The 115,343-nt window shown below is 37.7% G+C and carries 104 protein-coding genes (2 of these 104 cut by a window edge); 53 read left to right on the top strand and 51 right to left on the bottom strand.

What is annotated here, in order from left to right:
• The 4 genes from Q0874_RS10320 to Q0874_RS10305 form a co-directional block, all read right to left on the bottom strand.
• Positions 1-40: the 5' portion of a VIT1/CCC1 transporter family protein gene (locus Q0874_RS10320; protein ID WP_299162699.1), read on the bottom strand. The gene continues 179 nt to the left of window position 1, outside the view; only the first 40 of its 219 coding nucleotides appear in the window; its start codon is at positions 38-40; its stop codon lies off the left edge, out of view.
• 87 nt (positions 41-127) lie between these two features.
• Positions 128-1,240 (bottom strand): histidinol-phosphate transaminase, encoded by a 1,113-nt coding sequence (locus tag Q0874_RS10315; RefSeq protein ID WP_299162697.1) that lies wholly within the window; start codon positions 1,238-1,240, stop codon positions 128-130.
• A 209-nt stretch (positions 1,241-1,449) separates the two neighbouring features.
• A complete protein-coding gene (locus Q0874_RS10310) occupies positions 1,450-1,740 on the bottom strand; it encodes a hypothetical protein (protein ID WP_299162694.1) in 291 nt (96 codons plus the stop codon).
• A gap of 27 nt (positions 1,741-1,767) precedes the next feature.
• Positions 1,768-2,211, bottom strand: coding sequence for a hypothetical protein (locus Q0874_RS10305; RefSeq protein ID WP_299162692.1), 444 nt, complete (start codon positions 2,209-2,211; stop codon positions 1,768-1,770).
• Positions 2,212-2,434: 223 nt separating this feature from the next.
• Between Q0874_RS10305 and Q0874_RS10300 the strand changes: the two genes are divergently transcribed.
• The 4 genes from Q0874_RS10300 to Q0874_RS10285 are packed head-to-tail and all read left to right on the top strand — an operon-like array spanning position 2,435 to position 5,943.
• Positions 2,435-3,628 carry an Nramp family divalent metal transporter gene (locus tag Q0874_RS10300; protein WP_299162689.1) on the top strand — a complete coding sequence of 398 codons (1,194 nt, stop codon included), beginning with the start codon at positions 2,435-2,437 and terminating at the stop codon, positions 3,626-3,628.
• Positions 3,625-4,371, top strand: a complete 747-nt coding sequence (gene pxpA, locus Q0874_RS10295) for a 5-oxoprolinase subunit PxpA (RefSeq protein ID WP_299162686.1) — start codon at positions 3,625-3,627, stop codon at positions 4,369-4,371. Before Q0874_RS10300 ends, pxpA begins: the two co-directional genes overlap by 4 nt.
• The gene (gene pxpB, locus Q0874_RS10290) at positions 4,368-5,105 is read left to right on the top strand and encodes a 5-oxoprolinase subunit PxpB (RefSeq protein ID WP_299162683.1); all 738 of its coding nucleotides are present in this window, start codon (positions 4,368-4,370) and stop codon (positions 5,103-5,105) included. The genes pxpA and pxpB overlap by 4 nt, the downstream gene beginning before the upstream one ends.
• Entirely contained in the window at positions 5,098-5,943 is an 846-nt protein-coding gene (locus Q0874_RS10285) for a biotin-dependent carboxyltransferase family protein (RefSeq protein ID WP_299162680.1), read from the top strand. The genes pxpB and Q0874_RS10285 overlap by 8 nt, the downstream gene beginning before the upstream one ends.
• Here Q0874_RS10285 and Q0874_RS10280 read toward each other — a convergent pair.
• Positions 5,940-6,674 (bottom strand): nitroreductase family protein, encoded by a 735-nt coding sequence (locus tag Q0874_RS10280; protein ID WP_299162678.1) that lies wholly within the window; start codon positions 6,672-6,674, stop codon positions 5,940-5,942. The genes Q0874_RS10285 and Q0874_RS10280 overlap by 4 nt on opposite strands.
• A 290-nt stretch (positions 6,675-6,964) precedes the next feature.
• On the opposite strand from Q0874_RS10280, the gene ilvD reads away from it, so the two are divergent.
• The 5 genes from ilvD (at position 6,965) to Q0874_RS10255 (ending at position 14,139) form a co-directional block, all read left to right on the top strand.
• Positions 6,965-8,641, top strand: a complete 1,677-nt coding sequence (ilvD, locus tag Q0874_RS10275; protein WP_299162675.1) for a dihydroxy-acid dehydratase — start codon at positions 6,965-6,967, stop codon at positions 8,639-8,641.
• 67 nt (positions 8,642-8,708) lie between these two features.
• A complete protein-coding gene (gene ilvB, locus Q0874_RS10270; protein ID WP_299162672.1) occupies positions 8,709-10,442 on the top strand; it encodes a biosynthetic-type acetolactate synthase large subunit in 1,734 nt (577 codons plus the stop codon).
• A gap of 6 nt (positions 10,443-10,448) precedes the next feature.
• A complete protein-coding gene (ilvN, locus tag Q0874_RS10265) occupies positions 10,449-10,976 on the top strand; it encodes an acetolactate synthase small subunit (protein ID WP_299162670.1) in 528 nt (175 codons plus the stop codon).
• 36 nt (positions 10,977-11,012) lie between these two features.
• Positions 11,013-12,488 (top strand): ketol-acid reductoisomerase, encoded by a 1,476-nt coding sequence (gene ilvC / locus Q0874_RS10260; RefSeq protein ID WP_299162667.1) that lies wholly within the window; start codon positions 11,013-11,015, stop codon positions 12,486-12,488.
• A gap of 58 nt (positions 12,489-12,546) precedes the next feature.
• Positions 12,547-14,139, top strand: a complete 1,593-nt coding sequence (locus tag Q0874_RS10255; RefSeq protein WP_299162665.1) for an NADP-dependent glyceraldehyde-3-phosphate dehydrogenase — start codon at positions 12,547-12,549, stop codon at positions 14,137-14,139.
• Positions 14,140-14,212: 73 nt separating this feature from the next.
• Here Q0874_RS10255 and leuB read toward each other — a convergent pair whose 3' ends face one another.
• Genes leuB through leuC form a run of 4 tightly spaced genes read right to left on the bottom strand, consistent with a single transcriptional unit; the run spans position 14,213 to position 18,920 of the window.
• Positions 14,213-15,268: a 3-isopropylmalate dehydrogenase gene (gene leuB / locus Q0874_RS10250; protein ID WP_299162663.1), complete on the bottom strand. Its 1,056-nt coding sequence runs from the start codon at positions 15,266-15,268 to the stop codon at positions 14,213-14,215.
• A gap of 51 nt (positions 15,269-15,319) precedes the next feature.
• Entirely contained in the window at positions 15,320-16,837 is a 1,518-nt protein-coding gene (locus tag Q0874_RS10245; RefSeq protein ID WP_299162661.1) for an alpha-isopropylmalate synthase regulatory domain-containing protein, read from the bottom strand.
• A gap of 43 nt (positions 16,838-16,880) precedes the next feature.
• Complete coding sequence (gene leuD / locus Q0874_RS10240; protein WP_299162659.1) at positions 16,881-17,477, bottom strand: 3-isopropylmalate dehydratase small subunit; 597 nt, start codon at positions 17,475-17,477, stop codon at positions 16,881-16,883.
• A 33-nt stretch (positions 17,478-17,510) separates the two neighbouring features.
• A complete protein-coding gene (gene leuC, locus Q0874_RS10235; RefSeq protein WP_299162657.1) occupies positions 17,511-18,920 on the bottom strand; it encodes a 3-isopropylmalate dehydratase large subunit in 1,410 nt (469 codons plus the stop codon).
• Between the two features lie 357 nt (positions 18,921-19,277).
• On the opposite strand from leuC, the gene Q0874_RS10230 reads away from it, so the two are divergent.
• On the top strand, positions 19,278-20,387 hold the full coding sequence (locus Q0874_RS10230; protein WP_299162655.1) for a DUF2911 domain-containing protein: 1,110 nt from the start codon (positions 19,278-19,280) through the stop codon (positions 20,385-20,387).
• 49 nt (positions 20,388-20,436) lie between these two features.
• Here the strand turns inward: Q0874_RS10230 and recG are convergent, their stop codons facing one another.
• Positions 20,437-22,542 (bottom strand): ATP-dependent DNA helicase RecG, encoded by a 2,106-nt coding sequence (gene recG / locus Q0874_RS10225; RefSeq protein ID WP_299162653.1) that lies wholly within the window; start codon positions 22,540-22,542, stop codon positions 20,437-20,439.
• Between the two features lie 81 nt (positions 22,543-22,623).
• Between recG and Q0874_RS10220 the strand changes: the two genes are divergently transcribed.
• Complete coding sequence (locus tag Q0874_RS10220) at positions 22,624-24,714, top strand: M1 family metallopeptidase (protein ID WP_299162651.1); 2,091 nt, start codon at positions 22,624-22,626, stop codon at positions 24,712-24,714.
• A complete protein-coding gene (locus Q0874_RS10215) occupies positions 24,711-25,619 on the top strand; it encodes a patatin-like phospholipase family protein (RefSeq protein WP_299162649.1) in 909 nt (302 codons plus the stop codon). The genes Q0874_RS10220 and Q0874_RS10215 overlap by 4 nt, the downstream gene beginning before the upstream one ends.
• Positions 25,620-25,639: 20 nt before the next feature.
• Here the strand turns inward: Q0874_RS10215 and Q0874_RS10210 are convergent, their stop codons facing one another.
• From Q0874_RS10210 to Q0874_RS10195, 4 genes are all read right to left on the bottom strand, one after another.
• Positions 25,640-26,158 (bottom strand): hypothetical protein, encoded by a 519-nt coding sequence (locus Q0874_RS10210; protein ID WP_299162646.1) that lies wholly within the window; start codon positions 26,156-26,158, stop codon positions 25,640-25,642.
• A gap of 117 nt (positions 26,159-26,275) precedes the next feature.
• Positions 26,276-27,049, bottom strand: a complete 774-nt coding sequence (locus Q0874_RS10205) for a hypothetical protein (RefSeq protein ID WP_299162644.1) — start codon at positions 27,047-27,049, stop codon at positions 26,276-26,278.
• 169 nt (positions 27,050-27,218) lie between these two features.
• Entirely contained in the window at positions 27,219-28,493 is a 1,275-nt protein-coding gene (locus Q0874_RS10200) for an amidohydrolase (protein ID WP_299162642.1), read from the bottom strand.
• 5 nt (positions 28,494-28,498) lie between these two features.
• Positions 28,499-29,044, bottom strand: coding sequence for a DsrE family protein (locus tag Q0874_RS10195; protein ID WP_299162639.1), 546 nt, complete (start codon positions 29,042-29,044; stop codon positions 28,499-28,501).
• Positions 29,045-29,172: 128 nt separating this feature from the next.
• On the opposite strand from Q0874_RS10195, the gene Q0874_RS10190 reads away from it, so the two are divergent.
• The 3 genes from Q0874_RS10190 (at position 29,173) to Q0874_RS10180 (ending at position 33,182) form a co-directional block, all read left to right on the top strand.
• Complete coding sequence (locus Q0874_RS10190; RefSeq protein WP_299162637.1) at positions 29,173-31,500, top strand: ATP-dependent helicase; 2,328 nt, start codon at positions 29,173-29,175, stop codon at positions 31,498-31,500.
• 121 nt (positions 31,501-31,621) lie between these two features.
• Positions 31,622-32,497 (top strand): glycoside hydrolase family 16 protein, encoded by an 876-nt coding sequence (locus Q0874_RS10185; protein WP_299162634.1) that lies wholly within the window; start codon positions 31,622-31,624, stop codon positions 32,495-32,497.
• A gap of 64 nt (positions 32,498-32,561) precedes the next feature.
• Positions 32,562-33,182, top strand: coding sequence for an L-threonylcarbamoyladenylate synthase (locus Q0874_RS10180; protein ID WP_299162632.1), 621 nt, complete (start codon positions 32,562-32,564; stop codon positions 33,180-33,182).
• Positions 33,183-33,231: 49 nt separating this feature from the next.
• Here Q0874_RS10180 and Q0874_RS10175 read toward each other — a convergent pair whose 3' ends face one another.
• From Q0874_RS10175 to Q0874_RS10165, 3 genes are all read right to left on the bottom strand, one after another.
• A complete protein-coding gene (locus tag Q0874_RS10175) occupies positions 33,232-34,083 on the bottom strand; it encodes an OmpA family protein (protein ID WP_299162630.1) in 852 nt (283 codons plus the stop codon).
• Positions 34,084-34,184: 101 nt separating this feature from the next.
• Positions 34,185-35,186: a glycosyltransferase family 2 protein gene (locus tag Q0874_RS10170; RefSeq protein ID WP_299162628.1), complete on the bottom strand. Its 1,002-nt coding sequence runs from the start codon at positions 35,184-35,186 to the stop codon at positions 34,185-34,187.
• Between the two features lie 12 nt (positions 35,187-35,198).
• Complete coding sequence (locus tag Q0874_RS10165; protein ID WP_299162625.1) at positions 35,199-35,645, bottom strand: type I restriction enzyme HsdR N-terminal domain-containing protein; 447 nt, start codon at positions 35,643-35,645, stop codon at positions 35,199-35,201.
• Positions 35,646-35,671: 26 nt separating this feature from the next.
• On the opposite strand from Q0874_RS10165, the gene holA reads away from it, so the two are divergent.
• A complete protein-coding gene (gene holA, locus Q0874_RS10160; protein ID WP_299162622.1) occupies positions 35,672-36,676 on the top strand; it encodes a DNA polymerase III subunit delta in 1,005 nt (334 codons plus the stop codon).
• Positions 36,677-36,681: 5 nt separating this feature from the next.
• Here holA and Q0874_RS10155 read toward each other — a convergent pair whose 3' ends face one another.
• The 6 genes from Q0874_RS10155 to Q0874_RS10130 form a co-directional block, all read right to left on the bottom strand.
• On the bottom strand, positions 36,682-37,059 hold the full coding sequence (locus Q0874_RS10155) for a DoxX family protein (protein ID WP_299162620.1): 378 nt from the start codon (positions 37,057-37,059) through the stop codon (positions 36,682-36,684).
• A 159-nt stretch (positions 37,060-37,218) separates the two neighbouring features.
• Positions 37,219-39,630, bottom strand: coding sequence for a thiamine pyrophosphate-dependent enzyme (locus Q0874_RS10150; RefSeq protein WP_299162618.1), 2,412 nt, complete (start codon positions 39,628-39,630; stop codon positions 37,219-37,221).
• A 157-nt stretch (positions 39,631-39,787) separates the two neighbouring features.
• Positions 39,788-42,625 carry a metalloprotease gene (locus tag Q0874_RS10145; protein ID WP_299162616.1) on the bottom strand — a complete coding sequence of 946 codons (2,838 nt, stop codon included), beginning with the start codon at positions 42,623-42,625 and terminating at the stop codon, positions 39,788-39,790.
• A 7-nt stretch (positions 42,626-42,632) separates the two neighbouring features.
• Positions 42,633-43,319 carry a TIGR00730 family Rossman fold protein gene (locus Q0874_RS10140; RefSeq protein WP_299162613.1) on the bottom strand — a complete coding sequence of 229 codons (687 nt, stop codon included), beginning with the start codon at positions 43,317-43,319 and terminating at the stop codon, positions 42,633-42,635.
• A gap of 47 nt (positions 43,320-43,366) precedes the next feature.
• Entirely contained in the window at positions 43,367-46,228 is a 2,862-nt protein-coding gene (gene uvrA / locus Q0874_RS10135) for an excinuclease ABC subunit UvrA (protein ID WP_299162611.1), read from the bottom strand.
• Positions 46,229-46,603: 375 nt separating this feature from the next.
• Positions 46,604-47,377 (bottom strand): TIGR03915 family putative DNA repair protein, encoded by a 774-nt coding sequence (locus tag Q0874_RS10130; RefSeq protein ID WP_299162609.1) that lies wholly within the window; start codon positions 47,375-47,377, stop codon positions 46,604-46,606.
• Positions 47,378-47,787: 410 nt separating this feature from the next.
• On the opposite strand from Q0874_RS10130, the gene Q0874_RS10125 reads away from it, so the two are divergent.
• On the top strand, positions 47,788-48,540 hold the full coding sequence (locus Q0874_RS10125) for a LexA family transcriptional regulator (protein ID WP_299162607.1): 753 nt from the start codon (positions 47,788-47,790) through the stop codon (positions 48,538-48,540).
• Positions 48,541-48,599: 59 nt separating this feature from the next.
• Here Q0874_RS10125 and ggt read toward each other — a convergent pair whose 3' ends face one another.
• Together ggt and Q0874_RS10115 are read right to left on the bottom strand one after the other, a co-directional pair.
• Positions 48,600-50,282, bottom strand: coding sequence for a gamma-glutamyltransferase (gene ggt, locus Q0874_RS10120; RefSeq protein WP_299162605.1), 1,683 nt, complete (start codon positions 50,280-50,282; stop codon positions 48,600-48,602).
• Positions 50,270-50,863 (bottom strand): acyl carrier protein phosphodiesterase, encoded by a 594-nt coding sequence (locus Q0874_RS10115; RefSeq protein WP_299162603.1) that lies wholly within the window; start codon positions 50,861-50,863, stop codon positions 50,270-50,272. The genes ggt and Q0874_RS10115 overlap by 13 nt, the downstream gene beginning before the upstream one ends.
• A 94-nt stretch (positions 50,864-50,957) precedes the next feature.
• Here Q0874_RS10115 and glmM point away from each other — a divergent pair, with 94 nt between their 5' ends.
• The gene (glmM, locus tag Q0874_RS10110) at positions 50,958-52,346 is read left to right on the top strand and encodes a phosphoglucosamine mutase (protein ID WP_299162600.1); all 1,389 of its coding nucleotides are present in this window, start codon (positions 50,958-50,960) and stop codon (positions 52,344-52,346) included.
• Between the two features lie 37 nt (positions 52,347-52,383).
• Here glmM and Q0874_RS10105 read toward each other — a convergent pair whose 3' ends face one another.
• Positions 52,384-53,271: a lysophospholipid acyltransferase family protein gene (locus tag Q0874_RS10105; protein ID WP_299162598.1), complete on the bottom strand. Its 888-nt coding sequence runs from the start codon at positions 53,269-53,271 to the stop codon at positions 52,384-52,386.
• A 60-nt stretch (positions 53,272-53,331) separates the two neighbouring features.
• On the opposite strand from Q0874_RS10105, the gene Q0874_RS10100 reads away from it, so the two are divergent.
• Together Q0874_RS10100 and Q0874_RS10095 are read left to right on the top strand one after the other, a co-directional pair.
• Positions 53,332-53,979, top strand: coding sequence for a rhomboid family intramembrane serine protease (locus Q0874_RS10100; protein ID WP_299162595.1), 648 nt, complete (start codon positions 53,332-53,334; stop codon positions 53,977-53,979).
• Between the two features lie 164 nt (positions 53,980-54,143).
• On the top strand, positions 54,144-55,790 hold the full coding sequence (locus Q0874_RS10095; RefSeq protein ID WP_299162593.1) for a hypothetical protein: 1,647 nt from the start codon (positions 54,144-54,146) through the stop codon (positions 55,788-55,790).
• A gap of 69 nt (positions 55,791-55,859) precedes the next feature.
• On the opposite strand, the gene Q0874_RS10090 is transcribed toward Q0874_RS10095, so the two are convergent.
• On the bottom strand, positions 55,860-56,966 hold the full coding sequence (locus Q0874_RS10090; protein WP_299162591.1) for a TlpA disulfide reductase family protein: 1,107 nt from the start codon (positions 56,964-56,966) through the stop codon (positions 55,860-55,862).
• Between the two features lie 104 nt (positions 56,967-57,070).
• Entirely contained in the window at positions 57,071-57,568 is a 498-nt protein-coding gene (locus tag Q0874_RS10085; protein ID WP_299162589.1) for a hypothetical protein, read from the bottom strand.
• Positions 57,569-57,645: 77 nt separating this feature from the next.
• Between Q0874_RS10085 and Q0874_RS10080 the strand changes: the two genes are divergently transcribed.
• The gene (locus Q0874_RS10080) at positions 57,646-60,561 is read left to right on the top strand and encodes an FAD-binding and (Fe-S)-binding domain-containing protein (protein ID WP_299162586.1); all 2,916 of its coding nucleotides are present in this window, start codon (positions 57,646-57,648) and stop codon (positions 60,559-60,561) included.
• On the opposite strand, the gene Q0874_RS10075 is transcribed toward Q0874_RS10080, so the two are convergent.
• A complete protein-coding gene (locus tag Q0874_RS10075) occupies positions 60,547-61,419 on the bottom strand; it encodes a UDP-2,3-diacylglucosamine diphosphatase (RefSeq protein WP_299162583.1) in 873 nt (290 codons plus the stop codon). The genes Q0874_RS10080 and Q0874_RS10075 overlap by 15 nt on opposite strands.
• Before the next feature lie 228 nt (positions 61,420-61,647).
• Between Q0874_RS10075 and aroC the strand changes: the two genes are divergently transcribed.
• From aroC to Q0874_RS10050, 5 genes are read left to right on the top strand one after another with little or no spacing between them, the layout of a single operon-like run.
• Positions 61,648-62,712: a chorismate synthase gene (aroC, locus tag Q0874_RS10070; RefSeq protein WP_299162580.1), complete on the top strand. Its 1,065-nt coding sequence runs from the start codon at positions 61,648-61,650 to the stop codon at positions 62,710-62,712.
• A 59-nt stretch (positions 62,713-62,771) separates the two neighbouring features.
• Positions 62,772-64,097: a dicarboxylate/amino acid:cation symporter gene (locus Q0874_RS10065; RefSeq protein WP_299162578.1), complete on the top strand. Its 1,326-nt coding sequence runs from the start codon at positions 62,772-62,774 to the stop codon at positions 64,095-64,097.
• 16 nt (positions 64,098-64,113) lie between these two features.
• The gene (gene gshB / locus Q0874_RS10060; protein WP_299162576.1) at positions 64,114-65,145 is read left to right on the top strand and encodes a glutathione synthase; all 1,032 of its coding nucleotides are present in this window, start codon (positions 64,114-64,116) and stop codon (positions 65,143-65,145) included.
• Positions 65,138-65,965, top strand: a complete 828-nt coding sequence (locus tag Q0874_RS10055; RefSeq protein ID WP_299162573.1) for an N-formylglutamate amidohydrolase — start codon at positions 65,138-65,140, stop codon at positions 65,963-65,965. Before gshB ends, Q0874_RS10055 begins: the two co-directional genes overlap by 8 nt.
• Entirely contained in the window at positions 65,962-67,134 is a 1,173-nt protein-coding gene (locus Q0874_RS10050) for a flavohemoglobin expression-modulating QEGLA motif protein (RefSeq protein ID WP_299162571.1), read from the top strand. The genes Q0874_RS10055 and Q0874_RS10050 overlap by 4 nt, the downstream gene beginning before the upstream one ends.
• Position 67,135: 1 nt before the next feature.
• Here the strand turns inward: Q0874_RS10050 and Q0874_RS10045 are convergent, their stop codons facing one another.
• Positions 67,136-67,552, bottom strand: coding sequence for a thiol-disulfide oxidoreductase DCC family protein (locus tag Q0874_RS10045; protein ID WP_299163232.1), 417 nt, complete (start codon positions 67,550-67,552; stop codon positions 67,136-67,138).
• A 107-nt stretch (positions 67,553-67,659) separates the two neighbouring features.
• Positions 67,660-69,831, bottom strand: coding sequence for a DNA mismatch repair protein MutS (locus Q0874_RS10040; RefSeq protein WP_299162569.1), 2,172 nt, complete (start codon positions 69,829-69,831; stop codon positions 67,660-67,662).
• 224 nt (positions 69,832-70,055) lie between these two features.
• Here Q0874_RS10040 and Q0874_RS10035 point away from each other — a divergent pair, with 224 nt between their 5' ends.
• Both Q0874_RS10035 and Q0874_RS10030 read left to right on the top strand, forming a co-directional pair.
• The gene (locus Q0874_RS10035) at positions 70,056-71,120 is read left to right on the top strand and encodes a DUF6340 family protein (RefSeq protein WP_299162567.1); all 1,065 of its coding nucleotides are present in this window, start codon (positions 70,056-70,058) and stop codon (positions 71,118-71,120) included.
• Positions 71,121-71,209: 89 nt separating this feature from the next.
• Positions 71,210-71,875, top strand: a complete 666-nt coding sequence (locus tag Q0874_RS10030; RefSeq protein ID WP_299162565.1) for a uracil-DNA glycosylase — start codon at positions 71,210-71,212, stop codon at positions 71,873-71,875.
• On the opposite strand, the gene Q0874_RS10025 is transcribed toward Q0874_RS10030, so the two are convergent.
• From Q0874_RS10025 to Q0874_RS10005, 5 genes are all read right to left on the bottom strand, one after another.
• Positions 71,862-72,713, bottom strand: coding sequence for a substrate-binding domain-containing protein (locus Q0874_RS10025; protein WP_299162563.1), 852 nt, complete (start codon positions 72,711-72,713; stop codon positions 71,862-71,864). The two genes, Q0874_RS10030 and Q0874_RS10025, sit on opposite strands and share 14 nt — an antisense overlap.
• Positions 72,710-73,582: a nucleoside phosphorylase gene (locus tag Q0874_RS10020; RefSeq protein ID WP_299162561.1), complete on the bottom strand. Its 873-nt coding sequence runs from the start codon at positions 73,580-73,582 to the stop codon at positions 72,710-72,712. Before Q0874_RS10020 ends, Q0874_RS10025 begins: the two co-directional genes overlap by 4 nt.
• A 1-nt stretch (position 73,583) precedes the next feature.
• Positions 73,584-74,516 carry a DUF1835 domain-containing protein gene (locus Q0874_RS10015; RefSeq protein ID WP_299162559.1) on the bottom strand — a complete coding sequence of 311 codons (933 nt, stop codon included), beginning with the start codon at positions 74,514-74,516 and terminating at the stop codon, positions 73,584-73,586.
• 137 nt (positions 74,517-74,653) lie between these two features.
• A complete protein-coding gene (locus Q0874_RS10010) occupies positions 74,654-74,983 on the bottom strand; it encodes a translation initiation factor (protein ID WP_299162557.1) in 330 nt (109 codons plus the stop codon).
• A gap of 106 nt (positions 74,984-75,089) precedes the next feature.
• Positions 75,090-76,040 carry a 2-oxoglutarate and iron-dependent oxygenase domain-containing protein gene (locus Q0874_RS10005; RefSeq protein WP_299162555.1) on the bottom strand — a complete coding sequence of 317 codons (951 nt, stop codon included), beginning with the start codon at positions 76,038-76,040 and terminating at the stop codon, positions 75,090-75,092.
• 131 nt (positions 76,041-76,171) lie between these two features.
• Here Q0874_RS10005 and Q0874_RS10000 point away from each other — a divergent pair, with 131 nt between their 5' ends.
• The 11 genes from Q0874_RS10000 (at position 76,172) to Q0874_RS09950 (ending at position 85,650) form a co-directional block, all read left to right on the top strand.
• Positions 76,172-78,148, top strand: a complete 1,977-nt coding sequence (locus tag Q0874_RS10000; protein WP_299162553.1) for a dehydrogenase E1 component subunit alpha/beta — start codon at positions 76,172-76,174, stop codon at positions 78,146-78,148.
• A gap of 81 nt (positions 78,149-78,229) precedes the next feature.
• A complete protein-coding gene (locus Q0874_RS09995; protein ID WP_299162551.1) occupies positions 78,230-78,739 on the top strand; it encodes a hypothetical protein in 510 nt (169 codons plus the stop codon).
• A 27-nt stretch (positions 78,740-78,766) separates the two neighbouring features.
• The gene (locus tag Q0874_RS09990; RefSeq protein ID WP_299162549.1) at positions 78,767-79,441 is read left to right on the top strand and encodes an OmpA family protein; all 675 of its coding nucleotides are present in this window, start codon (positions 78,767-78,769) and stop codon (positions 79,439-79,441) included.
• An 84-nt stretch (positions 79,442-79,525) separates the two neighbouring features.
• Complete coding sequence (locus Q0874_RS09985) at positions 79,526-80,647, top strand: NAD(P)/FAD-dependent oxidoreductase (protein WP_299162547.1); 1,122 nt, start codon at positions 79,526-79,528, stop codon at positions 80,645-80,647.
• The gene (locus tag Q0874_RS09980) at positions 80,644-81,372 is read left to right on the top strand and encodes a methyltransferase domain-containing protein (protein WP_299162545.1); all 729 of its coding nucleotides are present in this window, start codon (positions 80,644-80,646) and stop codon (positions 81,370-81,372) included. Before Q0874_RS09985 ends, Q0874_RS09980 begins: the two co-directional genes overlap by 4 nt.
• Complete coding sequence (locus tag Q0874_RS09975; protein ID WP_299162543.1) at positions 81,365-82,420, top strand: type III polyketide synthase; 1,056 nt, start codon at positions 81,365-81,367, stop codon at positions 82,418-82,420. Before Q0874_RS09980 ends, Q0874_RS09975 begins: the two co-directional genes overlap by 8 nt.
• Positions 82,421-82,432: 12 nt before the next feature.
• Complete coding sequence (locus Q0874_RS09970; protein WP_299162542.1) at positions 82,433-83,230, top strand: SDR family oxidoreductase; 798 nt, start codon at positions 82,433-82,435, stop codon at positions 83,228-83,230.
• A 3-nt stretch (positions 83,231-83,233) separates the two neighbouring features.
• Positions 83,234-83,689 carry a hydroxymyristoyl-ACP dehydratase gene (locus tag Q0874_RS09965; protein ID WP_299162540.1) on the top strand — a complete coding sequence of 152 codons (456 nt, stop codon included), beginning with the start codon at positions 83,234-83,236 and terminating at the stop codon, positions 83,687-83,689.
• Entirely contained in the window at positions 83,679-84,953 is a 1,275-nt protein-coding gene (locus Q0874_RS09960; RefSeq protein WP_299162537.1) for a beta-ketoacyl synthase, read from the top strand. The genes Q0874_RS09965 and Q0874_RS09960 overlap by 11 nt, the downstream gene beginning before the upstream one ends.
• 8 nt (positions 84,954-84,961) lie before the next feature.
• Positions 84,962-85,216 (top strand): acyl carrier protein, encoded by a 255-nt coding sequence (locus Q0874_RS09955; protein ID WP_299162535.1) that lies wholly within the window; start codon positions 84,962-84,964, stop codon positions 85,214-85,216.
• A gap of 2 nt (positions 85,217-85,218) precedes the next feature.
• The gene (locus tag Q0874_RS09950) at positions 85,219-85,650 is read left to right on the top strand and encodes a hypothetical protein (protein WP_299162533.1); all 432 of its coding nucleotides are present in this window, start codon (positions 85,219-85,221) and stop codon (positions 85,648-85,650) included.
• A gap of 47 nt (positions 85,651-85,697) precedes the next feature.
• Here Q0874_RS09950 and Q0874_RS09945 read toward each other — a convergent pair whose 3' ends face one another.
• Complete coding sequence (locus tag Q0874_RS09945; protein ID WP_299162531.1) at positions 85,698-86,204, bottom strand: YceI family protein; 507 nt, start codon at positions 86,202-86,204, stop codon at positions 85,698-85,700.
• 128 nt (positions 86,205-86,332) lie between these two features.
• Here Q0874_RS09945 and Q0874_RS09940 point away from each other — a divergent pair, with 128 nt between their 5' ends.
• Positions 86,333-86,713, top strand: a complete 381-nt coding sequence (locus Q0874_RS09940) for a hypothetical protein (RefSeq protein WP_299162528.1) — start codon at positions 86,333-86,335, stop codon at positions 86,711-86,713.
• A gap of 262 nt (positions 86,714-86,975) precedes the next feature.
• Positions 86,976-87,317, top strand: coding sequence for a hypothetical protein (locus Q0874_RS09935; RefSeq protein ID WP_299162526.1), 342 nt, complete (start codon positions 86,976-86,978; stop codon positions 87,315-87,317).
• Between the two features lie 9 nt (positions 87,318-87,326).
• On the opposite strand, the gene Q0874_RS09930 is transcribed toward Q0874_RS09935, so the two are convergent.
• The gene (locus Q0874_RS09930; protein ID WP_299162524.1) at positions 87,327-88,283 is read right to left on the bottom strand and encodes a TerC family protein; all 957 of its coding nucleotides are present in this window, start codon (positions 88,281-88,283) and stop codon (positions 87,327-87,329) included.
• A 137-nt stretch (positions 88,284-88,420) separates the two neighbouring features.
• Between Q0874_RS09930 and Q0874_RS09925 the strand changes: the two genes are divergently transcribed.
• The 4 genes from Q0874_RS09925 to Q0874_RS09910 all read left to right on the top strand — a co-directional run bounded on the left by Q0874_RS09925 (position 88,421) and on the right by Q0874_RS09910 (position 94,449).
• Positions 88,421-88,789: a hypothetical protein gene (locus Q0874_RS09925; protein WP_299162522.1), complete on the top strand. Its 369-nt coding sequence runs from the start codon at positions 88,421-88,423 to the stop codon at positions 88,787-88,789.
• A 149-nt stretch (positions 88,790-88,938) separates the two neighbouring features.
• The gene (locus Q0874_RS09920; RefSeq protein ID WP_299162520.1) at positions 88,939-90,054 is read left to right on the top strand and encodes a hypothetical protein; all 1,116 of its coding nucleotides are present in this window, start codon (positions 88,939-88,941) and stop codon (positions 90,052-90,054) included.
• The gene (locus Q0874_RS09915) at positions 90,045-91,136 is read left to right on the top strand and encodes a hypothetical protein (RefSeq protein WP_299162517.1); all 1,092 of its coding nucleotides are present in this window, start codon (positions 90,045-90,047) and stop codon (positions 91,134-91,136) included. The genes Q0874_RS09920 and Q0874_RS09915 overlap by 10 nt, the downstream gene beginning before the upstream one ends.
• A gap of 70 nt (positions 91,137-91,206) precedes the next feature.
• Complete coding sequence (locus tag Q0874_RS09910) at positions 91,207-94,449, top strand: sialidase family protein (RefSeq protein WP_299162515.1); 3,243 nt, start codon at positions 91,207-91,209, stop codon at positions 94,447-94,449.
• A 126-nt stretch (positions 94,450-94,575) separates the two neighbouring features.
• Here Q0874_RS09910 and Q0874_RS09905 read toward each other — a convergent pair whose 3' ends face one another.
• The 3 genes from Q0874_RS09905 to Q0874_RS09895 all read right to left on the bottom strand — a co-directional run bounded on the left by Q0874_RS09905 (position 94,576) and on the right by Q0874_RS09895 (position 96,235).
• Positions 94,576-95,787 carry a multidrug effflux MFS transporter gene (locus Q0874_RS09905; RefSeq protein ID WP_299162512.1) on the bottom strand — a complete coding sequence of 404 codons (1,212 nt, stop codon included), beginning with the start codon at positions 95,785-95,787 and terminating at the stop codon, positions 94,576-94,578.
• A gap of 79 nt (positions 95,788-95,866) precedes the next feature.
• The gene (locus Q0874_RS09900; RefSeq protein ID WP_299162509.1) at positions 95,867-96,004 is read right to left on the bottom strand and encodes a hypothetical protein; all 138 of its coding nucleotides are present in this window, start codon (positions 96,002-96,004) and stop codon (positions 95,867-95,869) included.
• Positions 96,005-96,046: 42 nt separating this feature from the next.
• The gene (locus Q0874_RS09895) at positions 96,047-96,235 is read right to left on the bottom strand and encodes a hypothetical protein (protein ID WP_299162507.1); all 189 of its coding nucleotides are present in this window, start codon (positions 96,233-96,235) and stop codon (positions 96,047-96,049) included.
• 150 nt (positions 96,236-96,385) lie between these two features.
• On the opposite strand from Q0874_RS09895, the gene Q0874_RS09890 reads away from it, so the two are divergent.
• Both Q0874_RS09890 and Q0874_RS09885 read left to right on the top strand, forming a co-directional pair.
• Positions 96,386-96,544: a hypothetical protein gene (locus tag Q0874_RS09890; protein ID WP_299162505.1), complete on the top strand. Its 159-nt coding sequence runs from the start codon at positions 96,386-96,388 to the stop codon at positions 96,542-96,544.
• Between the two features lie 120 nt (positions 96,545-96,664).
• On the top strand, positions 96,665-98,959 hold the full coding sequence (locus Q0874_RS09885) for an FdhF/YdeP family oxidoreductase (RefSeq protein WP_299162503.1): 2,295 nt from the start codon (positions 96,665-96,667) through the stop codon (positions 98,957-98,959).
• Positions 98,960-98,967: 8 nt separating this feature from the next.
• On the opposite strand, the gene Q0874_RS09880 is transcribed toward Q0874_RS09885, so the two are convergent.
• Positions 98,968-99,897, bottom strand: coding sequence for a DUF6268 family outer membrane beta-barrel protein (locus Q0874_RS09880; protein WP_299162501.1), 930 nt, complete (start codon positions 99,895-99,897; stop codon positions 98,968-98,970).
• 141 nt (positions 99,898-100,038) lie between these two features.
• Between Q0874_RS09880 and Q0874_RS09875 the strand changes: the two genes are divergently transcribed.
• The 5 genes from Q0874_RS09875 to Q0874_RS09855 all read left to right on the top strand — a co-directional run bounded on the left by Q0874_RS09875 (position 100,039) and on the right by Q0874_RS09855 (position 103,779).
• A complete protein-coding gene (locus Q0874_RS09875; protein ID WP_299162499.1) occupies positions 100,039-100,356 on the top strand; it encodes a hypothetical protein in 318 nt (105 codons plus the stop codon).
• 82 nt (positions 100,357-100,438) lie between these two features.
• Positions 100,439-100,951 (top strand): TlpA disulfide reductase family protein, encoded by a 513-nt coding sequence (locus Q0874_RS09870; protein ID WP_299162497.1) that lies wholly within the window; start codon positions 100,439-100,441, stop codon positions 100,949-100,951.
• A complete protein-coding gene (locus Q0874_RS09865; RefSeq protein WP_299162494.1) occupies positions 100,952-102,169 on the top strand; it encodes a hypothetical protein in 1,218 nt (405 codons plus the stop codon).
• An 86-nt stretch (positions 102,170-102,255) separates the two neighbouring features.
• Positions 102,256-103,104, top strand: a complete 849-nt coding sequence (locus Q0874_RS09860; RefSeq protein WP_299162492.1) for a DMT family transporter — start codon at positions 102,256-102,258, stop codon at positions 103,102-103,104.
• A 105-nt stretch (positions 103,105-103,209) separates the two neighbouring features.
• Entirely contained in the window at positions 103,210-103,779 is a 570-nt protein-coding gene (locus Q0874_RS09855) for a DUF4251 domain-containing protein (protein WP_299162490.1), read from the top strand.
• A 138-nt stretch (positions 103,780-103,917) separates the two neighbouring features.
• Here the strand turns inward: Q0874_RS09855 and Q0874_RS09850 are convergent, their stop codons facing one another.
• The 4 genes from Q0874_RS09850 to Q0874_RS09835 form a co-directional block, all read right to left on the bottom strand.
• Entirely contained in the window at positions 103,918-104,373 is a 456-nt protein-coding gene (locus Q0874_RS09850) for a hypothetical protein (protein WP_299162487.1), read from the bottom strand.
• A gap of 300 nt (positions 104,374-104,673) precedes the next feature.
• Complete coding sequence (locus Q0874_RS09845; RefSeq protein ID WP_299162485.1) at positions 104,674-105,135, bottom strand: hypothetical protein; 462 nt, start codon at positions 105,133-105,135, stop codon at positions 104,674-104,676.
• Between the two features lie 419 nt (positions 105,136-105,554).
• A complete protein-coding gene (fabD, locus tag Q0874_RS09840) occupies positions 105,555-106,430 on the bottom strand; it encodes an ACP S-malonyltransferase (RefSeq protein ID WP_299162484.1) in 876 nt (291 codons plus the stop codon).
• 340 nt (positions 106,431-106,770) lie between these two features.
• Positions 106,771-109,800, bottom strand: coding sequence for an exo-alpha-sialidase (locus Q0874_RS09835; protein WP_299162482.1), 3,030 nt, complete (start codon positions 109,798-109,800; stop codon positions 106,771-106,773).
• Between the two features lie 643 nt (positions 109,801-110,443).
• On the opposite strand from Q0874_RS09835, the gene Q0874_RS09830 reads away from it, so the two are divergent.
• Positions 110,444-110,791: a DoxX family protein gene (locus Q0874_RS09830; protein WP_299162480.1), complete on the top strand. Its 348-nt coding sequence runs from the start codon at positions 110,444-110,446 to the stop codon at positions 110,789-110,791.
• Positions 110,792-110,803: 12 nt separating this feature from the next.
• On the opposite strand, the gene Q0874_RS09825 is transcribed toward Q0874_RS09830, so the two are convergent.
• From Q0874_RS09825 to Q0874_RS09805, 5 genes are all read right to left on the bottom strand, one after another.
• Positions 110,804-111,169 (bottom strand): DoxX family protein, encoded by a 366-nt coding sequence (locus Q0874_RS09825; protein WP_299162478.1) that lies wholly within the window; start codon positions 111,167-111,169, stop codon positions 110,804-110,806.
• A gap of 211 nt (positions 111,170-111,380) precedes the next feature.
• A complete protein-coding gene (locus Q0874_RS09820) occupies positions 111,381-112,694 on the bottom strand; it encodes a DEAD/DEAH box helicase (RefSeq protein ID WP_299162476.1) in 1,314 nt (437 codons plus the stop codon).
• Positions 112,695-112,702: 8 nt separating this feature from the next.
• Entirely contained in the window at positions 112,703-114,040 is a 1,338-nt protein-coding gene (locus Q0874_RS09815) for a DEAD/DEAH box helicase (RefSeq protein ID WP_299162474.1), read from the bottom strand.
• A 267-nt stretch (positions 114,041-114,307) separates the two neighbouring features.
• A complete protein-coding gene (locus Q0874_RS09810; RefSeq protein WP_299162472.1) occupies positions 114,308-114,499 on the bottom strand; it encodes a cold-shock protein in 192 nt (63 codons plus the stop codon).
• Positions 114,500-114,785: 286 nt separating this feature from the next.
• Positions 114,786-115,343, bottom strand: partial view of an NAD(P)-dependent alcohol dehydrogenase gene (locus Q0874_RS09805; RefSeq protein WP_299162469.1) — the 3' portion only. 498 nt of this gene lie beyond the right edge of the window; the window shows 558 of its 1,056 coding nt (coding positions 499-1,056); the start codon falls outside the window, past its right edge — the gene reads right to left on this strand; it ends in the stop codon at positions 114,786-114,788.

Below are 115,343 nucleotides of genomic sequence, written 5' to 3'. Positions count from 1 at the left end.
ACTCTTCGTATTTCTTCAGGAAACCTGAGCTTTTATGCAAGGTTTTTCATTATGTGCTCTGGAATCTTCTGTCAAAATGTGTTTATATGAATTTTCATGCCCAGAATGAAGAGTATCACCAACAGTTTTAACTCATTACTTTTTTTAAAGCTTGGCCAAATGTTTCCATATCCTCTAATCTTCCGGTACTAATACGTGCCCAATTGTTTAAAGGTGGAAAAGGGCGCCCAATCAGAACATTATGCTTCTTCATCTCATTGATCACAGTTTGAATTGGCCTACCGGTTTTGAAAAAGACAAAATTGGTGTGCGACTTTACATAATCCAAACCTAAATCATCCAGGTTCTGGTAGATCAGTGATTTTGCCTTAAAATTTTGCATAATACTAAATTTGTAGAATTCATCATCTCTCAAGGCTTCCTTTGCTGCTTCAATAGCGAGAATATTGGTATTTGCCATTACAGCTGATTTCAAATTACGGGCAATCTCTGGCTTTGCAATTAAATAACCAACTCTTAATCCGGCTAGACCATAAACTTTTGAAAATGTTTTAGAGACAATAATATTTCTACCTTCTTTAACCAACTCTACCATTGAAGGATATTCGGGTTCTGTAATAAAATCGTAGTAGGCTTCATCACTAAATATTACGGCATCTTTTTCATGGGATTTACAGAAATCCAGTAAACTTGATTTATTCAATAGAGTACCGGTTGGATTATTTGGATTGCAAATAAAAATAAGCCTGGTATTCTTGTTTATTTTTTCTGCCATTGCAGGCAAGTCATGCCCCATGGCTTCATTTATAGGAACTCGATGTACTTTTGCCTTAAATGTTTCCGCATACCGCAACATGGCTTGAAAAGTAGGGTCTGCAGAAATAATCTCGCCACCACCCAGTCCGTAGACAAGGCCGGCCGCCTTTAAGCCTTCTGTAGAGCCTCCGGTCACAACTACATGATCCTTGGTAATACCTTCTTTTAAGGCAATCATTTCAACTAAACCGGATAAACTTCTGAACGGGTATCTACAAGCTTCATCAAACGAATTTGTAAGTATTTTTCTAACCCTTTCTGAAGGGCCATAAGGATTCTCATTGGCATTAAGTAATACCATAGAATCCGCTGAATTAGTTCGCAGGGGGAAATCCAGTGCCATACTTTCTAATCCGCCTAATAAAGCGAAACTGCCGGTTAAACCTACTGTTTTTAACCAATGCCTTCTATCTATATTTTTCATGTTCTGAAATTATGAAAAATAAGTTACAAAGAATAATTGAAGAATAAGTTTAGTTATTTAATTAGCCTTTAGGGAATAAATAATTTAAACTGATTAAATCTCAAACAAAAGAGAGAAATCATTCAAACTTTAGCAGACTAAATTATTGTAAACAGGCGTCTTAACAGCAAACTACTAATTTCTGACTTTAGAATAAACCGCACCGAATTTTAATAAAGGGTATTGGAAATAAAAATAGTTACAATGAGAATTACCATTGCCGCATTAACTGTAATAGCAATAATCTTCTTTTCATTAATAGGTTCATTACGACCCTTATAAAGGATGATTGTGCCAACTACACCTAAAATACCTGAGAGGATTATTGGTAAACCAAAGAGGTAACGTGAAAAAACTGGATTAATGTTAACCACAATTGCAAATGCCGCAAAAGTGAGTAGAAAAAGGATAAGTTTACTCAACTTATAGGATCTTTCTGTATATGAATTATTAGCTTCCATAATTTCCGGGGTTTTGTTAAAACGCAATTAGATTACTTTTATATTGGCCCTTAAACCTTCCTTTATCCCCAAAATATTATTTACTGTTTCATTTAAATAATACTTAATAAGTGTACTAGGAATTCTTAAGGTTGTGAATCCATCTTGAAATGAGTGCATGGATTCTTCCAGATCGTTCATTGCCTGTTCATGGGTAAGCATTTGATATTCAGAATCGATTTCTATATTTAATTTTACCCTTGAAAAAGCAATGTCTACTGATTTTTTACCGTCCCACCATTCTAACATTGGATGAACTCCGGCTTTCTTAAGCCCATAGTAAAGCTTTATAGCCTCAATTGGGGTGTTATTTTGACTGATGAGTCTGTCTATACGCTTTTTATGTTTGGAACACAATTCTACATCATAAAATTCCATAGACGTTTTATGATCCAAATAACTAAGCTCTTTTTTACAATCTAAACATGTCATTCTTAAGTAGGTAATATTTTAATTTGGGATAGTTATAACCCAGAGTTTTTTGGAATATTATATTTTATCGATGTATGGCAACTCACTTTTAGACGAACTGCAATATTTTAGATGAACTGCACTTATTATGTTAATTTTTTTTGAACTAATATTAGATTCCGGAGCTCTATTATTCTTTAAAGAGTCTATATTTACTCCTCCATCTTTAACTTATTACAATTAAATGTTCAAGAAATTAGGCCCAGGGGTATTAGTTGCTGCTGCATTTATAGGTCCGGGTACAATAACCGCTTGTACAATTGCAGGTGTTGGATTTGGATATGCATTGCTTTGGGCTATGTTACTTTCCATTATTGCCACGATTATCCTGCAGGAAATGTCTGCCAGAGTCGGGGTTATTACACAGAAAGGACTTGCAGAGGTCATAGGGGAACAGTTAGCCATTCCGTGGCTGCATTACCTTGTTATGGGTATTATACTAAGCGCAATAGTAATTGGTAATACGGCGTACGAGGCAGGGAATATAAGCGGGGCAACCTTGGGTTTGCAAGTCTTATTCGGCTCTAACTATGCCGCACTATATCCATGGATTATTGGTTTTATTGCCTTTTTGTTATTGTATTTAGGGTCCTATAAAACCCTGGAAAAGGTATTTATTTCACTCGTGTTGATTATGAGTGTTTCGTTTGTATTAACCGCCCTTTTTACCAAACCAGATCTAATGGAAATTTTAAAGGGCTTATTTATTCCTTCTATTCCCGACAAAAGCATCTTTAATATAATTGCTTTGGTAGGCACTACAGTAGTTCCTTATAATTTATTTCTACATGCATCATTAATAAAGGAAAAATGGAATTCGTCAGACGATCTTAAAAGCGTCCGAAGAGATACCTTATTATCCATTGGAGTAGGAGGACTTGTTTCAATAGCTATTATTATTTCCGCGGCAGCAATTAATTCAACAGAAGTTAAGGATGCATTGGATCTGGCCAAAGGACTAGAACCATTGTATGGTAAAAGCGCCAAATATTTAATGGGAATTGGTCTTTTTGCAGCGGGGATTACCTCAGCTATTACGGCCCCTTTAGCAGCTGCCTATGTAGCTAATAGCTGTTTTGGATGGAATACTAAAGTAACGGATGTCCGGTTCAGAATTGTTTGGATGGTTGTACTTTTTATTGGAGTGATCTCACTCTCTTTTGGAATCAGGCCAATAGTAATCATACAATTTGCACAGGTTGCCAATGGGCTGTTGTTACCCATTATTGCAATAATTTTAATTTGGATAGTAAATAAATCGTCAGTTCTGGGAGACTTCAAGAATTCCATTTGGCAGAATGTACCTGCAATTATTATCATTATTTTAGTAATAGTTCTTGGGGCTAAAAGTATTTTCAGTGTTTTTGGAATAATATGATCAACAAAGTGTTTATAGATATTAACTGTGATGTAGGAGAAGGTGTAGGTAATGAAAGTGCCCTTTTTCCGCATATTAGTTCATGTAATATAGCTTGTGGCGGTCATGCAGGAGATATCAATACTATGTCTGAAATAGTTCAGTTGGCACAAAAGTTTGGAATTAAAGTGGGTGCACACCCTTCATATCCGGATAGAGATAACTTTGGTCGCAAATCAATGAAAATAGAAAAGGGGCGTCTCAAAGAAAGTATTCAGAAACAAATTAAAGGATTAGAAGCCATTTTAAGCAAGGCCGAAATACAACTACATCATATTAAAGCACACGGAGCTCTATATAATGATATTGCGCGTGATTTGGATTTATCTATTATGTATTTGGAAAGCATTCGCGCGTATAAGGACCATGTTTTATTGTACCTGCCTTATGGTTCAGTTATAGAAGAAGAAGCTCGCAAACAAGGATATAAAATATCACTTGAAGCTTTTGGTGATCGAAATTATAATGAGGACTTAAGCCTTGTTTCTCGGCACTCATCACTGGCCATGATAGAAGAGCCAAAAAAGGTACTGGATCACATTGTATCAATGGTTATAAATAACAAGGTATATACCTTGAATGGAGTTCAAATACCAATTTGGGCAGACACTTATTGTATTCATGGTGATACAGCTACAGCTTTACAAATATTAATGTATCTTTCGGACGAATTGCCTAAACAGCATATTTTTCTAAAAAAGTGAGTTCCTATCCCATATCAATTAGACCTTTTGGAGAACATGCAATTTTAATAGAATGGCCAAATGAGGTTTCAGAAGCTATCCTTTATGATATCCTAGATTTTGCTGAAAGTTTCAAATTGGTTTTTAAAGACGCTATTAATTGGGAACTAGTCCCGGCCTACAATTCTCTTACCCTGATTAACCGGGAAAATAGAATAGAATTTTCTAAAATTAAATTTCAGCTGCTGGAATGCTATAAGAACAGGAAGGCCAGCGGTCATCCTCAACGTTATTTATGGAAACTACCCGTTTGTTACGATCTTGAATTTGGTATTGATCTGGAAGAAGTTTCCAAAATTTTAGGTATTAGTGTCAAGGATATTATTAAGGCACATACGCATCACATTTACACTGTTTACGGCATTGGATTTTTACCTGGATTTATGTATTTAGGAGGATTGCCTAAAGAATTGGAAACCCCCAGAAAATCTATGCCCAGGCTACAGGTATTTAAAGGTTCTGTTGGTCTTGCAGGCAAACAAACCGGTATATATCCGCAAGATTCTCCAGGTGGATGGAATATTATTGGAAACTGTCCGATATCTCTTTTTAATGTGAATCTTGAAAACCCCTGCTTTGTAAGTGTTGGAGATCAGATTCAATTCTATGCTATTAGCCGTGCAGAATATGATTTACATAAAATAGAGACAGAGGTTGGAATATATAACCTCGATAAAATCAAGATAGATGCTTAAAGTAATTCATCCGGGGTTTTTTACCACAATTCAGGATACAGGGAGATATGGATACCGTGAAAAAGGAGTACCAGTATCTGGATGTATGGATAATTATTCCGCCTCTATAGCCAATTCTTTATTGGAGAATGAGGAAACGGATGCTGTAATGGAAATAACGATGACAGGTCCTAAGCTAGAATTTCATACTTCGAGTTTTTTCGCTATTACCGGAGCTGAAATGTCCCCGAATTTAAATGGAATTCCAGTTAATTCCTATGAAGTACACAAAGCGAATGAAGGTGATGTATTATCTTTTGGAAAACTAATTAATGGTTTCAGAAGTTATCTGGCTGTTAAAGGAGGATTCCTCACCGAAGTTAAATTAACGAGCAGGTCATTTTACAAACCAATAACTGATCGGAATTGTATTAAAGAACGAATGGAAATACCCATCGAAGAGTATACAAAATATTCTCCAAAAATAAGTCATATAAAACCGGAAGCCTGGCATAAGGAACATGAATTGATTGTTTTTAAAGGTCCTGAATATAGTATATTAAATGAAGATCAATTAAAGTTATTATTTACTAATAAGTTTACCATTGCCAAGGAAAATAATCGGATGGCATATCAGCTTGAAGAATTGATAGGCGCAAATTCTCACAGGATGCTAACTTCTGCAACCCTGCCTGGAACTGTTCAATTGACTCCTGCCGGAAAATTAATCATACTGATGCGTGATGGGCAAACAACCGGCGGATATCCCCGGGTTCTTCAATTGGATACTAAATCAATAGCGCTTTTATCGCAAAAGAAATTTGGCGATAAAATTTCTCTTCACCCTTTAAGACACTAAATTTCTTTATACACTTCTTGAAAAGGAATCCGGAAGCGTGAACCATATATACCTTTCGAATCTCGTAGGCCACATGCAACCACCATATTGATTTCACTACCTCTTGGTAAATCTAAAATTCTTTTTATGCGCAAGGTATCTGATCCTTCCATAGGACAAGTGTCATAACCAACAGCGGCCATAGAGATCATAAAGTTCTGTGCGGCCAATGCGGCACTTTTATGGGCAACAATTCGCATATCAGAGTTTCGAAGCTGTCTGTAAACAGGTTTGAAGAATCCTAAAAGGTTGAAAGCTAAAAAGCGTATCCATCCTAAAATACCTAAAAAGTCAATATATAAAGAAGGTATAATCTTTTTGTAATAAGATATGGCAAATTTTTCCCTGCTGTCGTATGCTTCTACCGGTTTATCGCCAAAACTTTTCTTTAAAAAATTAAGATTCGCTTTTGCTCTTTTATTCCAAAGATTCTTTCTTGCGACAATTACGACCAATTGATTGGCTGTTTTGGCAGCAGGTTGGTCAAAACATGCAGCACTTATCTTCTTTTGGACAGCTTTACTAGTAATATGATAAAATTCCCATAATTGTAAATTACTACTTGTAGGCGCCAAAACTGCATTTTCAAGGCATTTCCTTACGACCTTGGTATCAATTTCTTCTTCTTGTTTATAAATTCGTACTGACCTTCTGTAGGTTATAGCTTCAGTGACTGTTTTTTCTACTACCATAAGTATGTATTATATCTCATACCGCAAAGAAAGGATTATACATTTTTACAAACAAATATTTGTACGGACATAAAATCTAATCTAAAAATAACGTATTTGGCATACTTCATCATTTATTGAATATGGGATATGTAGGGTCCTTATATATTTGAAAATCAATGAACTAATCAAATAAATGTTTTATTGAATTTGAACCAGTATTAATTGTTAAAATCATCAACTTTTTTAAACAATTATCTTTGAATGCTATAGCAATTAAGAGCTATATCTAATTAACGAGAACCTTTTTAATGGAATTGAACAAATACAGTAAAAATGTAACACAAGATCCAACTCAACCTGCTGCCCAGGCTATGTTATATGCGCTTGGATTAAATGAGGAGGATTTAAAAAAACCTTTTATTGGAATTGGGAGTACCGGCTATGAGGGAAATCCATGTAATATGCATTTGAATGATCTTGCACAGGAAGTAAAGCAAGGAGTTCAACAAAACAATTTAGTAGGACTTGTATTTAATACTATTGGAGTTAGTGATGGAATTTCTATGGGAACATACGGAATGCGATATTCATTACCCTCAAGAGATATTATAGCCGATTCAATGGAAACAGTAGTTCAGGCAATGAATTATGATGGCCTGGCAACTGTTGTCGGTTGTGATAAAAATATGCCGGGGGCCTTGATGGCCATGATCCGCTTAGACAGACCTTCTATTTTGGTTTATGGAGGTACCATCGCTTCAGGTTGTTTTAAGGATAAAAAACTCGATATTGTTTCTGCATTTGAAGCCTGGGGAGAGAAAGTTGCCGGGACTATGAATGATAAGGATTTTAAAAGTGTCATTCAAAATGCCTGTCCCGGGGCAGGTGCCTGTGGTGGTATGTACACTGCTAATACTATGGCCTCGGCAATAGAAGCTTTAGGTATGGCATTACCCTATAACTCTTCGAATCCTGCCATTGGCAAGGAAAAACATCAGGATTGTATTAATTCAGGCAAGGCATTGTGGCATTTAATAGAGCACGATATTAAACCGAGTGATATAATTACACGAAAGTCATTTGAAAATGCAATTCGGTTAATAACAGTTATGGGAGGTTCCACAAATGCGGTATTGCATTTTCTGGCAATTGCGAAAGCTGCGGAAATTGATTTTACATTGGATGATTTTCAAAAAATAAGTGATACCACTCCTTTTCTGGCCGACTTAAAGCCTAGTGGAAAATATTTGATGGAAGATATTCATCGTGTGGGAGGTACTCCTGCCGTAATGAAATTTATGCTTGAAAATGGAATGCTGCATGGCGACTGCTTAACGGTTACAGGTAAAACAATTGCTGAGAATTTAGCAGATTTACCAGGTTTGAAACCGGGTCAGAAGGTAGTTAAATCGCTACAAGATCCAATCAAGGAAACGGGGCACTTACGTATTCTTTATGGGAATTTGGCAAAAGATGGAGCCGTAGCCAAAATTACAGGTAAAGAAGGACTTTATTTTACAGGTCCGGCAAAAGTTTTTGATGATGAGTTTAAGGCAAATGATGGAATAGGAAAAGGATTGGTGAAAAAAGGAGACGTGGTGGTTATAAGGTATGAAGGACCTAAAGGGGGCCCAGGCATGCCGGAAATGTTGAAGCCAACTGCCGCAATTATGGGAGCTGGACTTGGAAAAGAAGTTGCATTGATAACCGACGGCCGTTTTTCAGGTGGAACCCATGGTTTTGTAGTGGGCCATATTTCACCTGAGGCTCAGGATGGTGGTACCATTGCTTTGTTGGAAGATGGTGATATTATTACCATTGATGCGGAAAAAAATAGTATTTCAGTAAATTTAACAGATAAAGAAATTAGTGAAAGAAAGTCAAAATGGGTACAACCGGCACTTAAAGTTAATAAGGGGAGCTTATATAAATATGCGAAAACAGTTTCATCGGCCTCCCTGGGTTGTGTAACTGATGAGTTTTAAGTTGTCAAACCAATTTTTATAAAGAGAAGGCTAATAAAATTATAGCATTTAATAAAAGATAATGCGTATGCAAACATTAAAGGAAAAAAAACCGAAGACGCACAATGAGGCTTCGATTAGAATTAGCGGTGCTGAAGCAATTATCCATTGTCTTCTCGCAGAAGATGTGAATTTGATATATGGTTATCCGGGTGGTGCTATTATGCCTGTATATGATGAGTTATATAAGTTTCAGGATAGACTTCACCATGTGCTTACCCGGCACGAACAAGGGGCTACGCATGCAGCACAGGGTTTTGCCCGTGTTACAGGAAAAGTGGGTGTTGCAATAGCAACTTCTGGCCCCGGAGCAACAAATTTAGTTACGGGTCTTGCAGATGCGCAGATAGATTCTACTCCAATGATTTGCATTACAGGCCAAGTGCCTAGGCATCTGCTTGGGTCCGATGCATTTCAGGAAACAGATATAATTGGAATATCTACCCCGGTTACCAAATGGAATTATCAGATTACAAAAGCTTCTGAGATTCCTGAAATTATGGCAAAGGCCTTCTTTATAGCAAAATCGGGTCGACCAGGTCCTGTATTAATTGATATTACAAAGAACGCGCAATTTGAAGAGTTTGATTTTAGTTACAGTCGCTGTATTGGAGTGAGAAGTTACAAGCCCAGCCCAAAGCCTGAGATTGCAAAAATTGAATCTGCTGCGGAACTAATTAATAATGCTAAAAAACCTTATATAGTTTTCGGTCATGGTGTAATTCTTGGAAAAGCAGAGGAGCAGCTTCGCACATTGGTTGAAAAAGCCGGTATCCCGGCTGCATGGACCATTTTGGGTTTATCTGCCATGGACACAGATCACCCTTTAAATGTAGGAATGGTTGGAATGCATGGAAACTACGGCCCAAATGTTCTTACCAATGAATGCGATGTTCTTATAGCAATAGGAATGCGCTTTGATGACAGGGTTACAGGAAGTCTTGAGACCTATGCAAAACAAGCTAAAGTCATTCACTTTGAAATAGACCCTGCCGAGATCGATAAAAACGTGAAAGCAGATGTGGCTATTTTAGGTAATGCAAGAGAATCACTTGATTTATTGCTGCCATTAATAAAAGAAAATAATCATGATGCGTGGCATAATAAGTTCAAAAAGTGCTATGAAGAGGAATATGAAGCTGTGATTAAAAATGATCTTTACCCAACCAAACCCGGGCTTACTATGGGGGAGGTAATTAAGGAAATAAATCTGGCTTCAGAAAATAAAGCGGTTATAGTGACCGATGTAGGTCAGCATCAAATGATAGCATGTAGGTATGCCAAGTTCAAACAAACTAAAAGTAATATTACTTCAGGAGGTTTGGGAACCATGGGATTTGCACTCCCGGCGGCTATAGGCGCCAAAATGGGAGCAATGGATAGGGAAGTGGTTGCTATCATTGGAGATGGTGGTTTCCAAATGACAATTCAGGAATTAGCTACCATTTTTCAGAATAAGACCCCTGTGAAAATTGTTGTCTTAAACAATGGTCACTTAGGCATGGTAAGGCAGTGGCAGGAATTATTCTTTGAAAGCAGATATGCTTCAACTGTAATGACTAACCCAGACTTTGTAAAAATAGCCGAAGGATATCGTATTGAAGCAAAGAAGGTAGAAGAACGCAAGGAGCTTAAGTCGGCTGTGCAATCTATGATGGCATCAAAAGAGCCATTCTTTCTGGAAGTGAGCGTTGAAAATGAAGATAATGTTTTCCCAATGATCCCATCCGGGGCATCGGTTTCAGATATTCGTTTAAAATAAACTAGCATGGAAAAAAAATGGTTTACCATATCGGTCTATTCCGAAAATAATGTTGGATTGCTCAATAGGATATCTGGTATATTCTTAAAGAGACATATAAACATAGAAAGTTTAAATGTTTCAAAATCAGAAATTGAGCATGTATCGAAGTTTACTATTGTTATCAATACTACAGAAGATTGGACACAAAAAATAGTAGCACAGATTGAAAAACAAATTGAAGTTATTAAAGCATTTTATCATACGGATGAGGAGACCATTTATCAGGAATCTGCTCTATTCAAAATTGCCTCACATCTTTTATTTGATGAACCTCAGATACAGAATATAATTTCGGAGAGTAAATCCAAAATTGTAACAGTATCCAGGGATTATTTTGTGTTGGCAAAAACAGGCAGACGGCATGAGATTGATGAAATGCATGATAATCTGGAACCTTTTGGCATTATGCAGTTTGTGCGTTCGGGTAGAATTGCGGTCTCAAAATCAGAAATGCCCATTACTTCGTTAATAAATGACTTTTATCAATCATAATTTTTTTAGATAATTAGAAACTAACCAATAGTAAACATGACAAATTATTTCAATACCCTCTCCTTAAGAGATCAATTATTACAACTTGGAAAATGCAGGTTTATGGAATCTGCCGAATTTACAGATGGCGTAAAGGCATTGAAGTCAAAGAAGATAGTGATTGTGGGTTGTGGAGCACAAGGCTTAAACCAAGGATTAAATATGAGGGATTCAGGATTGGATATTTCTTACACATTGAGAGAAGCTGCAATTAAAGAAAAACGACAATCTTATATAAACGCTACTGAGAATGGGTTTAATGTAGGAACCTATGAAAATATGGTGCCGGATGCAGATCTTGTCATTAATTTAACTCCCGACAAGCAACATACGTCCGTCATAAACGCGGTAATGCCGTTGATGAAAAAAGGAGCCACCTTGTCTTATTCTCACGGATTTAATATTGTGGAGGAAGGGATGCAAATCCGGAAGGATTTAACTGTTATTATGGTTGCCCCTAAATGTCCCGGATCAGAGGTTAGGGAAGAATACAAAAGAGGTTTTGGGGTGCCAACTTTGATTGCTGTGCATCCGAATAATGACCCGGAAGGCAAGGGATATGAACAAGCTAAGGCCTATGCTGTAGCTACCGGAGGCAACAGAGCTGGTGTTTTGGAGTCTTCTTTTGTTGCGGAAGTAAAATCTGATTTAATGGGAGAACAAACCATTCTTTGTGGTTTATTACAAACAGGATCCATTCTTTGTTTTAATAAAATGATTGAGAAGGGAGTTAACCCGGGCTATGCTTCCAAACTTATACAATACGGTTGGGAAACAGTAACTGAGGGATTAAAATATGGAGGAATCACCAATATGATGGACCGCTTGTCCAATCCTGCAAAGATAAAAGCCTTTGAGTTATCAGAAGAGCTAAAAGATATAATGAGGCCATTATTTCATAAACATATGGATGATATTATGAGCGGGCACTTTTCAACGACAATGATGGAAGATTGGGCAAATGATGATAAAAACCTGTTGAGCTGGCGTGCTGAAACCGGAGAAACTGCATTTGAAAAAACAGCTGCTGGTGATGATGCCATATCTGAGCAGGAATATTATGATAATGGTGTGCTTATGGTTGCCCTGGTTAGGGCAGGGGTGGAGCTGGCTTATGAGTCTATGACTGAATCCGGAATAATAGGTGAATCGGCTTATTATGAGTCTTTACACGAAACACCGCTTATAGCTAATACTATTGCCAGAAAGAAATTATTTGAAATGAATCGGGTAATTTCTGATACCGCAGAATATGGGTGTTATTTATTTGATCATGCCTGTAAACCATTATTAGGCGATTTTATGAAAAAAGTGGATATTGATGTCATAGGCACCACATATGGTAAAGGAAAAGACAATGGAGTTGACAATGCCAAGCTAATTGCAGTAAACAAAGCGCTGCGTGAGCATCCCGTTGAGATTATTGGAACCAGGTTGCGGGAGTCCATGACTGCGATGAAACCAATTGTTTAAATAAACGCAAGTCAGACGTATTTAAAAATCATTCTAAGCTTTTAAGACTAAAAACACCATGGAAACAACCGTATCGCTAATTCCTGAGGAATTTCGCATTAATAAGCCAATAAATCAAAAGATCTATTTGGTAAATGGGGAATTAAAGGAGTGGGATGGTGCAACGGCCCAGGTTTACTCGACTATCTCAAGTACATCTGATTATGCGCCAACTTTACTTGGGACAGTTCCGGACATGGGTGAAAGGGAGGCTTTGGAGGCATTAAATGCTGCTGTTAAAGCTTATGACCAGGGGCAGGGCGCATGGCCAACCATGAAAGTTAGAGATCGGATAGAATGTATGGAGAAGTTTGTCCGTATTATGGAGACAAAAAGGGACGAAGTGGTCAAATATTTAATGTGGGAAATAGGGAAAACTTTACCAGATTCTGAAAAAGAATTCGACAGAACCATAGAATACATCTACGATACTATTGAAGATTACAAACAATTGGATCGTGATTCAGCTAAATTTGAAAAGAATGGAGGTGTTTATGCTCATATAAGACGCGGACCCCTTGGTGTAGTATTATGTCTCGGGCCTTATAATTATCCTTTGAATGAGACCTTCTGTTTGCTTATCCCGGCAATTATCATGGGCAATACTGCAGTTTTTAAACCTGCCAAGCAAGGAGTGCTTTTAATTGCGCCATTAATAAAAGCTTTTAAAGAAAGTTTTCCGAAAGGGGTTGTCAATGTCTTATTCGGTCGTGGACGGGCTATTGCAGGTCCTATAATGAAGACAGGTAAAGTAGATGTCTTGGCTTTAATAGGTCATAGTTCATCGGCAAATGCATTGCAAAACCAGCACCCAAAGAGCAACCGTTTAAGACTTGTCCTGGGGCTGGAAGCAAAAAATCCTGCTATTGTGTTACATGATGCAAATATGGAGTTAGCTATAAATGAATGTCTGGCGGGTGCTTTGTCTTTTAATGGTCAGCGTTGCACGGCACTTAAGGTGATATATGTGCAGAAGGATATAGTTGCTGAGTTTACCGAAAAATTTTCAAATAAAGTAGATGAACTTAAATTCGGGAATCCCTGGGATAAGGGAGTAACACTAACACCTTTGCCAGAACCGGATAAACCGGCATATATACAAGAATTAATTGATGACGCTTTGGATAAAGGAGCTAAAATTCTGAACGCAAAAGGAGGAGAACATTCTGATAATTATATCTGGCCTGCAGTCCTTTATCCTGTAACCAAGGATATGAAGGTGTATGAAGAAGAACAGTTTGGACCTGTGATTCCCATCCTTTCGTTTGAAGATATTCAAGAGCCATTAGATGACATGGCGGAGTCTAACTACGGTCAGCAAGTAAGTTTATTTGGTAGTGATGTGTATACCCTTGCCCCTTTAATTGATAACCTGGCGAATCTTGTATGTCGCGTAAATCTGAATAGTTCCTGTCAGCGAGGACCCGATGTTTATCCGTTTACGGGTAGGAAGGATTCCGCGGTTGCGACATTGAGTGTTCATGATGCACTACGGTCGTTCTCTATAAGGACATTTGTAGCCTCTAAGGACACCGAGTTAAATAATGAAATTCTCGAAAAGTTATTGGAAACCAAGTTATCCAACTTTATTAGCACAGATTATCTATTATAGATATCAATAAGATATTTATAAAAATAATTGTGGAAATTCAAAAGTTGTCCTGGACAATCAGATGTAGTTTTTCCTAAATATGGGAGGCAAGCCAATCGCCAACTTCACTGGTTTTATAAGCTTTTTCACCTTCGGCTAGGTCTTCAGTAACTATACCTTCCGATAGCGACTTATTTACTACTTCACGAATTGCTTCAGCTTCATCATTCAATTCAAATCCATCAAATAACATTGCTGCAGATAATACTGTTGCCAAAGGATTCGCAATATCTTTTCCGGCGGCTTGCGGATAGGAACCGTGAATAGGTTCATATAACGAGATGCTTTCCCCAATGGAAGCAGAAGGCATTAATCCCATAGAACCTGAAATAACAGAAGCCTCATCCGTAAGAATATCACCAAACAGGTTTTCAGTAATTAGCACATCATATTCACTTGGCCACTGCACAAGCCGCATAGCCACAGCATCCACAAATTCATAGGAAACCTCCACATCTGGATAATCTTTTTCCATGGCTTGTACGGTTTCGCGCCATAAACGGGACGTTTCCAGGACATTCGCCTTATCAACACAACAAAGGCGTTTAGAGCGTTTTAGAGCCATTTCAAAGCCTTTTTTAGCCAAACGCTGTACTTCTTTTCGGGTATAAGTACAAGTATCAAAAGCTGTGTCTCCGTTATCTTCCCTTCCTCGTTTTCCAAAATAGATACCCCCGGTAAGCTCTCTTAAAAATACCAGATCTGTTCCTTCAATCCGTTCTCTTTTTAAGGGCGATTTATCAATTAGAGATGGAAACGTAAAAGTAGGCCTGACATTGGCAAACAATCCCAGCTTTTGTCTCATACGCAATAAACCTTGCTCCGGGCGCACTTTTGCCGAAGGATCGTTATCATATTTCGGATGGCCAATAGCGCCAAATAAAACCGCATCTGAGGTGGCACATATTTCATGGGTTTCATCAGGATAAGGGTCTCCAACAGCATCAATCGCAGCCGCGCCAGTCAATGCAGGTCTCCAGTTTATTTCATGATTGAACTTTGTCGCAATTGCATTGCATACTTTTACTGCCTGATCTATAACTTCCGGGCCAATTCCATCTCCGGCTAAGAGCGCTATATTTAATTTCATTTTATTTCTGGGATCTAATTAGTAGAAAATATTTATCTATTTAAAGACTCATTAAATGATATTCAGCATTTTTTCAGTTGCCTTAATTGCAGAAACCGTTTGATCTGAATCAAGACCGCGTGTAATAAAGTCATTCTCCTTGTTCCGCCAGGTTATAATGGTTTCACATAAGGCATCAGAGTTACTTCCGGGAGGTATACGCACTGCATAGTCGATGAGAACAGGCAGTTCCATTTTTTTGGATTGATATACTTTTCTTAAAGCGTTCATGAAGGCGTCAAACTGGCCGTCTCCCTGAGCGTTTTCTTCGAAAGACTGGCCTTCTATTTCAACAGCTACAGTGGTTGAAGGCTTAAGTCCTTTAGAATGTGTAAGCACATAGGATTTGACAAATGTTTTTTGCTGGTAAGACTCACTATCCAAAACATCTGAAATAATATATGGAAGGTCTTCTTTAGTAACTTTCTCCTTTTTGTCACCCAATTCAATAATACGTTGGGTAACTTTTTTAATTTCTTCCTCAGTTAGCGTAAGCCCTAATTCCTGAAGATTTTTTTGAATATTGGCTTTTCCGGAGGTCTTGCCCAGGGCATATTTGCGTTTCCTGCCAAAACGTTCAGGCAATAAATCATTAAAGTATAAATTCTTTTTATTATCTCCATCTGCATGTATTCCAGCTGTTTGCGTAAATACATTATCACCAACAATAGGTTTGTTTGCCGGAATACCAAATCCTGTAAATGTTGATACGAGTTTACTCACCTTAAAAAGGGAAGACTCTTCCACATTAATGTCAATTTCAGGCATAAAATCATTTATCACGGCAACAACACTTGCCAATGGAGCGTTACCAGCACGCTCTCCCATACCATTAATAGTAAGATGTAACCCGTGACAACCTGCCCTAAGAGCTTCCATAACATTGGCAACACTTAGATCATAATCATTGTGTCCATGAAAATCGAAATGTATATTCGGATAACGAGTAACTATTTGTGAGATAAAATCATATGTTTCACCATGCGTTAAAATACCTAAGGTATCAGGCAATAGGATTCTTTTTACAGGTTGTGTAGAAAGAAAATCGAGATATTGAAAAACATATTCAGGAGAATTCCGCATCCCATTACTCCAGTCTTCAAGGTAAACATTGGTAATAATTCCCTGCTTCTCTGCTTGGGCTAGTATATTGGCAATATCTGCAAAATGCTCCTCAGGTGTTTTTTTGAGTTGATACTTAAGGTGATTCAAAGATCCCTTGGTTAATAAGTTTTGTACTTTGGCCCCTGTCTTTTTCATCCATTGCAGTGAAAGACCATTATCAACAAATGTTAGTACTTCGATACGATCCAAATACCCTACGCTTTTTGCCCAGTCGGTTATCTGTTGAACTGATTTAAATTCGCCTTCTGAAACTCTGGCAGAAGCAATTTCTATACGATCTACTTTCAATTCATCTAAAAGAAGTCTTGCCAGAGTAAGTTTTTCTGCTGCAGTAAAGGATACACCTGAGGTTTGTTCTCCATCCCTCAGTGTTGTATCCATTATTTCAATCTTCCTCTTATTCATGCTACGCGTAAAATGGCTTATGAAGTATTAGTTTACCCAAAGGTTAAAGTGGTGTATCTTTTGCAAAAGATTCAATTTCACTCTTAATATTTAGTAAATAATCAATATCGTCAAACCCGTTGAGTAAGTTTTCCTTTTTGTAGTCATTTATTTCGAAACTTTCCTTTTCCCCCGTTGTCTTAATGGTGAAAGTTTGTTCCGGAAGATTGACTTCAAATTCAGTATTTGGATCAGCTTCAATTGCTTCGAAGATCTTTGCAAGAAAGTCAGGGCTTACCTGTACAGGTAAAACGCCAATATTCATACAATTACCTCTAAATATATCGGCAAAAAAACTACTTACAACACACCGGAAACCATAATCATAGATAGCCCATGCAGCGTGTTCTCTCGAAGATCCAGATCCAAAATTTTTCCCCCCAACCAATATTTTACCACTATAAATAGGGTTATTCAGCACAAAATGTTCTTTGGGAGTATTATCAGATTGATATCTCCAATCGCGAAAAAGGTTATCACCAAAACCCTTGCGTTCTGTTGCCTTTAGAAATCTTGCAGGGATAATCTGATCAGTATCCACATTTTCTATTGGCAGCGGAACAGCTGTAGTGCTTAAAACTTTAAATTTATCGTATGCCATTAGTATTTATATCCGTTATTTATTAATAAAAAACTAAGCTGTTTCAAAAACCATCAATTCCCTTGGGTCTGTTACCTTTCCCGTTACAGCTGCTGCTGCGGCTACCAAAGGACTAGCAAGAAGGGTTCTTGATCCAGGCCCTTGTCTTCCCTCAAAATTCCTGTTAGACGTACTCACAGCATATTTGCCGGCAGGAATTTTATCGTCATTCATGGCCAGACAGGCAGAGCATCCCGGTTCTCTTAATTCAAATCCAGCTTTATTCAGGATATCCAGCAAGCCCTCTTTTTTAATAGCGTCTTCCACTTTATGTGAGCCTGGAACCAACCATGCTGTTACGTTAGCGGCCTTTTGTCTTCCTTTGACCAGACTAGTAAATGCCCTGAAATCCTCAATCCTGCCATTAGTACAACTTCCAAGGAAAACAAAATCTATTTCTTTACCCAGCATATTGTCCCCTTCTTCAAAATTCATGTACTGAAGCGACTTTTTATAAGTAGAAGCACCACCTTCAATAGCATCAGAATTAGGGATACCTCCCGATATTCCAATACCCATACCCGGATTTGTGCCATAAGTAATCATTGGTTCAATATCTTCCCCGTTGAATTTGATTTCATTATCAAAAACAGAATCCTCATCTGTATATAAGGTTTCCCAGTAACTCATTGCCTTATCCCATGCCTCACCTTTTGGTGTAAACTCCCTATTTTTAATATATTCAAATGTTTTGTCATCCGGGGCAATCATGCCTCCACGCGCGCCCATTTCAATGCTTAAATTACATACAGTCATACGCCCTTCCATAGACATCTGTTTAAAGACATCTCCTGCGTATTCAACAAAATATCCTGTAGCGCCTGACGTACTCAATTTTGAAATAATATAGAGAGCGACATCTTTAGGGGTAACCGCATTGTTTAATTTACCATTTATGGTAATACGCATGCTTTTAGGTTTAGGCTGCATAATGCACTGGGTTGCCAAAACCATTTCTACCTCCGAAGTCCCAATTCCAAATGCTATGGCACCAAAAGCGCCATGCGTAGAAGTATGAGAGTCACCGCAAACAATTGTCGATCCCGGTAATGTAATTCCATTCTCAGGACCAATTACATGGACAATGCCGTTTTTTTCGTGACCTAGCCCCCAATAGGGAATTTGATGTTCTTGTGCGTTTTGTTCCAAAGCCCGAAGCTGGTTGGCAGACAGAGGATCCTGAACAGGCAGATGTTGGTTTAATGTAGGGGTATTATGGTCTGCTGTGGCAAAGGTACGTTCCGGATATAAAACCTTAATATTCCTACTCTTTAAGCCCAAAAATGCAACCGGACTTGTTACTTCATGAACAAGATGACGGTCAATAAACAGTACGTCCGGTCCATTCAGCACCTTTTTGACTACATGTGAGTCCCAAACTTTATCAAATAGTGTTTTTTTCATAAAATATTAAAATAACTAATAAATAGTTTTTTAGCACAGCTAACAAATGTATGAAATACAAGTAAAAGGGCGTAAAACAATGTGCTTTTAAATTACGATGTTCAATTGACTATTAAGTAATATAAACAATTGATAATCAATCATTTAACTTGAAAAGACCCACTTTTCAGTTTTATGTTAACATGAGGCACTATTTTATCTTCTTAGCAGTATTCGAAATATTGAATGGAATTTAAATGTAATTACGGTTTAACATGGCCTGACTGTGGTTTAACATTACTGTAACGATTACAAGAAATGACTATACCTATCTTTAGTGAAATCTAACAACTTAATTAACAATTAAAAAACACTCTAATGAAAAAAAGTTACAAGAATGGTTCTATATTTTTTCTTATTGCCCTTATGTTTTTATGTATTAAGGGTAATGCGCAATTAGATTTGCCCAGAGGAAGTCAGAAGGCAAAAGTATCACAGCGAATAGGTATAACTGATATCTCAATTTCTTATTCAAGGCCAGCTGTAAAAGATCGCGAAGTATGGGGTAAATTAGTGCCTTATGGGATGAACAATCTGGGTTTTGGTACCGCAAAAGAATCGCCATGGCGAGCTGGCGCAAATGAAAATACTGTAATTAAATTCACAAATGACGTTAAGATTGAAGGGCAACCTATAAGCGCAGGAAAATATGGACTTCATATGATAATTACTGAAGGGGATAAAGCGACAGTTATATTTTCAAAAAACTATGAGGCCTGGGGCAGTTATTTTTATGAACCTTCTGAAGATGCCCTAAGAGTTGAAGTTACCACCAAAGAAATTCCGCATACGGAGGAATTGACCTACCTTTTTTCTCAGGTTGACGCCAATTCGGCGGTGGCTTCCCTAAACTGGGAAAAAAAGCAAATACCTTTTAAAATTGAAGTAGATGTAACTAATACAGTCCTCGCAGACATTCGACATAAACTGCAGAATTCCCCCGGCTTTAATCGTCAGACCTGGGAACAAGCGGCTAATTTTTCTCTGAATAATGGCGGTGACCTTGATGAGGCTCTTGGGTGGATAGATGCCACTATAGAAGGAATGTTTTTTAGTCAAAAAACCTTCAATAATCTTAGCACAAAAGCAAAAATCCTTGCCAAGCAGGGAAAAAAAGCGGAAGCAGATGCTGTTATGGATGAAGCGCTAGGACTTGCAACAATATTTGAGGTTCATGGATATGGCCGGCAATTAATTGCACAGGGAGAGAAAGAAAAAGCACTCGAAGTTTTTAAAATGAATGCAAAAAAGAATAAAGGACAATGGCCTGTTGATTATGGATTAGCCAGAGCTTATTCAGCTATGGGCGACAATAAGACCGCTTTGAAGCATTTGAAAATTGCCGCGCAGAGAGCGCCTGACCAGCAAAATAAGGATGCCATTGCTGCTAATATAACTAAGCTTGAAAACGGTGAAGGAATTAATTAAAATTCTTTCTGCCAGAATGTAATATTAAGAGCCGGATGAATTCCGGCTCTTAACTTATATAATTCCAGATATTCTTGTGCTTCATTAATTGGGCGTAGGCATATCTGATTTGTTTATTATCTTCTTTCTGCAATCCGGGATCTTCATTAAGAACCTTTATTGCATAGTATCTGGCGGTTTTTAAGATATCATTGTCCTTTACAATATCAGCAATTTTCAGGTTTAAGATACCACTTTGCTGAGTTCCCATCAAATCACCCGGCCCTCGTAATTTCAGGTCTACTTCTGCAATTTCAAATCCATCATTAGTGCTTGTCATGGTTTCGAGTCTGGTTTTCGCTTCAGCCGTTAATTTGTGACTACTCATAAGGATACAATAGCTCTGTTCGGCTCCGCGGCCAACACGACCTCTTAATTGGTGCAATTGCGATAGTCCGAAGCGTTCTGCACTTTCTATAATCATCACGGATGCATTTGGGATGTTTACACCCACTTCGATGACGGTCGTAGCAACCATTATTTGAGTTTCTCCTTTAACAAAGCGCTCCATTTCATACTCTTTGTCTTGTGGCTTCATCTTACCGTGCACAATTGAAATCTGATAATCCGGCAATGGGAAATCACGGGCAATACTCTCATAGCCATCCATCAAATCTTTATAATCCAATGCCTCTGACTCTTGAATCAGCGGATAAACAATATATATCTGTCTACCTTTCTTAATTTCATCTCGCAAAAATTGAAACACTTTAAGTCGGTTTTTGTCATATCTGTGCACCGTCTTCACAGCTTTTCTACCGGGGGGCAGCTCATCAATTACTGAAATATCAAGATCGCCGTAAAGGCTCATCGCCAAAGTCCTTGGAATAGGTGTAGCTGTCATTACCAAAATGTGCGGAGGCACTTCATTCTTATGCCATAATTTTGATCTTTGAGCAACACCAAACCTGTGCTGTTCATCAATTATAGCTAACCCCAGATTTTTAAATTTCACTTTATCTTCCAGTACGGCATGTGTGCCAATAAGGAGGTGAAGAGTGCCATCTTCGAGTTGCTCATGAATAAGTTTTCTCTCAGCTTTTTTTACGGATCCGGTAAGCAGGGCTACACTAACGCCAATATCTCCCAGCAATTCTTTTATACCTTTGAAATGCTGGTTAGCTAATATTTCAGTAGGAGCCATTAAACAAGCCTGATAACCATTGTCCAGTGCGATTAAAATAGTCATTAAAGCTACTACTGTTTTGCCAGATCCAACATCCCCTTGTAAAAGACGATTCATTTGAGCTTTGCTGCCGAGATCTGCCCTTATTTCTTTTATGACTTTCTTTTGAGCAGCGGTAAGTTCAAAAGGCAAATGGTCTTTATAAAACCTGTTAAATAGTTTGCCTACATTTTCAAAGGGATAGCCTTTTATTTTTTGTTTTCGAATTAATTTCTTCGAGATGAGCTGTAATTGAATGTAAAATAATTCTTCAAATTTAAGACGGAATTGTGCTCGTGATAATAGTTTAAGGTCTTTGGGAAAGTGGATATTGAACATGGCCGCAGTTTTGGATATAAGCCTGAGTTCCTCAAGTATGGTGGGGGAGAGGGTTTCTTTAAATTCTCCCTTTGTTTCAATAAATAATTGTTGTACTAATTTGCTGATTACTCTATTCGTAATCCCTCTTTTGCTTAATTTTTCTGTGGACGGATATATTGGCTGCAAAGACACCTTTATTCCTTTTTCATGCTCAGAAAGTAATTCCATTTCCGGGTGAGGCATTGAAAATTTGCCACTAAACCAATTAGTTCTGCCAAAAATGACATAAGGGGTATTCAGTTTAATGTTTTCCCGAATCCATTTCTGCCCTCGGAACCAAACCAGCTCCATTTCGCCGGTAGCATCTTTAAATGTAGCGACAAGTCGACTTCCCTTTTTTTGCTCAACAGTTTTAATATGGATAATTTTCCCAATAAGTTGAACATCTGCATTTCCTCTTTGTAACTCATTAATTTTATAATACCTTGTTTTATCAATATACCTATTGGGAAACAGATTAATTAAATCCTGGTATGTCACTATCCCTAACTCCGAGTGCAGTATTTCCGACCTGTTTGGACCAACACCTTTCAAATAAGTAACAGGGGTTTGAAGATAGTTCGTATTCATGGAGCGAAAATAATGGTTACAGCATACAACTGCAATACCGCAAAATGCTAATTTTGGTCTGACAATTGTATAATAACAAATATGAATTTAATTAATGTTCTTTTATTCGTTCTTTTTACGGGTTTTGTATTTAGTCAGCCGCAACCTTCAGTAGATTTTTTTAAAGCGGATATAGATATATTGCCAGATCCAGAATATAAAAGAATAAATGGTCAAGTAACTTATTTGTTTAAAGTACTCCATAAGACGGATTCTGTTTTTTTGGATGCCAAAAACATGGACTTCTCATCTGTTTTATTGAATGGCAAAAAAGTACGACATGCAAATACTAAAGAAAAAATAGTTTTTTATAAAAAACTTAAATCAGACCAAACGTATAAGTTAACATTGACTTATTCCACAATTCCAGAGCAAACGGTTTACTTTTTAGGATGGGAAGACTCAATACCTGATAATAATCAAATATGGACTCAGGGCCAGGGAAAATATACCAGTCACTGGCTTCCCAGTTTTGATGATATGAATGAAAAAGTGGAGTTTGACCTTAGTCTCACCTTTGATAAAGAGTATGAAGTTATTGCAAATGGTAAATTAAAGGATACGCTTACAAAAGATTCACTGAGAACCTGGTTCTTTGATATGAACAAGCCAATGAGTAGTTATCTGCTAGCTTTTGCGATTGGGAATTATCACAGTACGAAGTTTAAAACTAAGATCGGCATTCCTTTAGAGCTTTATTATTATCCCGGGGACAGCTTAAAAGAAGAACCAACCTATAGGTATAGCAGCGAAATTTTGGATTTTCTTTCAGATGAAATAGGGATACCCTATCCGTGGCAGAATTACAAACAGATACCTGTACGTGATTTTTTATATGCCGGGATGGAGAATACCGGAACTACTATTTTTTCTGATGGGTTTGTAATAGACAGTATCACTTTTGTGGATAAGAATTATGTAAATGTGAATGCTCATGAGATGGCTCATCAGTGGTTTGGGAATCTCGTAACCGAAAAAGATGGGAACCATCACTGGCTTCATGAAGGATTTGCCACATACTATGCCTTGCTTGCAGAAAAAAAGCTGTTCGGTGAAGATTATTTTTATTGGAAACTTTATGGTTCTGCTATACAACTCCAAAAATTATCCAGCCAGGGAAAAGGAGAAGCGCTAACGGATCCTAAAGCGAGCAGTTTGACCTTTTATGAAAAAGGAGCCTGGGCCCTTCATATACTTAGAACCATGCTGGGTGATACGGCATTTAAAGAAGGAATTCAGTCGTATTTGAACAAATATCAGTATTCTAATGTGACCATATCTGATTTTATCACAGAGATGCAAAAAGCAAGTGGATTGGACTTACTTCAATTTGGGCAAACTTGGTTGAAAAGCACACAATTTCCTTTTGAAGAGGTAAAGACATTACTTGCGTCATCATCGGATGATTTGCAAACTTTTTTTGACCTTCAATGGGAATTGACATCCAGTAATACAAGTAATGAACAACTAATTAAAAAGGTATGGGATAATAATTCATCACCCAGGATAAAAGAAAATATCATCTTGGACTATCATAAATCTTTGTCCGAAAGTTTTTTAAAAAATGCTTTCACCACGGAAGACTTGAAGACAAGGCAGGCATTATGTATTACAACCGATAGAATTCCTTCCGGACTTAAAAAACAATTTGAATCATTATTAGAAGATAAAAGTTATATTACAATTGAAAATGCACTCTATCGTTTGTGGATATCTTTTCCAAATGATAGAATCGCATATTTAGAAAGAACGAAAGGAGTTATTGGACTTCCTAATAAAAATGTGCGTTTGCTTTGGTTGTTTTTGGCAGTAGTAACGAAAGACTATTTAAATGATGTGGAGAAAGCCGATTATGCCGAGGAATTATATGGGTATACTTCAGCTGAATATTCTTTTGAGGTTCGGCAGAATGCCTTCTCTGTTCTTGCTGAGGTTTTTCCGTTGGCAGATCAGAATTTACTGGATTTAATTGATGCCTCGGTTCATCATTCCTGGCAATTCAGAAATTTTGCCAGAAGTTTGATAGAAAGGCTATTAAAAGACGACAAACAAAAAGAGCGATTTCTTATATTGTCTAAAGAACTAAAAGGAAAAGAATTGCGTTATATACAAAGTAAACTGGAGGTAGAATGAGAGCTTTAGTTATATCCGGAGGTGGAAGTAAAGGGGCCTTTGCAGGAGGGGTTGCTCAATACTTAATGCAGGAATTAAACCACAATTACGACCTGTTCATTGGCACGTCTACAGGAAGCTTGTTAATTTCGCACTTGGCTCTTCAAAAGGTTCAAAAAATTAAAGATGTTTATACTTCGGTGAATCAGGATAGTATCTTCAGTAATTGTCCTTTTGTGATCCAAAACAAATATGGTGTCGCCAATATTGGGATAAACCACTGGAATGTACTAAAGAATTTCTACAAGGGTAGCCGAACTTTTGGGGAAAGCCATAATCTTTTGGAACTTATAAAAAATACTATAACCCCCGAGGAATTTGAGATTCTTAAGTCAGGGCCCAAGGATATTGTTGTAACGGTTTCCAATCTATCTTTAAATACCGTGGAATATAAGTCCATTAAAGATTTTGGCTATGAGGATTTTTGTGAATGGATTTGGATTTCTTGTAATTATACGCCTTTTATGAGTTTGGTACGAAAAGAAGGTTGTGAGTATGCCGATGGGGGACTTGGAAGTATGGTCCCTATTGAAGAGGCCATTATGAGAGGGGCGACAGAAGTAGATGCAATTATTTTACATACTGAAATAACTCATTTTAACAGAATGCCTTCTAAGAATGCGTTTTCCCTGCTAACAAGTATGTTTGCGTTTATGTTAGATAGAATTGAGCGTCAGAATATCAGAATTGGAAAATACGTTGCCAATAATAATAATGCAATAATCAATTTTTATTATACTCCAACCGTATTGACTACAAATTCACTAATCTTTGACAAGGAGAAAATGACATCCTGGTGGGAAAATGGATATGAGTTTGCAAAAACTAAAAATGTTGAATTAAGTGCTTTGGAACCGGAACAGTAAATTATATTACCTTAAAAAAATTACCAAATTTCTCCTATTTCCTTTTTCACAAAAGCAAGAGCTGTTGCCGAAGGAGATTGTTTATCCATAGTTTCATTCAGAATATCTTCACGCAACTTGTCAGACGAGTCAGATTCGCTCATACCTGCTTTTCTTATTGATTGAATCGTAGCATTTTTGGCAGCCTTTATTATATTCCAGCAATCATCACTCATATAAATCTGTTGTGATAAATTGTGATCGAATTCGTTTTCAATACTTCGGATTAATAATTGCTCATATGCGTTTTTATCGGCAGATTTGGGCGCTACACGCACCACTAAGCTGGGTATTGAGATGCGTTCCAAAAACAGCGCCATCCGTTCATAGGCCTGTAAACGAATAGGCATGGCATCTTTTTGCGAATCTTTGTGAAGTAAAAATCTTCTGCGACCTTCCTCGTTTCTGGTGTGTAATCTAAAAAAATAAAAAGCCACAGCTCCGGTTACCACGGCAGGCATTAAATATGCGAAGAGTTGAAAAATTCCGTCCCCAGTCATGTTTTGGTATTTTAGTTTGGTTTATGGATGTAGAACGTTAGATTATTCAAAAAATTATAGCTTCATTTTATCTTAATAGGAAAGTTGCATTATTACAATATCCGAGGATTCCCTTTTTCATTTTTTCATGTTTTGTCTTAAATTAAGGTAGAATGAATTGAAATCCGGGTGCAGCATGATATATAAAGAATTGGCTAAGTCTGTTTTTCTGGAGACCATAATTCGTTCTGCTTTAACATCGGGAGTATTACCAATAATTGGAGTAACGGAAGCGGCCTGTTTATAGATAATTTCCCAGCTGCTGGCATCATCCGTGTGGAATTCAAGGGTAACCGCCATATCAGGATTTGCTTTAATTATTCCTGCTATTTTATTAAGAGATTCTGTAGCTCCTGCTTGTAATTCGGTATTGTTAGAATTGGCTCCAAATAAAGCGGTTTGATCCATAATTACAACAACTGATCCACGTTCAACTTTGATATTTGCATTCTCCCCTAAAGTTTGCTTCAATTTGGTAAGCACAAGCAGTGAAATGGAGTCATTACTGGTTAATGCGTCGTTAATAAATTTAAGTTCCGCTTCTTTCTTTCTCAGACTTTCCATTACACTGCTTAGGTTGTCTAGCTTGTTATTGGATTGCGCTGTGAAATTATTTAAGTTTTGTAATAAAGTAGCATTGTTTTCCTCCAAGCCTTTCAACTGACTTTCAAAAGAATCTGCCCTGGCGGCACTTATTTTTTCATTTTTTTTCGATTCTGTAAGTTCAGCCTTAGTGCTTTGCAACTCGGCATTCAAACTGTTAACCTGGGCTATAAGCTCTTTTTTATTTTGTGCCTGTAAAGTAGTTCCTGTCAAAACTAAAAGGAGTAATAGTAAAGTAATTCTATTCATAGGGAATTTAGATTAATTAAAAAATAGGATTTTTAACCCAGCTTGTTAAATGCGACACAAAAATAACTCATTTAAAGTTTCTCCAATTCTTTCTTTGTCAAAAAATTGTATTCTAAAGTAGAATGTTTGCAATAAATGATCCGTATAAGTGCTGGTGGAACATTCAATCTTACATATTTAAGTAATCCAGACTCATTTCAGTCAGCGTTTTTACTCCTAGCAGTAATCCACTGTCGTCTATGAGAAAATCAGGGGTATGGTGTGGGAAGGATTCGCTAGATCCGGGTGTCATGCCGCCTAAGAAAAAGAAAAAACCGGGCACTTTTTGTTGAAAATAAGAAAAATCCTCGGCGCCGGTAATGGCTTTTTGAGTTTGAATATTTTCCTGGCCTGCTACACGTTTCATTGTAGGTAACATTTGAATAACGAGTTCGGGATTATTATAGGTTATGGCCGTGGTTGATTGGATATCTATAGTTGCATCACCCCCATAGGCTTTAGCGATAGCAGGTACCATTTCCTCCATTCTTTGATTGATCATTTTTTGCATGTCATAATCCAGTGTCCGGATGGTGCCAATCATTTCAGCACTTTCAGGAATAATGTTAAAACGAACCCCGCTCTTAATTTTACCAACGCTGATAACAGCCGCTTCATTGGTTAGATCGGCTTCCCGACTAATAATAGTTTGCAGGCCATCTATAATTTTTGCGCTTATAAGTATTGGATCTATACCTAACCAGGGTTGTGAACCATGACTTTGTTTTCCTTTTACATTGATAACAAATCGTTGGGCAGCTGCCATAGTACCTCCGGATTTATAACGAATGACTCCTACAGGAATTTCAGATTTAATATGCAATCCAAAAATTGCATCCACATCCGGGTTTTTTAATACACCTTCTTTTACCATCAGGAGTGCTCCTCCTTCTTCTCCCGGAGGCGCTCCTTCTTCTGCAGGCTGAAAAATAAACTTCACAGTACCTTTTATTTTATCCTTATTTTTAGAAAGAACCTCGGCTACGCCCATTAAAATTGCGGTATGGGTGTCATGTCCACATGCATGCATAACTCCAACCTGCTCCCCAAGAAATTCTGAACTAACGGTAGACTTAAATTCGAGATTGTTGCGCTCAGTAACAGGTAATGCATCAATATCTGCCCTTAATGCTACAACTTTTCCCGGTTGGTTGCCTTTCAAAATACCAACTACTCCGGTATGAGCAACACCGGTTTGAACAGCTATGCCCAATGAATTTAAATGTGCAGCTATTTTTTCAGCAGTCTTGAATTCACGATTGGACAATTCCGGATTTTGGTGTATTTCTCTTCTCCATTCAATAACCTTTTTTTCAACAAGATTATAATCATTGGTTAAGTTCCGCTCCTGGGCAATGGATATGCTACCAAAAAGAAGTACTGTTATAAGTATTAATTTTTTCATAAGTATTAAAATTTTATAAGTTGAAAACCATTGTCCTGAAGTTGAATTAATGCGGTCATAGCAGATAAGGCCAACTCAACGCCATCAATGGTTTCTGAAACTGGAACATTGCGGGCAACTGACGATTGACCGCATAAGACAATCTCAACACCGGCATCCAGGAGTTTTTGTATTAGTTCTTCGTTTGGATTATCTGTACCGTACCGACTTTTATATTCAGAACCTCTAAGAAGATCTTTAGAGGCATTATTGTGAACTACAAGGGCAACTTTGAGATTTGCAATTGGGACACCGCTCTGAGCGTGCATATTTAAAAATCGTGCTGCAGTTTCAATACTTTTATTCAGATGGTCAGATGATTCGGAAGTGTTCATAATATCAAAAACCACTTTGTATTCTTTTGCGATATCGGTAATAAAGTCGGGATTCTCAATGTTCCAAACTTCCCCATACCCTGTAATAACCGGACCCGATTCTTTTGTTTGTGAATGCATAGAAGTAAATCCGACCAGAAGGAATAATGAGAGCTTAAAAAATAAGTGTTTCGACATGTAGTTCAATTGATTTTCTAAATATATTCAAATTGCAGACAATACGAAGTCAAATGTCATAAATATTGGTTTGTAACTTTTTCATGAGGTTATTTATGGCTAAATTCACCTCATAAAATGCCTTTAAATTGAATACCTTTCTGGATGAATTAAATGAAGCTCAAAAAGGCCCTGTTTTACACAAGGAAGGACCCTTAATGGTTATTGCCGGGGCGGGTTCAGGTAAAACCAGGGTTCTTACATTTAGAATTGCCCACTTAATGGCGCAGGGTGTCGATCCCTTTAATATTCTGGCACTAACTTTTACAAACAAGGCTGCCAGAGAAATGAAAAAGAGAATTGCTGGTATTGTCGGAGGTTCCGAAGCAAAGAACTTATGGATGGGAACATTTCACTCCATTTTCGCCCGTTTACTTCGTTTTGATGGTGATAAATTGGGTTATCCAAGTAATTATACAATTTATGACACCCAGGATTCACAGCGTTTAATTTCATCGATAATCAAGGAGATGGGACTAGACAAGGACATTTATAAATACAAGCAAATTCAAAATCGTATTTCATCTTACAAAAACAGTTTAATTACGGTTAAAGCCTATTTCCAAAACCCCGAACTAATGGAGGCAGATGCTATGGCAAAAAGGCCCAGGTTAGGAGATATTTACCAAAACTATGTAGACCGTTGTTTTAAAGCCGGGGCAATGGATTTTGATGATTTACTTTTACGCACCAATGAATTATTAAGCCGTTTCCCGGAAGTTTTAATGAAATATCAGGAAAGGTTCAGATATATTCTGGTTGATGAGTATCAGGATACCAATCACTCTCAATATCTTATAGTAAAAGCACTTGCAGACCGTTTTCAAAACATTTGCGTTGTAGGCGATGACGCCCAGAGTATTTACTCTTTCAGAGGGGCAAACATCACAAATATCTTGAACTTTCAAAGAGACTATGACGATGTTGCTGTATATAGGTTAGAACAAAATTACCGATCTACCAAAAATATTGTCAATGCTGCAAATTCTATAATTGCCAACAACAAGAACCAATTGGAAAAGGTAGTATGGACAGCCAATGATGAGGGTACCAAGATAAAACTTCACAGAAGCACCACTGATGCTGAGGAAGGAAGATATGTGGCGGGTTCTATTTTTGAACAGAAAATGCAAAACCAGCGTGCAAATGGCGATTTTGCTGTTCTTTACCGCACAAATTCCCAATCACGTGCTATAGAGGATGCTTTGCGTAAACGAGATATACCTTATAGGATTTATGGAGGCCTTTCTTTTTATCAACGAAAGGAAATCAAGGACTTGTTATCCTATCTTAGGCTGGTAATCAACCCAAAGGATGAAGAGGCTTTAAAAAGAATTATAAATTTCCCCGCTCGTGGTATTGGCCAAACCACCTTAGATAGGTTGACCGTGGCGGCAAACCATTACTCAAGATCTATATTTGAAGTAATGGAGAATTTAGATAAAATAGATTTAAAAATAAATACAGGTACAAAAAGGAAACTCGAAGATTTTACTAATATGATTAAGAGTTTTCAGATCATGAACGAGAGTGCGGATGCTTTTTCTTTGGCCGAGCATGTAGCTAAGAAAACGGGGATTCTCCTGGAGTTTAAGAAGGACGGAACTCCCGAGGGCATTGCCCGAATGGAGAATATAGAGGAATTATTAAATGGTATCAAAGACTTTGTGGAAGGGCAAAAAGAACTGGCAGATGCAAAAGGGGATATAACCGAGTTTTTGGAAGATGTCGCGCTGGCTACAGATTTAGACAAGGACACCGGCGATGATGATCGGGTGGCTTTAATGACCATTCACCTTGCCAAAGGATTGGAGTTTCCTTTTGTTTATATTGTTGGGATGGAAGAGGATCTTTTCCCTTCTGCAATGAGCATGAATACACGAAGTGAACTGGAAGAGGAGCGCCGGTTATTCTATGTTGCGCTAACGCGTGCTGAGGAACAGGCATATCTAACTTACACGCAAAACAGATATCGCTGGGGTAAATTAATTGATGCCGAACCCAGTCGTTTTATTGAAGAAATAGAGGATAGGTATATAGAGAACCTGACCCCTGTAGATACATATAGATATAAACCCTTAATTAATACCGATATTTTTGGTGAAGTTGATAAGTCAAAACTTAGACAGTCAAAACCTGAAAATGGTGTTCCACCAGGTATTGGAAAACCCAATCAAAATCAACTGAGAAAACTTCGAAAACTTAAACCGGAATTAGCCAAACCCATTGGAAACACAAATCCAATAGATCCAAATCTATCAGAAGGCACTTTGGTAAATCATACACGTTTTGGTCGTGGTAAGGTATTGCGTATTGAAGGAGCAGGCAATGATAAAAAGGCAGAAATACAATTTGATAAAGGAGATATAAAAAAGTTGCTATTACGATTTGCTAAGCTTGAAATCATTGAAATTTAACTAAAGCATATTTTTTGATCATAATATTTGAATATATAGGGATCGTCCTATTGGCATTAAATTGCCATAGCATGAATATTTCATATTATCTTTGGAAGGTAAAACAAACTAATTTGTTAAAATGTATAAGAATGTAATTTTCCTTTTTATGGTTTTCCTGATCGGATGCAGTACCAGCAGTCCACAGGAAGATCCGCAAGGCGTTTTACCGGGTCCGACAGATACCAGTGGTTTACCAGATGTAAATGCCCCTGACTATTGGGATAAGGCAGTTTTGGTTTGGCAGGACGAATTTGATGGGGATACGATTTCTAAAGAGAATTGGATTTCTGAGACAGGCGCACATGGCTGGGGCAATAATGAACTACAGAATTATACAGCCGAGGATAATGTTTCGGTAAGTAACGGAACACTTAAAATAGTTGCAAAAAAAATGGAACTGGGTCCGGGAACAGTTGAATACACTTCAGCAAGATTAAATAGTACAACCCATTTTACCTATGGGAGGATGGAGATCAGGGCAAAAATTCCCGATCACAAGGGCAACGGTTTATGGCCGGCCTTGTGGATGCTTGGAAGTAATATTAATACAGCAGGATGGCCTGCTTGCGGTGAAATAGATATAATGGAGTACGTAAGCTTTGAGCCTAATCAGGCTCATTTTTCCATTCACAGTATTGCCAATAATCATAAAGATGGGACCCAAGTAACTTCCGGTCCGGTTATACTGGAGACCATAGAAGAAGAATTTCACAATTATGGCATACTGTGGACTGACAAGTACCTAAAATTCTACATAGACGATATAGAGAATATAAAGCTTAGATTTCCTCGTCCGGCTATTTCTAATGTGGAAAATTGGCCTTTTTCTGGACCTTTTTATTTTTTAATGAATATAGCTGTTGGAGGAGATTGGGGAGGTTTGGAAGGAGTGAATGACGTCATTTTTCCTGCTGTTATGGAGGTCGACTATGTTCGTGTCTATCAGGTGAAATAGAACTCTTATTCTTTTAATTTGGGGTTACCCGCAATAATATTTACTTCAAATATTTAGTAAGAAAATGGCCGAATTCATTAAAATATACGAGCAGAATCCTAATCCAAAGGAAATAGATAAGGTGGTATCCATCCTGCGAAAGGGAGGTTTGATCATATATCCTACAGATACGGTTTATGGACTAGGCTGTGATATTACTAATACCAAGGCCATGGAAAAAATTGCTCGTATAAAGGGAATTAAATTAGAAAAAGCGTACTGGTCCTTTGTTTGTGCAGACCTCAGTAATCTTTCAGATTACGTCAGGCAATTAGATACACCAACTTTTAAGATTCTAAAGCGAGCACTTCCCGGCCCTTATACTTTTGTATTGCCAGGCAGCAGTAAATTGCCCAAGGATTTTAAGAAAAGAAAGACTGTGGGTATAAGAGTTCCGGATAACAATATTGCAAGGGCTCTTGTGGAAGGCTTAGGCAACCCCATTGTTTCTACTTCCATACGAGATGAAGATGAACTTTTGGAATATACTACAGATCCTGAGTTAATTTTTGAGAAGTGGCATAATTTGGTAGACATAGTTATTGATGGGGGATATGGAGGTAATTTGGGGTCCACTGTTATTGATCTTTCAGGAGATGAACCAGAAGTAATTCGTGTAGGGAAAGGAGACCCGGATATTATATAAAAAAAACCGCGATCAAAGACCGCGGTTTAATTATTAGATAATTCAATATTTAGTCGTTTATAGCAGGATCTTTCATTCCTTCTTCAATCATACTATAGAACTGATCAATTTTTGGAAGAACAACAATTCTCGTTCTCCTGTTTCTGGCTTTATCTGTTGGAGAAACAGGGACATACTCTGCTCTTCCAGCCGCAGTCATTCTTTTTGGATCTACTCCATAATCATTTTGTAAAATACGAACTACTGCAGTAGATCTTTTTACACTTAAATCCCAGTTGTCTAGTAATACACCTTTTCTATAAGGAACATCATCTGTGTGTCCTTCCACCATAAACTCAAAATCAGGTTTGTTATTAACTACTTGGGCTACTTTTCCTAATACTTCTTTAGCTCTTGCAGTTATGTTGTAGCTACCACTACTAAATAAAAGTTTGTCTGAAATTGAAACAAAAACCACACCCTTTTCAACGCTAATTTCTATATCCTCATCATCTAAGTTCCCGAGAACGCCTTTGAGGCTTTGTACTAGAGCCAGGTTCACAGAATCTCGTCTGGTGATAGCATTTTGTAATTTACGAATGGTAAGATCTTTTTCCTGTAGACTTTCTAAAGACTTCTCAAGATTTTCTGCCCCTTTTGTTGTTAGGGTGGTTAAGTTCCCCATATTATTTATTAATTCCTGATTATTTGATTTCAGGAATGCATTCTGATCTTCCAAAGTTTGCAATCTTGCATCCGCTGTTGCCTTTTCCTCAAGACAGGAATTCAATTTAACTGTAGCGGAATTTAAAAGGTCCTGCGTTTCTTTTTGTTTAGTTTCTAATTCGGCATATTTCTTTTGCGATACACAAGAAGATAAAAGAACTGCCATTCCCAAAAAGCCTAAAATAAATTTTTTCATAATAATGTTTATATAAAATTAATTGTTTGTTTTTTAAATGAACCGTACTTAATAAAAGGTAAAATTATGACATTTGATTTCCTTTGATTTGTCAAAATTAGTTAATCTTTTACTAAAATGTTAAAATTCTTTACATGATCTACGAAATAAGACCACACTATGGATTTTGTAATATGATACATTGTGATAAAATTGGCTTTTTCCCTTTTTTTATACATTTTACCAAAATGCCGGTAATAGCTTAAATGTGCTTTAATAATTGCTAAACAATGAACAGGTTTAAGTTGTAAAATAAATCGAATGGCCGCTATGCCGTCCAGGAACAGGCGAACAATAATAATGGGAAAAGCTTTCTTACGGGGCAGGTTTTTAGTGATGGAATAAAGTGAATTTCTAAAATTCAAAAAAGTTTTTTTCGGATTCATATTACTTAGTGTCGATCCTCCGAGATGATAAACATATGAGCCTCCAACGCAGTAAACCTTTAGTCCCTTATTTTGCGCTCGCCAACATAGATCAACCTCTTCCTGGTGTGCAAAATAGTCCTCATCAAAGCCACCAAGATCATGGAAAACATCACTTTTTATAAACATACTGGCACCGGTTGCCCAGAAAACTTCTGTAGTATCATCATACTGGCCTTCATCCTTTTCGATGGTTTGAAAAATACGTCCCCTGCAGAACGGATATCCAAACCGATCTAAAAAACCACCTGCCGCTCCCGCATATTCAAAATAATCCCGACGCAACAGGTCTAGAATTTTGGGTTGTATTATAGAGGCATCTGGAATCTTAAGAAACGCTTCTTTTATGGGTTCAAGCCAACCGGGGGTAACTTCAACATCTGAATTTAAGAGACAATAGATGTCAGCATCAACCTGTTTTAAGGCGTCGTTGTACCCTTTAGCAAAGCCATAATTTGAACTATTATGAATAAGCTTTACACTGGGATAGTTTTTTTTAACAAAAGCCACAGAACCATCAGTAGAGGCATTATCTGCTACATAGATATCAGCGTTGCCGGAATATTGTACTACCAGAGGCAAGTAACGTTCCAGGAGGGCTTCTCCATTCCAATTAAGTATGACGATTGCAAATTTCAAAACGGTTGCAAATTAACGGCTAAAATCAGGAATTTGCCTTAAAAATGAATATTTTTCTTCTTCATAATTCATATTACAATAAAAATGATCTAAACCATTAGTTACCATAAGGTATTCTGCTTGCATTTTCATGTTATATCGTGCGATTTGATCGAAAACAACTTGCGAGACTGTGACGTTTGGCGATTTACATTCAACAAGAATATGGATGCTACCATCGCTATTGAAGACTACCACATCATATCTTTTTTTCAAACCGTTTAATGATAAGGTTTTTTCAACATTAATTAAAGACGTTGGGTATTTCTTATCCACGCTTAAATAATGAATTACGTGCTGTCTCACCCATTCCTCGGGCTGCAGGCTAACAAATTTTTTGCGTATTATATCAAAAATCTGCTGCTTATTTTCGCTACTTTTGAATCGGAAATTGTAGCTGGGAAAATTGAGAGATAGCATAAAGCAAATTTGGTAATTTTTTTTGGATGGAAGAAGTAAAGCAGATTGTAAATGACATCCGCAACGGGAACATTAGCCCTATATATTTTTTGATGGGCGATGAACCTTATTATATTGATAAAATAGCTCAGTTTATTAGTGATAATATTCTTACCGAGGAGGAGAAAGGTTTTAATCAAATGGTACTATACGGGAAGGAAACATCACTGGAGCAGGTGTTGGCTAATGCCAAGAGATATCCCATGATGTCTGAAAGACAGGTAGTTATTGTTAAGGAAGCACAGCATTTATCAAGAAATATAGAGGAATTATCTTCTTATGCTGAAAATCCACAGACTTCTACCGTACTTGTATTCTGTTATAAATATAAAAAACTGGATAAGCGCAAAAAATTGCACAAAACTCTTCTTGGAAATGGAAGTGTCATTTTTGACAGCAAGAAACTATATGAAAATCAGGTATCAGATTGGATAAGACTAACTTTAAAACAGAAGGGTTATGCCATTTCACATAAGGCTTCAGTTTTATTAGTAGAGTATCTTGGAACAGACCTGAGCAGAATTAACAATGAATTGGAAAAATTACAATTAGTACTTCCAAAGAACACCGAAATAAACCCCGATCTGATAGAAAAACATATAGGAATAAGCAAAGACTATAATAATTTTGAATTAAAAAAAGCAATAGGAGAAAAAAATATTGTAAAAGCCACCAGAATTATAAATTATTTTGCCCAGAATCCAAAAGATAATCCATTTGTTGTAACCGTTAGCCTTTTGCATAATTTTTTCACACAGTTATTACAATATCATGGTCTAACGGACCATTCACCCAAGAATGTGGCTTCAGCTTTACGGATCAACCCTTATTTTGTGGGAGAGTTTCAGATAGCATCCAAAAATTATCCCATGAAACGGGTTAGCAGTATTATTGCTTATTTACGTGAAATGGACTTAAAAGGAAAAGGGGTAGGGGCTTATAATATTTCACAAGCTGATCTTCTAAAAGAACTTCTGGTCAAAATAATATAGAACGTCTATTTTTTGTCGATACTATAACGTCCCGGACCAAGCAGTATTATAAGCAGGAAACTCACTAAATACAATAGAGCAAGTTCTTTTTTTCCGAAAGGATCTGAACCGTGAACAATAAAAGCAGCTACAGCCATTGTTATTACAATTGGTAAGGAGGCCCAACGGGTTTTATAACCAACTATTACCAGTATAGGGCAAATGAATTCCCCAATAACCGCGAGAAACAGAGAAGGTGTAGAGCCTATTCCAATAGGATCGGCAAATTGAAAATCTCCGTTTAAAAGTTTTTGCAATTTGGGAATACCGTGAGACAATAAAAAGGCCGAAGGAAGAATACGGAGAACTGCCAGACCAATATCACTTTTAAGTTTTTTATTCATTCATTTTAAGATTGGAGAATCTAAAGTAAGCTTTTTTTTGAGAACTTTTTGTCAATTAGTTTAGAATTCACCAAATACAAAATGACAGTTTAGAGCCATGATCCAGGAATATATGTTAGTGAATCGAAAATAAGCTAAGATGATTACAGAGTATTTCTCTTAGCGGAGTTTTGGATATTCAGCCGGATTTGCCTCATGCATAATTTCATATACTTTTTCAAACATGTCCTCCGCATTTGGTTTAGAAAAATAGTCCCCATCTGAAGCATATGCCGGCCTGTGAGCTTTTGCCGTAAGGGTTTGGGGTGCGCTGTCCAGGTATTTATAAGCTCCCTGACGTTCAATAATATCCTGCATGAGATAAGCCGCGCATCCACCGGGTACATCTTCATCAATGATCAACAGTCTGTTGGTTTTTTTAATACTGCTCAGGACAGTATTACTAAGGTCAAAAGGGAGTAAAGACTGCGCATCAATGACCTCTGCATCAATTCCTACTCCTTTTAATTCCTGGGCAGTATGTTGCACTATACGCAGGGTAGAACCGTAAGACAAAAGAGTAATATCGGAACCTTCTTTAACAATTTCAACTACGCCGATAGGGGTGCAAATTTCACCCAGGTTACTTGGTTTGTCTTCTTTAAGCCTATAACCGTTTAAACTTTCAATAATTAATGCCGGTTCATCACTTTTCATTAATGTATTATAAAAGCCGGCTGCTTTAGTCATATTCCTGGGCACCAACAAATACATCCCTCTAAGAAAGTGTATAATGCCGCCCATTTGAGAACCGGAATGCCAAATACCCTCTAAGCGATGTCCACGGGTACGGACAATTAAAGGAGCTTTTTGTTTGCCAACTGTACGGTAAAGCAAAGTTGCCAGATCATCACTTAAAGTCTGCAAGCCATATAGCAGATAATCCAGATATTGTATTTCTGCTATAGGTCTAAGACCCCTTAGTGCCAGCCCAATTCCTTGTCCAATAATTGTAGTCTCACGTATACCTGTATCCGCAATTCGCAATTCACCATATTTCTGCTGGAGCCCCTCTAGTCCCTGGTTTACGTCGCCAATAGCACCACTATCTTCTCCAAATATGAGCGCTTGTGGATATTTGCCAAAAAGCTTATCAAAATTATCTCTTAAAATAATCCTTCCATCTACTTTTTCAGGTTTATCATTGTATATAGGTCTTATTTCTTCAATGTTTGTAGCCTTGTTGGATAATTCACTATAAAGGTGTGAGCTAAATTTTGTTTGCGAGTCCTCAAGGAAATTTTCAACCCATTTTATCAAAGCATCTTTTTCCTTAGAATTTTCACCTATTACATGGCGAAGGGCCTTTCTAGAGTTGGAAGCCAAATCTTTTTTTAAGGGCTCTTCTATAGCAATAAGATCGTTCTTGATTTTAGTTATAAACGCCCTGTTAGGGCTATTCATAGCCAGTTTATCCAACAGTCCTATCAGGACTTTTTTGGCCTCTCTATGGGGGGCTAAGAATTCTAGCCAAGCTTCCTTTTTTGCGGCTCTGACTTCTTTTTTAATAGCTAATTCAAGAGCTGACAATGATTCATTATCCGCAATTTTATTTTCAAGTATCCATTCTCTGAATCGCTTGTTACAATCATTTTCTTTTTCCCAGAGCAATCTATCCTCACTTTTATATCTCTCCTGTGATCCTGAAGTTGAATGCCCCTGTGGTTGAGTGAGTTCTGTAACATGAATTAATACAGGGATATGCTCTTCCCTGGCGAGTTCTGAAGCGTTTTCATAGGCATGAATTAGTGCAGTATAATCGTAGCCTTTTACTTTTAGAATCTCATAACCCTTATTATTTTCATCTCTTTGGAATCCTTTAAGAACTTCTGAAATATCTTCTTTGGTTGTCTGGAATCTGGCAGGCACTGAAATTCCATACTGATCATCCCATACACTAATAATCATAGGTACTTGCAAAACGCCAGCGGCATTGAATGTTTCAAAAAAATGACCTTCAGATGTGCTGGCATTGCCTATTGTACCCCAGGCTACTTCATTTCCATTATTAGAAAACTTAGTGCTATCAATCCCTTTGACATTGCGGTAGATTTTCGAAGCCTGTGCCAGACCAAGAAGTCGTGGCATCTGACCTGCGGTTGGAGATATATCTGGACTACTATTTTTTTGTTCGGTGAGGTCCTTCCATGAACCGTCCGGATTAAGGCTGTAAGATCCGAAATGACCACCCATTTGCCTCCCGGCACTCATAGGTTCTTTTTCTATATCTGTAGTTGCATAGAGGCCGTGAAAAAGGTCTTTTGGGCTTAGTTGCCCGAGAGCCATCATAAAAGTTTGATCTCTATAGTAACCGCTTCTAAAGTCGCCGTTTCTGAAAGATCTGGCCATTGCTAATTGAGGCAATTCCTTTCCATCTCCAAAAATTCCAAATTTGGCTTTACCTGTCAGAACCTCTCTTCTCCCCAAAATACTACACTCACGGCTGGTGACTGCTATTTCATAATCTGTTAAAATCTGTTCCCTAAAATCCTCAAAGGAAATATCATCACTGGTTTGTAGTTTTAAACTCATTAGGGAAAGATTTGCAGCAAAAATATAAAAAAGGGATGGTTTTTACAATCAAAAAAAGTGGTTTTTTATTAATGAATCAGCAAAAAAATAGCTAAAAAATAACTGTTGATTATAAATAATTTAAAAAATTACAAATTTTCTAAGAATAGCATAATTTCTAAAACCATTGTCTGGTGAAAAGACCTATTAGAGTTTTAGGACTTAGGGTGACTATAAAGCGAATTCTTTCTGCATAGTTCGGCTGTGCAATTTCCCAACCATTGTTTGAATATAGGGGTAAATATAATTCAAAATAATCTGTAAGTAAATTAAGACGTATCCCTGAGTCATATACGAATCTTGTGGGCTGATTTTGGTTTTTAATAAACCCTAAATCGCCATACACCTCTACCCATTTCCAAATATTAACGCTGGAATTAGTGGTAGCGATCCAATCGTTAGAAAAAGGGTTCTCCAATTGAGATTTAAACCCACCTTCGGCAATAATCAGTTGCTGACTCCATATCCCCGAATCTTCAGATCTGCCCAGATAATTATAATCAAATAAATAATCGGTGGGCCTGTCCAGGGCGAAACTAAAATAATCTCCGGTTGTCTTGTTTCTTAAAAATTTTCCGGCGAAAAAGCGAAAGTTAAATTGGGTATTATTTATAAATAATTTCCGGTACTCGAGATTGAAAGACAATTTGGTAAAGTCAGAAGAGTGTTGAGCGTCTGCAAACCATGAAAAATAGTCGATAATTCCGTTGTTTGTATTCCTAAACCTTGCATTCAATACGCTATAATCAGGATCGGTTTCTATATCAAGGCTTGGATCAATATTTCTAAATACATTAACGTATCTCAAGGTAAGCAACTGCCGTTTATTGGAAATAAGGTCTTCAGGGCGCCATCCAAAACTAACGGAGGGGGTAAACGTACTATAGCGCGAATTGACCTGAAAATGAGAAGAAGATCCGCGTAGTGCATAATTAGTAACGTAAAATCCACTCTTTCCATGATAGTGCCTGTAGGTAAGTTTACCATTTCCGACTAATGTTTTTTCCTTGAATGAATATTCTGGAGAAAAATCAAATACAAAAGGTCGTTCAAGAAGTGTTTTATTAGTAAATCTAATCCCCGGACTTAGGCCATCATATATATTAAAACCTAATGTTGGCATGTAAAAAATTTGGTTGTAATAGGGATCTTCTGCGTCTTTAAAAAATTGAAGTTTTAACTTTTTATTACTGAGAAAGAAACCATTTAACGCTTTCCAGTTATCTCTCTGATTAAATTCCGGAATGGTATGATCGTAATTAAGGACCAACTTATCTTCCAAATTTCGCGGTATACTAAAAGTTTGTTCGGTTTTGATTCCATCAAACCAATATTCAGATATTACCTTGTTTTTTTTCAATCCGAATAAGGATATTGGAGCGTCTGTGCCCGTTTTGTTTTTAAGAGTTACATAGAGGGAATCCTGTGTTTTAATCACTTTAGATATCTTAAAATCAATACGTTCGTCGGTTGAGACATAGCTCTTAAAAAACCAATCGATATCCTTTTCGGAATTCTCCTTTAAAATACGCTCGAAATCAGATGGTCTTACAGATTTTAATTTATATTGTTCATAAAACTCTTTAATAGCTGAATCAATCTTATCAACACTAGTGTAATCGGCGAGATAGGCTAAGCCGAGTCCTGCTTTATAAGTATTGGCTATTTTCTGATTAAATTTTATAAGGGAGTCATTAGGTGTGCTGAGCGCCTGATCAAGGTTTTTTCTAGCTGTAAACATATATAAAAAGGAATATTGTTCATTGAAATCCATTTGCGCCAAATGAAATCCTTTAATCAACCAACCCTTAGATAGTTTTCCCAGCATTTTTTGATCGGGATAAAACTCTTCCACGAATTTTATCATCATGTAATTGATCACTGCATCTCCCACCCATTTTTCCTTTCTTGGATTAAGGAATATGGATTCTCTCATATAACTGTTAAGTGCAGTTTTCATAAATGTCATTTCAAACTGGAACTGCTTCTCATAAGGTCGTATAAAAGAAGGTAGCTGATTTAACCCATAAATTGGGTTTTTATTAAAATCCACTTCACTCACCAGTAGCTGCTCATAAGGAAAGTCTCCCAGGTTATCATGAATAAAGCGCGAAATCCTGTTAATTGAAACCCCCTGTGAAATTTCATCATATTTTGTGGCCTTTAGATCTGTGACTACTATAAGTTCCGGAGTGACATGTTTTGTGAACTTTTTTAGTGAATTCAGAATAATGTAACAACTCTTCCTGTTTACCCCTTCCAGGGTAGCCTGTTTTTTTCCTGCAAAGCCTGTTATATTCACTTCCTTGAAATTAGTGCCAAAGAATAACGAATCTGGATAGCTGAAAATAATATTGGTATTTGTATTACCCGTATGCAGGTCTTCAAGATTTTTGTTTGAATACAATTGCCATTGACCATCATAAACCGCCGGGGTGAGATACCAATCTTTTAAATAATAACCTCCTTCATTGTTATATCCATAGGGAGTATATTTATTTGGTGGGAGTTTAACAGTATATGTAATAAATAATTTAGCAGAATTACCCGGAGCCAAAGGCTTATTAAGTTCAATTTTAATGATATCCAGACCATAAGTTCTACCCCAGGAGATAGCTCGGTATTCATCATCTACAATGGTAAAAATTTCTGTCCTGCCCCGATCTTTTTCTTTGGCTAAATGAAGACTCTTTTTAAATTCCTCCGCGAATCGTTTTGCAAGAGCAGTGTTTTTATCGGAATAGGCATTTGCCCAATCATTAAAATACAATACGCTTAGGGTATCCTGTGAATCATTTAAATATTCAAATTCCTGTTGGATATTAATTTCCCTGGTTTCGGACTCCAAGGTGGCTTTTAGGTTATTATTGTGTTGCGCATAAATACCACCAATCCCAAATATGAAATATAGGTTAGAAGTTATTAACAGAAAAGTTCGAATGCGCTGTAGCAACATATATGATTTAAAAATTTGGACTCAAGGTATGGCCTTTGTAGAAAGCATCGATAATTTCTACCACCTCTTCCTCTGTATCAACTATACGTATTAAATCGAGATCTGTCTTACTAATATTTCCTGCATTCAGCATGGTGTCCTGAATCCAGTCCATTAAACCTTTCCAAAATGACCTGCCGACCAGAATAATGGGAAATTTACCAATTTTATTTGTTTGAATTAGGGTAATGGCTTCGAAGAGCTCATCAAGCGTACCAAATCCTCCGGGTAAAACCACAAATGCTTGGGAATATTTTACAAACATTACCTTTCTCACAAAGAAATAATCAAAATCCAAGCTCTTGTCATCATCAATGTAAGGGTTGTCATGTTGTTCGAAAGGAAGATCTATATTCAATCCAACTGAAGTTCCTCCAGCTAAATGTGCTCCTCTATTACCGGCTTCCATAATACCGGGACCTCCACCTGTAATAATACCATAACCAGCTTCGGATACTTTTTTGGCAACATTGACGGTAAGTTGGTAATATTTAGCATCCTCTTTGGTTCTGGCAGAACCAAAAATTGTAACACAAGGGCCAATTGCACTCATTTTTTCAAAACCGTTCACAAATTCTCCCATTATTTTAAAAATGGCCCATGAATCATTGGTTTTAATTTCATTCCATCCTTTATGATGCTTCTCTTTCCTCATAAATTTATTTTTTATCACTTACAGATAGATCTAATATAACGATAGATTTAACTGCGAACTTCAAGTTTCGAATTTTTTAGACTAAATTCCTTTTTAAGGTAAAATGCGGTATAACTTTTATCGTCTTTAGCCACTTCTTCCGGCGTTCCTTCCGCAACTATCATGCCGCCGCCCCGGCCTCCTTCATAACCTATGTCAATTATATGGTCAGCCATTTTTATAACATCCATGTTATGTTCAATTATCACAATGGTATTTCCTTTGTTCACCAGTTTGTTTAAAACTTCCATGAGTACCCTGATATCCTCAAAATGCAGTCCGGTTGTGGGTTCATCCAAAATATAGAAAGTGTTTCCTGTATCCCGTTTAGACAATTCGGTGGCAAGTTTTACACGTTGCGCTTCTCCTCCTGAAAGAGTAGTTGATTGCTGTCCTAATGAGATATAACCTAGCCCGACATCTTGAATGGTCTTCAGCTTCCTATAAATCTTTGGTATTTGGTCGAAAAAGGCTACTGCTTCGTCAATGGTCATCTCAAGAATATCCGCAATGGATTGTCCTTTATATCTAATTTCCAGAGTCTCCCTGTTAAATCGTTTGCCGTTACAGGTTTCACATTCAACATATACATCGGGAAGAAAGTTCATTTCAATTACCCTCAATCCACCTCCCTGGCAAGTTTCACATCTGCCTCCTTTTACATTAAAACTAAATCGGCCCGGTTTATAGCCCCTTATTGCCGCTTCAGGTGTTTTTGCAAAAAGGGAACGTATTTCTCCGAAAACACCGGTGTAAGTAGCCGGATTGGATCTCGGTGTTCTTCCAATTGGAGACTGGTTGATATCTATTACCTTATCGATGTTTTCAAGACCTTTAATATCAGTGTAGGGCATAGGCTTTTTAACACCATTAAAATAATGGGCATTCATTATGGGGTAAAGGGTTTCATTAATTAATGTTGATTTACCACTGCCAGATACACCCGTTACGGCGATCATTTTACCCAAAGGAAACTTAACCGATACATTCTTTAAATTATTGCCTGTGCAGCCCATCAAACTTAAACTTTTTCCATTCCCCTTTCTCCTTGTATCAGGAATAGGAATCTCCATTTCTCCTGTTATATATTGAGCGGTTAATGTATGTTGTTCAATGAGTTCAGCAGGTGTTCCTTGTGAGATTATCTCGCCTCCGTGTTTTCCTGCCAGTGGCCCTATATCAATTACATGATCTGCATTCTCAATCATATCACGGTCGTGTTCCACTACAATTACAGAATTTCCAATATCCCTGAGCGATTCCAATGATTTGATAAGCCGATTGTTGTCTCGCTGATGCAATCCAATACTGGGTTCATCCAATATATATAGAACCCCTACCAACTGAGATCCTATTTGTGTTGCGAGTCTTATCCGCTGTGCTTCACCTCCCGAGAGTGACTTTGAGCTGCGGTTCAGCGATAAATAGTCAAGGCCTACATCTAATAAAAACTTAATTCTCGATTTAATCTCTTTGATGATCTCTTCAGCAATCTTTTTTTGATTTCCCTCTAGTCTGGAATCAAGTTGATCAAAAAAACTGGCGAGATCAGAAATATCCAGTTGACACAATTCTGCTATATTCCTATCTTCAATTTTATAATAAAGTGATTCTATTTTTAACCTTGCACCATTGCAACTGGGGCACATTCTTTTATCCATAAAATCTCTGGCCCAGCGTTTAATTGATGTAGAATCTGCCTGATGGTACTGGTTTTTTATAAAATTTGCAATACCCTCATAGTCTATGTGGTAGAGTCTTTTTACACCAAGGGTTTTAGAATCAACTTCAAACTGTTCAGCGCCTCCATAGAGAATAGTTTTAAGTGCTTCATCCGGAATTATTGATATGGCATCCGTAAGTTCAAATTCATATCGTTTGGCTATAGTTTCTAATTGCTTAAATGCCCATGAGCTTTTATACTCACCAAGGGGTGCAATACCACCAGATTGAATTGATAATTTTTTATTCGGAAAAATTTTATTTTCGTTTACCTCGAAGACATGCCCCAGACCATTACAATCTTTGCACATTCCCTTAGGAGAGTTAAAGGAAAATGTATTGGGTTCAGGTGTTGGATATGAAATACCGGTACTTGGACACATTAAGTCCCTGCTGAAATATCTTGGGACTGCTTCACCTTCTTCAAGAACCATTAAGACATTATCACCACTATACATGGCCGTATTTATGGATTCGGAAAGTCTTTTATTTAAATTTTCATTGTCATCAATTTTTAGGCGGTCTATGACGATTTCAATATCATGGGTTTTATATCTATCCACCTTCATTCCTTTGGTGATATCCAAAATTTCACCATCTACTCTTACCTTTACAAAGCCTTGCTTTCCAATTTGCTCAAAAAGTTCGCGATAGTGCCCTTTTCTGGACTTAATTACAGGGGCAAGGATGTTTATCCTTTTTGCAAAATAACTTTCTTTAATAAGCTCTTTAATTTTCTCATCACTATAGCTTACCATTTTTTCGCCTGTATTATAGCTGTAGGCATCAGAGGCTCTGGCAAACAATAACCTAAGGAAATCGTAAACTTCAGTTATTGTTCCTACCGTAGAACGCGGAGATTTGGAGGTGGTCTTCTGTTCTATCGCGATAACTGGTGACAGACCATCGATTTTATCTACGTCGGGACGTTCAAGACCTCCCAAAAACTGTCTTGCATAAGAAGAAAAGGTCTCAATATACCGACGTTGCCCTTCAGCGTATATAGTATCGAAAGCCAATGAAGATTTACCACTACCTGAAAGCCCGGTAATTACTACCAGTTTTTCTCTTGGGATGGTTACATCAATATTTTTTAAATTATGAACGCGGGCTCCCTTAACTTCAATATTCTCCTCGTAATTTATCATTGAATTAGACAAAGTTGCAAAGGTACGTTTTTGACGACTAAAAAGGAAGCGTGGTTTATTTTGATTTTGTTAAAGGCCTGTAAATAAGCTATGGCAAATTGCCTTCCCTCTAACTTGTTTCATAAATAACAGTTTCTATAACATTTGCTATAAATTTCAGATAGAAGCAAAAGGGTTAAATCAGCCGACATATGTGTTATGAGATAAGTACTTTTATTTGAAATTTTGTATTTCTATAATTTTGTGTTATCAAGCCTTAAAGATCACATAAACGGAGTGTAGTGAGCTGAAAGGCCAGTAATAATCTGGTAAAAACTTAAAAGTTTTCCAATGTGTCCCTATTTCATAATTCCTGTTAAAACAAATACTATGATACTATACTGCTTCCTTATCTTCCTGATATTTCTTCTGGCGTTTAGGCAATTGATATGTATGTAATTTATTGGAGATTAAAGATTTAATAGAATTGTTGGCAAAATAAGTATTCCATGATTCAATAACACTTGTTGCATTAGTTTGAATAAGATTATTTAGAGGTCTGACATTCGATATTATGCCTTTTGAATCCAATGTCATTAATTGAATTGTATGAAAGTTATAATAAAGGCCATAGTTCCGCTTTATGTCGTAAATAATCCATTGCCGGTCACTGAAATTAGACCTAAAGTGTTTTGATACAAGAGGTAATATGTCAAACTCGGGTTCCACAATAATAAAGTGAGCGCCATCTATGGAGACATTGAATTTCATATATGTCTCCATATGGTTTTTTTTCTTACTTACCATATTTGCTAAATGATTTATCCTAAAAACCATATCATCCGCTAAATCTATGTGATTGGGTGACCCTTTAGCAATTATTTTTTGAATATATAAATAAAGTAATTGTTCAATACCAGGAGTTTCACTTAAAAAAGCAAAATAAATATTCTTCATGGCGTTATTACTTCTTTGGCTAATACCATTCCAGACCCGCTTAGCTTTATGCACTTGTGTTAAAATAGTTTGCGTTTCAGTAAACAAGCCCTTTTGAACGTCATTTTTTCTTTTAATATCAACAACATTGATTTTTTGCTCAAATGCTGTAAATATGGCAGTTAAAAACCCATTAAAACTTCCATCATACAACAATATTTTTTCTTTTTCCATAACTTTTAGAATAGGCTTAATTGTTTGCTAATTGATTTCTGTGAGATATTTTTAGAGACTTTCTGTTTTATCTTTGACAGCCTCCTCTTTTTTTTAAGTTCTCTAATGCTGCTTGAATAAAAGTCGTCATCTAATCCTCGTTGAGCCCATAGGCTAAGTTTTGCAGTAATAATTTCATCTAACATGACTATAACTCATTTGTATATATTCCAAAAATATGGAAAATATCCTAAATTAGGAAATATTCCTAAATAATTTTGGAAATATTCCAAATTTTGTATCTTTGAGACTCCTGAATGGGTAACTTTCCAAAATGAAACAAGGCTAAGTCGCATTAACTGGTGCAAAAGATGTAAGAACAGTTTTAAACTTATGGATAGGTGTAGAACAGAAAAAATAAAAAAATGACTATGGAAAATGAACTTACCATAAAGAGATTTATTGAGATAAGACGAGATTTGGGATATACGCAGGCTGAATTTGCAGGGATGCTGGGAATTCCAAATACTACAGCCGATATAGAACGTGGTCGCACCAAACTTTCTGGCAGGGTGGTCGTTGAATTGTTAAAACAATTTAATGTGAACCCACTATGGTTATTTGGTGATAGTAACAATCAATATTTAAATTATTCCGGGACCAGTGTTATCCCAAAAGTTGTAACGGTGGATTCTTCTGATAATGATAATATGGTTTTGGTAAATGCCAAAGCAGCCGCGGGCTATCCTCAAAACATTCAGGATACAAGTTGGTATAAACAACTACCTGCCTTTGATCTCCCACTTCCCGAATTCAGAAATGCCACCTACAGGGGCTTCCAGGTTGAGGGTGATAGTATGTTGCCCAATCTGCAGCCCGGCGAATGGGTATTGGCTAAGGCGGTGGAGGGACTGGATGATATAAATCGTAATAAAATGTATGTAGTGGTGCTTCATGATGCACTACTCGTTAAGAAGATTGAGAAATTACCCGGGAATTCAAAAATGCTTTTGATTTCACTTAACGAAATCTATCCACCTTATGAAATAGAATCGGAACAAGTACAGGAACTTTGGCAGGTAAGCAGCAAAATAACTTTTGGGGTAGATGCTACCACAGAAAAAGGCTTGTTAAGGCAGCTGCAGGAATCTATGGAAGAGTTAAAAAATCAGCTGAAGCAATAGGTATTCAAAAGGCGAATTTAAAGTTAAAGAAAGAATCGTTAATCCAAGCCTTCTGTGATTTAAAAGCCTACTGCGGTATCATCTCCTCGTTTATCTGCGCCTCCTTCAAGGCTGCCATCCGGTAAAACCAGTATGGCATCCACTTTACCCAGGATAGGTGTAGGTTTCTCACTAATATGGTAACCTTTGGATTTTAACTCAATTTTCAGTGCATCTGAAAATCCTTCTGTCTCAAAAACGATATGATCCGGTAGCCACTGGTGATGGAATCTAGGCGCGTTTACAGATTCCTGCATACTCAAATTAAATTCATAAGTATTTAGAATGGTCTGTGCAACGGCTGTAATTATTGTAGATCCCCCGGGAGAACCGACAACCATCCAAAGCTTACCGTCTTTTTCAACAATAGTTGGGGTCATTGAGCTTAGCATTCGTTTCTCGGCTGCTATACTATTGGCTTCAGCACCTATAAGACCAAACATATTAGGCTCGCCTGGTTTAGCGCTAAAATCATCCATTTCATTATTCAGGAAGAACCCTAATTCGTCGTTATAGAGTTTGGAGCCATACGCTCCGTTTAAGGTTGTAGTTACTGAAACAGCATTTCCCATCTGGTCAACAATGGAATAATGCGTAGTCTCATTACTTTCCATAATTTCTATTCTACCATGCTGTACCTCACTAGAAAGAGTTGCCGAATCAAATGAAAAGTTCTCCATACGGGCTTGTAAATACTTCTTGCTCAATAAAACATCCAGCGGAATAACTACAAAATCCGGATCACCAAGGAAGAAGTTTCTGTCGGCATAGGCCCGCCTTGCCGCCTCAGTAAACAACTGAATAGATTTAGCAGAATTATGGCCAAATTCAGAAATGTCATAAGATTCAATCATCTTAAAGATTTGATTTATAGTTACCCCACCACTGCTAGGGGGGCTCATTGAAATTATCCTTAAGTCCTTGTAGTTGAATACTACGGGTTGTCGCCATTTGGCTTCGTACCTCGCCAGATCTTCTTCAGTCACATAACCTCCTTTTTCCAGGATAAATTTTGCCAGTATTTTGGCGGTTTTGCCTTTGTAGAATTCATCCCTTCCGTTTATTGCTATTCTCCTTAAAGTACTTGCCAGGCCAGGATATCTTAGGGTGTCTCCGGCATCGCACTTATTGTAAAACAAAGTACTTTCTCCATTTACACTTTTAATCTGATCCCAGTATTTATCTAGTCTGTCGGCTTGCTTTGAAGTTACCTGAACCCCTTGATCAACCAGTTTAATAACCGGGTCCATAATCTCTTTTATGGGTAACGTACCAAATTTATCATGAACTTCAAATATTCCGGCTATAGTTCCTGGCACCCCAACGGCACTAGCTCCCAGGGTACTCTTTCCCGGAATAACATTGCCTAAAGAATCCAGATACATATCTTTATGGGCTGCTAATGGGGCCTTTTCACGATAATCAAGGGCTCCTATATTGCCATCATTTTTGCGGTAAACCATAAATCCACCACCACCAAGGTTGCCGGCAAATGGATAAGCCACCGCCAATGCAAGTTCTGTTCCAACCATGGCATCAAAAGCATTTCCTCCTTTTTGAAGTATGGCTGTTCCGACCTTTGAAGCCTCTTCACGTGCAGATACTACCATAGCATTTTTACTTACCACACCGGTCGGTATAGGTGGCGGGGGTGTACATTGTGCGAATAAGAAAAACGCAAAGAGTAGAATTAGTATTCGCATATTGAAGTATATTTTTGTTTAGAAAAAACCACAAGTTCATTGAAAAACGCAGTAAATTCTACTTCAAACGCTTCGTAGTTTTTTTCAAGATCAAGAATGGCAAAATTCATTTTACTCTTATTATTGGTTCTTCTGTTCATACCATTTAAAACCCTGCTTATCCCGTCCATTTGGGCATAGTTCAGGAGCCAATTATCACTTATCATATAAGGGATCATACGTTTAGTTCCATCGGGCAGAATAGTAAAGTTATCCTCCAGTAAATCATAAAATTTATCAACATAAATGTCCAAAGGAGTATCCGAATATTGCTTCCAGTTTTTAGCTAAAAAGTGATCGTAAAAAATATCCACGATTACCCTGCTGTAATGACTGTAATTCTGGTGTAACCTTTTACTACTTACCCTGGGTATAGGGTGCGAATCTGTATAAGTATCTATTTCACGATGTAACAGGATTCCTTTTTGTATTCTATCTGGCAGGTGTTTGTATTTATTTGCTCTTATGCTGTCCGCAATAAAATTTCCGATAGTTATTTCGTCATCTCCAAAGGAGAGATATATATGTGCTAAAAAATTCATTTAACACGAATATAATCTTCACAACTGAATTTACAAATTAGGAACGCAGGATAATTGTTAAGACATGTATATTTGCAAAAACTATTTAAACTATATGACATTAATAAAATCTATTTCTGGTATAAGAGGCACCATAGGAGGGAGGCCTAACGACAATCTCACACCAATTGATGCTGTTAAGTTTGCAGCGGCTTATGGTACATGGTTAAAAGACTATTCTAAATCGGATAATTTAAAAGTTGTTGTTGGAAGAGATGCCCGTCTTTCGGGAGAAATGATTCAGAATTTGGTGGTATCTACTTTGGTCGGACTCGGAATAGATATTATAGACCTTGGATTGTCCACAACACCTACGGTAGAAATAGCCGTTCCGCTGGAAAATGCCAATGGAGGTATTATTCTTACCGCAAGTCATAATCCAAAACAATGGAATGCATTAAAACTATTAAATGAAAAAGGCGAGTTTCTTGATGCAGCCGAAGGGGCAATTATTCTTGAATTAGCGGAAAAAGAAGATTTCAATTTTTCTGATGTAGATGAACTTGGAAAGATTACCCAAAATGACGCCTACATTGATATACATATAGATGAAGTCCTTAATTTACCATTGGTCGATGCAGATACTATTAAAAAGGCCAAATTTAAAGTTGTCGTGGATGGCGTCAATTCTACAGGGGGTATTGCTATTCCCAAATTACTTGAATCCTTAGGGGTGGAAGTAATTAAGTTATATTGTGACCCTACTGGAAATTTTCCGCATAACCCTGAACCCCTGAAAGAACATCTGGGGGATATCTGCAAACTTGTTGTAAAGGAAAAAGCTGATTTTGGTATAGTAGTAGATCCGGATGTAGATCGTTTGGCGTTCATTAGTAACGACGGCGAAATGTTTGGTGAAGAGTATACCTTAGTGGCCTGTGCAGATTATGTTCTCGGGAAAACAAAAGGAAACACTGTTTCCAATTTATCTTCTTCAAGGGCGCTCAGGGATATTACGATTAAGCATCATGGCACTTATGAAGCTGCAGCCGTGGGCGAGGTGAATGTTGTAAATAAAATGAAAGCCACCAATGCTATTATTGGGGGTGAGGGCAATGGCGGAATTATCTATCCGGCAAGTCATTACGGACGAGATTCTCTTGTAGGCACCGCCTTATTTTTAATGCTTATGGCAGAGAAAGGAGGCACTGTAAGGGAATTGCGTGACAGTTACCCAAGTTATTATATGAGCAAAAAGAAAATTCAACTAACACCGGAACTTGATGTTGATGAAATCTTATTGGCCATGGAAAAAAAATATAGCAATGAGGAAGTCTCGACTATTGATGGGGTAAAAGTAGATTTTCCTGAAAATTGGGTGCATTTGAGGAAATCCAATACGGAACCAATTATACGAATATATACAGAGGCAAAAACTCAAACAGAAGCTGATAATTTAGCGGATAGAATAATAGATGAGATTAAAGAAATTGCAGGCATCTAATATTTAAAGCAAATTAATTTATAAGGCAGCGTTAGGATTAGAGATATTTTTCAGGCACTTTATCACTGTGTTTCCATCGTCTGTGTGTCCAAAGATAATACTCAGGATTCTGGATAATTTCTTCCTCGGTTAGTTTTAGGAACTGATTGGTAATTTCATTCTCTTCAGTTTTACTGCCTTCCAGTGCAATTGGTATAAATTCAGTTTTATAGTATCCTCGTTTAACCTTAGAGATTTTAGCAAAAACAACGGCGTGGCCATACTTTTTTGCGAGTAATTCAGGACCATTAAAAATAGGGACTTTTATATTCATGAATTTTGTCCAGTATTGTGCCAGGTGTGCTTGTGGCGATTGATCACTTACAATACCATATATTGCTTTTATGCCATTTTGATGATTTCGTGCCATGGTTATAACTGTCTCTTGTTGAGAAATAGGCGTTGTGTTCCATATCGCACGGATTTTTTTTATCAATCGATCAAAATAAACGTTTCCAATTTTTTGATATACCACATATCCTTTTGACTTTACATAACGATTTACGATGATACACCACTCCCAATTGGCATAATGAGGAAGCATCACCAAAATGCTTCGTTTTTTCTCTATTTCAAGAAGTAAATCAATATTGGGTAAGGCATAACGTTTTTTTAACTCTTCTTCCCCGATATTTAAGGTTTTAATAGTTTCCAGAAACATATCGCACATATGTTTATAAAATGCCCTTTGGATACTTTTTTTCTCTTTTTCACTTTTATGAGGAAAAACAAGGGTCAGATTGTTATAAACTACTTTCTTTCTATAACCAATAATGCGATATACCAGAATATAAACCAGGTCGGAAAAAAGATAAAATAGCCTATAAGGAAGTATAGAGATTAACCATAAAAAAGGATAGGCAAGAATATATACGAGAAGTTGCATGCGTAAAATTAATATGGGCAAATATAGCTATATTTAGCGCTTAATTTAATTATCCTATTTATGAATATGCATCTGGCAACAATTGCCATTATGGCTGTGAATGTTTTGATTTCCTTAAAAGGGTTTAATGATGTCACCTTCTTTGATCGCTATAAGTTTGCCATTGGGGCAATAAAGGCAGGTCAACGTGATAGAATGGTGACTTCAGGATTTCTGCACGTGGATATTTCCCACCTCTTCATGAATATGTTTACACTTTATTTCTTTGCCCCGGTTGTAATTAACTGGTTTGGCTGGGAAAAATTTATAATTATTTATTTTTTTAGCCTTGTTGCAGGAAGTATACTAGCCTTGTTTTTTCATAAAGATGAACCCTTTTATAGCGCTGTGGGGGCAAGTGGTGCTGTAACCGGTATATTATATGCTGCGATATTACTACAACCTGATATGCGACTGGGAATCATGTTTATACCAATACCTATCCCGGCATATATTCTGGGTCTTGCCTACATGTTATACTCTATCTATGGCATGAAAAAGCGTTTGGGTAATATTGGACATACTGCTCACTTTGGTGGCGCTATAGGAGGTTATGCTACAACTTTACTTTTTAAACCAGATTTAATACTTACCGATACTTTAATGGTGATCCTTCTTGCTATCCCAATACTAATTCTATTTGTTCTTGAAAAAATGGGTAAGATATAATAACACTTACATAAAACAGTAAGTAAAAACTTATATAAAATAGAGAAATATTAATTTACAGTCAACTAAATATTACTATTTGACGAATTAATGAAGGTTACTTTATACCAATTTTCTTCTTTTAACGTTAGTTAAATGCCCAAATTGAACTAAAATACCTACTAATGTTTAAAAGAATCCCCTATTTTGTTATTGCTTTTTTGGCCTTTTTTGTATCCTGTAGCGATGAAACCACCATTTTTCAAGACGAATTACAAGACGATGTTTTTTTAGAAAACAGCGAGGCAAAACTTGAAAGCAGTATCTCCTATGATAAATCCGGTGTATTGGATATCTTCGGGGAAGATCAATTAACAAACAAATCTTTAGGTACTTCCAAAGCCGAACTGGCGGGTGATTATCCCCTTACCCTTGTAGCCCAGGTTAAATCACCAACCTATCAGGGTAGAGATAACCTTACAGCTTCACATGTTCATGTAGATGGTAAATATGCCTATGTCTCCTATAATACCGCCGGCGAAGAATATTTTGGAGCTTTAGATATTATTGATGTTAGTAACCCATATAGCCCAAGAATAACCTCCAGGTTGTTTTATATAAATGCAGATATGAATTCTTTACAATATAAGGATGGTTATTTATATGCTGCAGGTGGTGTTAATGCAGAAACTTCAGTTACAGCTACTTCCAATTCATTTGTTGCCAAACTGTCGGTAGCTAACGGAAAGTTTAACCTTGGGTCAGGTATTGTCTATGGTTTTCAGCAAGGTTTCAATGCTAATGATATTTCAATTGACAATGGCAAGGTTCTGGTAACCAGCGGTAAAGATGGTTCCTTGACGGCTTATGATCAATCGGATTTATCTGTGTTGAATGAAGTCCCTTTTGGCGACCTGCGGTCATTATCAATAAATAATGGTTCTATTGCACTTCTAAATGCAGGAACGGGCATTACAATTGTTGACTCAAATTTCCAAACCCTAAAGGAAATACCTATTTCTTCGGACCTTGGATTGGCAACTAAGAAAATAATAGATTTTACGGGAGACAAAATAATTGTTTCCGAAGGAAATAAAGGCGCCGGTGTGTATAGTTATTCTACGGGTAGTCTTTTAGAGTATATACCTATTTTGATAAATCCGGATGGAGTGGAACAGGAAGATAAAGTAACCAATGCGGTGGCTTCCAATGAAGGCATATTATTAATGGCAAACGGAGGTGCGGGACTTTGCTTATCTGAAGAAAACGGGAATGCTGCAGATCTTGTTGGAATAATTGAATTAGAAGGATCAATCAACTATGTGGCCTCAAAAGGGGATTATATTTTTGCTGCTTCGGGCAGAGAGGGACTTCAGATTATAAAACTAAACAGACCCAGTGCAAGTCTGGAGGCAGAATGCGCCAATACTCCGGAATATGAAAGCAGTGCCAATTTAAATGTAAATCAGGGAGAGGATCTGGCCTATAGCGGATCTAAAAGATTCAGGAACTTTAGTGTTAGTGGTAATTTACTATTATGTGGCTCATGGACGGTTAAAGAAGAGGTCAATATTAACAGCAATGGACTTTTTGCCATGTCTGGTTCCTTTGTGGTAGCACGAAATAACAGGCGCAGAAATGTGACGGTTGATGAGGGGGCTACCCTGAAAATTGAAGGAGATCTGACTATTTACGGAGATTTAATCCTGAATGACGGAGCAAGTCTTGAATTTATAGGTAATGACTCTAAGGCTAATATTTTTGGGGATGTTATAAAAAATGGCAATGTAACAATCACTGGTCAATTTGAAGACCTAAGGGATAAATTTTAATGCCACGAAGTAATAATTAAAAAGCCCGAACATAGTTGTAGGGGCTTTTTTTAAGGAATTAAGTTTTTATTATTGCAACAATTCTGATATTTTATTTTCGAGAGCTGGGCCTCTTAAATCTTTAGCAATTATTACCCCATTCTCGTCCAGGATGAATGTAGCAGGTATTGCTCTGACATTATAGAGCTCGGCTATTTCATCAAAATATTGGATATTAGAAACATGGTTCCAAACCAAACCATCCTCTTCAATAGCCTTAGTCCAGTCTTCAGCCCGTCTGTCTAAAGAAACTCCAAGAATATTAAGACCCTTGTCATGGTATTTATTATAAACCTGAACTACGTTGGGGTTCTCTGCTCTGCAAGGCTTACACCATGCCGCCCAAAAATCTACAATTGTAACTTTTCCCAACACATCATTGAGTGCCAATTCATCGCCGGTAGGGGTAGGAGCTGAAAAATTTGGTGCCTTTGCCCCAATTGCGGTACTTACAAGCTTATCAAGTTTACCTTTAATTCGTTGACCTACAACAGTCTCCTTTATTTTAGGGCTGAGTGCGTCATACAATTCTTGAATTTCTTTTTCGGGAAGTGCCTTTGTTGTCAATACTTTTTCAATTATTAAGGCAGAAATTAGAGCATCCGGGTTTTCTTTGGCAAATTTTAATTCGAAAGTTTTGGCCTCTTCCTGTAATTCGAAATATTCATCTCTTAAAGATGCCATTGAAGCTGTGTCATTTATTCCAGAGGCATTTCTCATCTCGTCAGACATTGATTTTGCTCTTTGTGCCAGACTTCTTGAATCCTTAAGGAAATCAGCAAATAAATCGTTCTGTAAAGTGCCTTCAATTTTGGCGAAGGCAAGGCTGTCTTTTTGGGCACTTACCTCAATATTACCATTTTCAATTACTACCGGAATATTTCCCCGTACACTGTTAACTAATAAATAATGGAGTTCTGGCATTGAAGAAGAACCGGTAAATGTGAATTTTCCGTTTTCTATTGTTGCGGTGTCTATTTCAATTAACTGATTAGCCTCATCGGTCTTTTTAAGAAAGACCTGTGTTCCGTTCTCTATTTCACCATTAAGAGTACCTTCCAGTTTAAATCCTTCAGGAGATGTGTTACATGCCATAAGGATGCCTGATAGCAATAACGGTAATACGAATTTTTTCATCATTTTTCAAATAAGAGGTGCAAAGGTAATTATATAAGACAGAATAAAAAAAGTCCTTATACATAAGGTTATGTTAAGGACATCCATACAAATAAATTATTGTTTCAGAACTGATAGCGTATTCCCAATGCAATATCAAAGTCAAAATTATCTGAAAAGTCATTATATCCCAAAATTCCGAGTTCAGGTCTTAAATCAAATGATAATAACAGGGGGATATCAAAATTATATTCTACGCCTACATTTCCCGCAACTAAAACAAAGAAACCGCCATCGGGAGTGACATCACCAGGAATCGGCTCAAAACTTGCACTTCCAAATCCCGCACCCGCACCATAAAACCAGTTAAAATTACCATCTATATGGCGTACCCATTCGTAAAGCCCAGTTACTTTAAAAGCATCATATTCCCTGCTGTCTCTCCAACCCAGATTTAATTCCAATCTGTGATATCTGCTCAGTAATCTTTGATAAGAAATTTCTGCGCCAAAACCATCACTGTCGCCCAGGCGTAGACCAAGTGCATTATCGGAAATTTCCTGTGCGCCTATTGTTATTGTAAAAAGACACGCCAGTAATAAAAACGGATTTAAAATTTTCATATGTTCTGATTTTAGTTTAGGTTTAAAATCGCTCTCAGCTAATAAAAACTTAATTTTGCACCTAAAATTGTTCAAGATTGGATAAAAATCTTTTAATCGATCTGGGGAGTAACCTGGAAGGCACTTTACATTTTGATAAGCTTTCCAGAGTCTTGTATGCTACTGATGCTTCTGTATACAGAAAAGTACCAATGGCTGTAACCTTTCCCAAAGGTGAAAATGACATTATAAAACTAATTCTTTTTGCAAAACAACATCATATTGGGCTAATACCCAGAACTGCTGGCACATCATTAGCCGGACAATGCGTAGGTGATGGAATAGTTGTTGACGTATCCAAACATCTGACTAAAATTATACAACTAGATGTCGAAGGAAAAACCGTCACAGTTCAGCCTGGTGTAATCAGGGATGAACTCAATGAATATCTAAAAGAGCATGGTTTGTTTTTCGGACCAAATACATCAACCTCTAACCGCTGTATGATTGGAGGTATGGTGGGAAATAATTCGAGTGGGACAACATCTATTCAATATGGGGTAACGCGAGATAAAATCATTTCTTTAAAAACAATTCTGTCAGATGGTTCCCAGGCTTTATTTAAATCTGTCACCCCTGCCGAGTACAGAAAAAAAATGAATTTAAATACCCTGGAAGGATCTATTTACAGGGAATTGTTTACCGAGTTACAAAACAAAAAGGTACAGCAAAATATTAAAGAAGAATTTCCAAAAAGCAGTATTCACAGAAGAAATACCGGTTACGCGGTAGATGAATTATTGCACAGCAGCCTTTTTGGTGGTCCTGAGGATGAAATTAATATTTGTAAACTACTAAGTGGGAGTGAAGGAACTCTGGCTTTTACTACTGAGATCACGTTGCAATTAGACGACAGTCCACCTCCAATTGCAGCCATGGTTGTTACCCACTATAAAACCCTCGAAGATTGCCTCCAGGACGTCGTGCCTGTTATGAAACACAATTTACACCTGTGCGAAATGATGGATAAAGTGATTTTGGATTGTACCAAAAATAACAGAGAACAGTTATCCAATCGATTTTTTGTTCAAGGTGATCCGGCAGCCTTACTTATGCTGGAGTTGAAAGATGATTCTGAAGATGGTCTTGAAGGAAATTTGCAAAAACTCCTAAAAACGATAGAGGCTTCCGGACTTAGCTATGCCAATCCTATTCTGAGGGGAAACGATATTAACAAAGCCATTGCTTTAAGAAAGGCAGGTCTTGGCCTATTAGGGAATATGGTGGGAGACAGGAAGGCCGTGGCGTGCATAGAGGACACTGCGGTTGCCTTAGACGATCTGAATGATTTCATTGGAGAGTTCACACAGATTATGAAGGGTTACGGCCAGGACGCCGTCTATTACGCTCATGCAGGTGCTGGCGAACTTCATTTAAGACCAATTCTGAACTTAAAACGGGCTGATGATGTTGCGCTTTTCAGGGCAATCACCACAGATGTGGCTAAACTCACTAAAAAATATGGAGGGTCCTTTAGCGGGGAACACGGTGATGGCATTGTCAGAGCAGAATTTATTCCTATGATGCTTGGAGAGGATAATTATAAATTGCTTGCCCGGATTAAATCTTATTTTGATCCTGATCATATTTTTAATCCAGGAAAAATTGTAGACGCCTATCCAATGGACGAATCATTGCGCTATGAAATTGAACGCAAAGAACCCGAAATTAAAACAATTTTTGATTTCTCAGACAGCGAAGGGATATTAAAAGCCGCTGAAAAATGCAATGGGAGCGGGGATTGTAGAAAAACCCATTTAGCTGCTGGTGGAATGTGTCCCAGCTATCATGCAACCAGGAATGAAAAGGATACCACCAGAGGACGTGCAAATGCGCTTCGGGAAGTACTCACAAATTCCACTGAGATAAACCGATTTAATTCTAATGATTTAAAAGAAGTATTCGACCTCTGTTTAAGTTGTAAAGCCTGTGCCAGTGAATGTCCCAGTAATGTTGATGTTGCTACCTTAAAATCTGAATTTTTGTATCAATATCAGGAAACTAACGGGTATAAATTCAGAAATAAATTATTTGCATTTAATACCAGATTAAATGCGCTGGGTAGCAGGGCTCCCAAAATCACGAATACGATTTACAATTCTCGAATACTGGGTTATTTGATCAAGAAAATTTCAGGAATTGCATCTGAAAGATCATTGCCAAATATTTCAAAAATAAATTTAAGTAAATACATTCAAAATACTTATAAACAAGAAGTTAATACAGAAAAAGAAGTTATCCTCTATATTGATGAATTCACACGTTACCTGGACACTGATGTTGGTAAAGATGCCATAGACCTATTATGTGGATTGGGGTATAGCGTACGTCTTTTTTTTGGCGAAAGTGGACGAACATATATTTCAAAAGGGTTTTTAAATGAGGCTAAAAAGCTGGCAGATAAAAATATGGTATCATTGCTCAAATATGCCCAAAAGGGAACTCCAATTCTTGGAATAGAACCTTCGGCAATACTGACCTTCAGAGATGAATATAAAAGATTTCATTTTGAAACGGGAAAAGTTGAAGCAATTGCCTCTGCATCTTATCTTATTGAGGAATTCCTGGCTAATGAAATTAAAAATGGAAACATTAGAAAAGAACAATTTACACAGTCGGCTGCAACAATAAAAATACATGTCCATTGCCATCAAAAGGCTCTCTCTGACCAAAAAGTAACTTTTGATGTATTAAATCTCCCGGAAAACTATAAAGTTAGTATCATTTCCTCTGGCTGCTGTGGTATGGCCGGATCCTTTGGATATGAAAAGGAGCATTATAATACAAGCATGCAAATTGGGGAGTTAAAACTCTTTCCATCCATAAGAAAATCTGAAGAGAGCGTAATTATTGCGGCTAACGGGACGAGTTGCAGGCATCAGATTTTAGATGGCACAAAGCGGAAGGCGCTCCACCCCTTAACTATTTTAAAAAATGCATTATGCATCAATTGATTTGTATTCTTTTTTGGCAGTTTGTTGTTTTGAGACCTGTTTTATTTTAAGGGAGCTAATGACTTCTGTTAAATCCATTGACTTTAAATCTTCATCTGCAAAAAAGGGAGAGAGTTTGTCATAGCTGTAATTATAAACTTTCCATCGCTTAAATGAATACTCCAAAGCGCTAAGGTTTTCTACCCAATCACCGGAATTAAGATAAGTACAATTGCCGTTCTTTGTCTCAAGAATTTCCTTTTTAGGCTGGTGAATATGTCCGCATATCACATAGTCATATCCCTTTGCGATACCTGTTTCTATTGCTGTCCGTTCAAAATTGTCAATATATCTTACAGCATTCTTTACATTATTTTTTATTTTTTTTGCCAGTGAATATCTTTCTTTCCCAAGTTTGATAAAGAACCAATTTAATATTCTATTTAAACGGAGCAGGAGACCGTAACCATATCCACCCAGTTTAGCGAGCCACTTTGCGTGTAGAATAGAAATATCAAAAACATCTCCATGAAAAAACCAGGCTTTTTTGCCGTCTAATTCTAAAATTAATTTGTCCTTAATAGTAAAGTTTTCTATAAATGTATTGCTAAACTTACGCAACATATCGTCATGATTACCGGTAATATACATGACTTCAGTGCCATTTGAAGCCATACTTATAATTTTTTTAAGAATCCTCAAATGCGACACAGGGAAGTAGTGTTTGCTAAATTGCGAGATGTCGATAATATCACCGTTTAAGATTAATTTTTTAGGTTCTATGCTATTTAGATAGGCCATTAATTCTTCTGCATGGCAGCCATAGGTCCCTAAATGCACATCTGATATTACCACTACGTCTATACTCCGCTTCTTCAAAGGATAAAGAATTAATTGATTGTAAAATTAGACCCATTATTATAATATTGTTTTAAGTTAAAGTCACTATTTTATAATGCTAAGGTTAAGTTTGACATAGATAAACGGCCATTTGTTACCTTATTATTAACTGGACGCGCGTTTTGGTTTCCGTTCATTTAACATCTATCTTTGGCTAGTAAAAAAGGAGTTTAAACTCTTAATTGGAAATAAGAAAGACGCTAATTTATGGCTGGAAATACGTTTGGGACACTTTTTAAACTCACTACTTTTGGTGAATCACATGGTAAAGCAATCGGGGGCGTTTTGGATGGCTGCCCATCAGGAATAACTTTGGACCTGGATGCCATTCAGCAAGATCTGGATAGAAGAAAGCCAGGCCAGTCGGCAATAGTTACCCAGCGTAAAGAACCGGACACAGTCGTTTTTTATTCCGGTATTTTTGAAGGGAAGACTACGGGAACACCAATTGGGTTTGCTATTTATAATACCAATCAAAAATCAAAAGATTATTCACATATAAAGGACTCTTATCGCCCTTCTCATGCAGATTACGTCTATGATAAAAAATATGGTTTTAGAGATTATAGGGGAGGGGGCAGAAGTTCAGCCCGTGAAACAGCAAGCCGAGTGGTTGCCGGCGCAATAGCCAAACAATTTTTAAATGGAATTCGCATAAATGCTTTTGTTTCTCAGGTAGGTTCAATTCGCCTGGAAAAGGGCTATACCGATCTGGATTTAAATTTAACGGAAAGTAACGTTGTTCGTTGTCCGGATCCGGATACGGCTGCCAGGATGGAATCCTACATTAAAGAAATTCGAAAAGAAGGAGATACAGTTGGTGGGATTATTAGTTGCGTAATAAAGAATGTCCCAGTTGGACTTGGAGAGCCCGTTTTTGATAAACTACATGCCGACCTGGGAAAAGCTATGTTATCTATTAACGCAGTTAAAGGGTTTGAGTATGGCAGTGGTTTTGAAGGTGTTAAAATGAAAGGAAGTGTTCATAATGATCAATTTAAAGCAGACGGCAGTACAATTACCAATAACAGCGGTGGTATACAGGGAGGGATAAGCAACGGTATGGATATTTATTTCAACGTGGCTTTTAAACCGGTTGCTACTGTCATTCAGTCTTATGAAACTCTTGATAAAGATGGGAACATGGTCAAAACTCAGGGTAAAGGTAGGCATGACCCATGCGTAGTACCAAGAGCGGTGCCAATCGTAGAAGCAATGGCGGCATTAGTACTTGCAGATTTCACTCTGCTAAACAGGACCATCAAATTATAAACTTCCTTTTTTAGGGGTTTTCCCATCAAAATACTATCTTTCTAAACTAAACTTTTTATATGAAGAAACTGGAATTGCATTGGCAAATCCTGATAGGGATGATTCTTGGCCTTCTTTTCGGCTTCGCAATGACCTATATTGAATGGGGTCGTGGTTTCGTACAGGATTGGATTAATCCTTTTGGAACCATATTCGTTAAACTTCTTAAACTAATTGCAATCCCTCTTATTCTGGCATCTTTGGTCAAGGGAATTTCTGATTTAAAGGATATTTCAAAATTTAGAAATATTGGGCTTCGAACAATAGCCATATACATATGCACTACAATAATTGCCATTACTATCGGTCTGGTTTTGGTTAATATTTTAGAACCAGGCGAAGGCATTTCAGAGGAAACAATTACTAAATTAACAGAGACCTATGCTTCAGATAGTGGTGTAACCTCCAAACTGGAAGCTGCTTCCAGGCAAAAACAAGTTGGCCCATTACAGTTTTTGGAAGATATGGTGCCCGATAATGCATTTGGTGCATTAAGCGATAACAGTCTTATGCTTCAAGTAATATTCTTTACTATTTTCTTGGGTATATCCATGTTGTTAATAGGTGAAAAAAGGTCTAAACCACTAAAGAAGTTTTTTGATTCATTAAATGATGTTGTGCTGAAAATGGTAGATTTAATAATGCTTACGGCTCCTGTGGCAGTTTTTGCATTATTGGCTAATGTTGTTGTTTCTTCCGGCGACCCGGATCTATTACTGGCATTATTAAAATATGCAGGAGTAGTAGTTTTGGGACTATTTTTAATGATTGTTTTTTATAGCATAGTTGTGGCTACGTATACGAAGAAGAATCCCTTTTGGTTTTTAAAGGAGATTAGTCCGGCCCAACTATTGGCTTTTTCCACAAGCTCTAGTGCCGCTACATTACCTGTGACTATGGAAAGGGTAGAAGAGCATATTGGCGTAGACAAAGAAGTGTCTAGTTTTGTACTCCCTGTAGGGGCTACCATTAATATGGATGGTACAAGTTTATACCAGGGTGTTGCGGCTGTTTTTATCGCTCAGGCTCTTGATTTTCATCTTACGCTTGGAGGACAATTGACAATTGTTCTTACCGCATTACTTGCGTCAATTGGCTCTGCCGCTGTACCTGGAGCTGGTATGGTAATGCTGGTAATTGTTTTAGAATCTATTGGTTTTCCATCAGATAAGCTGGCAATTGGTCTGGCACTTATTTTTGCAGTAGACCGGCCTTTGGATATGTGCAGGACTATTATAAATGTTACCGGAGATGCGACCGTTGCTATGGTTGTTGCAAAGTCTGTTGGTAAATTAGGTAAACCCCATATAGAGGATTGGGACGAATTTTATGAAGAGGTAAAATAAATTTAATATACTACGAATGAACATTTGTTTTCTTATGTATCCCTGGGAGGAGATTGATCCTGAGAATGATACAAGCCTGGCTTTAATTCACGAATGCGTTAAACGAAACCACGGTGTAGCCTTGTGCACACCCGCTAATCTCACTATTCGGAATAGTGTTACAAATGCCTTTTGCACTGTTATAGGCAGAATGGATAAAGTGCCCGCTAGTCTTAGGTCTTTTTATAAGCAGGCAGAAATTAGGGAAGAAATGCTTCCGCTTGCCGGTTTTGATGTAATATTCATGAGAGCCAATCCACCACTGGATCCTATTATGTTGAATTTTTTAGATTCTGTAAAGGACGATGTGTTTATTATGAATTCCTTGCAGGGTTTAAGAGAAGCGAATAACAAACTGTACACAGCGGCTTTTGGTGATAGCCATAGCAATATAATTCCCGTTACCCATGTTTCCAAGAATAAGAATTATCTGGTAAAACAGATTAAAGAATCTAAAGCCGATAAAATGATCTTAAAACCATTAAACGGCTTTGGCGGATCGGGAGTAATTTTGATTGAAAAATCAGCAATGTCAAATATAAAGTCCCTTTTGGATTTTTATGTTACCAGCTCTGATGGTTCATCCAATTATGTTATTCTTCAGGAATATATTGAAGGGGCTGATCAGGGTGATGTAAGAATTCTGATTTTAAATGGAGAGCCTATTGGCGCAATGAGGCGAATTCCGGGTTCTGATGATCATCGCTCCAATGTTTCAGCAGGGGGTTCAGTTGCCAAGCACATACTTACAAAACAAGAAAAAGCCCTTTGTAAACAAATAGGGCCCAAACTTGTAAAGGATGGGTTATATTTTGTGGGGATCGATGTAATAGGAGGTAAATTAGTTGAGGTGAATGTAATGTCCCCCGGTGGGATAACCTATATGAATAAGGTCTATAAAACAAAAATTCAGACCAAGATAATAGACTTTATAGAAAGCAAGGTGGTGGATAAATTACAGGCGTTCAACAGGCGTTCCAGATTGCGAAATGAGGTTGAGAATGCTTAAACTTTCAGTTGCTGATATTATCTCAAATATTGAATCTGAAATACCGTTTGAGGCAGTTTCAGAAGATTATTCCTTTACTTTAAAGATTAGTGAATACGCCCCATACATATGCGCTGCTGTGCACGATGGGCATCAGTTCAGAAAATCACTTTGGGATAATTGCATTCATACAGAATATGAACGATGGTATGAAGAAGATCCCTGTACAAGTCAAATGGTAGCCTCACATCCCATTGTGCTAACGGCTTGTGATAGCAGATTTGAATATGATCTTAATCGACCTCCTGATGGAGCTATTTATTCAGATGCCTGGGGAAAGCAGTTATGGAAAACACCATTATCTGAAGAAGAATATGAGCTTAGTATGCATAAACATGCATCTTTCTATAGTGTTGTTCACGCCCTTGTATATCAAATTGAAAAAAAATATGGTAAGGCCATCGTTTTTGATATGCATAGTTATAACTGGAAACGCTGGGATAGGGAAGTACCTACCTGGAACCTTGGAACCAGTAACATTGATAACTCCCGCTTTGGTAGTATAGTTACAGATTGGCAACAAAAGCTGGGAGAAATGAAATTACCAAATAATATAAAATCGGACTGCAAAATTAACGACACCTTTCAGGGAAATGGGTTTTTTCTGAAATATATAACAACTACTTTTAGTAATACCCTCGTTTTAGCGACAGAAATTGCAAAGGTCTATTGCGATGAGCTTTCAGCCATTATTTATCCTGAAGTGGTGCGAGCTGTGGAATTGCAATTAAAAGTATTAGTACCTTTGCAGGCTAAAGAATTTCACGAAGAAGATTTATGATTACAGAAGACCATCGCCTGGCAATTCAGTACAAATATCCTAATTTGTTGGAAGTTGATGACAACCTGGATCGGTTGATAAGGAGCATTGAGCTGCTCAGCTATGTAAATCCATTAAATATCGAAAAGGAAAAACATAAGTTTTTTGCTTCGAAATATGCTGAAGATCCTGAATTTAAGTATCCAAAATTAAAGTTTGATCCTTATAAGCTTCATCGTCTATTTTATTCGCAAAGATTGGAGCGTATTCAGGATACAGAATTAAAGAATTTATATACCGAAATAATTTATTATTATGCCAATATGGTGCAATGCATCAAAACTATTGGCAAGGGTAAAGAGTTTTATTACAACTCGCTTAATATTTATGGAACCCCTACAGAGAAGGATGTTCAAAATGCAAAATTCATATTACATTTTAATGATGAACCAGCAAGTGTAGATATGGAAAAAGTCTTCTCTACCGAAGAAGCCAAAGCCTATTTTGAGGATTTTGCTGCATCCTATGAATTTCCTGTAAATATTAAATATGCAACACATATAGCAGCTGATGCGATGGTAAGCAATGCTACCAAAACATTACTTATAAAACGCAATGCGAGATTTAGCCAAAACCAACTGCTAACATTGGCCAATCATGAAATTGGAGTACACCTGGTCACTACGTTTAATGCTTCACTTCAACCGTTAAAAATATTTTCCAACGGATTCCCCAAAAATGTGGAAACACAGGAAGGGCTTGCTGTTTTTAGTGAATATATGAGTGGTGCGCTTACAATTAAAAGGCTCAAAGAATTAGCGTATAGAGTTTTAGCTTCAGATAGTTTAATTAAAGGATATTCTTTTGCCGACACTTTTGATTTGATACATAATCAATACAAACTCAATAGAAATGATGCCTTTTCTATAACATTAAGAGCCCACAGAGGGGGTGGATTTACCAAAGACAGGTTATACTTAAGTGGGTTAAAAAAAATCTACAGACGCTATAAAAGTAATAAGTCTATGGATCTTCTACTTACCGGAAAAGTAGCAATAAACAATATGGATCAGATTAAATACTTGCAGAATTTAGGACTGGCTCAGCTTATTAGCTTTAATAATCTAGCTTTTTCAGAGAATCGAAGCAACAATGCTACTCTGGATTTTATTTTAAATAATCTGAAATAGTTTAATCAAGAAATTTTGCTTTTAGTTCGGGGGTAGGGATCATGCATTCATTTTGTTTCCCAAACCAGCCATACCTGTTTTTTGCTACAAAATCATAGATCCAATCCCTTATAGGTTTCGGCACCCATTCAAAAATACCTAATAGCCGCCATCCACCCCCAAAAGACTTACCAATCTCCAGGGCCGCAGTTGATTTTGTATAAAAGGCAATATTAGGATCAATCAGAATGATGGAATCTATTTGTGAGGAATCTATTCCCCTTTCATTAAGAAGAAATGCAGCTACATCACTTTGCAAAGCGGCAAACTTGTAGACGTTTTTTTTATCATGCTTAATGACAAATTGAATAGCGCTATTGCAAAGGTTGCAAACGCCATCAAACAATATGATTTTCTTATCTCCTTGCGTTATCACGATTCAAAAATAAAGCCTAACAATAAGATTCCGATATGTTTTATAATGTATTTAAGAAAGTTCGGCATTAATTTATGAGTAAGCTTGTGGTTTCTAATGATAGTCAAAAACTATTTTTTGGTTTCAACCAATTCCAATTGATCCACACTTACATTAGTGGTAAACATACCGTAGTTGACTACAGCTTTGTTTTTTTCGAGTTTGTCAATGCTGCCAACGGCTCTGCCATCAAACATTCTAACCCGATCTCCAATTTTAAAAACTGGTCTCGGTTTATTTTTCTCTTTTAAACCTGCTTTTTTCTTTTCTATCTTCTTTTTCTCACGAATAATATTTACCTCTTTCTGCACTTCCTGAGCAGTTTGTACTTTTTTTTGTCGCTCAGTCTTGGCTTGAACAGCAGATTTTTTCTTGCGTTTACTATTTTCAGTCTCCACAATTCTTATAAGTTCGGAAACAAGGATGCGTTTCTTTTTATCTTGAAAATATTTGTCTGCTATAGTATTTACTTTATTACCCAATACGATCATTCTCTGGTCATGGTCATACAATTCCTGATAATTTTCCAACTTCGATTTTACTTTGGCATTTAGTTTTTCCAGCCTAATAGCTTCATCCCGGGCTTTAGACTCTTCTTCCTGTAACCTAGTACCCGTTTGAGCCATTTTATTCCGTTCTTTCTGCATTTTGGCAATGGTTGCATCAAACCGTAATTTACCTCGCTCAACCTTCTTTTTGGCTTTGTTGATTAGATTATATGGAATCCCATTTTTCTGGGCTACTTCAAAAGTAAAAGAACTTCCGGGCTGTCCTAACTCCAATTGAAAGGTGGGCTCCAGAGTCTTGGAATTGAATAGCATATTCGCATTTGTAGTATGAGGCAATTCATCTGCTAATGCCTTTAAATTGGCATAGTGGGTAGTAATTACCCCAAACGCTCCACGCTCATAGAAAACTTCTAAAAAAGCCTCTGCAAGTGCTCCACCTAATTCGGGATCACTTCCTGTTCCAAATTCATCAATAAGGAATAAGGTGTCCTTATTACACTTCTTAAGAAACTTATTCATATTCTTAAGTCTGTAACTGTATGTGCTCAGATGATTCTCAATAGATTGATTATCACCTATATCTGTAAGAATATTTTTAAACAGACATAAAGAACTGCGTTCATGAACAGGAATCAATAGCCCGCTTTGCAACATAACCTGAAGTAACCCTATTGTTTTTAGAGTAATACTTTTCCCCCCGGCATTTGGGCCTGAAATTACGATTATCCTTTTCTCCGGATGAAGCTCAATGGTCTGAGGCCATGTCTTTTGTCCACTTCTTTTGTTAGTTAAAAAAAGTAACGGATGGAAAGCATCTCGCAAATAAAGCCTGCCATTACTGTTTATTTCAGGTAATAGCGCATTCATTTCACTTGCGTATTTAGCCTTGGCAGCTGTAATATCGACTTGTGTTAAAAAACTTTGATATTCACGCAGGAGATATTCGTAAGGCCTTATCAGATTTGTTAATTGATTCAGAATCCTTTGAACCTCCTCTTTTTCATCAAATTCAAGGTTATTAAGTTCTCTGCTATATCTTAGTGAAGCCTCCGGTTCTATATAAACAATACTTCCGGTTTTAGAGGTTCCCATTACGGTGCCTTTAACTTTTCGCCTGTACATTGCCTTAACCGCCAGTACTCTCCTATTTTCTACGACAGACTCCCTGATTTCGTCCAAAAAGTCTGCAGACTGGCAGGAATTCAAGGCTGTTATAAAACTTTGATTGATTTTACCTTTAACCTGGTTTATTTGACTGCGTATGACTTTTAATTCAGCCGAAGCATTGTCTTTCACCTCACCAAAACGATCGATAACTAAATCTATATTAGATATTATCTCGGTATTGGATTCAATTTTTTCGGTACTGGCAAATAACAATGGGTAATAATCCTTAAACTTTTTGAAGAATTTTTTATGGGTATTCACAGAAGTGCAAATAATTCCAATTCGTCGAAAACCTGAAATTTCCAGGGTTGTATTTTCTATTTTAAGTAGCTTCAATTCCTTGTTTATGGAATCAAATCCGTGATTGGGAATCCGATTATCATTGCTATAAGAAGACAGATATTCAGAAGTTTGCCCTAATACTTCTATTAGGTCTTCTTTTGCTGATATTGGCTGGATAGCTACAGCCCCTATCTTTCCTAATTCAGTACTGCAGCGGTCAGACAGTTGCTGCAATACTAAAGGGAACTCTAAATCTTGTAAGGTTTTTTTATCTATTGTTTGCATTTTTAGGAATTGCAGATGTCAAAGGTATGGAATAGGGGTGATTTTGAAAATTCTATTAGGCAATGAGTACAAATAACATGACGCGAATGAAAAAACTATGTAAATAACACTGGGTAAAAGGCATGCTGATTTTATCATTTAGGGCAATAATCCTATATAAAACGGTGTTTAGTAACTATAGAACAACGATTTAAATTTAGTTCTGAGCCTAAAAGCTGTTTTAGATGAGAAGATATTTCAATAGTACTGTCCTGCTATTTCTACTTACAATTATTGTTAGTTGCAGTACAACGAGGAATGTTGATATTCTAACCATAGAGCCTGCTCCGGTTTCTCTTTCCAATACGATTAAAAGAGTAGGGATCATAGGAGGGAAAGTACATTTAAAGGAAGAGAAAGAACAAACCGGACTACACCAGCTCATTTCAAGAGAAAATCAAGAACTTGCCCAAAAAGCAAGGGATGCCGCAATTAATGGTTTATATAATGAACTTACTGGTGACAGTCGTTTTGATACTATCATATTGATGGAGGATATTGTGGAAAATGAGAAAGATCCTGATAATAATGGAGCCTATTTAGGCTGGGACATGGTTGAAGCATTATGTGAAAAACATCAGGTGGATGCTATTTTTTCAATGGCTTATTATGATTCAGACACCAGGGTATCTTTAAAGAAAACCACGATGGATCAACATAATTTATTACGGGTTAAAGAAAAAGTTGCAGCACACCAGATTACACTTGAAACCCTGATTGAAAACGGCTGGCGGATTTATGACCCCTCAAATAAGCTGCTTATTGATGAATTTACTTTTAACAATCAGATAATTTCAACGGCTAAGGGACTTGATCCATATGAAGCACTGCAGGCAATAGAAGACAGAGCAAAAGATATAGTAGAACAGGGTAAGCAAACAGGAAGTTCTTATGGTGCCAGATTACAACCCTATGAGCATAGTATTACCAGGGATTATTTTGTACGCGGAACACCAGATTTTGAACAGGCAGAAATCTATACTTTAACGGGTGATTGGGAGGCGGCAGCAGACCTTTGGAAAAAGGAAACGGAAAATAATGATCCAAAAATAAGCAGCAAAGCCTGCTATAACCTGGCGATTTTAAATGAACGCAACAATAATTTAGCAGAGGCAATGGGCTGGGCAGACAAAGCCTATTCTAAACACCAGGCAAAAAAAATAGCGGAGTATATAGAATCATTAAAGTACCGGCAACAGCAACATGAGCTCCTTCTCCTTCAACAATCAGAACCTTTAACTTCAAAATAGTTTTCCAGACCGATTGGAATATTATTTATGATTTGGTAATGTGGTTATTATTGGTTTAATTTTATAACCGGTAATAAGTCCTTTAATAAATGAACGTTTCTATTCATCCAAGCTGGCAGAGTCAGCTGCATTCTGAATTCCAACAACCTTATTTTGATTCACTGGTGCGATTTGTTAGAGATGAATACGCCTCAACTACATGTTTTCCTCAGGGAAATAAAATTTTTGCTGCATTTGACCATTCAAATTTTGAAGCGACCAAAGTAGTAATCATTGGCCAGGATCCTTACCACGGGCCCAACCAGGCCAATGGCCTTTGTTTTTCAGTAAAAGATGGAATCCGGCATCCACCATCATTAATAAATATATTTAAAGAAATAGAGACAGATATTGGGAAACCATACCCAAAAAGCGGTGACCTTGAACACTGGGCGGATCAGGGAGTTTTGTTGTTGAATGCCACGCTAACTGTTAGGGCGCATAGCGCCGGGAGTCATCAAAATAAGGGATGGGAAGTTTTTACTGATGCCGTTATCCGGAAACTTTCGGACGAAAAGGAAGGGCTCGTATTTTTGTTGTGGGGCGGATTTGCCAAAAAGAAGATCACTTTGATTGATACTTCAAAACATCACATTCTTACAAGCGGTCACCCGTCTCCTTTAAGCGCCAACAGGGGCCTGTGGTTCGGCAACAAACATTTCAGTAAAACGAATGAATTGTTAAAGAAGATGGGCAAAGTACCTATACATTGGTAATCAATTTATCAACTTCAAGTTTGTGACTTATCAAGTCTAGTCTATACAGATATTCCTGAACGATATCAATTGTTTCCATACTTATTTGTGACTGGCTCCATTGGGTCATGCTTAACCATTCCCGAACATCTTCAATTCGTTGTTCATATTTGTTAGAAATTGTCCTGTCAATACTGGGGATATGTTTGAATTCCGTAGTGTAAAGATTGATGACTTCTAAAATATGAAGAAGCGTTCCTTTATGATCATCAAGAAAAGAATCAGTAGCAGCGATTACAAAACATGGCCATGGAGTAGGGCAGTCTGCAATTCTTCTGAAGATACCGGAATCTACAATAGGTTTAGTTGTAAAGTGTTCCCACATAAAATAATCTGCTGTTCCCAATTTCAGGGCTTCTATAGCCCCATCCAGGGTATTCACAACATGGAAATTAAGTGACGAGGTATCCCATCCATTAGATTGGGCATTCACAAAGGACATTAGGTGGCTGCCACTGCCTAACCTGCTAATTGCCACAGTTGCATTTTGTAGATCTGCCATATTTTGGAATTCACTATCCGCAGCTACATGGATTCCCCATTGAAGGGGCGTGGCTATATACTCCTGGATTATTTTTACAGGATTACCTTCAGTTATACTTTTTACAATACCTTCAGTGAGAATAATTGCCAGGTCTGCCTGCCCTTCTTCCAACATGGTACACATCTTCCCTGTACCTTCAGGAACATCTGTCCATACAAGATCTATTCCTCTTGTTTTAAACGCGCCTTCTTCTATGGCCATTAGCCAGGGAAAATTAAAATGTTCCGGGACGCCTACGATTTTTACAGTTTTCAATAGGCCGTAAGTTTATCAAGCGTATATTTAATAAGGGAATCAATGGTTTTAACCGGGTCTTTGGAAAATTCTCCGGTACTTCTGTTAGCTAATATGCAATTCATCGATGCAGCTCTGTGTCCCATTAATTTTGCAAGCCCAAAAATTGCAGATGTTTCCATTTCCAGATTAGTAATTCTCATTCCATTATACTCAAAAGAACTTAATTTAGAATTAAGGTCATTATCCTCTAATAATAAGCGAAGCCTTCGCCCCTGCGGTCCATAGAAACCAACGTTGGTGCCGGTGATACCTAAAATAACCTTGTCTGAACGCAGTTTCTCTGTTAATTGCAGATCTGATTCAACAACATAGGGTATAGACTTGTACACAGACCAGTCTGTATGATCAATAAAAGCAAGTTGCATTTCGGGATACTGAATATGTTCGCTTTCGTAGAAATGAAGCACATTGTCAAAACCCATGGCATATTCACTTAATAAAAAAGAATCTGTTTCTATATCTGGTTGAATTCCGCCCGAAGTGCCAATTCTGACTATATCCAGACTAGTTTTGTCTTCTTTTATAGTTCTGGTCCCGAAATCAATATTGACCAAGGCATCAAGCTCATTCATCACAATATCAATATTGTCCGTTCCTATGCCTGTGGATAAAACAGAGATTCTGGTTCCGTTAAGCAAACCGGTATGTGTGATAAATTCCCTTTTCCCCTTTTGTAATTCAAGGGTGTCAAAATATTTGGAAACTAAAGGAACCCTGTTTTGATCGCCAACAACGATAACAGTCTCTGCCAGGTCTTCGGGAAGTAAATTGAGGTGGTATATGCTTTTGTCAGCATTAAGAATGAGTTCGGATGCACTCAGCTGCATACTACAGTTTTAAAATTCTGTCGGACTCAGTATTATATAAGAAATTATATTTTAAAGCCCCTCCCAGGTAGTCTTCACTGTCTCTTATTTTAGAATAATAATTGGTTTGGCCATCGAGAATTTGCTTGCCTTTTGCGGTAAGTCTTACCGGGTTGAAGGATGAAAATAGAGGTCGTAAGCTAGAAATTACCCGCTCGTACTGGGTATCACCAAAACCATAAAACCCTTGATTTTCAATTAGTTTACCTAACAGCTCCTTTTTAGATTTAGGTTTTTGATGAAGAGAAAATTCCAAGACGCGATTTTCCAATTCGTTTAGACCATTTTTAATGGTAGGAAACCTTCTGAGGTGAACTTTAATGGCATCTGAGAGATAATCAAATTGATAATTATCAAAACCTATTAGATTTTCTAATCGGATGGGATTATCACTGCAATACAATTGCCAGACATAGTCTGCATATTCAATATCGTTCTGAGAAAGCTTTACTTTATTTTCATAAGAATTCAAAAGTTGTTCATCACTCAAGTCATTAAGTCTGTATAAGCGATTTGTTTCGTCTTCATCACCACTGCAAACCAAATAGATTTCGGCATATCGACGATGTTTTTTGAGCCAACTTAGGACAGCCAGCATATTTATCTGGCAAAAAAGGTCGTATTCAAACCAAAGTATAATCTGATCCTGCTGTTTATGATTACAAAGGGAACGATATTCTTTTAGTGTTTTTTCAACAAACCAGGATTTACTAACCTTATAATTTTTATGAAGAAAATCAAAACGTGTTTTCCAAAAGGATTCACTGCCCACATTGGTTTCCGTTTTACCCTCACAAAGCATTTCCCGCCAGGTTATTATGTCGCCCTTAAGTTTTAGTGTCTTTAACTTTTGGGTGAAACTATCCCCGTTGGTGATATGCAATTGGGAACTCATTATATAGGTTGTTTAGTTTATAACGTTTAAAAGTAACATTTAATCGAAAAAAACAAAAACAAATTAACAGAAAAACCTGTGTAATTTTATAAAAATAAATTATCTCACTTGTTCAGCAGGATAAAAGCACCCCCAAGTTAACCCCCAACTCGTTTTGTCTTAAAGCCCATTTCCTGAAGCAGGGTCATAATTTTGTCCCTGTAGTCCCCTTGAATTATGATAGAACCGTTTTTAAATGACCCTCCAACACTTAATTTTTTCTTTAAATCCTGCGCTAATTTCTTAAAATCTTGCTCAGCTCCGTTATACCCTTCCAAAATAGTGATCGGCTTACCTTTTCTTTTTTCGTATTTACAAATTATGGGCTCTTCCTGAAGCCATACTTCGCGCTTCTTCTCCGTAATTTTTTCCTCTTCTGATGAGATGTGTTCAGGGAATAAGTTCTTTAATTGATCTTTTAAATCCATTTCAAGACAATTATATTTATTGGTAAAACATACAATATTTGAAAATAAAAAATATGATATGTTTTTGAAATAAAATTAGTTACATACTTTTATTTAAAGTAATAAATTATTTTTTAATTAAGCCAAGATCAATAAGACGTTCATTCAAAAACTCTCCTGCTGTAATATCCTCAAAATGCTTTGGGTGCTCTTCATCAATACAATTTTCAAGGCAATCGAGGGGCATATTACTTATGGGATGCATAAAAAAAGGAATAGAATATCTTGAAGTGCTCCATAATTCACGTGGGGGATTTACTACCCGGTGGACAGTTGATTTTAGTTTTTCGTTTGACAGGCGTGAAAGCATATCCCCAACATTGATCATTAACTGATCTGTGGTGGCGATCGCATCAACCCATTCTCCTTTATGGTTTTGAACCTGCAGACCTCTGCCATGTGCTCCCATTAGTAAGGTTATAAGGTTGATATCTCCATGAGCTGCTGCTCTTACAGCATTTTTGGGTTCATTCGTAATCGGCGGATAGTGAATTGGTCTTAAAATAGAGTTCCCGTTTTTAATATACTCATCAAAGTAAGTTTCAGGAAGATCCAGATGAATTGCCAGTGCTCTCAGGACATACTTCGCGGTTTTTTCCAACATCTTATAAGTTTCTTTGCCAACTTTATTAAACTCTGGCAGCTCTTTTACGGTGACATTTTCAGGATATTCCGCTTCCAAGGTGGGGTCGTCTTCAACGAACTGCCCAAAATGCCAAAACTCTTTTAAGTCTCCTTCTTTTCTTCCTTTGGCATGCTCTTTTCCAAATGAGGTATAGCCTCTTTGTCCGCCAATGCCTTCAATTTCATAAGAATCTTTTATTTCCTGAGGCAAATTAAAGAACTTTTTAACTTCATCATATAAATCCTTAACCAGGTCATCAGAAAGAAAATGACCGCTTAACGCCACAAAACCAATGTTTTCAAATGCGCTGCCTATTTCTTTTATGAATTTTTCTTTTCGCTGCGGATCACCACTTGTATAATCTCTTAGGTCTACGCTGGGTATACTGCTCATTGCTATGGTTTTTAGTAGTTTCAAAGTTAATAAATATTACCTGCAAATATGCAGGACATTTCTACTGTTTTATTGAGGTCAATTTTGTTACATTTATACCCAAAATACACCTACAATCTATTCGTTGAAATATGGAATATTTAAGCAAGGGGATTAGTAAAGAAAAATTGCTGGAGCTTTACCGTGCTATGTTGAAGCCAAGGATGATCGAAGAGAAAATGCTAATTCTCCTGCGACAGGGAAAGATATCAAAATGGTTTAGCGGTATAGGTCAGGAAGCTATTTCGATAGGAGTTGCCAGTGCTTTAACTAAAGATGAATATATTCTTCCAATGCATAGGAATTTAGGTGTATTTACCACGCGAGAGATACCCTTATTTCGATTATTTGCGCAATGGCAAGGTAAGTCCAGTGGATTTACTAACGGGCGTGATCGCAGTTTTCACTTTGGAACTCAGGAGTACAAAATTGTGGGAATGATTTCTCATCTGGGTCCTCAATTAGGGGTGGCAGATGGAATTGCTTTGGCTGATCTTCTGAAAAAGAGACAAAAAGTAACAGCTGTTTTTACCGGTGAAGGTGCTACAAGTGAAGGAGACTTCCATGAGGCTCTAAACGTTGCCGCGGTTTGGGGTTTACCGGTATTATTTTGTGTTGAAAACAATGGTTATGGGCTTTCAACGCCAATTTCAGAGCAGTTTAAGTGTGAACATATAGCTGACAAGGGCAAGGGCTATGGAATGGAAGCTCATATTATAAACGGTAATAATATACTTGAGGTCTACAGTAAAGTTAATGAGCTTTGTGAAAGCATCCGGAAAAAGCCAAGACCAGTTTTATTGGAGTTCAAAACATTTAGAATGCGCGGACATGAAGAGGCCAGCGGCACTAAATATGTTCCAAAAAAATTATTGGAGGAGTGGGCAGCCAAGGATCCTTTAGAAAATTATGTAGAATATCTGCACGCCCAGGAAATACTTTCTGAAGAGATGGAAGTTGAATTTAAAAAGGAGATTATTCACGAAATAGATGAAAACCTACAGCTCGCTTTTGCGGAAGGGCAAGTTCAATTTAATGAAAGTAAAGAATTAAATGACGTATATAAAGAGTTTGATTATCAAGATATTAAACCAAATAATGAAACACGTAATATTCGCCTGGTTGATGCAATTTCCGAAAGTTTAAAGCAATCAATGGAAAAGCATGAGGATTTGGTGATATTGGGGCAGGACATCGCTGATTATGGAGGTGTTTTTAAAATAACAGAGGGTTTTGTTGATGCTTTTGGAACAGATCGGGTGAGAAATACGCCTATCTGCGAATCAGCAATTGTATCCGCGGCTATGGGGCTTTCAATTAACGGAATGAAGTGTGTTATGGAAATGCAATTTGCCGATTTTGTTAGTTCGGGTTTTAATCCCATAGTTAATTACCTGGCCAAGGTCCACTACCGGTGGAATGAAAATGCGGATGTAGTAGTTAGAATGCCATGTGGAGGAGGAGTAGGAGCCGGTCCTTTTCATTCCCAGACCAATGAAGCCTGGTTTACAAAAACGCCAGGGCTTAAAGTAGTTTATCCAGCTTTCCCTTATGATGCCAAAGGTCTTTTGGCAACAGCGATTAATGATCCAAACCCTGTTTTGTTTTTTGAGCACAAAGCACTTTATCGCAGTATATATCAGGAAGTTCCATCAGCATATTATACCTTGCCTTTTGGAGAAGCCGCCCTATTGAAAGAAGGTGAAGAAGTTTCAATAGTAACTTACGGCGCCGGCGTTCACTGGGCTTTGGAATGTTTGGAACAAAACCCGGAAATACAGGCTGATCTTTTAGATTTGCGCACTCTCCAACCCTTGGATACTCTTGCTATTTTTGAATCAGTCAAAAAGACAGGTAAATTGATTATTCTACAAGAGGATAGTTTATTTGGAGGGATTGCAAGTGATATATCTGCCCTGGTTATGGAAGAGTGTTTTGAATTTTTGGATGCCCCTGTTAAACGGGTTGGAAGCCTGGAAACCCCTGTGCCATTTGCAAAATCTTTAGAAAACAATTATCTGCCTAAGGAAAGGTTTCTTAACTCCTTACTGGAGTTAATTAAATATTGAAATTATAATAGGCCTTTCAGTTAGTTAAATGATCTTATTTTATACTTTTAACACTTCAAAAATCTTCACAAAATTAATTTTATGAAAAACATATTTTATTTGGCAATTGCCATGCTTATAGTTTCATGCTCTGCAACAACTACTGCCAGTTCCCAGTCTTCACAAATGAAGAAAAAAACATTGAAAGGCACCTGGTCCTTAACAAATATTCGATTTGTTGGTGAAGAAGGGCTGTATAAAGCAGATTTATTTGGAATTGCAGATTCCCCCTGCTATAAGGGAGGAGAATGGCTATTTATTCCTAATAATGGAACTGGCAGATTCTCTATTAACGGATCTGAAAGATGCCAGGAGGGTACCCACCGCATACTTTGGTCTTTCTATGAGTCGGGTAACGGAAGTACTGAACTCCAGTTTAAATTGGTGGATGCCAAAAACAAACCTTTGAGCAGAGATAAAAGCGGCTATCGTATGACAGTTGAGAGCTTAGGTGAATCCAATGCTGTTTTTAGGGTTAAGGTAGATTATGAAGGAAAACCTTTTGATGTTGTCCTGACTTTAGATAAAGTTTCTAACGAGGTAAAGCTTTAAAATTTAACAATAACAAATAGTATTCAGATGACAAGAAAATTTACGAGTTACCTATTGGTTGCAATGATGTTTTTAACTTTGAACAGCAGTTGTAATGCGATAAAAAATTCCAATAAAACACAAAGAGGTGCTGCTATAGGAGGTGCCGGTGGCGCTCTGGTTGGTGGTCTTATTGGAGGGAATATAGGAGGAGCTTTAATTGGTGCTGCCATAGGCGGAGTTGCCGGTGGACTTATCGGTAATAAGATGGATAAACAGGCTCAGAAAATTGAGACTGAAATTCCCGGTGCGGATGTAAAACGGGTAGGTGAAGGAATACACATAATTTTTGACGATAAAAGTGGCGTGAACTTTGCGTTTGACAGTTCCGATTTAACAGCGGAAGCCAAGTCTAATCTGGATAAGGTTGCTGAAATATTTTTGGAATTCCCGGATACCAATCTGATGATACAGGGCTATACAGATAGTGTGGGTAATGATGATTATAATCTGAAATTATCCAAACGACGAGCAAACGCAGTTGCAGATTATTTGAAAGCAGAAGGTGTGGCGTCCAGCAGAATGACTGTTGAGGGTTTTGGCGAAGCGGCACCAAGGTTTGACAATGCCACTAAAGAAGGACAAGCCGGGAACAGAAGAGTGGAAATAGGTGTATCTGCCAATAAGCAAATGATAGAAGATGCTAAAGCTCAAGCTAATTAATTGATTCTGCGGAAAAGAATTAGTATTGTTTAAACCCGACTTGCAAGTCGGGTTTTTTCATTTAAAAACCATTATCTTCCAATTGTGGATCACTATGATATTATTATAATAGGTGGTGGATTAGCAGGACTGACAGCTGCAATTCATTTAGGGAATGAGTCCTATAAGGTACTACTATTGGAACGTTACCCTTATCCACATCACAAAGTATGCGGCGAATATGTATCTAATGAAATAAAACCTTATTTGGCAAATTTGGGAGTTGCACTTCCCAAAACAGTTTCAATTGATACACTGCAATTGTCAACGCGAACAGGCAAAAGGCTGGAAACAAAATTACCCCTGGGAGGTTTTGGAATAAGCAGATATACTTTTGACCATACCCTTTATAAAAAAGCAATTTCTTCAGGAGTCTCTGTTAAATTTGAAACTGTAAAAAATGTCATTTTTTCAAAAGATACCTTTAGTGTGTTTACAGAAAAGGGAAATAGTTATTCAGCTTCAGTAACTTTAGGAGCTTATGGCAAACGATCCGGATTGGATAAACAATTGAATCGAAAATTTATAGGTAAAAAAGCGCCCTGGATTGGGGTAAAGGCACATTATGCATTTCCTGAATTCCCGGATAACCTGGTAGCCTTGCATAATTTTGAGGGGGGATATGGAGGATTATCTAAAACAGAATCCGGAGCAGTGAATTTTTGTTATCTGGCCTCATACAAAAGCTTTCAGGTCGAAAAAAACATCGATAATTTTAATTCAAAGGTGGTAGCAAAGAACAAATTCCTAAATCAGTTCCTGGAGCAGGCACAGCCTCTTTTTGACGAGCCAATGAGTATTGCACAAGTATCATTTGACCGCAAACAGCTTGTTGAGCAACATATTTTAATGTGTGGGGATACTGCGGGTTTAATTCATCCGCTCTGTGGAAATGGAATGGCAATGGCAATTCACAGTGCCAAAATTGCATCAGAAAGGATTGATAATTATTTTAAGAATGCAGAATATGGACGCAGTGAGATGGAATCAGATTACAAAAAAGAATGGACGAATTCTTTTAAGCGGCGATTACAAACAGGAAGGATTTTACAATCCGTTTTATTGAGTCCTCGGGCGTCTAACCTGCTTATGGGAACTATAACTAAATCACCCCGACTTATCAGATCACTTATTAAAAGCACTCATGGAAAACCAATATCACTATGATGGGTATGCGATATAGAAACACGGAATCCGAATTAATGGACGACCCAAATGTGGCTATTGATACACTGCGGCAGGTATTTAAGGATATCAATAAAAGTAATCGCTTTTTGGGAGGCAATGCAATAACCCTTGGCAAAGTATGTAAGCTGATAAAAGAATTTCCCATGCAGCAATATACCATAGTAGATATGGGCTGCGGCGATGGGGAAACGCTTAGAGAGCTGGCGATCTATTTTAGGAAAACTAATGTAGATGTTGTGTTAATAGGTTTGGATCTGAGCGAAAATGCCTTATCTATTGGACGGACATTATCAGTTGATTTTCCTGAGATTACATTCTTAAAACAGGACATTTTAACCTTGAGGCCAATGGATCTAAATTGCGACATCCTTCTGTGTACACTCACAATGCATCATTTTAGCAATGAACAAATTCCATTATTCCTATCCCAATTCACAAAATTGGCAAAAATTGGCGTAATTATTAACGACTTACAAAGAAGTGCTCTTGCATATTATCTTTTTAAAGGGTTTAGTGCTATTTTTATAAAAACAAAAATTGCGAAACACGATGGTCTCATCTCTATTAAAAGTGGATTTAAGAAACAAGACTTAATATCTTTTTCAGAAGATTTACCTCATGCAACTCATACTATTAATTGGAAATGGGCTTTTAGATATGTATGGGTGATGCAGACCGCGCAACTAAGCCAATCATATGAATAGTGTACGAATAGCAACCGTGGCTAAAGAATTGCCGCCATACTGCAGAGAAACTAAAGATATCTTGCCTTTTGTTGAGCTGTGGCTCAGCGGACAGGAAGAAAGGTTTAGAAGAAAGGTGATAAAGATATTTGAGGGCGCGGCAGTAGATAGACGCTATGGCATTATGAATATTGAAGAAGTGTTTACAGCCACCAGCCTGGAAGCCAAAAACGACATTTATGTAAGAGAGGTAAAAAAATTGGGAACAGCTGTGCTGAAAAAAGCTCTTTTTGAAAGTAGCTGGAGTCCGGATTCTCTGGATTATATAATAACAGTAAGCTGTACGGGCATAATGATTCCTTCTTTGGATGCATATATTGTAAATGATCTTCAATTAAGACAAGATATCATCAGGTTACCAGTTACTGAAATGGGTTGTGCAGCCGGTGTTTCAGGACTTATTTATGCTGCTAACTTTTTAAGGGCAAATCCTGGGAAGCGGGCTGCGGTAATAGCTGTAGAAAGCCCTACCGCAACATTCCAACTAACGGATTACTCTATGGCAAATATGGTTAGTGCCGCTATCTTTGGTGATGGTGCAGCCTGTGTCTTACTAACTTCTGAAGAAGAGGCGTCAGGACCACGGATCGTTGCGGAAGAAATGTATCATTTTAGAAATGCCACACATCTGATGGGGTTTGACCTCACTAATACCGGGCTTAAAATGATCCTGGATCCATCTGTTCCCGAAACCATTGCAGAGCACTTTCCTGATATTGTGCATCCGTTTTTGGAAAAGAACGGAACTTCTATTGAGCATGTAGATCATTTAATCTTTCATCCCGGTGGAAAGAAGATTGTCCAAACCGTTGAAGATTTGTTTGGAAAATTAGGAAAAAACATAGATGATACACGCGAAACCTTGCGGTTATATGGCAATATGAGCAGCGCTACGGTGCTTTATGTTCTGGAACGATTTCTGTCAAAAGAAATAGGCAGAGGTGAACAGGGATTGATCTTAAGCTTTGGCCCCGGATTTTCCGCACAGCGTATTTTGCTGGAGTGGTAGATATAGAAAACAATGAAAGTGGAAGAAGTAAAAACAAATAATTGGGCGTTAATCCTTGGAGGAAGTAAAGGTCTTGGTCTTGCTACAGCCAGAAAGCTTGCAAGGAGTGGGTATAATATCCTGGTGGTCCACCGGGATCGAAATCTGGATATACCGGGCATAGAAAGCACTTTTAAAGAAATTAGTTCAGCTGGGATACTGTTTAAAAATTTTAATAAAGACGCTATTCAACCGGTAAGCAGAAAGGAATTAATACAGGAAATTCAGGACTTTATTCCTGAAGGTCACAAGATCAAAGTATTGGTTCACAGTATTGCAAAGGGCAACTTAAAACCAATGTATGCTCTAAATGAACAGGAACTAAGTAGCCAGGATTTTCAGATCACCATAAATGCAATGGCAATTAGTCTATATGACTGGACACAGGGGCTTATAAGAGCAGGTCTTTTTGCTGATGATTCACGGATCATTGCTTTTACAAGTGAAGGCTCTACAAAAGCCATGACTAATTATGGAGCGGTTGGAGCGGCAAAAGCTGCCCTGGAGGCTATTGCGAGAAATATGGCCCTGGAATTTGCTGTTCTCGGATTAAAAACCAATTGCATACAGGCAGGGGTAACGGATACCGAATCACTGAGGCGGATTCCGGGGAGTCGAAACCTTATAGAGCAGGCTATTTCACGGAATCCGAATGCGCGTCTTACCACGCCAGAAGATGTAGCTGATGTGGTCTACCTTTTATGTACAGAAGAGGCCAAATGGATTAATGGAACTGTAATTAAAGTAGATGGAGGTGAAAGTTTAAGATAAATTATGGATGTTATTAAGATCATAGAAAAGCTGCCATATGCCAAACCGTTTCTATTTGTGGACAACTTATCTCATATTGATAGTAGTGGCGCTGCAGGTAGTTTTTGTTTTCAAAAGGATCTTGATTTTTACGAAGGTCATTTTAAACAACTTCCTGTAACCCCCGGTGTTATACTTACCGAATGTTGTGCCCAAATTGGATTGGTTTGTCTGGGTATTTTTTTACTTTCGGAAACCCTGGAAACTAAAACAAATGACCTGGCTGTGGCCTTCAGCAGTTCTCAAATGGAATTTTATCTCCCGGTATATCCCGGAGAAACGGTATATGTAAGTTCGGAAAAGCTTTATTTCAGATTCAATAAATTGAAGTGTAAGGTAAAGATGCATAATGCAGCCAGGGAGTTGGTGTGCAAAGGTGAATTGGCCGGAATGATTAAATATTCAACTCATGGCGCATAGGGTAGTGGTAACGGGTTTAGGTATTTGTGCCCCTAATGGAGTTGGACTTAAGGACTTTACCAAAAGCCTGCAGGAGGGCAGTAGCGGAATAAGTTTTCAACAAGAATTAAAAGACCTGAATTTTGGGTGTCAAGTTGCTGGAAAACCAGAACTTACATCAGAATATATAAATAAATACTTCACTCCTTTACAACTTAAGGGTTTAAATGCAAGTGGTTTGGTTTATGGTGTGATAGCAGGCACAGATGCGTGGACTGATGCGGGTTTAAGTAAGGCTGAGGAAGATGAACCTGATTGGGACAGTGGAGTTATTTTTGGAACTGGTATTTTAGGGGTGGATAAATTTAGAGAATCAATTCATCTGGTAGACGCAGGAGATACACGGAGGTTGGGAAGTACTTCAGTAATACAAACCATGGCAAGCGGCATAAGCGCCTATCTGGGGGGTATACTGGGCTCGGGCAACCAGGTAACTACAAATTCGTCGGCGTGCACAACAGGGACAGAGGGTGTGATTATGGCTTATGACCGGATACGATCAGGAAAAGCAAAACGAATATTAACCGGAAGTTGCAGCGACAGCGGTCCATATGTCTGGGGAGGTTTTGATGCTATGCGCATTCTCCCGCGAAAGTTTAATAATACGCCATCTACCGCCAGCAGACCTTTAAGTGCTACAGCCTCTGGTTTTGTTCCCGGGAGTGGGGCAGGGGCATTGGTTTTAGAATCATTACAGAGTGCCAAAGAAAGAGGCGCAAAAATATATGCAGAGGTTTTGGGTGGGGCTATCAACAGTGGAGGCCAAAGAGGTGGGGGTAGTATGACGGCTCCTAATAGCTCATCTGTTCAGAGGTGTATAAAAATGGCCCTGAAGAATTCTGGAATAGAAAGTAAAGATATTGAAGCCATAAACGGTCATTTAACGGCTACCGGGAAAGACCCTGTTGAAGTACTTAACTGGAGCCTGGCTCTGGAACGATCAGGACTCGATTTCCCATATATTAATTCTTTTAAAGGAATTATGGGTCATGGCCTTGCCGCGGCGGGAAGCATGGAATGTGTAGCAGCAGTGTTGCAATTTAAAGAAGGACAAATTTTTGGAAATGTAAACAGCGAAGACTTGCATCCCGAAATAGAAAAACTAGTTGATAAATCCCGTATCCCAGTAAAAACCATAAGTTTTAGGTCAAAAACAATCGCAAAAGCTAGTTTTGGCTTTGGAGATGTAAATGCTTGTGTTATTTTTAGGACATTAAAGAATTAAAAAACACTATGAAAGAAGAAAATTATTATCAACAATTGAAAGGTATTGTTAAACCCTATTTGCCAGAGGATGTGACAGTTGATGATATATCACCTGACAGTCATTTTATAAATGAACTCAATATAAATTCAGCCAACCTGGTAGATATTGTTCTGGATGTCGAAGATGCTTTTGAAATCACTCTTGAAAATGATGATATGGATCAAATGCAGACAGTGAATGATGCCATGGCAATTATCGATAAAAAACGAAGATCAAAATAACTATGAGTTCTTTTTATTCCTGGGCGCTTAACAATTTAAAGGTAGACAGGAGGCTTATACTTACATATTGCACCGTTTATTTTGCTTGGGGAATGTTGATGAACTGGTTTGGCAATGAGATGGAAATTGCAAGGTTTACTTACTGGTGGCAGGTGATAAGTTGCTATGTTTTATACATGGTTCCAATCTCATTGTTATTGCGAAAACTCCCTTTTCACATGCAATATGCATACGGACTAATTGCAATGGGTCTTTTAGAATTTGGTGGCTATTTCTTTAAAACTTCTTATGCGTTTCCTGATAACATGCTGGATCAAATAGTTGGGATTCGAAATTTTACCCTGGGGATGGCGCTTTTCTTCGCATTTTATTTTCCTCTGGGAAACTGGGTCGTAGGTAAAACATATGAAGTGATTTTTAAGGCAAAAGAATAGATTTAAGGACTTTTTTAGTGATTTAATGTCTTCTGAACTGAGGAATATTAACCAAGTTCAAGTATTAGGTTAATTTCTACCTTATTCTCTTGACGCCCCTTTTTTATATTGATATTAAAATCAGAACTAAAAAGGGTAGAAGTTCCTCTAAGTGTCTTGCCCTCTTTCTGAAAATACCAGGTTATTGATTTAGATATCCCTTTTATGGTTATAGTTCCAATAACCTCCAGACCATTTTCATTGGACGTAACTTCCGTACTTTTAAAAGTAATCGTTGGATATGTTTCTTCATCAAAATATTTACTGCTTTTTAAATGCCAGTCACGTAAAAAATTACCTGTTTTTAAAGTGCTGATAGCAACGGATCCCTCAAATACTGAACTCGTGAGCTCCTCCGGAATAATTTTAGATGAAGACTGAAACCCTTCAATAGTACCATCAACATCTTTGGAAACAAAGACAAATTCAACTCGTGCTGAGGTAACAGATTGTTGTGCATTCAAAACCTGCAGCGTCAACAACAAGAAGATCAGCAATTTTGAATAGTATTTCATAGGATAACTTAAATTTTGTCTTTTACCAAAGATAAATAAATCTTCAAAACGATTAATTGCCTAATTACATCGATTCTAGGACTATAAACAGGGGTGTTTTCTATTACATTTCATTAAAAATCAGTACTTTGTATGAGAGAACATTTGTAATGAAATTCACTTCTACATCGCATTTAAGTAAATATGGGCTAGTGGTCTTTTTATTCACTATGACTACTCTTGGGTACTGTCAGGTAGAAAATAAAAACAGTGATAAGAACGAACTTACAGTTGAAAAGAGAACGGTACTGGAGCGGTTTGATTCAGATCTTGTGATTTCTCCTGAACAACGAATGAAACTAAAAATGGAGCGGATTGCAACAATTCAAAAAAGGCAGGAGATTATAGACACGTTAAATATCTCTGAAAGACAGCGACGCAGGTTGCTAAAAGAACTTTATCGCTCGCCTTTTTCGGATCAATGGGACAAGGTTATAGCCGACCTTGAGTTTGAGGAAGAAACGCATTAGTTTCTATGGTTATGAAGAATTCCAATGAAAAATATTCCTTACCGGAAGTGCAGGTTTAAGCCAGAATTAAACCAAATTTGCCTTTTAAATTCTTCAATATTTTTTTTCTCCACCAAGAGCTGACCTTGGTGCTAAAAAAGTTAAGTCTTATAAATAATAGTTAAAATTCCATTTTGTGATTTTATGTTGATCATTTTTGTCAAAATTTTCGTACCTTAATTGCACAAATTAATTAAACGCATACCCCCAAAATCACACTATTATGACTGCAACAGGATCCATTTCAAGTGTTCCCATTAATTCCAGCAGCAATAATGCCTTATTGCGTCTGGAACGCAACAACCAAAGACTTCTATCGCTAGAGGAAAAATTAAGATCGTATGTCTGTGAACCTAAAACCCGCAGTCTTTACGATCGATTGGAATCAATAAAACAAAGTCTTGCAAACTTAAAAAATTCAAACCTTGAAATTATCAAGGCGTTGAAAAATCATACGCTGTTTTTTGATGATGCAAAAGATCGCATCAGGGAGCAATTCGATTCCTATCAAGCTCTGGAGTTAAAAGTTTTGGAATATATTGGCATGGCCAAACTGCACTGCTAAAGGCCACCATTAGCTATCTTCAATAACCTCTTCCTTTTTGGGAATTAACAAAGAAGCTACAACACCACCTATAAGAGAGGATATAATTACTGTAAGGGAAACCCATTCGCGGACACTAACATAATGAGAAGAAACCATTTTGAGCCCTACAAAGGCTAATATTACGACAAGGCTATAATGTATATATCGAAAATTAGTCAACATCCTGGAAACTAGAAAATACATAGATCGCAAACCTAATATTGCAAGGATATTAGAACTAAATACAATAAACGGATTAGCCGTTATTGCAAGAATGGCGGGAATACTGTCTAAAGCAAACATTACATCCGTCAATTCAATTACAATGAGCGCCACAAACAAAGGAGTAGCTACCGTTAACCCCATCTTCTTTATAAAAAAATTGTGACCACTAATAACTGTGGTGATAGGATAAATTTTCTTAATCTGTTTAAAAACGAAAGATTCCTTAGGATTGAAATCGGAATTTCCGGTGCGTAACATCTTATAAGCCGTGTAAAGAAGGAAAACACCAAACACATAAATTATCCATTCAAACTCGTTTATGAGTACAACTCCAAAGAGTATCATTAAGGCTCTAAAAACAATGGCACCTAAAATTCCCCAAAACAATACCCGGTGCTGATAAATTGTTGGAATGCCAAAAGCTGAAAAAATAACAGCTATTACAAATACATTATCAATGCTTAAGGAGAGTTCAATTAAATATCCTGTGATATACTTTAAAACCGCATCTCCAGGGGTTAAATCAGTGGGATTATCAATAATGCCTTTTGAGAAAAGCCAGTAGATAACCGCACTAAAACTCATAGCTACAGCAAACCATATTGCTGTCCAGATGGCAGCCTCTTTAGATCGTATTATATGATCTTTCTTGTTGAATATACCCAGATCAAGTGCGAGAAATATACAAACAAGAAAAATAAAGGCACCCCAGATTAACATGCATATAGCGATTAGGCCGCTAATATAAGAATCGTTTTTATAATTTTTGGAATGGTATTTGGATAATGTAAATTATATTAACTTCCCATATAATTCAGCGAATTATAATTCTTAACTTGGGAAACAAAATCACTATCATGAAAGACGTATTTAGAAACTTAATTAAAGGCTTGCCAATTATTCTTGCCCTGATGATTATTCATACCACCAATGCGCAATTTGTACCAAAAAATGACTTGGAAAAACAAGCTGCTAAACTGGTACAAGCTTATCAGGCAGACGTGGGGATGACTGTGGAACAGGCATCGGCAGTTTATGAAAAAATTGCTGAGATTTTAGCAAAAGAAAATGCAGTAAGAAATAGTTCTGAGAGTGCTGAAGAAAAGAAAAAGAGTCTTATGGAATTGTCCAAAGAGGAAACAGAACACATAGGGACTATTTTAGATTCGAAGCAGTTCAAGGAATATAAGAAAATGAAGAAAACATTACAGCCCATAGATGTTTAATCTGCTTTTTAAAGCATATTGATTTACTTATCACTTCGTTTTTCTAATGGACATATCTGATTTTAAAGTGCCGTTAAATTTTCGTTAATTCCGGCTTCATGACTTCATGCTTTTTAAAAATTCGATATTTTTAGGTAAACTGTATAGACATGAAAACAATAAAATGGGGCCTTGCCCTTTCTGGAATTATTCTAATATTCATTGCAGCCAATACAAAAAACACCTCAAAATTTACTGCAAATTTCTCCATGGGCAATCCGGAAATAGCCTCTATGGATAAATTGACTTTTGGACCGGAAGGTATACTTTTTATTGGTGATACTAAAAACGCAGCCATATATGCAATAAACACCTTGGATTTCCAAAAGAAGGCCGAAGCGGAAGAAGTAAATATTAAGGCATTTGATCAAAAAATTGCATCAACTTTAGGTGCAACGACAGATCAAATTCAAATTAATGATATGGCCGTAAATCCGATATCAAAAAGTATCTATTTTTCGGTGAATGTTACCGATGGGACTCCCGTCCTACTTAAATTAAATGGCCAGGAATTGGAACATATTTCCCTTCAAGAGGTAAGTTATGATAAAATTGCGCTTGAGGATGCAATAGCTGTAAATGCAGAAGATAAAAGAGGCCGCCCTTTGCGCGTTTGGGCTATCTCTGATCTTAAATACCACAATGGTAAAGTTCTGGTTTCCGGATTGAGCAATAAGGAATTTGGTTCAACCTTCCGTAGCATTACTTTTCCGTTTGATGATAAGCAGGACTATGCATCTCTGGAAATCTGGCATGCAGCCCACGGGCAGTATGAAACTCATGCACCAATTAAAACCTTTGATATTATAGAATTGGACAAAACAGACTATTTGATGGCTAGTTATACGTGTACGCCTCTGGTACTGTTCCCATTAAATGAGCTTAAGGCAGGCGTTCATGCTAAAGGTAGAACCGTGGCAGAACTTGGAGCCGGGAATTCTCCTCTGGATATGATTTCCTATGAGAAAGAAGGAAAGAAGTATTTCCTTATGTCTAATAGTAACAGACCGGTTATGCGCATTAAATATGATGAAATTGCAAGTTTTAAAGAATCATTGACAGAGCCGGTGGAAGAATTTGCCGCGACCGAAGGTGTCGTTTATGATAATCTGCCTTTTCCATATGTATTGCAGATGGATAATCTTGATGACAAAAATGTAATCTATTTGCAAAGGACATCAGACGGGGATTTGGTTTTAAGAAGCAGAACGACTAAATGGATGTAACTGCCGGCCAAAATAATTACAAAAAGATCAAGCTGTTCTTGATCTTTTTTTATGTTTTACTGTTTCTGTCCTGTACTCAGCAAGATGTAGTCAAAAGTGTAAGTCTCCAATACAGCGGTGACAAAGCGATTTCGGTTTCCTTTGAAACGGGGAATACACAGGATTTAAAAATTTTTGTCAGGGGGGAAGCCAAAACGTCGGTTTTGGGTGAAATAAAGAGTTTGGGGCATAAACATAGTTTTACCCCCATAGTTCCATTTGGTGCTGGCCAGTCTTATGAGATAAGAAAAGGAGAGAAGAATTTGGCTTTATTTAAAGTAAAAAATCAATCGAAACTTGATCCTCCTCAACTTATTAATATTTTTCCATCAAAGGATACAGTGCCGGAGAATCTTTTGAAATTGTATCTCATTTTTTCATCACCAATGCAGGAAGTGGGAAATGCTTTAGACTTTATAAGAGTCTATAACGAAACGGAGCAGCGAGAAGATGAGCTTTTTCTGAAACTAGAAAAGGACTTGTGGAACAACGATCACACAAGACTTACCCTATGGTTAGATCCCGGACGCATTAAAACCGGTCTGATACCCAATAAATTAAAAGGCCTGCCTCTTAAGCAAGGAAATAGCTATACCCTTACTGTTTCCGACAAATGGAAATCTGCAAGAGGAATAGCATTACCTAAAAATTATACAAAGAGAATTGTTGCAGGCAAAAGAGATGACAATATGCCAAATATACTTACCTGGGAGCTATCAAGCCCAAGGGCAAATACAAAGGATGCTCTGCGTATAAATTTCGGTGAAAGCATGGATGCCGTTCTTGCCAGAGAGTCCCTGCGAATTCTATTTCAGGGAGAATTTTCTGTAGGAGGCAATTATAGATTAGATGAACAAGAGGAAGTCATATTATTTACTCCTGTAAATACCTGGAAAAAAGGAACATATGACATTATATCTGAATCTAAAATAGAAGATCTTTCCGGTAACAACATGAACCATCTTTTTGATACAAATACAGCAGATTTAAAAAATTCTTTTCTGTCGGAAACACACTACAAAAGATCTTTTATTGTACAATGATTATTTCCTTTTGGATGGCGTTAATATTGCAGATTTTTATTTACTTTCGGGGCTACAAAATTATATTTTTATGATGATTAGCAAAAGGATTACTCTTACATTTATTTTAAGCCTCGGACTTGTATTTAATGCTCTGGCGCAGGAAGCAAAGGTAGATCCCTATCAGGGGTTAGACTTTAGAAGTATAGGCCCGGCTTTTACCTCAGGGCGGATAGCGGATGTAGCTATTCATCCTAAAAACGAGAATGTTTGGTATGTCGCCATTGGTTCAGGCGGGGTTTGGAAAACGGTCAATTCAGGGACTACCTGGAAACCAATTTTTGATAAGGAAACCACCTATTCCATAGGTTGCGTTACTATCGATCAATCTACTCCCAGTACTATTTGGGTAGGATCTGGTGAAAATGTAGGAGGCCGTCATGTAGGCTTTGGTGATGGAATATACGTAAGCCATGACGATGGCAAGACCTGGAAAAATATGGGTCTTCAGAAATCAGAACATATTTCTAAAATCCTGATTCATCCGGAAGATTCAAATATTATATGGGTGGCTGCACAGGGACCCCTTTGGAGTAAAGGTGGCGAAAGAGGTGTTTATAAATCCACCGATGGCGGATCTACATGGAATAAAACCCTTGGAAATGAGGAGTGGACAGGTGCCACTGATCTGCTCATTGATCCAACAAACCCCAATGTGCTCTACGCCGCAACCTGGGACAGGCACAGAACAGTAGCTGCTTATATGGGTGGTGGCCCTGGTTCCGGTATTCATAAAAGTACTGATGGGGGAGAGACCTGGGAAAAATTAACTACAGGGATCCCAAAAGTAAAATTGGGCAAGATTGGCCTGGCCATGAACCCTTATGACCCTAACATGATTTATGCCGCCATTGAATTGGAACGGCTTACAGGGGGTGTTTTTGTTTCCACAAACGGCGGTAAATCCTGGAGCAAGAAATCCAATACGGTATCCGGAGGCACCGGGCCACATTATTATCAGGAATTATATGCTTCACCGCATAAGGAAGGCAGATTATACCTGATGAACAACTATGTGAAAATATCCGACGATCATGGCAAAACGTTCGTAAATATGAACGAAGAAGGGAAGCACGTGGATAGCCACGCTATGGCTTTTAAAGCTTCTGATCCTAATTATGTGCTTTTTGGTACAGATGGGGGTTTATATGAGAGTTTTGACCTTACAAAGACATGGAAATTTATTTCAAACCTTCCGGTAACCCAATACTATAAAGTTGCCGTAGATGATAGCGAACCATTTTACAATATTTATGGGGGCACACAGGACAATGGATCTCACGGCGGCCCTTCCAGAACCAGAAATGAGGCTGGGATCTTAAATTCCGATTGGTGGATTACCCTGGGGGCCGATGGTCACCAATCTGCCACTGAACCCGGGAATCCTAAAATCACCTATGGGGAATTTCAACAAGGTGTTCTATGGCGTATAGACCAAACTACTGGTGAGACGGTTTTTATTCAGCCACAACCTGCTTTGGGAGAACCTGCGGAACGTTTTAACTGGGATGCGCCTATTTTGGTAAGTCCACACAAACCAACTCGTATTTATTTTGCGTCTCAACGCGTTTGGAAATCTGAAAACCGGGGCGATGAATGGCAGGCTATTTCAAAAGATCTGACGCGCAATCAGGAGCGGTTGGCATTGCCAATCATGGGCGGACAGCAAAGCTGGGACAACGCCTGGGATGTAAATGCTATGTCCAATTATAATACAATTACCTCATTGGCTGAATCTCCAAAAGAGGAGGGCCTGCTTTACGCGGGTACTGATGATGGTATCATACAGGTTTCTGAAGATGGAGGTGCTAATTGGCGAAAAGTGGAATTAAGTGTTATAAAAGGGATTCCTGCAACTCCGTTTGTAAATGATGTTAGAGCAGATCTTTTTGATGCAAACATCGTCTATGCAGCCTTAGACAATCATAAAAACGGAGATTTTAAGCCCTACTTATTAAAAAGTGCTGATAAGGGCCGCACATGGAGTTTAATGAACGGAAATCTTCCGAAACGCTTGCTTACCTGGCGCTTGGTACAAGATCATATTAAGAAAGATCTACTTTTTGCTGCTACAGAAAATGGCGTGTACTTCACGGCTAACGGGGGCGGAAACTGGAGCCAGTTAAAAGGAGGTTTGCCTACCATCGCTATGCGAGATATCACTATCCAAAGAAGGGAAAACGATTTGGTTGCTGCGTCTTTTGGTCGAGGCTTTTATATACTGGATGATATTTCTCCATTGCGGGAATTTAACACGGCTATAAAAAATGAAGAAGCAACCCTTTTTGATGTAAAACCAGCCTATTGGTACGTGCCCAAATCCGCGCGTTACGCACAGGGCAGTAATCAGTATGCGGCGAAAAATCCTGAATTCGGAGCCATTTTTACGTATTACTTAAAAGATTCAATTCCTTCCCTGGAATCTGCTCGAAAATTAGCAGAAAAGGGTAAATCCTCTATCCCGTTTCCTGGCTGGGAAGCTTTGGAAGCTGAAAAACGACAAGAGCAACCTGCATTTTATCTAACCGTTAAAAATAGTAAGGGGCAGGTAGTTAAAATGGTAAAGGGGACCAATAAAAAGGGATTCAACCGCGTGAATTGGGCTTTGGATATTGCAGATAGAAGTGGGGAGGACCTTAAGCCACCAAAGTCTATGGAGGATGATTATAACCGAAGTGTTATGGTTACTCCAGGGGATTATTCAGTTAGTTTATCCAAAGTGGTTGATGGACAAATGGTTCAGTTAGGTAGCACAAAAAACTTTAAAGTAGTGCCGCTGACAGAAGGGGCTCTAAAAGGGGCTTCGTATGAAGAGATAGACGCATTCCGGGTTTCATATCAGGCTTTTCAACAAGATCTGAAGGCAACAAAGACAGTATTAAAAGAAAGTGAATTAAAAATTGACGCTATGCAGCGTGCTTTACAAAAAGCGACATCTGCTTCATCTGAGCTGGTTCAAAAATTGCATGCAGCAAGAACGATGCTTCAGGAGATGGATTCAAAAGTCAATGGAAATCCTGCTAAGAATGAAGTTGGGGAAAGAAATGAACCAAACCCTAATTCAGGAAATTCTATTGGCAGGCGAGCTCTGTCTACAAGCACTTACGGACCTACTGCCAACCACAAAGCGGCATTTGGGGTAGCTCAGTCAGAATTAAAGGCGATTAAAACAAAGCTAAACGGATTTGTAAAATCACAATTTCCATCGCTTGAATCTGAATTAAAAGCAGCAGGAGCCCCCTGGATAGAAGGACAAGGATTGATTGAGAATTAGATAAACTATAATGCCAAATATGCCCGCACATAATTTTATGCTGCGGGTTTTTTTGTGATTAATTTATAAACTACAAAACTGTTCATTTTTTAATGAGGTATTGCTGGAGATCAGGACATTGGATGGTTAAAAAGGACTTTGAACGCCCCTTTTTGCGAGGAAAAAATAAGCTAAAACTCCGAATGAGATCAGCCCACAAACCAAAAATCCAATAAACATTGGAAGAACACTGTCTATCACAAATTGACCAATATAAGCACTAATGACCACGCCCATTATGGTGGCTATAAAGCCTGTAATGGCCGCTCCTATGCCTGCAATATGTCCAACTGGTTCCATGGCAAGGGAACGCAGGTTGCCGAAAAGGAAGCCAATAGCGAAGAACTGTAAGGCAAAAAAGGTGAGCAGGATCCCAAATGGGGGGTTCCCTGTACTGGCAAACAAAACAATATAGAGTAAAGAGATTAGTACAAAAGCTGCCATGGCAACAGTTACCAGTCTCAGCATCCCATAACGCAATACCAGGGTACCGTTAAGCAGTGTGGCAGTGCCAATAGTAATGGCCAGGGCTGCAAAAATGTAAGGGAAGGCTTCTTTCAGATCGTATTGTTCCTGGAAAATCTGTTGAGAGGTACTTAAATAAACCAAAAAAGAACCTGTAATAAATCCCCAGATAATTGTAAATAACATGGTTTGTCTGTAATTGAGCAATTCTCTATAGCCATTAATAAAAACGTTGGCCCGGAAGGAAGTCCTTTTGTGCGGAACAAGTGTTTCTGGCTGTCTTTTCCAGAACCAGACAGAGACCAGGATACCAAATAACACCTGTACATGAAAAATGGCCTCCCACCCATAGAAATCAAGTATCCATTTCCCCATAGCCGGTGCAATAATAGGGACCAGGATAAATACTACGGTAACAAAAGACATTACCCTGGCCATATAATCCCCGCTATATTTGTCGCGTATCATAGCGATGCTAATGGTGCGTGGTGCAGACAATGAAATACCCTGAAGTATGCGCCCTATGATCATTAGTTCGAAATTTGGCGCAAAAACGCAAAGAAGGCTGGCAAAAATAAAAAGTCCAAACCCCATATAAACAACTGGTTTACGGCCAATACTATCTGATACAGGTCCAAATAACAAGGGTCCTACGCCCAGACCTAAAAAGAAAAATAGAATTAGAAACTGGTTTTGAGAAGGATTTGTAACGCCCACTGCAATTCCAATAATATCAAGGGCCGGTAAGATGGCGTCTAAAGCCAGGGCAGCAATAGACATGAGGGCGGCCATAAGGGCCACGAATTCTAGTTGGGATTGCTCTTTTTTTACCATCGGGCAAAAGTACATTAATCCCAAGAAAAAATTGTATAAGGGAGAAAGGAACTAAAGGAGTTATATTTTAGAATGGAATCTAGAACACCTCAAAAACATAGCCCAGCAGCCAATATAGTATAAGAAATACAACCACAGTTCCAATACAACCACATCGTCCACCTCCTATTTTTTTTGCGCCAACGGCGGCAATAATGGCACGTACCAGGTTTTTCATATAGTTCAACGTTTAAGAAATATAAGATACGAAAATAGTCCGTTATAGTTCAAGATACCTCAAAACCTCATAAACAATAAATGCAGGCCATAAGAGGGCTTTAATAAACCCAATTACTCCGGCCCAGAAGCTTGTTGCCATTTGAATATAGTAAACGGCTGCCCCTATAAGGCCCAATCCGTACACCGCGTTGGAGGCATGAGAGGTTTGAGAAATGTTTTTGGTAGTCATAATTATATTAGTTTAGAGTCCAAAATTCCCTTTTACTAAGCAGATCGCCTATGACTTTTGTCAACTTCCTCTCTAATTAATATCTTGGCAGCACTAAGATGTATAAATCTGAATATGTTGTACATTTAAGAAGAGATATTCTGTATCACTATGAAGATTAGGGTTTTAGGTATTCCCCGGGATTTTAGTTTGACACGCATAGAGATGGATGCAATTTGTACCAATGGGTATAAAGGGAATCGGACCACTTTTGATAATGAAATTTATACCTTCGGCGTAAAACTGGTAAAGGATGTGGAACACCTATAACACAATTTAAGAACAATAACAACCTGTTTCTCTTATTAGAGAAAGAATTTGTCTGTCTGGATGCGTGTCCGAAGGAGCAGACGGACAACTATGCTAGTCCTAAAGTATTACTTTAAATAGATGATTAAAAATAATTATAAAAGAAATGTTTGCGTCAGAGGACCCGATGCATTTTCAGAGATCAAAGTAACCGATCCCAAGTCTTATGCTGCCGGCAGGGAAGGAATTGCTGCTGCCATGAAACACAGCTTTAAAGAAATGGGGGTTGTGCGTGCAATGACAACCTTATTGCATATGAATCAGAAAGAAGGATTTGATTGCCCCAGTTGTGCCTGGCCAGATCCTGAAAAACCATCCAAAATATGGGAGTACTGCGAAAATGGTGCAAAAGCCCTGGCAGATGAAGCTACTACGTCACATATTGGTGCCAAATACTTTGAGGAACATTCCGTTGAAGAATTGTCGCTGCGATCCGATTACGAACTAAACGCTTTAGGCAGACTAACGGAACCCCTGGTTTTAAAAGAAGGAAGTATCCATTATACGACTATCACATGGGAAGATGCCTTTACTCTTATTGCCGATGAGCTCCATAATTTAAATAGCCCTGACGAGGCTATTTTTTATACCTCGGGACGCTCCAGTAACGAGGCAGCCTTTTTATACGGGCTTTTTGCAAGGGCCTTTGGGACTAATAATTTGCCGGACTGTTCCAATATGTGCCACGAATCAAGCGGGGTAGCCCTTTCTGAAACCCTGGGAATAGGTAAGGGGTCTGTAAAGCTCGAAGATCTGTACGGGGCGGAAGTGATTATAGTTGCCGGACAAAACCCTGGGACCAATCATCCCAGAATGCTCTCCGCACTTGAAAAATGCAAGGAAAATGGGGGTAGTATCATCTGCATAAACCCCCTTGAAGAAGCCGGGCTTATGAATTTTAAAAACCCGCAAAGCCTAAAGGGTCTATTGGGTTCAGGAGAACAAATTGCGGATTTGCACCTGGCAGTTAATATCAATCAGGACATTCCCTTACTAAAATTGATTCTTAAAAAGCTGGCCGCACTGGACAAGACAGGGGACAATGTCTTTGACCACGACTTTATAAATAAGTACACAGCCGGGGCGGAAGCCTTATTGACAAACCTGGATAATTATACCGATGAAGAACTTCTGGAGTTAAGCGGTGTAACTATGGAAAGCGTCGATGCCGCAGTAAAATTACTCGCTAATAAACAGAAAATTATTATTTGCTGGGCCATGGGGCTGACACAGCATAAGAACGGAGTGGAAACTATAAGGGAATATGTAAACCTCTTATTGCTAAAAGGAGCCATCGGTAAACCCTTTAGTGGCACGTGCCCTGTAAGGGGGCACTCAAATGTTCAGGGCGATCGCAGTGTGGGTATCATGCACTATGTTGATAAAGCCTTTAATGAGCGAATTGAAACCCATTTGGGATTTAAACCGCCTGAAATGGAGGGTGTAGATGTGGTAGGGGCAATGAAGGCTATGCATGAAGGAAATGCAAAGGTTTTTATGGCTCTTGGAGGGAATTTTTTAATGGCTGCCTCAGATACAGATTATACTGCCGAAGCCCTTCAAAAATGCCGGCTTACAGTGCAGGTTAGCACAAAATTTAACCGTAGCCACCTGGTTACCGGAAAAACAGCCCTGATTTTACCCACTTACGGCCGTTCTGAAAAGGAAAACATGAGTGATGATCGTTTTGTAACTGTGGAAAACAGTATGGGACGGGTAAGAAGATCAAAGGGGGTACTGAAGCCGACCTCGGAACATTTAAAAAGCGAACCGGAACTAATTGCAAGTTTGGCAGATACATACTTTAAAGGGAAACATGTAGTAGACTGGAAGGCCCTAGGAAGCGATTACAGCAGAATCAGGGAAATGATAGACAAAGTGGCCAAGGGTTTTAAAAACACAGAATTAAGAGCCAAAGGAGTAGGTTATTATTTGCCAAATAATGTGAGGGAACTCGATTTTAGCAAATTACCTGGCGGAAAAGCACAAATTACTATTAACAGGCTCCCGGAGCATAATCTGGAAGCTGATGAGTATATGCTGATGACTATAAGGTCACACGACCAGTTTAACACTACTATATATGGTATGGACGACAGATACCGGGGAGTATATAATGAGAGAAGAATAGTCTTTATGAACCCTGGGGATATGGCGAAAAATAGTTTGGAGAAATTAGATGTTGTAAATCTAAGTAGTACTTATGATTCTACTACCAGGACTGCCCATAACTTTAAGGTTTTGCCTTATAAAATCCCGAAAGGTAATCTAGCGGCTTATTTTCCAGAGACCAATGTGCTGGTGCCTTATAATCACTTTGCGGATAGAAGTCAAACTCCAATTAGCAAGTCGATTAGAGTTCGTATTCTAAAGTAAAAACACACCTAATTTGGCAGGTTAAAACGATAACGAAGAACAGCTTTAAAAACAAAACCATCCTCAAAATCGGTATTGAGTATGGTTCTATTATCCCCGAAGTAAATAGACGATATAGAAAGGTATACCTTATCGCTTTCCTCGTAGATTCTATAGTTTCTAAAGAATGTATAACCTGTTTTAAAACGTATATTTAGAGAAGGGCTTAACTCGTATTCAAAATAGAAATAAAGTTCATTGGTGTTTTTATTCACATAGGTATTTGGGAAGCTAGGATTGGATATGGCATAGGAGGTGCCAATGCCATCAAAATTAGCTCCTACATTAGTTCTTCTCCCCAGGGTATAATTAAGATCGGCTAAGAGTGGAAGAAGGATATTGGCTTCTAATCTATCATTAGGACTTTTGTAGTAAACCCCTAGTATAGGAACAATTAAGGGGCCAAATTCTTCGCTGTTGTAGAAGAGGCCGTAGGAGTATTTAAGCTTGTTTGTTTTCTTCTGACTTAACAGAGCCAGAATACCCAATTGAAAGCCGCGTCTAAAACCACTGGAGAAATCTGTGGCCATTTTAGGAAAAAACAGATAGGTAGCGCTCCATTTTTTATTGTAAGTCTGATTTAATCCTATTTTGGCGCCCACTGCGTAAAGCCTGGATATTTCAGGAAGAGAAGGGTCTAAGAATAGGTCGGTTCGGTTTGCAAAACCACCAACTAAAATAGCATTCGTACTGTCAAGTACTATAGGGACATCTACTTGAAAACCAAACTCTTGAATAGTGGTTGTCCCTGTATTTTCCTGATTAAAAGCATTTTGAGGGGTGGTACTAATAAAAAACTTGCCAATATCTATATAATCCTGGGCATATGAAAAGGCACAGCAGACCATAATAATTAAGGTAGTCCGGTTTTTGATTGAGAAGTGAAGGTTATTGAACATCAAGATACCTATAAATCTTGTAATATCTTGGGCAAGGGTACCTTAAACAAAGAGAACAACTTAAAAAGAAGCCTTTTGTCTGGCCAAATGAATGTTATAGAGGAGTTTTTTGTACTTTGAGCTAGAACACATTATGGGAACATGAAAAAATTAATTAGAACGGCTTTTTTTATGGGTATTCTGTTGTTGGCAAAGACCAGCTATGCGCAATATACACCGCAAAAAGAGGCGAAATTACAAGTAGAAGCGGAAGAAGGCCCCATGCTGTTTAAATTTGAACCGGATTATCTGGCTGCTGTGGAAACTCGCCGGAGCGAAATACTTTTGATGAGGGCGATGATTGATTCTCTGGACATATCAGAAGGTAAGCGCCAAAAATTAATTCGTGATCTTTATAAGAATAATAGTTCCAAAAAACTCAATAAAATTTTGTTGGCAAACAACAAGTTTGAAGAGTAACTTCATTGGATTGCCTGTTGAAATATATTCTTTTCCAATTGTATATTATTTTAGTTAATTTCGGATCAAATAATTGAAATTTATGGGGCTAAAAGTATCCGTATTTACAGCAATATTAAGCCTTCTCATAAGTTGTAAAAATGGCGTTAAGGTAGAGGTCACCAGTGCTAAAAAAGTCGATAATACTGAAAAAATTACCGAAGCTGCAAGCCAATTTGAAGATCTGGAAGGAAATCCAATTGCAATTGCAGATTATAAAGGAAAAAGAGTACTCCTTAATTATTGGGCTACCTGGTGCAGGCCTTGTATAGAGGAGATGCCGTCCATGCTTCGGTCCCAGGCTATTTTAGAAAAGGAAAATTATATCTTTTTATTGGCTTCAGACCAGACTTTAGAAGACATTATAGCCTTTAAGGAGAAACGGGGTTTTGATTTTAAGTATATAAAATACAACGGCTCCTGGGCCGAGCAACAAATTAGCAGCCTCCCAACTACTTATATTTATAACGAAGAAGGGGAGAAGGTAGAAAAAATTGTTGGGGGAGTGACCTGGGATTCCCCGGAAGTGATTAAAAAATTAAAAGATACTCATTAAATGAAAAGCTACACCTTTTGCGGGCTGTCCGTTTTAATAGTATTCCTGACATCCTGTGCTGAACCTCAGAAAAAGGAGATAAACATAGTGAATAATATAGTTTCACCAGCCGGGGAAAATAGTTCACTGCCTAATTTATTTTCCAATAAGGGGAAGACACTCATGTCCTGGGTAGAACATCAAGGGGATACGCTGGCTAGTTTGCGTTATGCAGAATTGAAAGATGGAGAGTGGCAGGCTTCCCACGAAATCCTGCAGGGTGCTGATTGGTTTGTGAATTGGGCTGATTTTCCGATGATAACCGAAAATGGGGGTAACCTTTTGTCTCATGTACTCAAGAAGTCCTCTGAGGGCACTTATTCCTATGATGTAAAACTGAATGTGCTTCCCAAAGGTTCCGAAAACTGGTTGACCGATTTGCCCTTGCATACAGATGGTACTCCCACCGAGCATGGATTTGTGTCGGCGGTGCCTTATAAGGACGGTTCTTTTTTCGTTACCTGGTTAGATGGCCGTAATACCGAAGAAAATCAGGACGGGATCCGCGGCGCCATGACGGTAAGGGCTGCGGAAATTTCAGCACAGGGGGAGGTCAGCAGGGATACGGTGCTGGATGCACGAACCTGCGATTGCTGTCAAACCACCGCTGCTATCACTTCCAACGGACCCGTAGTGATTTATAGGGACCGCTCTGAAGAAGAAATCAGAGATATGAGTATTGTAAGACAGGTCGCAGGTGAATGGACGGCGCCAAAGACGATTTATAGTGATATTTGGCTTATAAAAGGATGTCCTGTAAATGGTCCTAAAGCCTCAAGTATTGGAAATAGCCTGGCAGTAGCCTGGTTTACAGCTGCAGGAGATCTGCCTAAAGTAAATCTAGTGTTCTCGAATGATGGGGGCGAACATTTTGACCCCCCGATTCGTGTAGATGAGGCCGATGCTCTTGGGAGGGTGGATGTATTATTGCTGGATGCTGATACAGCAATAGTAAGTTGGATGGAATCTAAAGATAGCAGAGCACAACTAAAGGCAATCAAAATTACCAGGTCCGGAAAAAAATCTGACTACAAAATAATTGCAGAATTGGATGGGTCGCGTAAAACCGGATTTCCTCAAATGGAATTGGTAGGTGATAGGGTTTATTTTGCCTGGACCGATGTTGCTAAAGGTTCTAGTACTATAAAAACCGCTTATCTTCCAGTAGTGCAATTCTAAAGAGACTTACTACTTGGGCAGCACTGAATATATAGGCCGGAATATCAACTTATCTTATCTTTAACGAGACCAATTTAAACCCATCAATGGATCTTAAAAAGGCTGTTTATTTTATGCTGTTGAGCACCCTGGCCTTTACGGTCATGAATGGCCTTTTAAAATTCCTTACTTCTTACAGTGCCTATCAGATGGTTTTTTTTAGGTCGCTCGGTTCTCTTGTCTTTACTTTCGGATTCCTGCTAAGCAGGGGTATCCCGGTGTTAGGGACCCATCGTAAATTATTGGTATTAAGAGGTTTAGTTGGTTCTACTTCTATGGTTTTATTTTTTATGGCACTTCATTATATACCTTTGGGTTCTGCTGTTGGGCTGCGTTATATTGCGCCTATTTTTGCAGCGATTTTTGCTATTTTGTTGCTCAGGGAAGTTGTGAAGCCCATACAGTGGTTATTTTTTGTGATCTCTTTTATAGGGGTATTGGTTTTAAAGGGTATGGACGGGAGTATTCCACTTAATGGTATGGTTTTGGTACTCGTATCTTCAGTTTTTAGTGGTTTGGTCTATATCATTATTCGACGGATTGGCAGCAGGGAGCATCCGGTGGTTATTGTGAACTATTTTATGTGTATCGCTGCAATCATAGGAGGTACAGGAGCCATTTTTGATTGGAAAACTCCTGTGGGAATCGATTGGCTTTTATTGCTGAGCCTTGGTGTTTTTGGGTATTTTGGCCAGCTGTTCATGACCAAAGCATTTCAAATGGGTGAAACAAATTTAATTGCGCCTTTAAAATATTTGGAAGTGTTTTTTGCGGTAATCGTTGGGGTGGTTTTTTTGGGTGAAGAATATTTTGTCTGGAGTTTTGTTGGTATGGGAATGATTATAGCAGGTTTGTTGCTTAACCTTTGGTATAAACAGAGATTACTGAAGAAATGAAATTTTTGATAGGAGGGAGGATAAAAAAGTTTATCATAAATTTAATAATATCATATGATTATTTTAATTATCTTACTGATTATTAGGTGTTTGTAATTTAAAAATATGAAAAAAAGGATAGTGCTGTTATGTTTAATAGGGACTTTATGGAGCTGTGGAAGTACGAAAGACTCCGCAAATGCAGGTTTAAAAAACGAGGTACTTGATAATCTGGTAGCGCAAAAATCGTTTCTTATTGAATCTGAATGGGCCCAACCAATGAACACGAATTCGATGAACAGCGTTGCAAGTAGTGGGCTGTTGCTTCCGGGCAATTCAGGGAGTAATATTAGTTTAATTGGAAATCCAAATTATCTGAAAGTAGAAGGAGATACTATTTCGGCGTATTTGCCATTTTTTGGGGAGCGGCAACTTACAGGAGGTTTTAGCGATAGAAATGCCATTGAATTTAAAGGGATTCCTGATAAACTCAAGATATCAAAGAATTCAAAGAAAAACACTTATACGTTGCTTTTCAGTATTAAAGAGCGAACAGAGGTGTACCAGGTGACAATAACGCTATTTAATAACCTGACCAGCCATATTCATATTAATAGTTCACAACGCAATTTTATTCGATATGTCGGAAAAGTCTCGGAACTTCCTAAAGAAGATTTTAGCCCGGAGGGTTTGTAGTAATATAACATCTTCTAATAGCAACTCATGTGTTTCCTGGCCTGGAAAAAGTTTTGAGTAATAAGATAGTTGCTCATAAAATAAAACCCTGACTTTACATACAGCCAGGGTTTTATTTTATGTTTTATATAGGAATATTTAATTTGCGTTGATACCAATATCTACCACAGCAATTATTTCGTCGTTTGAAGGACTATTCTGGATGCTAACATGGCCGTCCAGATTTAATAACTTATCAAAATCAATTGGGGTGCCATCATCAAGCTGTGTTACAACAGTAGTACTTACGGCACAGGTGCAAGGTTCTAAGGTAATGGCAATAGGGCCACCTTCAGCCGCACTATTAAAGTTTACATATGCTGGATGCTCATCGGTATTTGTATTGACCAGCTCAATTAAAATGGTAGTATTATCATTACTATCTCTGGTAAAGGTTGCTTTACCGGTAATTCCTGAATTATTTACGGCAATCAAATTATAGTCGATTTGGTCGACGATTATTTCATTTACGCCTGTGGGTTCAATATCGTCACCGCTGCAACTAGAGAGTAGGGCCATAACAAATAATATCAATAGAAAAGGGGCATTTTTCATTTTGAATTAATTTTGAGGGTTATTTTCTTACACAAAGTTAAGAAACATTGCTAAAACTTAATAAAATAAGATAAACTATTCGTCGAGATAGGCCTATACGTCGCTAACTGGTGTTTCAGATGTATAAGAACCAAATAAATGTCTTCTTAAGATGACCTAAGTATTTTATAACCAATGAAATAGTTCCTTTACCTTAGATGCTTAACCCTGATTTGCTGATATAAGGAATATACATAAAGTAACAAACCCTGACTTTTAACAAGTCAGGGTTTGCTTATATTTTCTTGGGTAGGGGTTTACTTAATTTGCGTTAATACCAATATCCGCAATTGCAACAACTAAATCTGGATTAGCAGGACTATCCTGGATACTTACATGTCCATCCAAATTTAAAAGCTTATCAAAATCAATTGGGGTACCATCATCTAGCTGTGTTACCACAGTAGTACTCACGGCACAAGTACAGGGCTCTAAGGTAATAGCTATAGGACCACCTTCAGCTGCACTATTAAAGCGGAGGTAGGATGGGTGTTCTTCTGTATTGGTATTGTCAAGCTGAATAAGTATCGTCGTATTGTCATTGCTATCTCTGGTAAGAGTAGCTGTCCCGGTAATACCTGAGCCATTCGCGGAAGTCAAATTATACGCAAGTTCATCTACAATTATTTCATTTACTCCTGTGGGTTCTATGTTATCGTCTTTACTACAGCTTGAAAATATTGCCAGAGCAATGAACAACAAAAAATAAGTGGCTTTTTTCATTTTCTTTATTTTGATGGTTATTTTCTTAGCTCAAATCTAGATAAAGCAATTTGCACCTTTGACCAAACTGCTGTTTTTTTCGGTGTAACGTATAAATAAATCGTTTAAGTTGATTTATTCAGTGTGTAAGAGGATTCTGAGGGAAAACATAAATACTAAATTTATACCTGTAAGTATTTATAAGGAATTTAAGTCTGGAACAGGAGAGTTGTAAAAACTCTATTTGACATAATATAAATTATAGTTCAAACATGGTTATAGTGTAAAACGGCGTATATACTACTGTATTTGATATAATTGTAGATATAACAACATGTAAGAGTTTTATATCTTCGCAACCGCATCAGCTCACCGTAAAAAGTAATCACCTACTCGGTAATCACTTCTTATCGCGTATATCAAAGCCGTTTTACTGAAAACTACGAAATTCCGTATGTTTTCATATTTTTATTAATTTGCCTAACAAGCCCTCTTAAAAAGTGTCCAGGGCCAATTTCTGTAAACTCAGTTGCTCCATCCTCTATCATGTGGAGAATTGTATGCCTCCACATTACCGGATGCGTCAATTGATTGATTAAATTTTCCTTAATTAATTCTATATCGCCACTTGGTCGTGCTGTGACATTCTGATAAATTGGGTAAATAGGCTTTTTGAATTCTGTTTCCTCAACAGCTAATCTAAACTCTTCAATTATTGGCTCCATAAAGGGAGAATGAAATGCTCCGCTTACAGGTAAATTTACCACTCTAGTAGCAGCTGGTCTTAATTTTTCACAAGCTTCTTTTAGAGCCTTCATTTCACCTGAAATAACAACTTGATTTAGAGCGTTGTAATTAGCAGGAACAACTACTCCGTCTATCTGATTACAGATATCCTTGACGATAACATCATATAATCCAACCACAACTGCCATACCTGTATTTTCGTGTTCACAAACTTTTTGCATAAGAGAAGCACGCTTGGATATAAGTTTCAGGGCCGATTCAAAATCTAAAGATCCAATGGCAGCCAAAGCTGATATCTCACCCAAAGAATGCCCGGCAACCATATCGGGTTTGAATTCATTTCCAAGCGTTTTTGTCAGAATATATGAATGTAAAAAAATTGCCGGTTGGGCAAACTTTGTTTGTTTCAAATCTTTAGCAGATCCTTCAAACATGACATCAGTAATTGAAAATCCTAAAATATCATTGGCTCTTTTAAAATATTCTTGAGCCAATTTGGATTTTTCAAATAACTCTTTTCCCATACCCGGAAATTGAGTGCCTTGACCGGGGAATAAGTATGCATGCATAAATTCAATAGATTGTTAAGATTTTTAATAAATCAATTTTTATCAGAAATAGAATCGATAAGAAAATAAACACCTTATTGATAACTAGTATCTTAGTATTCCTCCTGTCAAGCACTAAATATGACTATCATAGTACATTTCACTTACAAATATTTTATAAATATATACTTTAGAATAGAATTAAATTCTGATTCTTTTAAATTTTCATAAAGCCAAGACAACATTTTACTCTTACTGCGTACCATCTGGCTCATCTCTATAAAGGTCTGCCAGAACTTTTCTATATGCTCTGCCCTGCTTTTATCCAAAGCTCAAGTTACAGGACGTGGTACATTTTTAACTAATTGTCGATAGATTTCCAAACGGACGCCATTTCAGTAACGCGTTTATTTAATATGTCCGATGCTTCTTGAGTTTTTTTAGTTGGTTTTGCATCAGTATTCTGCAATACATTCAACAGATAGAGTAATTTAGATTGAAGGCCAACAATCGTTTCATTTTCCAGATCCGATTGATAAATACTTCCGTAAATAATATCGCCATTATTTGGAGCTCCTTTACCTCTAAATTCTAAAAGCGCCTCTTGTTCGCTACTTTTTGCAGTCAGCATGTCGTCAATAGATTCTCTGATTAGTTGCAGTGTCTCATAATTAGTATAGCACTGCATAGACAGGTCAGTTTGTAAGGTAAGAGCCTCATTACTCACCTCAGAACGAGGATCTAATTTAACCGTCAAGCTTCTTTCTGTGATATTACCATTTACTTTTAGTTGAATCTTGTATTCTCCAGGAGCTACAAAAGGGCCTACCGGACCACTTTCTGTATTGTATTGAACCGCCGCAATGGCATAGCCTCTGTTAGCGCCCCTTGGTTCTTTGTAACGTAAATTCCATACAAAACGTTGATGACCTCCTTCACCAGACAACCCTTGAAATGGTCGCTTCCAATACGTTGGATGTTGCATTTTTGTAGAATCTAAAACTTCCTCAAGATCGTCACTTGAAAAGCTATTGACCGCAATCCCTTTTTGATCAAAAATTTTGAGTTCGACTTTATTTATATTTGAGCCTAAATAATAATCGATTATGGCACCATCTGGAGGATTTTGTCCGGTTGGTTCCTCTGGTGGTAACGGTGTGTCGCTAAACATATTAAAACGAACACGATAAGCATCGCTGGGCTCAAATAAATGCGCGCTTTTCGTAGTCAAACTTGCCAACTCCCTCAAAGGACTAAAATCATCTAAAATCCAAATAGAGCGGCCATGTGTACCAATAACTAAATCATTATCATGAATTACCAAATCTCGAATAGATGATGCTGGCATATTCATTCTGAGGGATTGCCAAGATTCACCATCATTTGATGAAAAATAAACTTCACGCTCAGTTCCAGCAAACAGCAATCCTATTTGCAGAGGGTCTTCACGCACTGTGTTCACAGGACCAGAAGGGTTCATTCCTGAAACTACTTCTTGCCATGTTTTTCCGAAATCATGTGTTTTGTAAATATGTGGCTGCATGTCATCTTTTCTAATGGCATTCACGGCAACATAAGCTGTTCCTTTATTAAAATGACTTGCATCAATTTGTGAAATTTTGTCCCATGAAGTAATTGTTGAAGGTGTTACATCTTTCCATGTTTTTCCACCATCAAGCGTAACATGCACTAGGCCATCGTCTGTTCCTGCCCAAATAATATTTTTATCAAGAGGCGAAGGTCCTATTGCGTACACTATAGCACGTTGTGGCATAGTTTTCATAGCAACAGTTTTGTAATCACCAACACTAGATGGCACTTCTGGTTGTTTTCTTGTTAGGTCTTCACTGATTTGTTCCCAACTTTGTCCTCCATCATGAGTTTTCCAAACAACATTGGTTCCAAATAGTAACATACTATTATCTGCGGGATGAAATAACAATGGCATCGTACGTATATATCTAAATTTTCCTGAGCGCAAAACTTCAGGACCAACATATTGTGACTGTCCAGTTTTTTTATTGAACCTAATAACGCGTCCACCATAAATGATGTTTGAATCTAAAGGATCCGGAGCTACATACGCATATTCGTCTGCACCTACTCCCATGAATTCCCTAAACGAGATTTGACCGCCATTACTCCTACTTGAAACACCAATGGCTCCGCTTTCTTGTTGACCACCATACACCCAATAAGGAAATTGATTGTCAGTTGATACATGATACAATTGTGCTGTTGGTTGGTTATACCATGAACTCCATGTTTTTCCACCATTTACAGTGACAACGCCTCCTTGATCTGCAGCGAAAAGCATGATTTCTGGATGCATTGGATTAATCCATATACGATGATAATCGTCTCCTCCAGGCGCTCCTTTTATAGAAGTCCATGTTTTTCCACCATCTTCAGATTTGTATGACGCTATATTCCCTACAAAAACAATATTTTCATTTTTCGGATGTACTTTAATTTCTGCAAAATCACTGCCTCTTCCCCAAAGACGGTTTTCAGTTGTAATCAATTTCCAGCTTTCACCAGCATCATCACTTTTATAAACACCACCATTTTCTCTTGCATCAACTGTAGCATACATGCGTTTTGAATTGCTGAGTGCTATGGCAACTCCTATTCTTCCTAACCCCTGATTAGCTCCAGGTAGTCCTTTTACGATATTTCGCCATGTTTCTCCACCATCCGTAGATTTGTATAAGCCACTATTTGGTCCGGAAAATTTTGCATTTTCCCAGGGCCCTTCCTGGTGTTCCCACATATCGGCAAATAAGATATCAGGATTATTCGGATCCATTTCAACTTGAATAGCTCCGGTATTATGGTTTATGTATAAGGTTTTTTTCCATGTTTTTCCACCATCATTAGATCTAAAAATACCACGCATTTCATTTGCGCCATAAGGATGGCCTAAACCAGCCACATAAACAATGTCTGGATTAGTTGGATGCACGATCACTCGGCTAATTTGCTGAATGTCGTTTAAACCTAGATGCTGCCAATTCTTACCACCATCGACTGATTTAAACATACCATCACCTACTGCAAGGTCTGGTCTATGAAGCCCTTCACCGGTTCCTACATAAATAACATTTGGATGTGATGGAGAGACCGCTAAATCTCCTACGGAGCCAGTTGGAACGTCATCAAAAATTGGATTCCATGTACGACCATAATCATCTGTTTTCCATACACCTCCATTATTCACACCTATAAAGAATACATTTGGTTGAGAAGGAATACCAACCGCACCTACTGTTCGACCACCACGAAAGGGTCCAATCATTCTATATTCTAAATCCTGATAATAAGATTTGTCGATTTGTGAGAATGACTGAATGGATAATAAAAGGGAAAGGGTTAGAATGAAGATTCTCATAGTTGTAGTTATAATGGTTGTGTCTTTAAAAATTAGCATTTTTGAAACGCTGGATTGTATTATACAATAAATTTGCTCTGTAAATTCAAAAGATAACACTTTTCTTATATTGATAGAATAATACTAATTAAAAGCAATATTAATTAACGGTACAACAATTAATATTATGCCTCCCTCCTCTCTCCTACGCTCTTTGAGCTTCGGATGACATATGCGTAGTCGGATAAATAGTGTTTACTCGCACACTCAATTTTAATAAATAGGTGCCCGTGAACCGCAAGCGTTTCCATTAGCAATGAAGACGAAACTTGTGGATAAATTTTTTTAAAGAAACTGTAGCCTTACCTCGCGCCTTTTGACTCATTCGCTAAAAAGGTATGTCAGAATTTTACTTAACGCTCTGCCCTGCTTTTATTCTAATGCTCAAGTTACCCCTCTTCCCTTCCACTGCGGCGGCTTGCATAACGGCGTACAACTTGTCCGCCCTAATGTAATGAAGGTGAATTATGGTTCAAATAAGTGTATAGTATAAAAAGGAGCATACCAAATATTTGATATAATATCAGCTCTTCACTTAGCTATTTAGATAGATTCGTAGTAATTCTTAAACAGTAACCCAAAATCACCTACTTTTATCATTGCTATGACCGTATTAACTTCCTTAGTATTTTTTTCTACTATATCATTTTTATTTTTTGGAATTAGTTGTTTTTTAACAAATTATATGCGGACAGAATTTGTCCGTTACGGACTTAGCAAACAGCAACGGCTGATTGGTGCATTGCAGATTTTGGGTGCTTTTGGACTTAGCTTTGGTTTCGTATACCTGCCTATTTTGGGTATTGTGAGTGCAATAGGATTATCCTTATTAATGATTTTGGGATTTGGTGTTCGCCTGAAGATCAAAGATTCTGTGGTTCAATCTGCTCCTTCCATTATCTACGCCATAATAAATGCATATATAGCGATAGCACTACTAAAAAGCCTATAAACTGTGGTCAATTTAAACCACAAAAGCTAAAAACAAACACATTACTAAAAATAAAAATGCAGGAAAAGATTTTTTAATTGGATCTTTGATTTTAAAATGCATCAGTACAGAACCTGTTAATAGAAAAGCAAGGCCTAAAGTTGCCGGTTTTAAAAGAACAGGAAACCAAATAGCACTAATAAGCGCAATAGCCAGAGCCACTTTTAAAAATCCAATAACATAAAGGCTCCACTCCGGTAAACCGTACGCTGCAAATTCCTCTTTGATTGTTGTAGCGCTACCTCCTCGCCATGGTGTGGCTTTATTGGCTTGAATAAGCCAGACATTTAATATACTAACACCTACAATGAGTTGAAACGCAATAGACAGATATTCCATTATTCAATTTTTAGAAAATATACAAAAAGTAAAATAAACTTACGCTATCTACTACTGTCTAAATTTAAAAATAACCAAAACAGCAGGGAAAATGAACTAAGCATTATTGGTAACTTTGCATTTTGATATAGTATCAGATATAACAACATATTAGCGTTTTATATCGATGCCGCCCCCCTGGTTCAGTTCTTACTTTAAAAAAAGATCAACTTTATAAAACTGTAACCCGGACTTTTTTCTTTTTTAAGCGTGTATTGTTTAACTTTTCCACCAATTCATCTGCAATAGTTACAGGAACGGCAACAAACGCACAATCTTGTTTTAGTTCTATGTTTCCTAATTGGTCTTTGGTGATTTCCCCCTGTTTAAAAAATAGTCCTGCAATATCTCCCTTAGAAATTTTATCTTTTCTACCCCCGGAAATAAACAAAGTTTCCCAGAATTGTGGCTTACGAACTGTCTTTTTGGAGATGTTGGCCACTTTAGAATTTTTAATAAAATCCGGCAAGTATTCTTTTTCCCATTTCAATACATAAGCTGTTCCTTTAGAAGCTACTCTGGCCGTTCTGCCATTTCTATGTGTAAACTCTTCTGCAGTTCTAGGAAGCTCATAATGAATAATAAATTTTAATTCTGGAATATCAAGACCTCTGGATGCTAAATCTGTAGCAATTAGGATCTGGCTCGTTCCGTTCCTGAATTTTATTAAAGAACGTTCTCTGTCTTTTTGCTCCATACCGCCGGAAAAACAGCTGTGGTTTATATCGTTTTTATTTAAAAAATGGCTTACCTCGTCAATACTCTCTCTTAGATTACAGAATACAATTCCTGGTTGATTGCCAAGGTGCCCTATTAAATCCACGAGAGTCTGTAATTTATTTTTAGTTGGTGAGATCACCGTTTTAATCTCCAATTTTGAAACTACCTTTTCTTTTAAATAATTGATGGTCGTAGGCCGGTCTAAACGCACAAAACCAGGGACCTTAAGACTTTGAGTGGCCGAAGTTAATACACGTTTATTTATATGGGGCAATTGATGGATAATCTGTTTCATTTCAGACTCAAAACCAACTTCTAATGACTTATCAAATTCATCCAGAATTAAGGTTTTAATGCTGTCTTTAGTAAAACGATCGTTGCTAAAATGGTCTGCAATTCTACCAGGGGTTCCTATTAAAATGGCAGGCAGATGTTTAAGTTCTATTTTGTCTTTAGACATGGGTCGACCGCCATAGACCGCATTTACTTTAAAACCAGATCCCATAGTTCGTACCACCTGTTCAATTTGTATGGCCAATTCCCGTGAAGGCACTAAAATAAGAGCTTGTATATCTTTACAATCGGGATCTAAGGCTTTAATAAGAGGTAATAAAAAAGCCAGTGTTTTTCCTGTACCCGTGGGAGAAAGAAGAATGGTATTGGGCGTTGTTTCGATTACAGAAATAGCCTCCTCCTGCATTGGATTCAACTGATGGATATTTAATTTTGTTAAAATATCCTCTTGTTCTTTAATACTATTTGCCATAATGATTGCTATTTAGTACTCTTTTTAGAATCCCCGGTTTTTGGATTACCCGTGTTTGTTTGCGCCAAATAATTTGCCAGTACTTTATCTATCAACTCTTCCTTAGTTAAATGATGAAATACCGTCATCACCTTATTTCTGAATTCTTCTGAAATAGCACGATTTGGTTTGGTTTTAAATATTTTTTTCGCCCATAATAATCCATTGTTTTCTTCTATGCTCTGGGCATCTGCTTTTTTAAGTTCATCGAAAACAATACCCAATTCTTGTTCAAAATCAGCAATATCTTTAACTTCTTCTTTTTGTAATATAGTTAATGAAAGCCCCTTTGCTCCTGCCCTGGCTGTACGGCCGCTTCTGTGGACATAAGCATCATAAGTATCCGGCAGATGATAATTAACAACATACGATATTTCTTTAACATCAAGGCCACGGGCGGCTAAATCGGTAGCAACCAAAATAGCTATAGAACCTGCTCTGAATTGTCCCATAATACGGTCACGAATGCCTTGAGATAGGCTACCATGAATGGCTCCGGATGAGAATTTATTAATGGCTAAGTTTTTAGCCAGTTTATTAACAGCCGCTTTGGTTTTACAAAAGATAATCCCTCTTTCGCCTTCTTTACTATTTAAAAAATGAAGCAATACCTCTAATTTTTCTATAGGTTCAACCACCATATAGTAATGATCGATCCCCTGATGGCCTACGGTAGACATATCTGCTTCTACCTGTATGACATGTTTAGACATGTAATTTTGAACCAATTGCTTTATGGCACCCGGCATAGTGGCGGTAAACAATAGCGTTCTTCTTGATTTTGGAATTTCTTTGACAATACTATCCAAGTCTTCTTTTAAAGCGCTCACCATTTCATCGGCTTCATCCAATACCAAATACTTTAGGTTTTTGATAACGATGGCACCGCGATTTAATAAATCTACTAAACGCCCCGGAGTAGCCACGACAATATGAGTCGTGGTCTTTAAACGTTCTATTTGAGGTTTTATAGGAATGCCTCCGAATACCGCCGCTACAGAAATAGCAAGGCTATGCGAGGCAAAAGAAATTAAGTTAGCATGAATTTGTTGCCCTAATTCTCTTGTAGGGGCTAATATGACGACCTGTATAGTAGTGTCTTCAATATCGATTAACTGCAACAAAGGCAACCCAAAAGCAGCGGTTTTACCCGTTCCTGTTTTTGCCAGGGCAACCAGGTCTTCTTTTTGATTAAGTACAATAGGAATTATCTTTTCCTGAATATCTGTAGGAACAGAAATTTGTAAATCGGCTAAACTTTGTTGTAATGCCTTATTAATACCTAAATCAGAAAACGTTTTGGACATAAAAAAATTTTAAGCAAAGATAACCACAAGTTAATAGGGAATCGCCCCAATTGATTTATTACGCAAATTCTTACTCGAAGGCATCTATGAGCTTGTTATTTAGTGATGGTGTTGGATAAGCTTGCTATTAAAAAGATTAAATTTAATATTTACTTTATACCTTTTAAATGATTACTAAACAATAATTTAGACTTATTATTTTTTTGACATAAATAAAAAAACCCATCAATATTGACGGGCTCTCTATTAAACTTGAAAGTATATACTTTAGATAACTTTTACGTTCACTGCGTTTAATCCTTTGTTGCCTTCCTGCAAATCAAATTCAACTGTGTCGCCTTCACGAACCTCGTCTACCAATCCAGAAATGTGTACAAAGTGATCTTTTTCTACTCCTTCTTCAGTGATAAATCCAAATCCTTTGGCATCATTGAAAAATTTTACTGTTCCTTTACTCATTGTAATGTAATTAAATTTATAATATGTATTAGTTTGCAAAAGTGGGACTATTTTTCTGATATACAATACGTTAATAAGCTTGTTTTCAATTTATTATGAATTGGCTACCTTAAAATTTATATTATCTGCTATATGGAGCATAGTAGTTGCTTTAAATGAACTTTTGTATATTTTTACTTGAACAACTGTTAATCCAAATCCTTTTTTTAACATGAAAACCAAGCTTTAATAAAAAACCGGTATACAAAGATGTATGCCGGTTTCCTATCTAAAAATCATCTTTGTGCTAACTTTTAAGCGATGCCATATCAATAACAAACCGATAATGTACATCACTTTTTAGCATACGCTCATAGGCCTGATTAATATCCTGTATTTTAATAATCTCGATCTCTGAGGTAATATTGTGTTTACCGCAGAAATCCAATAGTTCCTGTGTTTCTGCTATTCCACCAATCAAAGAACCTGCAACCGTTTTACGGCCCATAATCATAGGAACTGAATTCAACATGGGGTCTAATGGCCCTAAATAACCTACCAGAACCAAGGTGCCGTCTGTAGTCAAGGTTCCGATATACGGATTGATATCATGCGCATAGGGCACTGTATCAATAATAACATCAAAATTGTTCTGAACGCCAGCCATTTGATCCTTATCCGTTGATATAACTACCTGATCTGCTCCTAAATCCAAGGCATCCTGTATTTTATTTGGGGATCTTGAAAACAAGGTTACATGTGCGCCTAATGCATCCGCCAGTTTTATGGCCATATGTCCCAGGCCTCCAAGACCAACCACAGCTACTTTACTATCCTTCCCAACATTCCATTTTCGCAAAGGTGA

Source organism: uncultured Eudoraea sp. (assembly GCF_947490415.1).
Classification (GTDB): domain Bacteria; phylum Bacteroidota; class Bacteroidia; order Flavobacteriales; family Flavobacteriaceae; genus Eudoraea.
This window is presented reverse-complemented; position numbering and strand designations above follow the sequence as displayed.

Bases quoted from the DNA above. Each gene is read 5' to 3' on its own strand.
- Q0874_RS10315 (WP_299162697.1), bottom strand. From the start codon at position 1,240: ATGAAAAATATAGATAGAAGGCATTGGTTAAAAACAGTAGGTTTAACC.
- Q0874_RS10030 (WP_299162565.1), top strand. From the start codon at position 71,210: ATGAACGTTTCTATTCATCCAAGCTGGCAGAGTCAGCTGCATTCTGAA.
- Q0874_RS10150 (WP_299162618.1), bottom strand. From the start codon at position 39,630: ATGAGTTTAAAACTACAAACCAGTGATGATATTTCCTTTGAGGATTTT.
- Q0874_RS10300 (WP_299162689.1), top strand. From the start codon at position 2,435: ATGTTCAAGAAATTAGGCCCAGGGGTATTAGTTGCTGCTGCATTTATA.
- Q0874_RS09995 (WP_299162551.1), top strand. From the start codon at position 78,230: ATGAAAAACATATTTTATTTGGCAATTGCCATGCTTATAGTTTCATGC.
- Q0874_RS09810 (WP_299162472.1), bottom strand. From the start codon at position 114,499: ATGAGTAAAGGAACAGTAAAATTTTTCAATGATGCCAAAGGATTTGGA.
- Q0874_RS09880 (WP_299162501.1), bottom strand. From the start codon at position 99,897: ATGTTCAATAACCTTCACTTCTCAATCAAAAACCGGACTACCTTAATT.
- Q0874_RS09975 (WP_299162543.1), top strand. From the start codon at position 81,365: ATGAATAGTGTACGAATAGCAACCGTGGCTAAAGAATTGCCGCCATAC.
- Q0874_RS09915 (WP_299162517.1), top strand. From the start codon at position 90,045: ATGGATGTAACTGCCGGCCAAAATAATTACAAAAAGATCAAGCTGTTC.
- Q0874_RS10085 (WP_299162589.1), bottom strand. From the start codon at position 57,568: ATGAAAATTTTAAATCCGTTTTTATTACTGGCGTGTCTTTTTACAATA.
- fabD (WP_299162484.1), bottom strand. From the start codon at position 106,430: ATGCATGCATACTTATTCCCCGGTCAAGGCACTCAATTTCCGGGTATG.
- Q0874_RS10100 (WP_299162595.1), top strand. From the start codon at position 53,332: ATGAATATGCATCTGGCAACAATTGCCATTATGGCTGTGAATGTTTTG.
- Q0874_RS09955 (WP_299162535.1), top strand. From the start codon at position 84,962: ATGAAAGAAGAAAATTATTATCAACAATTGAAAGGTATTGTTAAACCC.
- Q0874_RS10010 (WP_299162557.1), bottom strand. From the start codon at position 74,983: ATGGATTTAAAAGATCAATTAAAGAACTTATTCCCTGAACACATCTCA.
- Q0874_RS09895 (WP_299162507.1), bottom strand. From the start codon at position 96,235: ATGACTACCAAAAACATTTCTCAAACCTCTCATGCCTCCAACGCGGTG.
- Q0874_RS10220 (WP_299162651.1), top strand. From the start codon at position 22,624: ATGAATTTAATTAATGTTCTTTTATTCGTTCTTTTTACGGGTTTTGTA.
- Q0874_RS09980 (WP_299162545.1), top strand. From the start codon at position 80,644: ATGATGGGTATGCGATATAGAAACACGGAATCCGAATTAATGGACGAC.
- Q0874_RS09935 (WP_299162526.1), top strand. From the start codon at position 86,976: ATGACTGCAACAGGATCCATTTCAAGTGTTCCCATTAATTCCAGCAGC.
- ilvB (WP_299162672.1), top strand. From the start codon at position 8,709: ATGCAAACATTAAAGGAAAAAAAACCGAAGACGCACAATGAGGCTTCG.
- Q0874_RS10195 (WP_299162639.1), bottom strand. From the start codon at position 29,044: ATGTCGAAACACTTATTTTTTAAGCTCTCATTATTCCTTCTGGTCGGA.
- Q0874_RS10105 (WP_299162598.1), bottom strand. From the start codon at position 53,271: ATGCAACTTCTCGTATATATTCTTGCCTATCCTTTTTTATGGTTAATC.
- Q0874_RS10115 (WP_299162603.1), bottom strand. From the start codon at position 50,863: ATGAATTTTTTAGCACATATATATCTCTCCTTTGGAGATGACGAAATA.
- Q0874_RS09870 (WP_299162497.1), top strand. From the start codon at position 100,439: ATGGGGCTAAAAGTATCCGTATTTACAGCAATATTAAGCCTTCTCATA.
- ggt (WP_299162605.1), bottom strand. From the start codon at position 50,282: ATGCGAATACTAATTCTACTCTTTGCGTTTTTCTTATTCGCACAATGT.
- Q0874_RS10175 (WP_299162630.1), bottom strand. From the start codon at position 34,083: ATGAAAAAATTTATTTTAGGCTTTTTGGGAATGGCAGTTCTTTTATCT.
- leuB (WP_299162663.1), bottom strand. From the start codon at position 15,268: ATGAAATTAAATATAGCGCTCTTAGCCGGAGATGGAATTGGCCCGGAA.
- Q0874_RS10125 (WP_299162607.1), top strand. From the start codon at position 47,788: ATGGAAAATGAACTTACCATAAAGAGATTTATTGAGATAAGACGAGAT.
- Q0874_RS10255 (WP_299162665.1), top strand. From the start codon at position 12,547: ATGGAAACAACCGTATCGCTAATTCCTGAGGAATTTCGCATTAATAAG.
- Q0874_RS09925 (WP_299162522.1), top strand. From the start codon at position 88,421: ATGAAAGACGTATTTAGAAACTTAATTAAAGGCTTGCCAATTATTCTT.
- Q0874_RS09990 (WP_299162549.1), top strand. From the start codon at position 78,767: ATGACAAGAAAATTTACGAGTTACCTATTGGTTGCAATGATGTTTTTA.
- Q0874_RS10050 (WP_299162571.1), top strand. From the start codon at position 65,962: ATGATTACAGAAGACCATCGCCTGGCAATTCAGTACAAATATCCTAAT.
- recG (WP_299162653.1), bottom strand. From the start codon at position 22,542: ATGAATACGAACTATCTTCAAACCCCTGTTACTTATTTGAAAGGTGTT.
- Q0874_RS09850 (WP_299162487.1), bottom strand. From the start codon at position 104,373: ATGAAAAATGCCCCTTTTCTATTGATATTATTTGTTATGGCCCTACTC.
- Q0874_RS09835 (WP_299162482.1), bottom strand. From the start codon at position 109,800: ATGAGAATCTTCATTCTAACCCTTTCCCTTTTATTATCCATTCAGTCA.
- Q0874_RS09950 (WP_299162533.1), top strand. From the start codon at position 85,219: ATGAGTTCTTTTTATTCCTGGGCGCTTAACAATTTAAAGGTAGACAGG.
- Q0874_RS10090 (WP_299162591.1), bottom strand. From the start codon at position 56,966: ATGAAAAAATTCGTATTACCGTTATTGCTATCAGGCATCCTTATGGCA.
- ilvN (WP_299162670.1), top strand. From the start codon at position 10,449: ATGGAAAAAAAATGGTTTACCATATCGGTCTATTCCGAAAATAATGTT.
- Q0874_RS10205 (WP_299162644.1), bottom strand. From the start codon at position 27,049: ATGAATAGAATTACTTTACTATTACTCCTTTTAGTTTTGACAGGAACT.
- Q0874_RS10285 (WP_299162680.1), top strand. From the start codon at position 5,098: ATGCTTAAAGTAATTCATCCGGGGTTTTTTACCACAATTCAGGATACA.
- Q0874_RS10200 (WP_299162642.1), bottom strand. From the start codon at position 28,493: ATGAAAAAATTAATACTTATAACAGTACTTCTTTTTGGTAGCATATCC.
- aroC (WP_299162580.1), top strand. From the start codon at position 61,648: ATGGCTGGAAATACGTTTGGGACACTTTTTAAACTCACTACTTTTGGT.
- Q0874_RS09820 (WP_299162476.1), bottom strand. From the start codon at position 112,694: ATGGCAAATAGTATTAAAGAACAAGAGGATATTTTAACAAAATTAAAT.
- Q0874_RS09815 (WP_299162474.1), bottom strand. From the start codon at position 114,040: ATGTCCAAAACGTTTTCTGATTTAGGTATTAATAAGGCATTACAACAA.
- Q0874_RS10000 (WP_299162553.1), top strand. From the start codon at position 76,172: ATGGAATATTTAAGCAAGGGGATTAGTAAAGAAAAATTGCTGGAGCTT.
- Q0874_RS10305 (WP_299162692.1), bottom strand. From the start codon at position 2,211: ATGACATGTTTAGATTGTAAAAAAGAGCTTAGTTATTTGGATCATAAA.
- Q0874_RS10180 (WP_299162632.1), top strand. From the start codon at position 32,562: ATGGCCGAATTCATTAAAATATACGAGCAGAATCCTAATCCAAAGGAA.
- Q0874_RS09865 (WP_299162494.1), top strand. From the start codon at position 100,952: ATGAAAAGCTACACCTTTTGCGGGCTGTCCGTTTTAATAGTATTCCTG.
- Q0874_RS09920 (WP_299162520.1), top strand. From the start codon at position 88,939: ATGAAAACAATAAAATGGGGCCTTGCCCTTTCTGGAATTATTCTAATA.
- Q0874_RS10020 (WP_299162561.1), bottom strand. From the start codon at position 73,582: ATGCAGCTGAGTGCATCCGAACTCATTCTTAATGCTGACAAAAGCATA.
- Q0874_RS09900 (WP_299162509.1), bottom strand. From the start codon at position 96,004: ATGAAAAACCTGGTACGTGCCATTATTGCCGCCGTTGGCGCAAAAAAA.
- gshB (WP_299162576.1), top strand. From the start codon at position 64,114: ATGAACATTTGTTTTCTTATGTATCCCTGGGAGGAGATTGATCCTGAG.
- Q0874_RS10145 (WP_299162616.1), bottom strand. From the start codon at position 42,625: ATGTTGCTACAGCGCATTCGAACTTTTCTGTTAATAACTTCTAACCTA.
- Q0874_RS10130 (WP_299162609.1), bottom strand. From the start codon at position 47,377: ATGGAAAAAGAAAAAATATTGTTGTATGATGGAAGTTTTAATGGGTTT.
- Q0874_RS10210 (WP_299162646.1), bottom strand. From the start codon at position 26,158: ATGACTGGGGACGGAATTTTTCAACTCTTCGCATATTTAATGCCTGCC.
- uvrA (WP_299162611.1), bottom strand. From the start codon at position 46,228: ATGATAAATTACGAGGAGAATATTGAAGTTAAGGGAGCCCGCGTTCAT.
- Q0874_RS09890 (WP_299162505.1), top strand. From the start codon at position 96,386: ATGAAGATTAGGGTTTTAGGTATTCCCCGGGATTTTAGTTTGACACGC.
- Q0874_RS10245 (WP_299162661.1), bottom strand. From the start codon at position 16,837: ATGAATAAGAGGAAGATTGAAATAATGGATACAACACTGAGGGATGGA.
- ilvD (WP_299162675.1), top strand. From the start codon at position 6,965: ATGGAATTGAACAAATACAGTAAAAATGTAACACAAGATCCAACTCAA.
- pxpA (WP_299162686.1), top strand. From the start codon at position 3,625: ATGATCAACAAAGTGTTTATAGATATTAACTGTGATGTAGGAGAAGGT.
- Q0874_RS10065 (WP_299162578.1), top strand. From the start codon at position 62,772: ATGAAGAAACTGGAATTGCATTGGCAAATCCTGATAGGGATGATTCTT.
- Q0874_RS10055 (WP_299162573.1), top strand. From the start codon at position 65,138: ATGCTTAAACTTTCAGTTGCTGATATTATCTCAAATATTGAATCTGAA.
- Q0874_RS10155 (WP_299162620.1), bottom strand. From the start codon at position 37,059: ATGAATAAAAAACTTAAAAGTGATATTGGTCTGGCAGTTCTCCGTATT.
- Q0874_RS09905 (WP_299162512.1), bottom strand. From the start codon at position 95,787: ATGGTAAAAAAAGAGCAATCCCAACTAGAATTCGTGGCCCTTATGGCC.
- Q0874_RS10140 (WP_299162613.1), bottom strand. From the start codon at position 43,319: ATGAGGAAAGAGAAGCATCATAAAGGATGGAATGAAATTAAAACCAAT.
- leuC (WP_299162657.1), bottom strand. From the start codon at position 18,920: ATGAAAAAAACACTATTTGATAAAGTTTGGGACTCACATGTAGTCAAA.
- Q0874_RS10040 (WP_299162569.1), bottom strand. From the start codon at position 69,831: ATGCAAACAATAGATAAAAAAACCTTACAAGATTTAGAGTTCCCTTTA.
- Q0874_RS10215 (WP_299162649.1), top strand. From the start codon at position 24,711: ATGAGAGCTTTAGTTATATCCGGAGGTGGAAGTAAAGGGGCCTTTGCA.
- Q0874_RS10230 (WP_299162655.1), top strand. From the start codon at position 19,278: ATGAAAAAAAGTTACAAGAATGGTTCTATATTTTTTCTTATTGCCCTT.
- Q0874_RS09930 (WP_299162524.1), bottom strand. From the start codon at position 88,283: ATGTTAATCTGGGGTGCCTTTATTTTTCTTGTTTGTATATTTCTCGCA.
- holA (WP_299162622.1), top strand. From the start codon at position 35,672: ATGGAAGAAGTAAAGCAGATTGTAAATGACATCCGCAACGGGAACATT.
- leuD (WP_299162659.1), bottom strand. From the start codon at position 17,477: ATGGCATACGATAAATTTAAAGTTTTAAGCACTACAGCTGTTCCGCTG.
- Q0874_RS09825 (WP_299162478.1), bottom strand. From the start codon at position 111,169: ATGGAATATCTGTCTATTGCGTTTCAACTCATTGTAGGTGTTAGTATA.
- Q0874_RS09910 (WP_299162515.1), top strand. From the start codon at position 91,207: ATGATGATTAGCAAAAGGATTACTCTTACATTTATTTTAAGCCTCGGA.
- Q0874_RS09875 (WP_299162499.1), top strand. From the start codon at position 100,039: ATGAAAAAATTAATTAGAACGGCTTTTTTTATGGGTATTCTGTTGTTG.
- Q0874_RS10310 (WP_299162694.1), bottom strand. From the start codon at position 1,740: ATGGAAGCTAATAATTCATATACAGAAAGATCCTATAAGTTGAGTAAA.
- Q0874_RS10005 (WP_299162555.1), bottom strand. From the start codon at position 76,040: ATGAGCAGTATACCCAGCGTAGACCTAAGAGATTATACAAGTGGTGAT.
- Q0874_RS10165 (WP_299162625.1), bottom strand. From the start codon at position 35,645: ATGCTATCTCTCAATTTTCCCAGCTACAATTTCCGATTCAAAAGTAGC.
- Q0874_RS09845 (WP_299162485.1), bottom strand. From the start codon at position 105,135: ATGAAAAAAGCCACTTATTTTTTGTTGTTCATTGCTCTGGCAATATTT.
- Q0874_RS10185 (WP_299162634.1), top strand. From the start codon at position 31,622: ATGTATAAGAATGTAATTTTCCTTTTTATGGTTTTCCTGATCGGATGC.
- Q0874_RS10280 (WP_299162678.1), bottom strand. From the start codon at position 6,674: ATGGTAGTAGAAAAAACAGTCACTGAAGCTATAACCTACAGAAGGTCA.
- glmM (WP_299162600.1), top strand. From the start codon at position 50,958: ATGACATTAATAAAATCTATTTCTGGTATAAGAGGCACCATAGGAGGG.
- Q0874_RS09885 (WP_299162503.1), top strand. From the start codon at position 96,665: ATGATTAAAAATAATTATAAAAGAAATGTTTGCGTCAGAGGACCCGAT.
- Q0874_RS10015 (WP_299162559.1), bottom strand. From the start codon at position 74,516: ATGAGTTCCCAATTGCATATCACCAACGGGGATAGTTTCACCCAAAAG.
- Q0874_RS09860 (WP_299162492.1), top strand. From the start codon at position 102,256: ATGGATCTTAAAAAGGCTGTTTATTTTATGCTGTTGAGCACCCTGGCC.
- Q0874_RS09960 (WP_299162537.1), top strand. From the start codon at position 83,679: ATGGCGCATAGGGTAGTGGTAACGGGTTTAGGTATTTGTGCCCCTAAT.
- Q0874_RS09945 (WP_299162531.1), bottom strand. From the start codon at position 86,204: ATGAAATACTATTCAAAATTGCTGATCTTCTTGTTGTTGACGCTGCAG.
- Q0874_RS09970 (WP_299162542.1), top strand. From the start codon at position 82,433: ATGAAAGTGGAAGAAGTAAAAACAAATAATTGGGCGTTAATCCTTGGA.
- Q0874_RS09855 (WP_299162490.1), top strand. From the start codon at position 103,210: ATGAAAAAAAGGATAGTGCTGTTATGTTTAATAGGGACTTTATGGAGC.
- ilvC (WP_299162667.1), top strand. From the start codon at position 11,013: ATGACAAATTATTTCAATACCCTCTCCTTAAGAGATCAATTATTACAA.
- Q0874_RS09830 (WP_299162480.1), top strand. From the start codon at position 110,444: ATGACCGTATTAACTTCCTTAGTATTTTTTTCTACTATATCATTTTTA.
- Q0874_RS09965 (WP_299162540.1), top strand. From the start codon at position 83,234: ATGGATGTTATTAAGATCATAGAAAAGCTGCCATATGCCAAACCGTTT.
- Q0874_RS10035 (WP_299162567.1), top strand. From the start codon at position 70,056: ATGAGAAGATATTTCAATAGTACTGTCCTGCTATTTCTACTTACAATT.
- Q0874_RS10095 (WP_299162593.1), top strand. From the start codon at position 54,144: ATGTTTAAAAGAATCCCCTATTTTGTTATTGCTTTTTTGGCCTTTTTT.